Annotated in this window: 101 protein-coding genes and 1 tRNA gene (1 of these 102 cut by a window edge); 45 read left to right on the forward strand and 57 right to left on the reverse strand. The window is 62.1% G+C overall.

Annotated elements, in window-relative coordinates; translation table 11 throughout:
* Positions 1-43 precede the first annotated feature (43 nt).
* Genes FHX03_RS18635 through FHX03_RS18650 form a run of 4 tightly spaced genes read left to right on the forward strand, consistent with a single transcriptional unit; the run spans position 44 to position 4,361 of the window.
* Entirely contained in the window at positions 44-385 is a 342-nt protein-coding gene (locus tag FHX03_RS18635) for a sarcosine oxidase subunit delta (RefSeq protein WP_049734737.1), read from the forward strand.
* Positions 382-3,375: a sarcosine oxidase subunit alpha gene (locus FHX03_RS18640; RefSeq protein WP_097628724.1), complete on the forward strand. Its 2,994-nt coding sequence runs from the start codon at positions 382-384 to the stop codon at positions 3,373-3,375. The genes FHX03_RS18635 and FHX03_RS18640 overlap by 4 nt, the downstream gene beginning before the upstream one ends.
* The gene (locus FHX03_RS18645; protein ID WP_183854918.1) at positions 3,368-3,916 is read left to right on the forward strand and encodes a sarcosine oxidase subunit gamma; all 549 of its coding nucleotides are present in this window, start codon (positions 3,368-3,370) and stop codon (positions 3,914-3,916) included. The genes FHX03_RS18640 and FHX03_RS18645 overlap by 8 nt, the downstream gene beginning before the upstream one ends.
* A gap of 46 nt (positions 3,917-3,962) precedes the next feature.
* Complete coding sequence (locus FHX03_RS18650; RefSeq protein WP_183854920.1) at positions 3,963-4,361, forward strand: VOC family protein; 399 nt, start codon at positions 3,963-3,965, stop codon at positions 4,359-4,361.
* 15 nt (positions 4,362-4,376) lie between these two features.
* Here the strand turns inward: FHX03_RS18650 and FHX03_RS18655 are convergent, their stop codons facing one another.
* The 14 genes from FHX03_RS18655 to FHX03_RS18720 all read right to left on the reverse strand — a co-directional run bounded on the left by FHX03_RS18655 (position 4,377) and on the right by FHX03_RS18720 (position 28,376).
* Positions 4,377-4,862, reverse strand: coding sequence for a MaoC family dehydratase (locus tag FHX03_RS18655; protein ID WP_097628795.1), 486 nt, complete (start codon positions 4,860-4,862; stop codon positions 4,377-4,379).
* Between the two features lie 89 nt (positions 4,863-4,951).
* Positions 4,952-6,931, reverse strand: coding sequence for a glycogen debranching protein GlgX (gene glgX / locus FHX03_RS18660; protein WP_183854921.1), 1,980 nt, complete (start codon positions 6,929-6,931; stop codon positions 4,952-4,954).
* 12 nt (positions 6,932-6,943) lie between these two features.
* A complete protein-coding gene (locus tag FHX03_RS18665) occupies positions 6,944-8,575 on the reverse strand; it encodes an alpha-D-glucose phosphate-specific phosphoglucomutase (RefSeq protein ID WP_183854923.1) in 1,632 nt (543 codons plus the stop codon).
* Positions 8,576-8,581: 6 nt separating this feature from the next.
* The gene (glgA, locus tag FHX03_RS18670; protein ID WP_097628729.1) at positions 8,582-10,024 is read right to left on the reverse strand and encodes a glycogen synthase GlgA; all 1,443 of its coding nucleotides are present in this window, start codon (positions 10,022-10,024) and stop codon (positions 8,582-8,584) included.
* A 3-nt stretch (positions 10,025-10,027) separates the two neighbouring features.
* Positions 10,028-11,290 (reverse strand): glucose-1-phosphate adenylyltransferase, encoded by a 1,263-nt coding sequence (gene glgC / locus FHX03_RS18675; protein WP_097628730.1) that lies wholly within the window; start codon positions 11,288-11,290, stop codon positions 10,028-10,030.
* A 19-nt stretch (positions 11,291-11,309) separates the two neighbouring features.
* On the reverse strand, positions 11,310-13,517 hold the full coding sequence (gene glgB / locus FHX03_RS18680) for a 1,4-alpha-glucan branching protein GlgB (RefSeq protein ID WP_183854925.1): 2,208 nt from the start codon (positions 13,515-13,517) through the stop codon (positions 11,310-11,312).
* Positions 13,514-15,976, reverse strand: a complete 2,463-nt coding sequence (locus FHX03_RS18685; protein WP_183778611.1) for a glycogen/starch/alpha-glucan phosphorylase — start codon at positions 15,974-15,976, stop codon at positions 13,514-13,516. The genes glgB and FHX03_RS18685 overlap by 4 nt, the downstream gene beginning before the upstream one ends.
* Positions 15,977-16,249: 273 nt before the next feature.
* Positions 16,250-17,485 carry a TadE/TadG family type IV pilus assembly protein gene (locus tag FHX03_RS18690; RefSeq protein ID WP_183778960.1) on the reverse strand — a complete coding sequence of 412 codons (1,236 nt, stop codon included), beginning with the start codon at positions 17,483-17,485 and terminating at the stop codon, positions 16,250-16,252.
* A 114-nt stretch (positions 17,486-17,599) separates the two neighbouring features.
* Positions 17,600-18,478: a transglutaminase domain-containing protein gene (locus FHX03_RS18695; RefSeq protein WP_183778613.1), complete on the reverse strand. Its 879-nt coding sequence runs from the start codon at positions 18,476-18,478 to the stop codon at positions 17,600-17,602.
* 5 nt (positions 18,479-18,483) lie between these two features.
* The gene (locus FHX03_RS18700; RefSeq protein WP_097628734.1) at positions 18,484-20,901 is read right to left on the reverse strand and encodes a circularly permuted type 2 ATP-grasp protein; all 2,418 of its coding nucleotides are present in this window, start codon (positions 20,899-20,901) and stop codon (positions 18,484-18,486) included.
* 30 nt (positions 20,902-20,931) lie between these two features.
* Positions 20,932-24,258, reverse strand: a complete 3,327-nt coding sequence (locus FHX03_RS18705) for a DUF2126 domain-containing protein (RefSeq protein WP_183854927.1) — start codon at positions 24,256-24,258, stop codon at positions 20,932-20,934.
* A gap of 98 nt (positions 24,259-24,356) precedes the next feature.
* The gene (locus FHX03_RS18710; protein ID WP_097628736.1) at positions 24,357-25,739 is read right to left on the reverse strand and encodes a sensor histidine kinase; all 1,383 of its coding nucleotides are present in this window, start codon (positions 25,737-25,739) and stop codon (positions 24,357-24,359) included.
* Complete coding sequence (locus FHX03_RS18715; protein ID WP_054184216.1) at positions 25,736-26,413, reverse strand: response regulator transcription factor; 678 nt, start codon at positions 26,411-26,413, stop codon at positions 25,736-25,738. The genes FHX03_RS18710 and FHX03_RS18715 overlap by 4 nt, the downstream gene beginning before the upstream one ends.
* A gap of 94 nt (positions 26,414-26,507) precedes the next feature.
* On the reverse strand, positions 26,508-28,376 hold the full coding sequence (locus tag FHX03_RS18720) for an adenylate/guanylate cyclase domain-containing protein (protein ID WP_183854929.1): 1,869 nt from the start codon (positions 28,374-28,376) through the stop codon (positions 26,508-26,510).
* A 418-nt stretch (positions 28,377-28,794) separates the two neighbouring features.
* Between FHX03_RS18720 and FHX03_RS18725 the strand changes: the two genes are divergently transcribed.
* From FHX03_RS18725 to FHX03_RS18750, 6 genes are all read left to right on the forward strand, one after another.
* Positions 28,795-29,664: an ornithine carbamoyltransferase gene (locus FHX03_RS18725; protein WP_183854930.1), complete on the forward strand. Its 870-nt coding sequence runs from the start codon at positions 28,795-28,797 to the stop codon at positions 29,662-29,664.
* Positions 29,665-29,728: 64 nt separating this feature from the next.
* Positions 29,729-30,775, forward strand: coding sequence for an ABC transporter substrate-binding protein (locus tag FHX03_RS18730; protein WP_097628739.1), 1,047 nt, complete (start codon positions 29,729-29,731; stop codon positions 30,773-30,775).
* 285 nt (positions 30,776-31,060) lie between these two features.
* Positions 31,061-32,005, forward strand: coding sequence for a Bug family tripartite tricarboxylate transporter substrate binding protein (locus FHX03_RS18735; protein WP_183854932.1), 945 nt, complete (start codon positions 31,061-31,063; stop codon positions 32,003-32,005).
* Positions 32,002-32,493, forward strand: a complete 492-nt coding sequence (locus FHX03_RS18740) for a tripartite tricarboxylate transporter TctB family protein (protein WP_012558939.1) — start codon at positions 32,002-32,004, stop codon at positions 32,491-32,493. Before FHX03_RS18735 ends, FHX03_RS18740 begins: the two co-directional genes overlap by 4 nt.
* 88 nt (positions 32,494-32,581) lie before the next feature.
* Entirely contained in the window at positions 32,582-34,099 is a 1,518-nt protein-coding gene (locus FHX03_RS18745) for a tripartite tricarboxylate transporter permease (protein WP_003585833.1), read from the forward strand.
* Between the two features lie 150 nt (positions 34,100-34,249).
* Positions 34,250-34,420: a hypothetical protein gene (locus FHX03_RS18750; protein ID WP_003585831.1), complete on the forward strand. Its 171-nt coding sequence runs from the start codon at positions 34,250-34,252 to the stop codon at positions 34,418-34,420.
* Positions 34,421-34,543: 123 nt separating this feature from the next.
* Here the strand turns inward: FHX03_RS18750 and FHX03_RS18755 are convergent, their stop codons facing one another.
* On the reverse strand, positions 34,544-35,635 hold the full coding sequence (locus FHX03_RS18755; protein ID WP_183854934.1) for a DUF475 domain-containing protein: 1,092 nt from the start codon (positions 35,633-35,635) through the stop codon (positions 34,544-34,546).
* 337 nt (positions 35,636-35,972) lie between these two features.
* On the opposite strand from FHX03_RS18755, the gene FHX03_RS18760 reads away from it, so the two are divergent.
* Positions 35,973-36,203 carry a hypothetical protein gene (locus FHX03_RS18760; RefSeq protein WP_097628743.1) on the forward strand — a complete coding sequence of 77 codons (231 nt, stop codon included), beginning with the start codon at positions 35,973-35,975 and terminating at the stop codon, positions 36,201-36,203.
* Between the two features lie 63 nt (positions 36,204-36,266).
* On the forward strand, positions 36,267-36,443 hold the full coding sequence (locus FHX03_RS18765; RefSeq protein ID WP_183778620.1) for a hypothetical protein: 177 nt from the start codon (positions 36,267-36,269) through the stop codon (positions 36,441-36,443).
* 54 nt (positions 36,444-36,497) lie between these two features.
* Here FHX03_RS18765 and FHX03_RS18770 read toward each other — a convergent pair whose 3' ends face one another.
* Positions 36,498-37,010, reverse strand: a complete 513-nt coding sequence (locus FHX03_RS18770; RefSeq protein WP_097628744.1) for an MgtC/SapB family protein — start codon at positions 37,008-37,010, stop codon at positions 36,498-36,500.
* Positions 37,011-37,228: 218 nt separating this feature from the next.
* On the opposite strand from FHX03_RS18770, the gene FHX03_RS18775 reads away from it, so the two are divergent.
* Positions 37,229-37,954, forward strand: a complete 726-nt coding sequence (locus FHX03_RS18775) for a hypothetical protein (protein WP_183854936.1) — start codon at positions 37,229-37,231, stop codon at positions 37,952-37,954.
* A gap of 63 nt (positions 37,955-38,017) precedes the next feature.
* On the opposite strand, the gene FHX03_RS18780 is transcribed toward FHX03_RS18775, so the two are convergent.
* Together FHX03_RS18780 and FHX03_RS18785 are read right to left on the reverse strand one after the other, a co-directional pair.
* Positions 38,018-38,530 carry a hypothetical protein gene (locus FHX03_RS18780; protein WP_097628745.1) on the reverse strand — a complete coding sequence of 171 codons (513 nt, stop codon included), beginning with the start codon at positions 38,528-38,530 and terminating at the stop codon, positions 38,018-38,020.
* Positions 38,531-38,876: 346 nt separating this feature from the next.
* Positions 38,877-39,920, reverse strand: coding sequence for a porin (locus tag FHX03_RS18785; RefSeq protein WP_097628746.1), 1,044 nt, complete (start codon positions 39,918-39,920; stop codon positions 38,877-38,879).
* A 161-nt stretch (positions 39,921-40,081) separates the two neighbouring features.
* On the opposite strand from FHX03_RS18785, the gene FHX03_RS18790 reads away from it, so the two are divergent.
* Positions 40,082-40,468 carry a hypothetical protein gene (locus tag FHX03_RS18790; RefSeq protein WP_183854938.1) on the forward strand — a complete coding sequence of 129 codons (387 nt, stop codon included), beginning with the start codon at positions 40,082-40,084 and terminating at the stop codon, positions 40,466-40,468.
* On the opposite strand, the gene FHX03_RS18795 is transcribed toward FHX03_RS18790, so the two are convergent.
* Both FHX03_RS18795 and cpdR1 read right to left on the reverse strand, forming a co-directional pair.
* A tRNA-Val gene (locus FHX03_RS18795) sits at positions 40,457-40,531 on the reverse strand. The genes FHX03_RS18790 and FHX03_RS18795 overlap by 12 nt on opposite strands.
* An 84-nt stretch (positions 40,532-40,615) precedes the next feature.
* Positions 40,616-40,978 carry a response regulator CpdR1 gene (gene cpdR1, locus FHX03_RS18800; RefSeq protein WP_003542883.1) on the reverse strand — a complete coding sequence of 121 codons (363 nt, stop codon included), beginning with the start codon at positions 40,976-40,978 and terminating at the stop codon, positions 40,616-40,618.
* Positions 40,979-41,164: 186 nt separating this feature from the next.
* On the opposite strand from cpdR1, the gene FHX03_RS18805 reads away from it, so the two are divergent.
* Positions 41,165-42,046 (forward strand): N-formylglutamate amidohydrolase, encoded by an 882-nt coding sequence (locus FHX03_RS18805; protein ID WP_003585818.1) that lies wholly within the window; start codon positions 41,165-41,167, stop codon positions 42,044-42,046.
* Between the two features lie 268 nt (positions 42,047-42,314).
* Positions 42,315-43,088 carry a histidinol-phosphatase gene (gene hisN, locus FHX03_RS18810; RefSeq protein ID WP_097628747.1) on the forward strand — a complete coding sequence of 258 codons (774 nt, stop codon included), beginning with the start codon at positions 42,315-42,317 and terminating at the stop codon, positions 43,086-43,088.
* Between the two features lie 25 nt (positions 43,089-43,113).
* Here the strand turns inward: hisN and FHX03_RS18815 are convergent, their stop codons facing one another.
* Entirely contained in the window at positions 43,114-44,088 is a 975-nt protein-coding gene (locus FHX03_RS18815; protein WP_097628798.1) for an alpha/beta fold hydrolase, read from the reverse strand.
* Between the two features lie 424 nt (positions 44,089-44,512).
* On the opposite strand from FHX03_RS18815, the gene FHX03_RS18820 reads away from it, so the two are divergent.
* Positions 44,513-44,983 (forward strand): Hsp20 family protein, encoded by a 471-nt coding sequence (locus FHX03_RS18820; RefSeq protein ID WP_037073833.1) that lies wholly within the window; start codon positions 44,513-44,515, stop codon positions 44,981-44,983.
* Between the two features lie 65 nt (positions 44,984-45,048).
* Here FHX03_RS18820 and FHX03_RS18825 read toward each other — a convergent pair whose 3' ends face one another.
* Positions 45,049-46,053: a bile acid:sodium symporter family protein gene (locus tag FHX03_RS18825; RefSeq protein WP_183854940.1), complete on the reverse strand. Its 1,005-nt coding sequence runs from the start codon at positions 46,051-46,053 to the stop codon at positions 45,049-45,051.
* 89 nt (positions 46,054-46,142) lie between these two features.
* Here FHX03_RS18825 and FHX03_RS18830 point away from each other — a divergent pair, with 89 nt between their 5' ends.
* Positions 46,143-46,997 (forward strand): LysR family transcriptional regulator, encoded by an 855-nt coding sequence (locus tag FHX03_RS18830; protein WP_183854942.1) that lies wholly within the window; start codon positions 46,143-46,145, stop codon positions 46,995-46,997.
* A 46-nt stretch (positions 46,998-47,043) separates the two neighbouring features.
* Here FHX03_RS18830 and FHX03_RS18835 read toward each other — a convergent pair whose 3' ends face one another.
* A complete protein-coding gene (locus FHX03_RS18835; RefSeq protein ID WP_003585809.1) occupies positions 47,044-48,096 on the reverse strand; it encodes a threonine aldolase family protein in 1,053 nt (350 codons plus the stop codon).
* A gap of 537 nt (positions 48,097-48,633) precedes the next feature.
* Between FHX03_RS18835 and gltB the strand changes: the two genes are divergently transcribed.
* The gene (gene gltB, locus FHX03_RS18840; protein ID WP_179867170.1) at positions 48,634-53,358 is read left to right on the forward strand and encodes a glutamate synthase large subunit; all 4,725 of its coding nucleotides are present in this window, start codon (positions 48,634-48,636) and stop codon (positions 53,356-53,358) included.
* 226 nt (positions 53,359-53,584) lie between these two features.
* Positions 53,585-55,039, forward strand: coding sequence for a glutamate synthase subunit beta (locus tag FHX03_RS18845; RefSeq protein ID WP_183854944.1), 1,455 nt, complete (start codon positions 53,585-53,587; stop codon positions 55,037-55,039).
* A 188-nt stretch (positions 55,040-55,227) separates the two neighbouring features.
* On the opposite strand, the gene FHX03_RS18850 is transcribed toward FHX03_RS18845, so the two are convergent.
* Positions 55,228-56,463, reverse strand: a complete 1,236-nt coding sequence (locus tag FHX03_RS18850) for a DUF459 domain-containing protein (protein WP_183854946.1) — start codon at positions 56,461-56,463, stop codon at positions 55,228-55,230.
* 62 nt (positions 56,464-56,525) lie between these two features.
* A complete protein-coding gene (locus FHX03_RS18855) occupies positions 56,526-57,749 on the reverse strand; it encodes a lytic murein transglycosylase (protein WP_097628752.1) in 1,224 nt (407 codons plus the stop codon).
* A gap of 204 nt (positions 57,750-57,953) precedes the next feature.
* Here FHX03_RS18855 and galU point away from each other — a divergent pair, with 204 nt between their 5' ends.
* Positions 57,954-58,841, forward strand: a complete 888-nt coding sequence (gene galU / locus FHX03_RS18860) for a UTP--glucose-1-phosphate uridylyltransferase GalU (RefSeq protein ID WP_097628753.1) — start codon at positions 57,954-57,956, stop codon at positions 58,839-58,841.
* Between the two features lie 115 nt (positions 58,842-58,956).
* Here the strand turns inward: galU and FHX03_RS18865 are convergent, their stop codons facing one another.
* Positions 58,957-60,492: an outer membrane beta-barrel protein gene (locus FHX03_RS18865; protein WP_183854948.1), complete on the reverse strand. Its 1,536-nt coding sequence runs from the start codon at positions 60,490-60,492 to the stop codon at positions 58,957-58,959.
* 143 nt (positions 60,493-60,635) lie between these two features.
* On the opposite strand from FHX03_RS18865, the gene FHX03_RS18870 reads away from it, so the two are divergent.
* Positions 60,636-61,631 (forward strand): SIS domain-containing protein, encoded by a 996-nt coding sequence (locus FHX03_RS18870; RefSeq protein WP_183854950.1) that lies wholly within the window; start codon positions 60,636-60,638, stop codon positions 61,629-61,631.
* A gap of 28 nt (positions 61,632-61,659) precedes the next feature.
* On the opposite strand, the gene FHX03_RS18875 is transcribed toward FHX03_RS18870, so the two are convergent.
* The 11 genes from FHX03_RS18875 to FHX03_RS18925 all read right to left on the reverse strand — a co-directional run bounded on the left by FHX03_RS18875 (position 61,660) and on the right by FHX03_RS18925 (position 73,398).
* Positions 61,660-62,115, reverse strand: a complete 456-nt coding sequence (locus FHX03_RS18875) for an NfeD family protein (protein ID WP_097628756.1) — start codon at positions 62,113-62,115, stop codon at positions 61,660-61,662.
* A 3-nt stretch (positions 62,116-62,118) separates the two neighbouring features.
* Positions 62,119-63,156 carry an SPFH domain-containing protein gene (locus FHX03_RS18880; RefSeq protein WP_097628757.1) on the reverse strand — a complete coding sequence of 346 codons (1,038 nt, stop codon included), beginning with the start codon at positions 63,154-63,156 and terminating at the stop codon, positions 62,119-62,121.
* A 147-nt stretch (positions 63,157-63,303) separates the two neighbouring features.
* Positions 63,304-64,338: a ferrochelatase gene (gene hemH, locus FHX03_RS18885; protein WP_097628758.1), complete on the reverse strand. Its 1,035-nt coding sequence runs from the start codon at positions 64,336-64,338 to the stop codon at positions 63,304-63,306.
* Positions 64,339-64,461: 123 nt separating this feature from the next.
* On the reverse strand, positions 64,462-66,438 hold the full coding sequence (locus tag FHX03_RS18890; protein WP_183854951.1) for a bifunctional metallophosphatase/5'-nucleotidase: 1,977 nt from the start codon (positions 66,436-66,438) through the stop codon (positions 64,462-64,464).
* Between the two features lie 173 nt (positions 66,439-66,611).
* Positions 66,612-66,929 (reverse strand): hypothetical protein, encoded by a 318-nt coding sequence (locus FHX03_RS18895; protein ID WP_097628760.1) that lies wholly within the window; start codon positions 66,927-66,929, stop codon positions 66,612-66,614.
* 26 nt (positions 66,930-66,955) lie between these two features.
* The gene (gene omp10, locus FHX03_RS18900) at positions 66,956-67,324 is read right to left on the reverse strand and encodes an outer membrane lipoprotein Omp10 (protein WP_071090891.1); all 369 of its coding nucleotides are present in this window, start codon (positions 67,322-67,324) and stop codon (positions 66,956-66,958) included.
* 171 nt (positions 67,325-67,495) lie between these two features.
* Complete coding sequence (locus FHX03_RS18905; protein WP_097628761.1) at positions 67,496-68,947, reverse strand: homospermidine synthase; 1,452 nt, start codon at positions 68,945-68,947, stop codon at positions 67,496-67,498.
* 186 nt (positions 68,948-69,133) lie between these two features.
* Positions 69,134-69,418 carry a YciI family protein gene (locus FHX03_RS18910; protein WP_183854953.1) on the reverse strand — a complete coding sequence of 95 codons (285 nt, stop codon included), beginning with the start codon at positions 69,416-69,418 and terminating at the stop codon, positions 69,134-69,136.
* Positions 69,419-69,420: 2 nt separating this feature from the next.
* Positions 69,421-70,050 (reverse strand): aminotransferase class IV family protein, encoded by a 630-nt coding sequence (locus FHX03_RS18915; RefSeq protein WP_097628763.1) that lies wholly within the window; start codon positions 70,048-70,050, stop codon positions 69,421-69,423.
* Positions 70,047-71,201 (reverse strand): aminodeoxychorismate synthase component I, encoded by a 1,155-nt coding sequence (locus FHX03_RS18920; RefSeq protein ID WP_183854955.1) that lies wholly within the window; start codon positions 71,199-71,201, stop codon positions 70,047-70,049. The genes FHX03_RS18915 and FHX03_RS18920 overlap by 4 nt, the downstream gene beginning before the upstream one ends.
* A gap of 343 nt (positions 71,202-71,544) precedes the next feature.
* Positions 71,545-73,398 (reverse strand): M3 family oligoendopeptidase, encoded by a 1,854-nt coding sequence (locus FHX03_RS18925; protein ID WP_183854957.1) that lies wholly within the window; start codon positions 73,396-73,398, stop codon positions 71,545-71,547.
* A gap of 207 nt (positions 73,399-73,605) precedes the next feature.
* Between FHX03_RS18925 and FHX03_RS18930 the strand changes: the two genes are divergently transcribed.
* Together FHX03_RS18930 and FHX03_RS18935 are read left to right on the forward strand one after the other, a co-directional pair.
* On the forward strand, positions 73,606-75,150 hold the full coding sequence (locus FHX03_RS18930; RefSeq protein WP_183778641.1) for a sigma-54-dependent transcriptional regulator: 1,545 nt from the start codon (positions 73,606-73,608) through the stop codon (positions 75,148-75,150).
* A 178-nt stretch (positions 75,151-75,328) separates the two neighbouring features.
* Entirely contained in the window at positions 75,329-77,176 is a 1,848-nt protein-coding gene (locus tag FHX03_RS18935) for a DUF882 domain-containing protein (RefSeq protein ID WP_183854959.1), read from the forward strand.
* A 268-nt stretch (positions 77,177-77,444) separates the two neighbouring features.
* Here FHX03_RS18935 and FHX03_RS18940 read toward each other — a convergent pair whose 3' ends face one another.
* The 3 genes from FHX03_RS18940 to FHX03_RS18950 all read right to left on the reverse strand — a co-directional run bounded on the left by FHX03_RS18940 (position 77,445) and on the right by FHX03_RS18950 (position 78,904).
* The gene (locus tag FHX03_RS18940) at positions 77,445-77,708 is read right to left on the reverse strand and encodes a DUF2312 domain-containing protein (protein ID WP_003585771.1); all 264 of its coding nucleotides are present in this window, start codon (positions 77,706-77,708) and stop codon (positions 77,445-77,447) included.
* An 89-nt stretch (positions 77,709-77,797) separates the two neighbouring features.
* Positions 77,798-78,103, reverse strand: coding sequence for a DUF1244 domain-containing protein (locus FHX03_RS18945; protein ID WP_097628768.1), 306 nt, complete (start codon positions 78,101-78,103; stop codon positions 77,798-77,800).
* A 12-nt stretch (positions 78,104-78,115) separates the two neighbouring features.
* On the reverse strand, positions 78,116-78,904 hold the full coding sequence (locus FHX03_RS18950; protein WP_183854961.1) for an N-formylglutamate amidohydrolase: 789 nt from the start codon (positions 78,902-78,904) through the stop codon (positions 78,116-78,118).
* 199 nt (positions 78,905-79,103) lie between these two features.
* Between FHX03_RS18950 and FHX03_RS18955 the strand changes: the two genes are divergently transcribed.
* The 3 genes from FHX03_RS18955 (at position 79,104) to FHX03_RS18965 (ending at position 81,901) form a co-directional block, all read left to right on the forward strand.
* On the forward strand, positions 79,104-79,589 hold the full coding sequence (locus FHX03_RS18955) for a DUF1036 domain-containing protein (protein ID WP_088930282.1): 486 nt from the start codon (positions 79,104-79,106) through the stop codon (positions 79,587-79,589).
* Positions 79,589-81,028, forward strand: coding sequence for a pyruvate kinase (gene pyk / locus FHX03_RS18960; protein WP_003585763.1), 1,440 nt, complete (start codon positions 79,589-79,591; stop codon positions 81,026-81,028). The genes FHX03_RS18955 and pyk overlap by 1 nt, the downstream gene beginning before the upstream one ends.
* A 237-nt stretch (positions 81,029-81,265) precedes the next feature.
* Positions 81,266-81,901 carry a LysE family translocator gene (locus FHX03_RS18965; protein WP_183854963.1) on the forward strand — a complete coding sequence of 212 codons (636 nt, stop codon included), beginning with the start codon at positions 81,266-81,268 and terminating at the stop codon, positions 81,899-81,901.
* Positions 81,902-81,909: 8 nt separating this feature from the next.
* Here FHX03_RS18965 and FHX03_RS18970 read toward each other — a convergent pair whose 3' ends face one another.
* The 3 genes from FHX03_RS18970 to FHX03_RS18980 are packed head-to-tail and all read right to left on the reverse strand — an operon-like array spanning position 81,910 to position 83,275.
* On the reverse strand, positions 81,910-82,458 hold the full coding sequence (locus FHX03_RS18970; protein ID WP_097628801.1) for a DUF4865 family protein: 549 nt from the start codon (positions 82,456-82,458) through the stop codon (positions 81,910-81,912).
* Entirely contained in the window at positions 82,455-82,859 is a 405-nt protein-coding gene (locus FHX03_RS18975) for a cupin domain-containing protein (RefSeq protein WP_183854965.1), read from the reverse strand. Before FHX03_RS18975 ends, FHX03_RS18970 begins: the two co-directional genes overlap by 4 nt.
* Positions 82,856-83,275, reverse strand: a complete 420-nt coding sequence (locus tag FHX03_RS18980; protein ID WP_183854967.1) for a tautomerase family protein — start codon at positions 83,273-83,275, stop codon at positions 82,856-82,858. Before FHX03_RS18980 ends, FHX03_RS18975 begins: the two co-directional genes overlap by 4 nt.
* A gap of 117 nt (positions 83,276-83,392) precedes the next feature.
* On the opposite strand from FHX03_RS18980, the gene FHX03_RS18985 reads away from it, so the two are divergent.
* Both FHX03_RS18985 and FHX03_RS18990 read left to right on the forward strand, forming a co-directional pair.
* A complete protein-coding gene (locus FHX03_RS18985) occupies positions 83,393-84,289 on the forward strand; it encodes a LysR substrate-binding domain-containing protein (protein ID WP_183778653.1) in 897 nt (298 codons plus the stop codon).
* A 230-nt stretch (positions 84,290-84,519) separates the two neighbouring features.
* Positions 84,520-85,326 (forward strand): phytanoyl-CoA dioxygenase family protein, encoded by an 807-nt coding sequence (locus FHX03_RS18990; RefSeq protein WP_183778655.1) that lies wholly within the window; start codon positions 84,520-84,522, stop codon positions 85,324-85,326.
* A 50-nt stretch (positions 85,327-85,376) separates the two neighbouring features.
* Here the strand turns inward: FHX03_RS18990 and FHX03_RS18995 are convergent, their stop codons facing one another.
* The 3 genes from FHX03_RS18995 to FHX03_RS19005 all read right to left on the reverse strand — a co-directional run bounded on the left by FHX03_RS18995 (position 85,377) and on the right by FHX03_RS19005 (position 89,139).
* A complete protein-coding gene (locus FHX03_RS18995; protein ID WP_097628773.1) occupies positions 85,377-86,351 on the reverse strand; it encodes a threonine/serine dehydratase in 975 nt (324 codons plus the stop codon).
* 122 nt (positions 86,352-86,473) lie between these two features.
* A complete protein-coding gene (ggt, locus tag FHX03_RS19000; RefSeq protein ID WP_097628774.1) occupies positions 86,474-88,210 on the reverse strand; it encodes a gamma-glutamyltransferase in 1,737 nt (578 codons plus the stop codon).
* Between the two features lie 74 nt (positions 88,211-88,284).
* A complete protein-coding gene (locus FHX03_RS19005; RefSeq protein ID WP_183778657.1) occupies positions 88,285-89,139 on the reverse strand; it encodes a helix-turn-helix transcriptional regulator in 855 nt (284 codons plus the stop codon).
* A 228-nt stretch (positions 89,140-89,367) separates the two neighbouring features.
* On the opposite strand from FHX03_RS19005, the gene FHX03_RS19010 reads away from it, so the two are divergent.
* Positions 89,368-90,084, forward strand: coding sequence for an SDR family oxidoreductase (locus FHX03_RS19010; protein WP_131711048.1), 717 nt, complete (start codon positions 89,368-89,370; stop codon positions 90,082-90,084).
* A 57-nt stretch (positions 90,085-90,141) separates the two neighbouring features.
* Here the strand turns inward: FHX03_RS19010 and FHX03_RS19015 are convergent, their stop codons facing one another.
* The 6 genes from FHX03_RS19015 to FHX03_RS19040 form a co-directional block, all read right to left on the reverse strand.
* A complete protein-coding gene (locus tag FHX03_RS19015) occupies positions 90,142-91,197 on the reverse strand; it encodes an alpha/beta fold hydrolase (RefSeq protein WP_097628775.1) in 1,056 nt (351 codons plus the stop codon).
* 116 nt (positions 91,198-91,313) lie between these two features.
* Positions 91,314-91,949, reverse strand: coding sequence for a tetratricopeptide repeat protein (locus tag FHX03_RS19020; RefSeq protein WP_183854969.1), 636 nt, complete (start codon positions 91,947-91,949; stop codon positions 91,314-91,316).
* A gap of 112 nt (positions 91,950-92,061) precedes the next feature.
* Entirely contained in the window at positions 92,062-92,187 is a 126-nt protein-coding gene (gene ykgO / locus FHX03_RS19025; protein WP_003566454.1) for a type B 50S ribosomal protein L36, read from the reverse strand.
* Between the two features lie 165 nt (positions 92,188-92,352).
* Positions 92,353-93,429, reverse strand: coding sequence for a 5-(carboxyamino)imidazole ribonucleotide synthase (locus FHX03_RS19030; RefSeq protein ID WP_097628777.1), 1,077 nt, complete (start codon positions 93,427-93,429; stop codon positions 92,353-92,355).
* Positions 93,426-93,920 (reverse strand): 5-(carboxyamino)imidazole ribonucleotide mutase, encoded by a 495-nt coding sequence (gene purE, locus FHX03_RS19035; protein ID WP_097628778.1) that lies wholly within the window; start codon positions 93,918-93,920, stop codon positions 93,426-93,428. Before purE ends, FHX03_RS19030 begins: the two co-directional genes overlap by 4 nt.
* A gap of 18 nt (positions 93,921-93,938) precedes the next feature.
* Positions 93,939-94,142 (reverse strand): YdcH family protein, encoded by a 204-nt coding sequence (locus FHX03_RS19040; RefSeq protein WP_097628804.1) that lies wholly within the window; start codon positions 94,140-94,142, stop codon positions 93,939-93,941.
* A gap of 228 nt (positions 94,143-94,370) precedes the next feature.
* On the opposite strand from FHX03_RS19040, the gene FHX03_RS19045 reads away from it, so the two are divergent.
* A complete protein-coding gene (locus FHX03_RS19045; protein ID WP_003566443.1) occupies positions 94,371-94,544 on the forward strand; it encodes a YdcH family protein in 174 nt (57 codons plus the stop codon).
* A gap of 199 nt (positions 94,545-94,743) precedes the next feature.
* Here the strand turns inward: FHX03_RS19045 and FHX03_RS19050 are convergent, their stop codons facing one another.
* On the reverse strand, positions 94,744-95,004 hold the full coding sequence (locus FHX03_RS19050; RefSeq protein ID WP_097628779.1) for an ArsR/SmtB family transcription factor: 261 nt from the start codon (positions 95,002-95,004) through the stop codon (positions 94,744-94,746).
* A 163-nt stretch (positions 95,005-95,167) separates the two neighbouring features.
* Positions 95,168-95,932 (reverse strand): sulfite exporter TauE/SafE family protein, encoded by a 765-nt coding sequence (locus tag FHX03_RS19055; protein WP_097628780.1) that lies wholly within the window; start codon positions 95,930-95,932, stop codon positions 95,168-95,170.
* A gap of 108 nt (positions 95,933-96,040) precedes the next feature.
* On the opposite strand from FHX03_RS19055, the gene FHX03_RS19060 reads away from it, so the two are divergent.
* Both FHX03_RS19060 and FHX03_RS19065 read left to right on the forward strand, forming a co-directional pair.
* Complete coding sequence (locus FHX03_RS19060; RefSeq protein WP_097628781.1) at positions 96,041-96,694, forward strand: thiamine phosphate synthase; 654 nt, start codon at positions 96,041-96,043, stop codon at positions 96,692-96,694.
* 10 nt (positions 96,695-96,704) lie between these two features.
* Positions 96,705-97,787 (forward strand): tetratricopeptide repeat protein, encoded by a 1,083-nt coding sequence (locus FHX03_RS19065; RefSeq protein WP_097628782.1) that lies wholly within the window; start codon positions 96,705-96,707, stop codon positions 97,785-97,787.
* Positions 97,788-97,825: 38 nt separating this feature from the next.
* On the opposite strand, the gene FHX03_RS19070 is transcribed toward FHX03_RS19065, so the two are convergent.
* Positions 97,826-99,568: a chemotaxis protein gene (locus FHX03_RS19070; protein WP_183855060.1), complete on the reverse strand. Its 1,743-nt coding sequence runs from the start codon at positions 99,566-99,568 to the stop codon at positions 97,826-97,828.
* Positions 99,569-99,910: 342 nt separating this feature from the next.
* On the opposite strand from FHX03_RS19070, the gene FHX03_RS19075 reads away from it, so the two are divergent.
* From FHX03_RS19075 to FHX03_RS19120, 10 genes are all read left to right on the forward strand, one after another.
* Positions 99,911-100,234, forward strand: a complete 324-nt coding sequence (locus tag FHX03_RS19075; RefSeq protein WP_131711047.1) for an STAS domain-containing protein — start codon at positions 99,911-99,913, stop codon at positions 100,232-100,234.
* 4 nt (positions 100,235-100,238) lie between these two features.
* Positions 100,239-100,607 (forward strand): response regulator, encoded by a 369-nt coding sequence (locus FHX03_RS19080; protein WP_003585726.1) that lies wholly within the window; start codon positions 100,239-100,241, stop codon positions 100,605-100,607.
* Positions 100,604-102,631, forward strand: coding sequence for a chemotaxis protein CheA (locus tag FHX03_RS19085; RefSeq protein ID WP_097628785.1), 2,028 nt, complete (start codon positions 100,604-100,606; stop codon positions 102,629-102,631). The genes FHX03_RS19080 and FHX03_RS19085 overlap by 4 nt, the downstream gene beginning before the upstream one ends.
* Positions 102,628-103,140, forward strand: a complete 513-nt coding sequence (locus tag FHX03_RS19090) for a chemotaxis protein CheW (RefSeq protein ID WP_183778659.1) — start codon at positions 102,628-102,630, stop codon at positions 103,138-103,140. The genes FHX03_RS19085 and FHX03_RS19090 overlap by 4 nt, the downstream gene beginning before the upstream one ends.
* Before the next feature lie 31 nt (positions 103,141-103,171).
* Positions 103,172-104,881, forward strand: a complete 1,710-nt coding sequence (locus FHX03_RS19095; RefSeq protein ID WP_183778660.1) for a methyl-accepting chemotaxis protein — start codon at positions 103,172-103,174, stop codon at positions 104,879-104,881.
* A gap of 241 nt (positions 104,882-105,122) precedes the next feature.
* Positions 105,123-107,042 (forward strand): methyl-accepting chemotaxis protein, encoded by a 1,920-nt coding sequence (locus FHX03_RS19100; protein WP_183854971.1) that lies wholly within the window; start codon positions 105,123-105,125, stop codon positions 107,040-107,042.
* Positions 107,043-107,257: 215 nt separating this feature from the next.
* Complete coding sequence (locus tag FHX03_RS19105) at positions 107,258-109,066, forward strand: methyl-accepting chemotaxis protein (RefSeq protein ID WP_183854972.1); 1,809 nt, start codon at positions 107,258-107,260, stop codon at positions 109,064-109,066.
* Between the two features lie 2 nt (positions 109,067-109,068).
* The gene (locus tag FHX03_RS19110; protein WP_003590275.1) at positions 109,069-109,545 is read left to right on the forward strand and encodes a chemotaxis protein CheW; all 477 of its coding nucleotides are present in this window, start codon (positions 109,069-109,071) and stop codon (positions 109,543-109,545) included.
* Positions 109,546-109,574: 29 nt separating this feature from the next.
* Positions 109,575-110,432 carry a CheR family methyltransferase gene (locus tag FHX03_RS19115; protein WP_183854974.1) on the forward strand — a complete coding sequence of 286 codons (858 nt, stop codon included), beginning with the start codon at positions 109,575-109,577 and terminating at the stop codon, positions 110,430-110,432.
* Between the two features lie 7 nt (positions 110,433-110,439).
* Entirely contained in the window at positions 110,440-111,537 is a 1,098-nt protein-coding gene (locus FHX03_RS19120; protein ID WP_183778664.1) for a chemotaxis response regulator protein-glutamate methylesterase, read from the forward strand.
* Between the two features lie 82 nt (positions 111,538-111,619).
* Here FHX03_RS19120 and FHX03_RS19125 read toward each other — a convergent pair whose 3' ends face one another.
* Both FHX03_RS19125 and FHX03_RS19130 read right to left on the reverse strand, forming a co-directional pair.
* A complete protein-coding gene (locus FHX03_RS19125; protein WP_097629204.1) occupies positions 111,620-112,360 on the reverse strand; it encodes a 3-oxoacyl-ACP reductase family protein in 741 nt (246 codons plus the stop codon).
* A gap of 73 nt (positions 112,361-112,433) precedes the next feature.
* The gene (locus tag FHX03_RS19130; protein WP_097629205.1) at positions 112,434-113,012 is read right to left on the reverse strand and encodes a TetR/AcrR family transcriptional regulator; all 579 of its coding nucleotides are present in this window, start codon (positions 113,010-113,012) and stop codon (positions 112,434-112,436) included.
* A 217-nt stretch (positions 113,013-113,229) separates the two neighbouring features.
* Between FHX03_RS19130 and FHX03_RS19135 the strand changes: the two genes are divergently transcribed.
* Positions 113,230-114,030, forward strand: coding sequence for an inositol monophosphatase family protein (locus FHX03_RS19135; RefSeq protein WP_097629206.1), 801 nt, complete (start codon positions 113,230-113,232; stop codon positions 114,028-114,030).
* A gap of 112 nt (positions 114,031-114,142) precedes the next feature.
* Positions 114,143-114,395, forward strand: the start of a protein-coding gene (locus tag FHX03_RS19140) for a MotA/TolQ/ExbB proton channel family protein (protein ID WP_054185080.1). It continues 851 nt past the right edge of the window; only the first 253 of its 1,104 coding nucleotides appear in the window; the start codon lies at positions 114,143-114,145; its stop codon lies beyond the right edge, outside the window.

A 114,395-nucleotide genomic window follows, 5' to 3' on the forward strand; every position in this document is an offset into this window, starting at 1 on the left:
CCTTCTCCCCATTGGGGAGAAGGGGAGGAGAAGGAAATCACACATGCTGCTGATCCATTGCCCCTACTGTCAGGAAGAGCGCTCGGAGCTTGAATTCCGCGGCGCCGGTGACGCGCATATCGTGCGGCCTGCCGATATCGCCTCGGTTTCGGACGAGGAATTCGAGGCCTATTTCTTTCTGCGCGACAATCCGAAAGGCCTGATCTTCGAACGCTGGCGGCACATCCATGGGTGCGGGCGCTTCTTCAACGCGGCGCGCGATACGGTAAGCGACAAGTTCATCGTGACCTACAAGGCGGGTGAGCCGAAGCCTGAGATTGGCGCGGCGGCCGAGAAGCACGCGCCTGTCGAGACATATGAAGCCGTGGAAGGAGAGGCGCAATGAGCGGCGTGAACCGTATCGTCGGCAAGGGGCGCCTGACGCCGGCCAAAACCGCGCGCTTCAGCTTCGACGGCGAGACCTATACCGCGCTGGAAGGCGATACCGTCGCCTCGGCGCTGATCGCCCACGGTGTGCATCTTTTGGGACGTTCGTTCAAATACCACCGGGCTCGCGGTATTCTGTCGGCCGGCGCCGAAGAGCCGAACGCGCTGATCGACGTCGCCCGCGACAAGGCGCGCAAGCAGCCGAACGTGCGCGCCACCGTGCAGGAAGTCTTCGACGGCATGATCGTCAACTCGCAGAATCGCTGGCCGTCGCTTGCCTTCGATGTCGGCGCGGTCAACAATCTGATGTCGCCGTTCTTCGCCGCCGGCTTCTACTACAAGACCTTCATGTGGCCGCGTGCCGCCTGGAAAAGCGTCTACGAACCGCTCATCCGTCGCGCCGCCGGCCTCGGTGTCGCGCCGACGGAAGAAGATCCGGATCATTATGCCAGCCGTTATGCCCATTGCGACGTGCTGGTGGTCGGCGCCGGCGTTGCCGGACTTTCGGCGGCCCTGGCCGCGGCCGGGACCGGTGCCAAGGTGATCCTCTGCGATGAGCAGGCGGAAGTCGGCGGCGCATTGCGCTACGATGCCGGCGTGACGATCGACGGCCAGGAGGGTTATGCTTGGGCGCAGAAGGCCGTGGCGCGGCTGAAGGCGATGGACAACGTCGAAGTGCTGGTCCGCACGACCGCCTTCGGCTACTACAACCACAATTTCGTCGGTCTCGCCGAGCGCGTGACCGATCATATCGCCAAGCCTTCTCAAGATCTGCCGCGCGAGCGGCTCTGGCAGGTGCGGGCCAAGCGAGTAATCCTCGCCAACGGCGCGATCGAGCGGCATATGGTATTTCCGAACAACGACCGGCCGGGCATCATGCTGGCTTCGGCGGCGCGGATGTATCTCAATCACTACGGCGTCGCCGTCGGAACCAAGGTCGGCATCTATACGGCGCATGACTCGGCCTATGAGGCGGCTTTCGATCTGAAACGATCAGGTGTTTCGGTCGCTGCCATCGTCGATTGCAGGCAGGCGCCGGGAGCGGCGGTGCTGGAGGAGGCACGTGCGCTCGGCATCGACGTCCTGACCGGGCAGTCGGTGATCAACACGGCGGGGCGGCTGCGCATCTCGTCGATGACGGTGGCGCGCAACGGCGGCGGTTCGCCGCGCAAGATCGCAGTCGATGCTTTGCTGGTTTCGGCCGGCTGGACGCCATCGGTGCATCTGTTCTCGCAGTCACGCGGCAAAGTGGCCTTCGATGCCGAAAGTCAGCGTTTCCTGCCTGGCTCCTATGCACAGGACTGCCTTTCGGTCGGCGCCTGCAACGGCACCGACGATCTGCAGCGGACGATCGAAGAATCGCTTGCCGCGGGCGAGCTGATGGCGCAGGCCACCGGCAGAAGCAGCGGCGAGAAGATCGCCATTTCGGCCGAGCAGGCCTATGACTGGACGGGCGGCATGATCGGTGCTGCCGAAGGCGCCGGCCCGAAGACCAACGCCAAGGCCTTCATCGATTTCCAGCACGACGTCTGCGCCAAGGATATCCGTCTTGCCGTGCGCGAGGGCATGCATTCGATCGAGCACATCAAGCGCTTCACGACCAACGGCATGGCCTCGGACCAGGGCAAGCTTTCCAACATGCACGGCCTGGCGATCGCCGCCGAAATGCTTGGCAAGGAAATCCCGCAGGTCGGTCTCACCACCTTCCGCGCGCCCTATACACCGGTTACCTACGGCACGCTGATCGGCCATTCGCGCGGAGAGCTGTTCGACCCGACGCGCAAGACGCCGCTGCACAACTGGGAAGAAGCGCATGGCGCCGTCTTCGAGGATGTCGGTAACTGGAAGCGTGCCTGGTTCTATCCGCGGGCGGGTGAGAGCATGCACCAGGCGGTCGCCCGCGAATGCCGCACAGCCCGAGAGTCGGCCGGTATTTTCGACGCTTCGACGCTCGGCAAGATCGAGGTGGTGGGGCCGGATGCGGCGAAGTTCCTCAACCTCATCTATACCAATGCCTGGGACACGCTGAAGCCGGGCAAGGCCCGCTACGGCATCATGACCCGCGAAGACGGCTTCGTTTATGACGACGGCGTCGTCGGGCGCCTGGCCGAGGACCGTTTCCATGTGACGACGACGACCGGCGGCGCGCCGCGCGTTCTTCACCACATGGAAGATTATCTGCAGACGGAATTCCCGGATCTGAAGGTGTGGCTGACCTCGGTGACCGAGCAATGGGCGGTGATTGCCGTGCAGGGCCCGAAGGCGCGCGAGATCGTCGCGCCCCTCGTCGAAGGGCTCGACCTCTCGAACGAGGCCTTCCCGCATATGAGCGTTGCCGAGTGCACGGTCTGCGGCGTGCCGGCGCGGCTGTTCCGCGTCTCCTTCACCGGCGAAATCGGTTTCGAAATCAACGTGCCCGCCGATTATGGCCAGTCGGTGCTCGAAGCCGTCTGGGCCAATGCCGAGCCGCTTGGCGCCTGCGTCTACGGCACAGAGACGATGCACGTTCTGCGCGCCGAGAAGGGCTACATCATCGTCGGCCAGGATACTGACGGCACGGTTACCCCGGATGACGCGGGCGTTGCCTGGGCCGTTTCGAAGAAGAAGAAGGACTTTGTCGGCATTCGCGGCCTGCAGCGGCCGGATCTCGTCAAGGAAGGGCGCAAGCAGCTCGTCGGCCTTGTCACCAAGGATCCGAAGCTGGTGCTCGAGGAAGGCGCGCAGGTCGTCGCCAACCCGAACGAGCCCAAGCCGATGACAATGCTCGGACACGTCACCTCGTCCTACTGGTCGGAAAACTGCGGCCGGTCGATCGCTTTCGCGCTTGTCGCCGGCGGTCGGGCGAGGATGGGCGAAACGCTCTACGTGCCGATGGCGGACCGGACGATCGCCGTCGAGGTGACGGATCTGGTATTCTTTGACAAGGAAGGAGGCCGCATCCATGGCTGATGTCGCAATTCGCAAACCGGCGCTTGCCGGCCGTCTCGGCGGCTCCGCAACAGTACGGCTGACGACGGCGCCGGCAGCGAGCCGTGTGGCGCTACGCGCCCCGGCGGAATCGCTTGCAGCACTTTCCTCCGCGCTCGGTCTGTCCGTGCCGACCGCCCCGAAAACATCGGGCCGGGCCGGCGCCCGGTCGGTGCTCTGGATCGGGCCGGACGAATGGCTTGTCATCGATGAGGACGGCGCCGATCTGATGACGGTGCTTTCGGGCGTGGGCGCCGTGCATTCGGCGACCGACGTTTCTCACCGCAATCTGGCGATCATCGTCTCGGGACCGGGTGCGGAAAAGACGCTTGCCGCCGGGTGCCCGCAGGATCTGTCCTTGTCTTCGTTTCCGGTTGGAGCCGCGTCGCGCACGATCCTCGGCAAGGCGGAAATCGTGCTTCTGCGCACCGATAAAGACACGTTCCGGGTGGAGTGCTGGCGGTCGTTTTCCGATTACGTCTTCGGGCTGCTCGACGAGGCGGCTCATGATGCCGGCCATTGAAGCCGGAGCAATCCGGCTGCGTAAGTCTCATTCGAGGAATAGGTGAATGCTGCACCATGCCTCCCTCGGTGTTTCCGATATCGAACGATCGGCGGCGTTTTACGATGCCGCCCTAACCGCGCTCGGTTATGTCAGGGTCTGGGATGACATCCGGCCGGGGCAGACGGGACAAGCCGTCGGCTACGGTCTTCCCGGTGGCGGCGACAAGCTGGCGATCAAACATAGACCGGAGGGCCAGCGCCCGGCCGGCCCGGGTTTTCATCTGGCGTTCGCCGCTCCGAGCCGCCAGGCGGTCGATCGGTTTCATGCCGCGGCGATCGCCCATGGCGGCGGTGACAATGGTGGTCCAGGCTTACGCCCACACTACGGCGAACATTATTATGCGGCGTTCGTGATGGATCCGGACGGACACGCACTCGAAGCCGTCTGCAAGTCGGCCGCGTAGCAAGCGGCGTTTTGCTCAAACGTCCTCGGGACGGTCCTTCGGGTCGAATTGGATGATGGTGATCCATTTTGCCGTGAGGGCCGGCTTCTTCTCGTTTTCGATCTCGATCGAGACATCATAGGTGGTCATCAGCATGCCGCCGCCGCGGAAGCGGGCGTCCGAGAGCAGGAAGCGGCCGCGGACGCGGGCGCCGCTCTTCACCGGCGTCATGAAGCGGACGCGATCGAAACCGTAATTGATGCCCATGGTCTGCTCGCGCACTTTTGGCAGGCAGTTGTAGTTCATCGTCGACAGCAGAGACAGTGTCAGGAAGCCATGGGCGATGGTGCCGCCGAAGGGGCTTTCGGCCGCGCGCTGGGGATCGACATGAATGAACTGATGGTCGTCGGTCGCCCCTGCAAAGGCGTCGATCATCGTCTGGTCGACGGTGATCCAGTCCGAAAGGCCTGTTTCCATGCCGATCAGTCCCCGCACGTCGGAGAGTGAAATTTCCGTGACCATGAATTCCTCGTGAAATGGGCCGCCGGCCAAAGCCTTATCGTGCATTTATGACGATTGCGACAAGGATTTGCGCAAGCGAGGGGAGGCGGTCACTTTTCTACGAAAAAGGCGACGGAGCGTGGCTCGACGGTGACGCGGGCGCCGGTTTTCTTGGCTCCTTCCGGTGTCAATTGACGCCAGCCCGGTTCGGTTCCGGACGGGAGCGTGAAAAATTGGCGGTCGCCCGAACGGTTAAAGAGCACGGCAAGGCGGGTCTGCCTGCCGCACGCCGAGCGGTCACCGGTGGAAAGCAGCATGCCGAGGGTGGAAAGCGACGGTGTCTCCCATTCGGAAACGGTCATCGGCTCGCCGGAGAGCGAAATCCATTCGACATCGCCGTTGCCTGCCAGGAAGCCGGTTTCGGAAAAGATCGTGAAGCGGCGGCGCAGCTCGGCGACGAAGGCGGTATGGGCGATGAGATCCTCGTTCAGCGCCTTCCAGTCCAGCCAGGTGATCTCATTGTCCTGGCAATAGGCGTTGTTGTTGCCATGCTGGCTACGGCCGCCCTCGTCGCCCGCCGTCAGCATGATGCTGCCGCGGGTGGCAAAGAGTGTCGATATCAACGCCATCACATCCTCACGGCGACGCTTGCGGATCGTCGGATAGACGGTCTCCCCCTCGACGCCGTTGTTCCAGGAGTGGTTCTCATTATGGCCGTCACGATTGTGCTCGCCATTGGCGTCGTTGTGCTTTCCCGCATAGGAGACGAGATCGGTCAGCGTGAAGCCGTCATGGGCGGCGAGGAAATTGACGCTGCGCGTCTCTTTGCCGTCGTTGCGGGAGAAGATGTCGGATGAGCCGGCGAGTGCGGTGGCGAGCGCCCCGGTCTTCCAATCGTCGCCGCGCCAGTAGCAGCGCAGATCGTCACGAAGCCGGTCGTTCCATTCGAGGAAAGGCGGCGGGAAATTGCCGAGCTGATAACCACCCGGGCCGATATCCCAGGGTTCGGCAATCATGATCCGGTCGGCGAGCACATTGTCGGCGAGGATCGCGGCTAGCGTTCCGCCATCGCGCTCGAAGCCTGTCGCGGTGCGGCCGAGCACCGGGGCGAGATCGAAGCGGAAACCGTCGACGCCTGAATTGAGCACGAAATGGCGCAGGCTGTCGATGACGAGACGCCGCACCTCGGGATGATCGCAGGCGAGCGTGTTGCCGGTGCCGGTGTCGTTGACGAGTTCGCCCGGCATATTCCGGGCGTGGCGATAATAATGCAGGTTGTCGAGGCCGCGCAGCGATAGAGTCGTGCCGTAACGGTCGCTCTCGCCGGTATGGTTGAAGACGAGATCGAGGATGACGGCGATGCCCTCGGCATGGAGGGCCGCGACCGTCTGGCGCAGTTCCGTCATGCCGCCCGGCGCCAGCCGCGGATCGAGGGCCATGAAGGCGACCGGATTGTAGCCCCAGCCGTTGGTGAGGCCGAGTGGCGGCAGGTGGCGTTCGTCGATCCAGGCGGTGATCGGCATCAGTTCGACGGCGTCGACACCGATGCGCTTCAGATGCGCGATAACGGAGGGATGGGCAAGGGCGGCGATCGTGCCGCGCTGAACGTCCGGCACGTCGGGATGGAGGATTGTGAAGGGACGGACAGCGACCTCGTAGATGAAGCCGCCCGGTTTGAAGAGCGGCTTGCCGATTTCGGCGCGCGTATCGGTGGTGACAATCGCCTTCGGCATCAGATCCTGGCTGTCCTCGCCATAGATGCCGAGGCGGGGATCGTAGCGGAACGGCCTATCGATCTCCTTGGCGTAGGGATCGATCAGCAGTTTGGAGGGATCGTACCAGAGGCCGCTGTCGGGAGCGTAGATGCCGTCGGCGCGATAACCGTAGCGGGCGCCCGCCTTCAGACCGTCGACAAACAGACGGTGGAAGTGATTGCTGTCGCGCGCCATGGGCAGGCGCGCGAATTCCCTGTTGCCGTCATCCTCGAAAAGGCAGAGTTCGATCTGTGCGGCGTGATGCGACCACACGGCAAATTCGACACCGGTTTCGAAGACGATCGCGCCGCTTTGCGCCGAACTCTCTCCCCGCATGTTCCCCCCGGATCAGGTGATCACGGTTGGCGCATCGCGTCCCGTGCGTTCACGAATGCTGGCAATGCTTTCGGCGGCCGCGATCAGATCGGCGAGCGCTTCCTGCGTTTCGATGTTGTGGCGAGTCGAATCCGGCTCGTAGCGCTCGACATAAACACGCAAGGTTGCGCCAGACGTGCCGGTGCCGGACAGGCGGAAGACGACGCGGGAGCCGCCGGCAAAGAGCACGCGCACACCCTGATGCTCGCTCACCGATTTGTCGATCGGATCGTGATAGGCGAAGTCGTCGGCCTTTTCGACCTTCAGGCTTCCGAAGCTCTTGCCGGGCAGAGTGGATAGCTGGCTGCGGAGGTTGTCCACCAGGCCGTTCGCCGCATCGGTGTCGAGACCTTCGTAGTCATGGCGCGAATAATAGTTACGGCCATAGGTCTGCCAGTGCTGGGTGACGATATCGGCGACGCTCTCGCCACGGACGGCAAGGATGTTCAGCCAGAGCAGCACGGCCCACAGGCCGTCCTTTTCGCGGACGTGACTAGAGCCGGTGCCGGAGCTTTCCTCACCGCAGATCGTCGCCATGCCGGCGTCGAGCAGATTGCCGAAGAATTTCCAGCCGGTCGGCGTTTCGTACATGCCGATGCCGCGCTTTTCGGCGACGCGGTCGGCGGCGCCCGATGTCGGCATCGAGCGGGCGATGCCGGCCAGGCCGCCGGAATAACCGGGAGCGAGATTGGCGTTGGCGGCAAGGATCGCCAGGCTGTCGGAAGGGGTGACGAAAATGCCGCGGCCGATGATCAGGTTGCGGTCGCCGTCGCCGTCGGAAGCAGCGCCGAAATCGGGCGCGTCATCGCCCATCATCTCATCGAAGAGTTCCTTGCAGTGAACCGGGTTCGGGTCCGGGTGATGACCGCCGAAATCCGGCAGCGGCATGAAATTGCGCACCGAACCCAGGGGAGCGCCGAGGCGATTTTCGAAAATTTCCTTGGCATAGGGGCCAGTGACGGCGCTCATCCCGTCGAAGGCAATGCGGAAGCCGAGGCTGATCAGATTGCGGATGGCGCCGAAATCGAACAGCTCTTCCATCAGCGCGGCATAGTCCTCGACCGGGTCGATGACCGAGAGGATCATGCCGCCCGGCAGCTCGTCCTTGCCGATGCGGTCGAGATTGACGTCGGCGAAATCGGCGATCTTGTAGCTGTCGATCGTCTTCGAGCGCGCATACATCGCGTCGGTGATCTTTTCCGGCGCCGGGCCGCCATTGTTGATGTTGTATTTGATGCCGAAGTCTTCGGTCGGGCCGCCGGGATTGTGGCTGGCTGAGAGAATGATGCCGCCGAAAGCCTTGTACTTGCGGATGATGTGGGAAGCGGCTGGCGTCGACAGGATGCCGCCCTTGCCGACCATGACCTTGCCGAAGCCGTTGGCGGCGGCCATCTTGATGGCCTTCTGAATGACTTCGCGATTGTAGTAGCGTCCGTCGCCGCCGATGACGAGGCACTTGCCCTGATAACCTTCCAGCGAATCGAAGATCGACTGGATGAAGTTCTCGGCATAATTCGGCTGCTGGAAGACCGGAACCTTCTTGCGCAGACCCGACGTGCCGGGTTTCTGGTCCAGATAGGGCGTGGTGGGTACGGACTTGTTCATTTTAGTTCACATGCCTTTCGAGACGAGGCTTGAATAGAGGGCAGCGTAGCGTTCGGCGCTCTTCTCCCAGGAGACATCCGATTTCATGCCTTGCTTTTGCAATTGGGTCCAGAGTTTTCGGTCCGCGTAAAAATGCATCGCACGGCGGATTGCCTGTAGCATGCCCGCTTCCGTCACGGGTGAGAATTGTATGCCGGTTGCCACTTTCGCCGCAAGTGCGGCGTGATTGGCGTCGATCACCGTGTCGTTCAGCCCGCCCGTGCGGGCGACGATCGGCACGCAGCCGTAACGTAGGCCGTAAAGCTGGGTGAGGCCGCAGGGTTCGAAACGCGACGGGATGATGATGGCATCGCAGCCGGCCTGCATCAGGTGCGACATCGGCTCGTTATAGCCGATCGAGACGCCGATGCGGCCGGGATGGCGGCTGGCAGAGGCAAGCAGTGCGCCTTCAAGTGCGGCTTCTCCGGAGCCGAGCACGACGAGCTTGCCGCCCATGGCGACGATTTCGTCGGCGACATTGGCGACGATATCCATGCCCTTCTGCCAGGTCAGGCGGCTGATGACGCAGAAAATCGGGGCGTCGTCATTGTCGAGATGGAAGAATTCGGCGATCGAACGGCGGTTCTCCTCGCGGTTCTTCAGCGTCGTCGGGCCATAATGGGTGTGGACGACGGGATCGGTCGCCGGGTTCCAGATATCCGTATCGATGCCGTTGACGATGCCGTGCAGATTGTCGATGTGGCTGGCGATGACGCCCTCGAGGCCCATGCCGAATTCCGGCGTCAGAATCTCGTCGGCATAGGTCGGGCTGACCGTGGTGATCGCGTGGGCGGTCTGCAGGCCGCCCTTGAGGTAGCCGATGGTGCCGTAATATTCGATGCTGTCGGTGGCGAAGGCATGGGCTGGCAGGCGCAGGCCGGGAAAGATCTCGGGACCGAACTGGCCTTGGAAAGCGATGTTGTGGATGGTCAGCACGCTCGGCAGTTCCGGCGTCGGATAGTAGCGCATATAGACCGAGGTCAGCGCCGCCTGCCAGTCGTGGGTGTGGACGAGATCCGGCCGCCAGCCGGGCAGGAGTCCGGCAGCGATCTCGGAGGCGGCGAGCGACAGCGCGGCGAAGCGCCGCCAATTATCGGGATAGTCCTTGCCGAGCGGATCGACATAGGGGCCGCCCGGCCTGTCGTAATAGGCCGGCGCATCGAGGACGAGCAGATCGAGGCCCTCATGCTGGACCTCAAGCACAGCAGCCGGCTCGCCGAGCAGGTCGGGGAATTCGAGCCTGACGATCGGGTCGCGAATGACCTTCATGACGGCGGGATAGCCAGGCAGAAGGGTCTTGGTCTCGACCCCGAAGGCTTTAAGAGCAATCGGCAGGGCGCCTGACACATCGGCCAGGCCCCCTGTCTTGATCAAAGGGAAGACTTCGGACGAAACCGAAAGAACTTTCATAAGTCAGATATCCAGCTTGTCGATCATCGGTTGGGTGATCAGGCAGATGCCGCTTTCCGTCCGCCGGAAGCGTTTGGCGTCGAGTTTGGGATCCTCTCCGACGACCAGGCCTTCCGGAATGACGACGCCATGGTCGATCACCACATTCTTGAGCTGCGCCCGCCGGCCGATCTTGACGTTCGGCAGGATGACCGCGCCTTCCAGTTTGGAGAAGGAGTTGGCCCTGACGCCGGTAAAGAGCAGGCTGTTGTTGAGGCTGGCGCCGGAGATGATGCAATCGCCGGAGACAACGGAGGAGGTGGCCGAGCCGCGGCGATCCTCGTCGTCATGGACGAATTTCGCCGGCGGGGTGATCTCGGCATAGGTCCAGATCGGCCAGGACTTGTCGTAGATGTCGAGTTCGGGAACGATCGCCGTCAGGTCGATATTGGCCTGCCAATAGGCATCGATCGTGCCGACGTCGCGCCAGTAGGGCTCGTGCTCGAAATCGGAGCGGACGCAGGATTTGGCGAAGCGGTGGGCGACCGCCTTACCATTCTTGACGATATAGGGGATGATGTCCTTGCCGAAGTCGCGGCTGGAGTTCGGATCGGCAGCGTCGCGGCGCAGCGCGTCGAGCAGGAACTTGGTGTGGAAGACGTAGATGCCCATCGAGGCGAGAGCGAAATCCGGCTTGTCGGGAATGGGCGGCGGATCGGCCGGCTTCTCGACGAAGGCGATGATCTCGTCCTTGTCGTTGACATGCATGACGCCGAAGCCCACCGCCTCCATGCGCGGCACTTCCAGGCAGCCGATGGTGACGTCGGCGCCGGAATCGACATGCTGCTGCAGCATCCACTCATAGTCCATCTTGTAGACATGGTCGCCGGCGAGAATGACCATGTATTCGACACCGTAATCCTCGATGATGTCGATGTTCTGGTAGACGGCGTCGGCGGTGCCTTCATACCACTGCGTTTCCGAGACGCGCTGGCTGGCAGGCAGGATGTCGAAGCTCTCGTTACGCTCTGGGCGGAAGAAATTCCAGCCGCGCTGCATATGGCGGATCAGCGAATGCGCCTTGTATTGCGTGGCAACGCCGATGCGTCGGATGCCTGAGTTCAGGGCGTTCGACAGGGCGAAATCGATAATGCGGGCCTTGCCGCCGAAATAGACGGCAGGCTTGGCACGCCGGTCGGTCAGTTCCTTGAGACGGCTCCCCCTGCCGCCGGCCAGAACATAAGCCATTGCATCGCGGGCAAGTGGCTGAACACGCTTTTCTACCATTTTCTCCTCCCACCAGTCACTAATTTTCAGGTTCAAGCATGATTGTCGCCAAGGGCGGCAAGGTGATCGAGCAGGTGATGTTGCCGCCGGCATCGACGGCCTGCACGCGCCCGCCATTGCCCTTGCCGCTGCCGCCGTAGATGTCGGCATCGGTGTTCAGGATTTCCCGCCAGCGGCCTGCGGACGGCAGGCGGATCGTATAGTTCTCGCGATAGACGGGGGTGAAATTGGTGATGACGGCGACCGGTTTCTGGCCCGGCGCCTTGCGCAGCCAGGCAAAGACGGAATTCTGGTGGTCGTCGGCGACCAGCCATTCAAATCCCTCGCCCTCGCAGTCACGCTCATGCAGCGCCGGCTTGCTGCGGTAGGTGAAGTTGAGGTCGCGCACCAGGCGCCGCATGCCCTCATGCATGCGGTATTGCAGCAGGTTCCAGTCGAGCGATTTCGCCTCGCTCCACTCGCTCCACTGGGCGAATTCCTGGCCCATGAACAGCAGCTTCTTGCCGGGATAGCCCCACATATAGGCGTAGTAGGCGCGCAGATTGGCGAATTTCTGCCAGTCGTCGCCCGGCATCTTGGCGATCAGCGAGCCCTTGCCATGGACAACCTCATCATGCGAGAGCGGCAGGACGAAATTTTCCGAATAGGCGTAGAGCAGGCCGAAGGTGAGTTCGTTGTGATGGTGTCCGCGGTATATCGGATCGCGGCTCATATAGCTCAGCGTGTCATGCATGAAGCCCATGTTCCACTTGAAGCCGAAGCCGAGACCGCCTTCATGCACGGGCTGGGAGACCTTCGGCCAGGAGGTCGATTCCTCGGCGATGGTCATAACATTGGAATGATTGCCGTAGATGCGGGTGTTGAGGTCCTGCAGGAAGCGGACCGCTTCGAGGTTCTCGTTGCCGCCATATTCGTTCGGGATCCATTCGCCGTGCTTGCGGGAGTAATCGAGGTAGAGCATCGAGGCGACGGCGTCGACGCGCAGACCGTCGAGATGGAATTTCTCGGCCCAGTAAAGCGCGTTGTTGACGAGATAGGAAACGACTTCGGTCCGGCCGAAATTGTAGATCGCCGTGCTCCAGTCCGGGTGGAAGCCCTTGCGCGGATCTTCGTGCTCGTAGAGCGCCGTGCCGTCGAACCAGCCGAGGCCGTGCTCGTCGGTCGGGAAATGCGCCGGCACCCAGTCGAGGATGACGCCGATGCCGACCTTGTGGCAGCCGTTGACGAAACGGGCGAAACCTTCCGGCTCGCCGAACCGGGCGGTCGGCGCGTAGAGGCCTGTCGTCTGATAACCCCAGGAGGGGTCATAGGGGTACTCGGTGATCGGCAGGAATTCGATATGGGTGAAGCCCATGTCGGCGCAATAGGGGATGAGGCTGGAGGCGAGCTCGTCCCAGGACAGCATCGTGCCATCGTCGCGGCGCCGCCATGAGCCGGCATGCACCTCGTAGATCGAGATCGGCTGGCGGCGTTTGTCGGTTTCGCGCCAGTGCTTCAGATGGGCTTCGTCTTCCCACTCCTGTTCCAAATCGGCGGCGGCGATCGAAGCGGTTTTTGGTCGGAGCTCGCTGCGGCGGGCGAAGGGATCGGCCTTCAGCGGCAGCAACACGCCGTCCTGGCCGCGGATCTCGAATTTGTAGGCAACGCCGATCGGCACGTCAGGGGCAAAGATTTCCCAGATGCCGCTGTCGGAGCGGAAGCGCATGACGTGGCGGCGGCCGTCCCAATTGTTGAAATCGCCGACGACGGAAACGCGCTGCGCATTCGGGGCCCAGACGGCGAAGTGGATGCCCTGGGCGCCGTCATGCTTGATGAGGTGGGCGCCCATCTTGTCGAACAGGCGCAGGTGCGAGCCCTGGCGGGCGAAATAATCGTCCATCGGCCCGAGCACCGGACCGAAGCTGTAGGGGTCGGTGACAGCCCATTCGGCATCGCCGCGCCGGGCGCGGTAACGCACCGGCTGGAGCTTGGTGAGGGAAACCGGGCCGGCGAAGAAGCCGTCGGCATGGAGCTGTTTCAATTCGCCGATGACGCTGCCGTCGAGCGTCATGGCGGTGACTTCCTCCGCGCCCGGGATGAAACAGCGAGCGACGAAGGCGTCGCCTGCCTGGTGCACCCCTAGAACGGCAAAGGGATTGGAATGCGAGCCGGCAAGGATCGCCGCGATTTCATCTGCCGAAATTTCCCAGGAAAGCTTTACTTCAGGGACGGTTTTCGGCGTTTTCATCCGGCTCTCCAGATTTCGTCTGCATATTGCCTGATCGTACGGTCGGACGAGAACCAGCCCATCCGCGCCGTGTTGTTGATCGTCTTGGTGTACCAGGCGGACTGGTTGGTCCAGATCTGATCGACCTCGCGCTGGGCCTGGGCGTAGGCGTCGAAATCGGCCGCGACCATGAACCAGTCGTGCGAATAGATGCCGTCGATCAGCGAGGTGTAACGGTTGCGGTCATCGGGCGAGAAAACGCCGGAGCCGATGGCGGCGAGCGCCTGAGCGAGTTCGCGCGAGCCCTCGATGATGGCGCGGGGATTGTGGCCATCGCTGCGGACCTTGGCGACCTCGTCGGCCTTCAGGCCGAAGATGACGATGTTGTCCTCGCCGACATTGTCGCGCATCTCGACATTGGCGCCATCGAGCGTGCCGATGGTGAGCGCACCGTTGAGGCCGAACTTCATGTTGCCGGTACCGGATGCTTCCATGCCGGCGGTCGAGATCTGTTCGGAGAGGTCGGCGGCGGGCACCATGACTTCGGCGAGCGAGACATTGTAATTCGGCACGAAGACGACCTTCAGCAGGCCGCGCACCGACGGATCGTTGTTGATCGTGCGGGCGACGTCGTTGATCAGCTTGATGATCAGTTTGGCGTTGTAATAACTCGGCGCCGCCTTGCCGGCGAAGAGTTTCACGCGCGGCACCCAGTCGAGTTCGGGATGCGAGCGGATCTGGTCGTAGAGCGCGACGGCCTCGATGATGTTCAAAAGCTGGCGCTTGTATTCGTGGATGCGCTTGATCTGGATGTCGAACATCGCCGATGGATCGAGCTTGACGCCCATGCGGCTGGCGACGAGGTTGGACAGCGCCATCTTGTTGGCGCGCTTCACCGCTGCAAACTTCTGCTGGAAGCTCGGATCCGAAGCATGCGCCTCGAGCGGCCTTAGCTTCTCGGCATCGTCTAGGAATTCGTCGCCGATCGCCTCGCGGATCAGGCCGGTGAGACCTGGATTGCACTGCTGCAGCCAGCGACGCGGGGTGATGCCATTGGTCTTGTTGTTGATGCGGTCGGGATACAGCTTGTGCAGGTCGGCAAAGACCGTGACCTTCATCAGGTCGGTGTGAAGGGCGGAGACGCCGTTGATCGAATGCGAGCCGACGAAAGCAAGGTTGCCCATGCGCACGCGGCGGTCGCCACTTTCATCGATCAGCGAGATCGAGCGGATTTCCCCATCGGAGAAGTTCTTGCCCTTGCGCGCGTCGATCAGAATCTTGGCGTTGATTGCATAGATGATTTGCATGTGGCGCGGCAGCAGACGCTCGAACAGCGGTACCGCCCAGCTTTCCAGCGCTTCCGGCAGAAGCGTGTGGTTGGTGTAGGAGAAGGTATGGCGGGTGATTTCCCAGGCCTGGTCGAAATCCATGCCGTGCACGTCGCAGAGCAGACGTACGAGTTCGGCCACCGAGACGGCCGGATGGGTATCGTTCAGCTGGATCGCCACCTTGTCCGGCAGCGAGGTGAAATCGTCATATTGCTGCAGATGGCGGCGCAGGATGTCCTGCAGCGAGGCCGACGAGAAGAAGAACTCCTGGCGCAGGCGCAGTTCCTGGCCGGCCGGGGTCGCGTCGGCGGGATAGAGAACCCGGGTCAGGCTTTCGGCCTTGTTGCTTTCGCGCAGCGCTCCGATGTGGTCGCCGGCGTTGAAGGCATCGAGCAGGATCGGATCGATCGGCTGCGCCGACCAGAGACGCAGCGTGTTGACGCGCTTGCCGCGCCAGCCGACGGCCGGCGTGTCGAAGGCGGCGGCGATGACGCGCTCGGCCGGTTTCCAGACGTAGCGCGGCTGGTCGTCATGGGTAGTGATGAATTCGACGGCGCCGCCGAAACCAATTTCATAGGCGCTTTCGCGGCGCTCGAACTCCCAGGGATTGCCGTGGGCGAGCCAGTTTTCCGGCAGCTCCACCTGCCAGCCGTCGGCCAGTTGCTGCCGGAACAGCCCGTGCACATAGCGGATGCCGTAGCCGTAAGCGGGTACGTCGACCGTTGCCATGCTCTCCATGAAACAGGCAGCCAGGCGGCCGAGGCCGCCATTGCCGAGGGCGGCATCGGGTTCCAGGCCGGCAATGACGTTGACGTCAACGCCGAGCGAGGAAAGCGCATCGCGCACCTCCTCCATCAGGCCGAGGTTCGAGACGGCGTCTCGCATCAGGCGGCCGATCAGGAATTCCAGGGAAAGATAATAGACGCGCTTGGCGCCGGTCGCATACACCTCGCGGGTAGAGGCCATCCATCTGTCGATAATGCGGTCGCGCACCACCAGGATCGTCGCCGTCAGCCAGTCATGCGGCTTTGCCACCTTGGCATCCTTGCCGATGCGGTAGGTCAGGCGCTCGATAATTTCTTCGGCGAGAATTTCCGGCTTCGAGCTGCGCGGGGCGGGGGAGGGGATAATCGGCTTGGAAACGGTGTTCATTGTCAGGTCTCGCCAATTTTAATTTGGTTTCAGGATGTTATCCCTGATTCAATCAATTTGTCGCTTGTGCCGACGACAGTTTATGCATCGTTACTAAGCACTTGCAACAAAGGATTTGGACAAACGAAAAATTTGCGAAACCTTCGTATTCACCCGGCTCAAGGGGATTGATTTCAATCGCTTTTCCCGATCAGATGGGTGGGACAGCGATAACGAAAAGCCGCGCCGGTTTGTTCCGGCGCGGCTTTTCGTTTTACGTTTCCCGGGCCTTAATCAGTTCGTCAGACGTGTCATCTGAGCAGAGGCCTTCGCTCCGATCGCTTTGAACGCGGCGAGCAGGTCTTCCATTTTTTCCGCCTGGAAATAGTGGGAGTCATCGGAGGCGCAATAATGCAGCAGCGTTTGTCCCCCCGCCGGGGCCATGAAGGCGATCGTATAGATCTCGATGCCCTTGGATTTGGCCGTGTCGCATGTTGCCTTGGTCAGCGTATCATATGAACGGCCGCCGCTGCTATCGTCGTTATTGTCGCCGTCCGTCATGAAGACGATGTACTTTTTGGGTGTTTGCCCGGTCTTCAGCTTGTGGGCGGAGTCTTCGGCGTCGTTCCCCGCAGCATTCTTCGCGGTCAGGGACGAATAGGCGGTGCTCATTGCGCCGCTCGAATTCGTGCCGCCATTCGCCTGAAGTGCGTTGACATAGCTGGTAACACCGGTGGTTCCCCAGGCGAGATTGCTCGGAGTGTATTGGTTGATATCATAGGACACGGCGCCGGTGCGCACGTACTCCGCATTGGGATCGGCGCTGTTCAGTTGGCCGAAGAGATTGCCGGCGGCGATCTTAAGCGCCTCGATCTTGGTGTAGTAATTTGTGCGGCTGCCGGTGCATTTGTCGTAAACCCACTTATTATTCTTGCTATTGTAATGGAGGTTGCAATCGTAGGTGTACGATTCCGTTGGGTCGTCCGCATTGACGGTTGCGGTAGCCTCCCCCATCGATCCTGATTTATCGAGCGCGAGAAACATCGAGATCGAGCCTTGGGTCTGTGAGTGCCCGCCGACCGTCGTGCCGGAGGTCGAGAGATGCTGCGTCTTGAAGCCGACCGCCTGCATGAGCGGATTGACCGTAAGGTCGTAACTCGGTGAAACCGTTACCTGGTAGGATGTCGATTTGCCCGATGTGCTTGTCTGCACATTGACGCTCGTCCCGCTCTTGATATCGACGCCGCTCTGCACGTAATTCGCCATCTGGCCGGCGACGAAATTCTGCGCGAAGGCCTCGGCTTGCGACGTTTGGATCGTGCCGTTCGCTAGCGCCGTAGCGGTCGCCAGCGCCGCTGAATCGGCGGCCTCCTGCAACTGCTGCTTCGAGAGCATCATATCCCCGACCTGGATCGCTACGCCGGCAACCCCGAGGAGAACCGGCGCCATAATCGCAGTCATGATACCGAAGTTGCCGCCTCGATCGCTGAACATGCGACGCAGGCAGAGATGCAAAAAGGAGGTGCTCATCATGTTCACCCAACTGGAAACTCTGTGAGGTGATTAACGCACACTGCTTCTTTACGCCTGACTTACCACCTCAATAAAATTCTAATAAATCGGCGGATTTTTCCAGTTTTGGGATTATTTCAGCGGGATTACGTCGACGGCCTGGACGGCGCGCTGGCCGCCATAACTCTTCAACACGCCGATGACGGGAACGACGTCGGAATAGTCGCGGCCGTAGGCAACGACGATGTGGTCGGTGCCGGCGGGGATGTTATTGGTCGGGTCGAGTTCGATCCAGCCGATCGTCTGGCCGCACCAGATCCTGACCCAGGCATGCATGGCATCCGCCCCTTCGAGGCGTTCCTTGCCGGGCGGCGGGATGGTGCGCAGGAAACCCGAGACATAGCCGGCCGGAATGCCGAGGCTTCGCAGCCCCAGGATCATGATGTGGGTGAAATCCTGGCAGACGCCGCGCTTCAACCTAAATGCCTCAAGCGGCGTCGTGTCGACTGTCGTCGCGTCGGCGTCGTAGGTGAAATCCTTGTGGATGCGGGCACAGATCGCGTAGGCGATTTGCATCGCCGTCAGATCGGGCATGGCGCAGCTTCGGGCAAAGTCGCTGATCTCGCGCGCCTGGGTCAGGCGCGGGCTTTCGCCGAGAAAGTGGTGCGGCGAATCCGCCGCCAGCGACCAGACGCCTGACAGTTCCTCCGGCAAGTCGGCCAGCAGCGGCGAAAAATCGGCGGCGATCGGCTGGCTTTCCACCTGCACGCGGGCCTGCATGCGAATGTCGAGCGTCTCGTGCGGCGCCCGCAGCATGAAGGCGGTTGCGGGATGATCGAAGAAATCGACGAAATGCGACTGCTCGTCCGGCGTCGGCGAAATTGTGATCGAGCCGGCGACCAGGCGCTGCCTGTTGGTCAGCGACAGCGGCATCAGGCGCATGATGTGGCGAGCGCCGGAGGCCGGCACGTCGTAGCTGTAACCCATGCGCAGCGAAAGATCGTAAAGCATCGCCGTCACCCGAGATAGGTTTGAGCGAGCAGATCGGAAAGCTGCTCCAATTCGCGTTCGAGCCGCTGATAGACCTCTGGCCCCATGCCCTCCGGCGTCATCACCGCCAGGCCCGAATGAAGCCGCATCGCCTCACGGTAGAAGGGCGACATCTGGCCGTTGATCAAGGCGTTCGGCAGTTGCTCGACCTCGTGGTGGATCTCGTTGACCTGGAAGAGGACCGAGCGGGGGTTGAGGGGATCGAGCGCCAGCAGGTCGGTGACGGTCAGCCGCGCCGTGTTGACGTTGTAGCGGCGGCGGTGGGTCATGACGCTGTCGCCGATTTCGAGCAGCATGTCGAGCGCGCCGTCGGGCGCTTCCGGGCCGGACATGTGGCCGAGCAGCCGGGTCATGTGCAGGCCGCGCTCGATATAGCGGCCGAGCGAGAGGAAGCGCCAGCCCATGAAACGGTACATGTTCTCGTGCACAAGGCCGGCAAAGCCCGCAAGCTTGCGCAGAAGGATCGTCATCGCGTGGCTGGCGTCGTCGCCGGCTGCGACGGTGACATGGAAGCGGCGGGCGGTCTTGGCGAGATCGTTGAGCGCCAGCCAGCCATCCGGCGAAAAACGGTCGCGAATATTGCTGGCCGAATAAACGGCGCTGTCGATGTTGCGCAGCAGCGTTTCCGGCACGGGTTCTGCGGTGTCGATATCGACGGCTGAGAGATAGGCGGAGACGTCGGCGAGCAATGGCTGGCTCGGATCGGCGGCTTCGGCGTAACGCGCATGCCAGGCGCGCAGGATGCGCAGCGCCCCTTCGGCGCGCTCGATGTAGCGGCCGAGCCAGAACAGATTGTCGGCCGCCCGGCTCGGCAGGCTGCCCGGCATGTTGCGGGTAAAGCTGCCCTCGGCCGGGAGCAGCGTGTGGCGCTCGACCGGCTTGTCGCTGACGATCCAGACGTCAGCGGCCGCGCCGCCCGACTGCATGGCGATCGCCGCGACATCGGCGCCGGAGCCGATCCGGGCAAAGCCGCCGGGCATGATCTGCCAGCCGTTCGCCGTGCGGGCGGCGAAGACGCGCAGCGACATCGGCCGCGGCACCAGCTTGCCGTCCACCCAGGCGGGCGTCGTCGAGAGCGTCACCACCTCCTGTCCCACCAGTTTCGGGCCGTCCGAACTCAGCCAGTCGGTGATGGAATCCTTGGCGGTCGCCCGCAGCGACGATCCGAGCACGGATTCGCCGTCATCGTCGAAGAAGGGGGCGCGGGAATAGGCCGGGCCGATCACCATCTTCTCGATATTCTTGGCGACGTGCTCGCGCTCTTCCTCCTGGCCGCACCACCAGGTGGCGATCGAGGGCAGCTGCAGATCCTGCCCCAGCAGACGGCGACAGATGGTCGGCATGAAGGCCAGCAGCGCCCTTGTCTCGAGAACGCCGGTACCGAGCGCATTGACGATGGTGACGCTTTCGGCGCGCAGCGCTTCGACGAGGCCGGGCGTGCCGATATGCGAATTCTGGTTCAGCTCGAGCGGGTCGGCAAAGGCCGAATCGAGACGGCGCCAGAGCACGCCGATCGGCTTCAGGCCGGCGACGGTGCGCACCATGACGCGGCCCTTGACGACGGTGAGATCCTCACCCTCGAGCAGCATGAAGCCGAGATAGCGGGCGATATAGGCGTGTTCGTAATAGGTCTCGTTGGCGGGGCCGGGCGTCAGCACGGCGATGCGGTCGTCGCCAGAATGTTTCATTCCCTGCAGCGCATCGCGGAAGGCGCCGAAGAACGAGGCGAGGCGGTGGACCGGCGTTTCGGCATAGATATCCGAGAAGGCACGGGTGGTCGCGACGCGGCTTTCCAGCGCGAAGCCGGCGCCTGATGGCGCCTGCGTCCTGTCGGCCAGCACCCACCAATTGCCATCCGGCCCGCGGCCGATCTCGAAGGCGCAGAAGTGCAGATAATGACCGGAGGCCGGCCGGATGCCGGCAAGCGGACGTTGGAATTCGGGATTGGCGGCCATCAGCGCCGGCGGCAGGACGCCTTCCTCCACCAGCCGGTTGTCGCCGTAGATGTCGGCGACGATCGCCTCCAGCAGGTCGGCGCGCTGGACGAGGCCGGCCGACAGCGTCTGCCATTCTCGCTCGTCGATCAGTACCGGGATATGGGAGATCGGCCAGGCGCGTTCGCCGGTGCCCTTGCTGCCATAGGCACGGTAGAAGACACCGGCGTCTCTGAGGTAGCGGTCGGCGCGAGCAAATCGCTCGGCAAGATCCTTTTCCGGCATTGCGCTCAGATGCGAGAGGAAATGCTGCCAGACCGGGCGGACCCTGCCTTTGTTGTCAACCATCTCGTCGGCGGTGCCGGGAAGCGGCGCATAGTCGAAGGCCGCACGTTTGCCGGTGCGGTCCTCCGTCTCTTCCCTGCGCTCTATTGCCGGCCTCTTACCCATCAAAACCCAAGCTATCCCCCAACCCCGGCATCAAATTCCAGCGGGCCGCCGCAGATCCAGCGTCAGCGGGAATTCCAGCGAGCTCGTCTCGGCGCGCGGGATATAACCGCCCGCCGTATGTCCCCACGGCTCGAAGCGGGCGAGCCGCCTTGCTTCCGCCTCGTTGCCGTTGACCGGGAAGGTGTCATAGGTCCGGCCGCCCGGATGGGCAACATGATAGATGCAGCCGCCGATCGAACGCTTCGACCATGTATCATAAATGTCAAAAGTCAAAGGCGTGTTGATCGGCAGCACAGGATGCAGACCGGAGGCCGGCTGCCAGGCCTTGTAACGGACGCCGGCGACCGACACGCCCGCCGTGCCGGTCGGCGTCAGCGGCAGCGTGCGGCCATTGCAGGTGACGGTATAACGCGCCGTATTGCTGGTTTCGAGCCGCACCTGAAGCCGTTCGACGGACGAGTCGACATAGCGGACGGTGCCGCCCGGCGCGCCTTCTTCGCCCATGACGTGCCAAGGCTCCAGTGCCTGGCGCAGTTCCAGTTTCGAGCCCTCGTATTCGACTTCGCCGCAGAAGGGGAAGCGGAATTCGAGCTGGGCCTTGAACCATTCCGGGCTGACGTCGAAGCCGTTTTCGCGAAGGTCGGCAAGCACGTCGAGGAAATCGGCCCAGACGAAGTGCGGCAGCATAAAGCGGTCGTGCAGGGTCGTGCCCCAGCGGACGAACTTGCCGTCGACCGGGTTGATCCAGAAGCGGGCGATCAGCGCGCGCACCAGCAATTGCTGGGCAAGCGACATGCGAGCGTTCGGCGGCATCTCGAAGCCGCGGAACTCGATGAGGCCGAGCCTTCCGGTCGGGCCGTCGGGCGAAAACAGCTTGTCGATGCAGATCTCGGCGCGGTGGGTGTTGCCGGTGACATCCGTCAAAAGGTTGCGGAACAGCCGGTCGACCAGCCAGGGAAGCGGCTGCTGGCCGCGACCGGGGGCAGCGATCTGCGCCATGGCGATCTCCAGCTCGTACAAGCTGTCGTGACGGGCCTCGTCGATGCGCGGCGCCTGGCTGGTCGGGCCGATGAACATGCCGGAGAAGAGGTAGGACAGCGAAGGGTGGCGCTGCCAGTGGAGGACGACGCTCTTCAAGAGGTCGGGACGGCGGAGGAACGGGCTGTTGTTCGGATTGGCGCTGCCGACGACGACATGGTTGCCGCCGCCGGTGCCGGTATGACGGCCGTCGATCATGAACTTGTCAGCGCCGAGCCGGGTGGCCCGCGCCTCCTCATAGACCGCAGTGGTGATGTCGACGCATTCCTTCCAATTCGAGGCCGGATGAATGTTGACCTCGATGACGCCGGGATCCGGAGCGACGCGGATGACGTTGATACGCTCGTCCGGCGGCGGCGAGTAGCCTTCGATATGAACGGGAAGCTTAAGTTCGGCCGCAGCGTTTTCGGCCGCGGCGATCAACTCCAGATAATCCTCGATGCGCTCGACCGGTGGCATGAAGACGCAGAGCCTGCCGTCGCGCGGCTCGACCGACATGGCGGTGCGCACGGCGCCGCCGATCTCACCGAGCGTCTGTTCGATCCGGCCGCGATTGCTCTCGCCAGCCTGGAAGGAGGCTTCCGGCATGGCGCGGCCAGCCGGCACGAAGACATCGGGCAGCGGTCCGCGCGGGATCGTCGGATCGGCAGGGTGGATATAGGGATAACGTGCCGGGGGAACATAAGGCAGGGTGCCGAGCGGTAGGCGGTAACCGATCGGGCTGTCGCCCGGGACGAGGAAGATCCGGCCGCGGCGGCTGCGCCATTTCTCGCTGATCCAGACGCGGCTTTCGGCCGCCTTGGCGTTCCATGCCTGAACCGGGAGGACGTAACCTGTGGCGACGGTAAGGCCGCGGGCAAAGACCCGGGCGATGCGGTTACGCTCTTCGGGATCCTTCAGCTTCGAATTCGCCGGATCGACGTTTTCGGGAAGATTGCCTTCCTTGATGATCCAGTCGGCTGGATCCTCGTAGGCCGGCTGCACCATGTCGGGCTTGATCGCCAGTTCTCTTGCGATTGCCGTCAGCAGTTTCTCGGCATCCTCGGCGGTAACGCCGGTATCCTTGCCTTCGGCCGCGACCAGATCGAGGTTCTGCCAGACCGGCTTGCCGTCGCGACGCCAGTAGAGCGAGAATGTCCAGCGCGGCAGGCTTTCGCCCGGATACCATTTGCCCTGGCCGTAATGCAGGAAGCCGCCGGGGGCGAAGCGTTCCTGCAGCCTGCGGATCAGGCTGTCGGCCTTTTCGCGCTTGGTCGGGCCAACGGCGGCGGTGTTCCATTCTTCGGACTGGAAATCATCGATCGAAACAAAGGTCGGCTCGCCGCCCATCGTCAGGTGCACGTCCTCGGCCTCGAGGACACGGTCGACCGTCTCGCCGAGTTCGTTGAGCTCCTCCCAGCTTTCGTCGGAGAAAGGCTTGGTGATGCGCGGATGTTCGGCGACGCGCGACACCTTCATGTCGAAGGCGAATTCGGTTTCGGCCTCGCCGAAATAACCGCCGGAGATCGGAGCGGCATTGCGGTAATGCGGGGTGGCGGCAAGCGGGATGTGGCTTTCGCCGGTCAACAGGCCGGAGGTCGGATCGAGGCCGACCCAGCCGGCGCCGGGCAGATAGACCTCGGCCCAGGCATGCAGGTCGGTGAAATCGACTTCGGTGCCGGAGGGGCCGTCGAGCGCCTTCAGATCTGGCGTCAGCTGGATGAGATAGCCGGAGACGAAGCGGGCGGCCAGGCCGAGATGACGAAGGATCTGGACGAGCAGCCAGCTGGTGTCGCGGCAGGAGCCCTTGGCACTTTCCAGGGTTTCCTCTGGCGTCTGCACGCCGGTTTCCATGCGGATGACATAGCCGATCTGCCGCTGCAGGCGGGCATTCAACCCGACGATCATATCGACCGTCGGCTGGCCGGGCGACCAGTCGAGCGTCGGCAGCAGCGCCTTCAGCCGCGGGCCGGCCGGTTCCGGCGTCATATAGATCGACAGATCTTCTTGGATCGTTTCCGGATAGCCGAAGGGCCATTTGGTCGCCTCTTCCTCGACGAAGAAGTCGAAGGGATTATAGACCGTCATGTCGGCGACGAGATCGACCTCGATCTTGAACTCGGTCACCGGGTCCGGGAAAACGTAGCGGGCGAGGTAATTGCCGTAGGGGTCCTGCTGCAGGTTCACGAAGTGGTTTGAAGGCGTGACCTTCAGCGAGTGGCTGAGCACCCTCGTCTTCGAATGCGAGGCAGGTTTCAGCCGGATGATCTGGGGGCCGAGGCGGACCGGCTTGTCATAAGTGTAATGCGTCAGATGATAGATACTGGCTTTGATCGACATATTTCTCTTTTTATCCGGCTCGCATCGTCGTGCGGCTTGCTGTTCCCGACATCAGTGTGTGCAATGCAGCGAAATAAAGCAAGGAGGGCAGAAGGCTTTTAAGCCGCCTTGGCAAAGGTGACGACCGCCTTCAGACCCTTTCCGTTCAGGCCTGGCTCCAGCGTCAGGTCGGCGTTGAAAAGATTGGCGATTTCCTCGACGATCGGCAGGCCGAGGCCAGTGCCTTGCGCACCAGTTTGATTGCCGCGCGAAAAACGCCCGCGCACTGCCTCCAGTTTATTGCGGGGAATACCGGGGCCGTTGTCCTCGACTTCGAGGCGGATCGTCTCCGTGGCTGCAATGATGCGGACGGTGACCTCCGCCCCTTTGCCGGCATAGGCGATGGCATTTCCGGCAAGGTTGCGCAGCATTTCGCCGATCAGCAACGGTTCGGCGCGGATCATCGCCGGGCTCTCGCCCTCGAAGCCGAGATCGATACCGGCGACGGCAGCGGTCGGGATCTGCTCGCCGGTGATTTCCTGGGCGATGGCGGCAAGATCGATGGCGGAGGCGGTCAGCGCCTCCTTGGCGGTAGCGGCGTCGATCTTTGCCATCAGCAGAAGCTGCGCGAGGATGCGTTCGGCATGCGCCACGGCCTGATCCCCCTTCAGCGCTGCCGCCTGGGCCTCCGTAAGCGAGCCGGCGCGGGCGGAAAGGGCGAGCTGAGTGCGGATGATCGCCAGGGGCGTGCGCAGCTGATGGCTGGCATTGCCGGTGAAATGGCGCAGCGCATCGAGCGCCGATTGCAGGCGGACCATGAAGCTGTTCACCGTATCGACCAGCGGCTCGACCTCGCTCGGCACGGTCTGCTCGATCGGGTGCAGGTCATCGGGGCTGCGTTCGCCGATGGCATCGCCGAGTTTGTAGAGCGGGCGCAGAGCCACGGTGACCGAGATCCAGACGATGACGGCGGCACCGGCGATCATGAAGGCGAGGCGCAGTGCCGAGCGCACGAGGATCGCTTGCGCCAACTGCCGTCGGGCGATCGTGGTTTCGGCGACCGTCACCACGAAGGGCACGGAGCGAATGCCTGTCGAGGCGGAGCGTTCGAGCGTGGCGACGCGGATCGGCTCGCCGCGGAAGGTGTCGTCGGCGAAAGCGGCAGCATTGGCTGGCGTTTTCTTTAGGACCGGCAGCGACTGGTAGCCGGTGATGAATTTGCCCGGCGGACCGTCGACGCGGTAGAAGACGCGGTCCTGCGCGGCCGAGGTCAGCATTTCAAGCGCGACATAGGGGATATCGACCTGCAGCGAGCCGTCCTCGGCAACGACGACACGTTCGGCGATCGCCAGCGCCGAGCCGGCGAGAACACGGTCGGAGACGATGTTCGAGGTCTGCACAGCCTCGCGATAGGTATCGGCAAGCGCCAGCGTGCCGATGACGGCCGTGGAGACGAGCAGCCAGAAGAGAAGCCGGCGCCTGAGGGAATAGGCTGATCTCATGAGGCCTCAGGGAGCTTGTCGAGATAATAGCCGATGCCGCGGGCGGTCTTGACCGTCAGGCCGTGCGGCGAGAGACGTTTCCTCAGGCGGCTGACATATTGCTCGATGGCGTTCGAGGAAATGTCGTCGTCGAAGGCCGTCAACGACTGAATGATCGCTTCCTTGGCGACGACCTTGCCGGCCCGCATGAAAAGAATTTCGAGCAGCCCGAGCTCGCGGGCGGGAATATCGAGCGGTGTGGCGCCGGCCGAAAAAGCGCGGGAATTGAGATCGAAGGAGATGCCGCCAAAACTGACGGTCGCCGAGCGCAGGCCCGCCTGGCGGCGCAGAAGCACGCGCACGCGGGCCTCGAATTCAGCTATGTCGAAAGGTTTGATCAGATAGTCGTCGGCGCCGAGATCGAGGCCCTTCACCCGTTCTTCCGGCGTGCCGCGCGCGGTCAGGATAAGGACGGCCGCCTGGTTCTGCCGGGCGCGCATGGCACGCAACACGTCGAGCCCGTCCATCTCGGGCAGGTTGAGGTCGAGAATGACAAGATCGAAATTTTCCGCGGCGATGACCGCATTGGCGGATGCGCCGTCATGGACGACATCGACGGCATGGCCCGTGCCGCGCAAGATCGCCGACAGGCCGTCGGCCAGCGCGATATTGTCTTCGGTAAGCAGGATGCGCACGGATGTCCCCTGTTTTTCAAGGGAGATTACAGAGGTGAGGGAGCGATGTCACAGCGATTTTGAAGATTGGTGAACGGCCGTGGGAAAGCCGATTTCAGCTCCCGGTCCTTTCGATCCGTTCGCGCTGCATCATTGCGGCGGCCAGTAGTCTCCGGAAGCGGGGATCGTCGCGGATGTTGTCGAGATCGGAATCATTGTTGAACCATTTGATGTGGTAGACGGAGCTGTGCGGCAGCAGCCTCTCAAGGAGATCGATCGCCTGGTCGACATCGCCGAGGACGGAATAGACGCAGGCGAGATTATACTGCGCGACGATGTCGTCGGGATCGATGGCGATGGCGCGGGCGGCCCAGTCGCGCGCTCTCTTGGTATCGCCCATATGCGCAAGCGCCAGCGCGCCGCGATGGGCCGGGCCGGAATTTTCCGGATTGAGGTTTAGCGCGCGTTCGGCGCGCAGCAGACCGAGACGCGCCCAGTTTTCCGTATCCAACACACGGCCGAGCGATCGGTAGGCCGACATCAGATGGATCGGCGAGACGTAGTCGTCAGGGCGGATCGCGGCGGCGCGGGTGAAATATTGAACCGATTCGGCAAAGTTGCCGTGCATGAAGAAGAACCGGGCATAATGGAAATTCGCCTCGAACAGGTTCGGGTCGAGCGCCAGGGCACGTTCGAAGGCCGCCGCCGCTCTGTCATCAAAGCCGCTCTGATGCAGGGCCAGACCGTGAGAGGCATGGGCCTCGGGAAGGTCGGGATCAAGTGCCAGCGCGCGGGCGCTCATCTCGAGGATGCGCCGCAGCGGCACGTCGTCAGGAGCCCAGTCGCGGATCGCCGCGTCACAATCGGCGATGCCGGCATAGGCGCGGGCATAATCCGGGTCGAGCTCGACCGCCTTGCAGAACATCCGCCTTGCGAGCTGGAGATAGGATTTGGTCCAGGTGTGGGAGAGCTGGCGGCCGCGGAGATAATAAGTATAGGCCTCGACATTGGCGGTCGGCTCATTGGCGATCGCCTTCTTCTCCTCCGGCAGCAGACGCACCTTCAGCTGGCCGACGATCGCATGGGTGATCTCATCCTGGATGGCGAAGATGTCGGTCAGGTCGCGGTCGTAACGTTCGGCCCAGAGGTGATCGCCATTGGCGGTGTCGATCAGCTGGCCGGAAATGCGAACGCGATTGCCGAAAATGCGCACACTTCCCTCGAGCACGTAGCGCACGCCAAGTTCCTGGGCGAGCCGTTTCACCTTCACCGATATGCCCTTGTAGGTGAAGATGGTATTGCGCGGCACCACGTGCAGGCTGGAGATCTTGGAGAGATCGGTGATGATGTCTTCGGTGATGCCGTCGGAGAAATAGTCCTGGTCGGCATCGCCGCTCATATTGGTAAAGGGCAGCACGGCGATGAAGCAGGTATTGCGGTTCTGCGCGACCAATTTCGCCGAGGAGGGCGGCGCCAGGGTGACGGTATAGACCTGAACCGGCTGCCGGATGTTCTTGAGCATATGCTCGCCGATGAACTCGAAGCCGAGATTGAGGCGCGCGCCGACCTGATCGCGTACCGAGGCCGAGACGGCGATGCCGCCCGGCGCTGCGATACGCTCAAGCCTGGCGGCAAGATTGACGCCGTCTCCGAAGATATCGCCGTCCTCGACCACGACATCACCGAGATTGATGCCGATACGAAATTCGACGCGTTCGTCCCTGGGCACGTTCTCGTTGCGGGCCGCCATGCTGCGCTGGATTTCGGCAGCACAGGCGACGGCATTCACAACGCTCTGGAATTCGGCAAGGATGCCGTCGCCGGTAAGTTTGACGATCCGGCCCTTGTAGTCCGAAATCCGAATGTCGACCAGTTCGCAGCGGTGGCGGTTCAGCGCCTGCAGCGTGCCGGCCTCATCAATGCCCATCAGTCGGCTATAGCCAACGACATCCGCAGCGAGAATAGCGCTCAGTCGTCGTTCCATGACCCCTCCCATGGATCTTCCCAGAATAGTCCTAGCTTTTTATAGAGTTTTTGTCGCGTAGAGTCGTCCCACGAATAACAAAATTCGGGCGGTTTCGACGGTTTGACACGGCAGCGCGACCATATAACGTCGCCGATCTTCATCAATACTCTGAATGGGTGAAGGATGGCGTTCGACGCTAATCCTTTGTGGTGAAATGGCGATCATAATCGGAGAAAGCGGAGTGATGTGCTTTGGACGATGCTTCGGGGTCGGTATTCGATCGAGTGGCCCTTGATCGGTTTGGAGGCGTGAACCATGTGCACGGCCGGGAGGAAGATGGCCAGGGTATGCAACACCGTCGACAATGTGATTCGCGGTTGCTGCGAGACCGGCGCCGGCTATTGTGGGCGGCGTTTGTGCGCGACGGAGATTTTGAATGACAGGTTCGGCCCGGCATTTTCTGGAGTTTCATGATATTCCGGAGGCCGGGCTTCGATCGATTGTCGCTCGCGCGGGCAAGCTCGCCGAAGCCTGGGATGAGCGTGCAATGCCGCAGAGCCTTACGGGAAAACGCGTCGCGCTGATTGTCGACGACGGCGGCTGGCGCAATACGAGTGCCTTCGATCTCGGCGTCCAGGCGATGGGCGGTATCTGCGTGCATGTGCCGATCGGCTTCAATACCAGGGAGGAAACCGGCGATCTTGCGGGTTATCTCGGCAACTGGTTCGACATGCTGGTGATCCGCACGAAGGAGCTTAACACATTGAAGGCGGTGGCGATAGCCGCGCCGGTGCCTGTCATCAATGCACGCACACGCTCCAACCATCCTTGCGAGACGCTCGGTGATCTTGCCTATATTATGAGCCGGCGCGGCTCGATCGACGGGTTGAAGGTCGTCGGCGTGGCGGCGGACGCAAATATCCTCCGCTCCTGGGTCGAGGCGTCGATCGCATTGCCGATCAAGGTGGTGCAGGTCTATCCCGAACGCTGGCACATAAGTGATGCGGCCCTGCTCAACGAGCGGTTTCGCGCGAGCACCGATATGGGCGAGCTATCGGATGCAGGCGTCGTCATCACCGATTCATGGCCGGGGGATTCCGTCTCGGAGGCGCTCGCCGGCTACCGGATCGGGACCGATATTCTCGACCGCTTGCCAGAGGATGCGATCTTCCTGCCGTGTCCACCGGTGACACGCGGCCAGGAGGTGACGGCGGAGGCGATGGAGCAATCGCTTTGCCAAAGTCGCGCCGCCAAGGCCTTCCTGCTGCACGCACAAAATGCGCTGATGGAATGGGTCGTCGCCTAGCTCCACCGCCCTTGCTCCCCTCGGCATGCTGAGGCATTGTTGCGGCATGAGGAGAGTTTTCATCTTGCTGCTGGCGTTCTGGCCGGGCTTTGCGCTGGCCGATCAGGCTTTCTATGCGGCGAAATCCGGCAATGCGGATGCGCCGGTGTTGACGGTTTATTCCTCGCTCGACGAGCCGTTGGCGCAGCCGATGATCCGGGGTTTCCAGGAAGCCAATCCCGACGTCGCGGTCAAATACGAGGACATGCTGACCGGCGATATCTACGACCGGATCGTCCGTGAGACGGATGCCGGCAAGAAGACGGCGGACTTTGCCTTTTCCTCGGCGATGGACTTGCAGGTGAAGCTGTCCAATGACGGATATGCGCAGGTCAGCAACCTGCCGATGAGTGCTGCATGGCCGAAATGGGCGAACTGGCGCAACACCGCCTATGCGCTGACCTTCGAGCCGGCGGTGTTCGTCTATCACAAGCCGAGTTTTGTGCATGAGCCGGTGCCGAGCTCGCGGGCGGAATTCGTCGGTTACCTGACCCGCAAGGGCAACGAGGTCTATGGGCGGATCGGCACCTACGATATCGAGCGCTCCGGCGTCGGTTTTCTGTTCATGGCGCGTGACCAGGAGCAGTTCGGCGATATCTGGTCGGTGATCGGAGCGATGGGGGCTGCCGGCGTCAAGCTCTATTCGACGAGTTCGGCGATCCTGGAGCGTGTTGCCGACGGGCGCTTCGTGCTCGGCTACAATATCCTCGGCTCCTACGCGGCCGACTGGGCCTCGCGCTATCCGGATGTCGGCATCGTACTGCCGAAGGACTATACCGTGGTAATGTCGCGGATCGGGCTGGTGCCGCAGGCGGCGGCCGAGCCGGAGCTCGGCCGGCGCTATCTCACCTTCTTCATGTCGAGGGAAGGGCAGACGATCATGGCGCGCGAGCTGCAGATCCCAGCCGTCAGCCCCGAGGTGGCTGGCGAAAATACCGCCAATACGCTGCAGGAACTGCTCGGCGCCCAACTGCGGCCGGTGCCGGTCAGCCCCGGGCTGATGGTCTATCTCGACCAGGTGAAACGGGCGCGGCTGATCGCACACTGGAACGAGGTGTTGCGGGCGCAGTGAAGCGTTTCAGGGGTCGGCCGGTCCACACAGAGGACCCCAGTTTAGACCGGCGCCCGGCAATTACGGCAAAAAAGTGGCCCCTTCTCCTGGATATCTCACCGATGTCAGCTAAATGACAGCTTGTTGTGGTGGCTTTGGCTACTTCTTCTCCGTGGAGGCGGAGAGCTGAAGCCTTGGGAGGTATTCTGCTCGTCATTCAGGACGCTTGCGTCCGCTGGCCGGCCGTTCCTCCCGATTCCCAGAGAATAACAGGCGGTTTGCTCAGCCGCCCACGGAGGACACATCGTGAAGCACACGTTCATCGCAACCCTTCTTGCCGCGACCATCGCGCTGCCGGCCTATGCGGCCGACTACACCATCATCGCGCCGGCTGCGCCCGGCGGCGGCTGGGACCAGACGGCCCGTTCGCTGCAGACGGCGCTGCAGCAGGAGAAGATCTCCGGCAACGTGCAGGTCCAGAATGTTCCGGGCGCCGGTGGCACCATCGGTCTGGCACAGTTCAGCAGCCAGGCTGCCGGCAACCCGAATTCGCTGATCGTCGGCGGCTATGTCATGGTCGGCGCGATCCTCACCAACAAGTCGCCGGTGACGCTCAAGGACGTCACGCCGATCGCGCGTCTGACCGGTGAATATGAAGCCGTCGTCGTTCCTGCCTCTTCCGAGATCAAGACGATGGCCGATCTGGTTGCGGCGCTGAAGAAGGATCCGGGCGCGGTTTCCTGGGGCGGCGGTTCGGCCGGCGGCACCGACCACATCACGGTAGGCCTGATCGCCAAGGCTTCCGGCGTCGATCCGACGAAGATCAACTACGTTGCCTTCTCCGGCGGTGGTGAAGCGCTCGCCGCCATTCTCGGCGGCCAGGTCACAGCCGGCGTCTCGAGCTACAGCGAGTTCGAATCGCAGGTGAAATCCGGCACGCTCCGTCTTCTCGCCGTCTCCAGCGACAAGCGCATCGAGGGCGTCGATGCCCCGACGCTGAAGGAAGCCGGCACCGACGTCACCATCCAGAACTGGCGCATGGTTGCCGCAGCCCCGGGCTTGTCGGCAGAGCAGGTGGCAGGCGTCACCGCCGATTTCGAGAAGCTGCATAGCTCGGCCACCTGGCAGGAAACTCTGAAGACCAAGGGCTGGGCCGACACCTATCTGTCAGGCGACGCGTTCAAGGCGCAGCTCGAAAAGGATGTCTCCGCCACCGAAGGCATTCTCAAAGATATCGGACTTGTTCAATGAGCGAGGATAACACCTCCTCGGCAACCACACGCCGCCCTGATTGGGCGGCGTTCATCATTGCCGTTTTCCTCTTCGTCGTCGCCGGCGTAATGGCCTGGGATGCCTCGCATCTGAAGACGATCGCGCAATACGACCGCATCGGCCCGGCGACGGTGCCTCAAGTGGTGGCGTTCGGCCTCTTCTGTCTCGGCGTCTGGACCGTCGCCGAAGCCTGGCGCGGCGAGTTTCCGGAGCGCGACCGGCAGGAAGTGGCGCCCGTCATCTGGATCGTCGCTGGTCTTGCCGGCCAGATGCTGCTGCTGCGTGTCGCCGGTTTCTCGATTGCCACCGGCATCCTCTTCGCACTGACGGCTCGCGGTTTCGGCAAACGCAAGCTCTGGTTCTCGCTGCCGCTTGGCATCGTCCTCAGCTTCGTCGTCTGGGCGATTTTCTCGCAGCTGCTGCAGTTGACGCTGCCGGCCGGCCCGCTCGAACATCTGTTCTTCTGATCGCGCGGACGCGCTGTCAGCTCTTTTGATTTTACGCGGCGCCTGACCTCGAAATCACATGGTCGGGAACGCTGCTTGGGACACCAAGATGAGCACATTCGAATTCCTATGGCAGGGTATCCTGGTTGCGATGCAGCCGATGAACCTGGTTTATGCGCTGGTCGGCGTGACGCTCGGCACCGCCGTCGGCGTGCTGCCCGGCATCGGCCCGGCACTCACCGTGGCGCTGCTGTTGCCCGTCACCTACAAGCTCGATCCCGGCGGCTCGCTGATCATGTTCGCCGGCATCTATTATGGTGGCATGTATGGCGGCTCGACGACCTCGATCCTGCTCAACACGCCGGGTGAAAGCGCCTCGATCGTCACGGCGCTCGAGGGCAACAAGATGGCGCGCGCCGGGCGCGGCGGACCGGCGCTGGCGACAGCGGCGATCGGCTCCTTCGTCGCCGGCCTGATTGCGACGCTGGGGCTCGCCTTCATTGCTCCTTATATTGTCAAGCTGGCGCTGGTCTTCGGGCCGCGCGAATATTTCGCGCTGATGGTGCTTGCCTTCGTCACCGTCTCCTCGGCCTTCGGCGATTCAGCCCTTAGGGGTTTGACGGCGCTGTTCATCGGCTTCGCGCTCGCCATGGTCGGCATCGACCAGCAGACGGGGCAGGCGCGGCTTTCCTTCGGCATTCCCGACCTGCTCGACGGTGTCGAGGTGACGACGCTTGCGGTGGCGATGTTTGCGATCGGCGAGACGCTTTATATTGCCGCGCAGGGCAACCGCATTGCCGAGAAGGTCGAGGCGGTCAAGGGTTCGCTGTGGATGACGGCTGAGGACTGGGCGCGGTCCTGGAAGCCCTGGCTGCGCGGCACCTTGATCGGCTTTCCGATCGGCGCGATGCCGGCGGGCGGCGCTGAAATCGGCACTTTCCTTTCCTATGCCACCGAAAAGCGGCTGGCCAAGAACCCGGAGGAGTTCGGCCATGGCGCGATCGAAGGCGTGGCCGGTCCAGAGGCTGCCAACAACGCGTCGGCCGCCGGCACGCTGGTGCCGCTTCTGACCCTCGGCCTGCCGACGACGGCAACCGCGGCCATCATGCTTGCCGGCTTCCAGCAATACGGCTTGCAGCCGGGGCCGCTGCTGTTTGCCACCAATCCGCAGCTCGTCTGGGGGCTGATTGCCAGCCTGCTCATCGCCAATGCGATGCTGCTGGTCTTGAACCTGCCGATGATCGGGCTCTGGGTAAAGCTGCTGACGATTCCGAAGCCTTGGCTTTATGCGGGCATCCTGCTGTTTGCGACGCTCGGGACGATCGGCGCCAATCCGTCGGTGTTCGAACTCGGCATGCTGCTCGCCTTCGGCTTGCTCGGCTATCTCATGCGGCTCTTCGGCTATCCGATTGCGCCTGCCGTCGTCGGCCTGATCCTCGGGCCGCTGGCCGAGCAGCAGCTGCGCCGTGCGCTGGCAATCAGCCAAGGCGACGTCACGACGCTGGTGATGTCGCCGATCGCCGCCGGACTGCTTATCGTTGCGGCGGCCGCCTTTCTCATCCCGCTGATCCTGCGGATTCGCGGTCGCGGCCAGGTGCTGTCGCAGCTGGCTGCAAACGAAGACTAAAAAGACGACATTACCCCTCCCTCAAGGCTGGCCATGGAAACATGCGCCGGCCTTCTGTTTTTGCATGGCTGCGGTGATTTTCTGAGCATTGTGGGGCGACCTGCGCGATATCATCTATAAGCGGTCAATCAAAACAAGAGGAAATGGACAATGTCCGCCATCCGCAATTCAGTCCGCACAGGTTTCTTCGGTCGCGCATTTGCAGTGCTTGGCGCCGCAAATGCTGTCAGCGCCGCCGTTGAAGCCGGCCGCCGGCCGCGTGCCAGCGACCTGAGGGAACTCGGCATCGACCCGGCCTCCTTCGGTCATGTTTCCCGCTAACAAGCTGGAAGCGATGCATGAATGAATTAGCCCGCAACCGATTGGTCGCGGGCTTTATTTTTGTCCAAAGGGAAGGCCGCAACGCCAAGCGCTGCGGCTCTATTTCTAAATGCATTGCAATCGTCAGGCGTGAAGCTCTTCCTCCCGGTTGGCATGATCCTCCACCCGCTCGCGCCTGTTGTGGCGAATGGAAGACCAGAGCGACAGACCGATCAGCGTCGCGCCGCCGAGCCCGGTGATAACCTCGGGGATGTGCACCAGGGTCTGCGCATACATGATTACCGAGAGGATCAGGATGGCGTAGAAGGCGCCGTGCTCGAGATAGCGGTATTCGGCAAGTGTCCCCTTCTCCACCAGCATGATCGTCATCGAGCGCACATACATGGCGCCGATACCGAGGCCGATCGCAATGACGAAGAGGTTCTGCGTCAATGCAAAGGCGCCGATGACGCCGTCGAAGGAGAAGCTGGCATCCAGCACCTCGAGATAGATGAAGGCGCCGAGGCCGCCCTTGGCGGCAGCACTCATCGTCTGTTGCGAGGCATCGAGCAGTTCACCCACCACCTCGACCGCCAGGAAGGTGAGCAGCCCGTAGATGGCGCAATGGACAAAGACGCTCGCCTGCTCGCCGCCGATCAGCCAGGAGAAAACCAGCATCAGCGCCAGAACGAAAGCGATCTCGATGCCCCTGATGGTGGCTGAGCGCGCCATCACTTTTTCCAGGCCTCGGAACCAATGGATTTTCTTCTCGTGGTCGAAGAAGTAGCTGAGGCCGACCATCATCAGGAAGGTGCCGCCGAAGGCTGCGATCGGCAGATGCGCGTCATTCATGATGCGGGCATATTCTTCCGGCTCACGGGCGGCAAGCACAAGCGCATCCCAGGGGCCGATCCGTGCCGCGATCGCAACGATCGCCAGCGGAAAGACAATGCGCATGCCGAAGACGGCGATGATGATGCCCCAGGTGAGGAATCGCTTCTGCCAGGCCGGTGTCATCTCCTTCAGCTTGTTGGCGTTGACGATGGCATTGTCAAAGGAGAGCGAGATCTCAAGGACCGCAAGCACGGTGCAGATGAAGAAGACGGTCGCCATGCCGCCGATCGTGCCTGTCGTCTGCCAGCCGAGCACGGCGCCGAGAAGTAGGCCGAGGGCAGTGACGATGAAGGCCCAGCGGAAATAGCTGAGCGAGGAGTGGTGGGTCGCGGGCTGGTTCATGGCCGCACCTCGCGGCCGCAAATCATGGTGGAGAGGGAGGAGCGCGGCATGCCACAACGGGCATGCGGATAAGGCATGGTGATCTTGTTCATCGATGAAAAATCCGCCGGCTAAGCTGCAGGCGGTACCGACATCACGAGAGCGCCGTAAAAACTCTCGCCAGAGGGGCCCGGCACCAAAATTACCCGCAGCCGATGTCTGGAAGGCTGGGGACAGGCCATAGGTAATCAACTTCGCGAGGCAGTCAAGGCCGGCGGCCGCACGGAGACGAAGTGTTTTTTTGGAACCATCCCGGTGCCTGCTCGTTAGACACTGGTTGAGCTTAAAAAGGAGGCCGATGATGCACACTTCGACCCATGTTCCCGACAAACGCACGGAGGCGTCCGACCGCATGAAGCGGGCGAAGCCGAACCGCATGCAGAAGGCGCAGGTGCTGCCGCCGCATCATGTCGACCTGACTCTGACCCCGGGCGTCTACCACGACATCCACGTGCCAGCCCACGTTACCGGTGCGGATCTTTCCAAGGGTGGTCCCGACATCAAGGGTAATGCAGAAAGCAAGAAATAACCGGCATTGCGCAAGCCTGCTTGGCGCGGCTTACCGCAGAATTGAAACAGGGTGAGAAACAATATGACGATCAACTTTGTGCCCCGCGAGATTTTTATCCGGCACGAAAACGAATGGCAGGCCGTGCGCGAGGCGGCGGACGAGCGCATTGATATCGGCAAACGCCAGAAGCCGCTTACCGCCTCCGGCGGCCCGGCGCCGGTTGGGACAAGCGATGCTCCGGCCGCACGCTCCGAATGACGAATCAGACAGGCGCAATGATATACGCCCGGCATATGCCGGGCGTTTCGTTTTCTACTGCTCTTTGTCCCGATCGGCGCGCCGGGCGGAATTGTAGCCGAATCGGTGTTCGAGCTTGCCGAAGGCGAAGAGCACGCAAATGGCAGCCAACGTCGTGAAGAAGGCGATCGGCCAATATCCGAAACCCATGGCAAGGCCGATTGCGCCGGAAAGCCACATGCCGGCCCCCGTCGTCAGCCCGTGCACCCGGCCCCTGGCAAAGACGATCATGCCGGCGGCAAGGAAGGCGACGCCGGCGGTCACGGCTTCGATGACGCGCAGCGGGTCGATCCGCACCTGCTCGTCATCGGCAAACCCCGGCATGTGCACCGCCTCGATCGAAATGATGGCGAAGAGGGCAGCAGCAAGACTGATCAGAATATGGGTGCGGAAGCCTGCCGGGCGGTCGCGTGCCTCACGCTCGAAGCCTATCAACCCGCCGAAGACGATGGCACCGAGCAGGCGGGCAAAGATGATGGGATAGTGGATACGCGACGCCGGTATCATGTCGGCGATGATCAGATCCATGGATTTTCCTACAACGGATGAATTTTTCGCTGGCTAACGTCTGAGCGCTAGATTTGTTCGGCTTTTTTCACTCATTCGCGTGGATTCCACGCAGCGCTTCTCCCAAGCCGGCTGGTATTCGCATGAAAGATCGGCGAACCCGGCATCGTCGTGCCGCGGCGCCAACCTTTCAGAAAGGATTGGGCGGCGATAATCCCGGCCTCACGGGATTCGGACAGATGGCCAAGACAGCGACACGCGGCCGCCGCAAGGCGCCGGCGAGAGGAAAGAGCAAAGCGCGCAGCAGCGGTGGCGGATTGCTGCCCTGGGCGGTGATCGGCATTGCCGCGATCGGCGGCATCGTCGCTCATGACCATTGGAGGAGCATCCAGCCGATGTTTGCCCGGCAATCGGCGCCGGTGGCGCGCGAAACGGCGGAGCCTAGACCTGCCGCCAGGAAGGACGTGCCGCCGAAGCAGGTGGCGCTTGCCACACCCACGCCGAAAGCCGTACCGCCGGCGCCGCAATCGCAGCTGCTGCCGCCGGCGACCATCCCGACGCCAGCCGTCCAGCCGGGCAAGGCGGTGCCGTCTCCACTTACCCCCGCCAATCCGGAAGCCGGGACAATCGCTTTTGGTTATTGCGGGCAAGGCGCCCATATCAACTGCGTCGGCGATGGCGGCGTCTTCTGGTACAAGGGGGAGAAGATCGTGATCGCCGATATGGCAAGCCCGGTCGTCGACCAGGCGCGCTGTGACGGCGAACGTAGGGTGGCCTTTGCCGCAAAGTCTCGGCTGCTGGCCCTTCTGAACGCCGGTCCCTTCACCATGAATGCTGCGGGCAAGGCTGAGCCATCCGGAGCGCCGCGTGTCGTCTCGCGCGACGGGCGCTCGTTCGGCGCGCAGCTGATCAATGAAGGGCTGGCGCGCAAGCCAGGCGCTGCCGGCGGTGCGTGGTGCGCTTGACGGCTAGAACATTTTCACACAATCCCGGACGCTAAACCGCTGCGCCCTTTTGCCGGGATTGCTCTACTTTCCCTTTTTCACCAGCTTACCGCCGGTGCGGAAGCTGCCGGTAAACGAGGAATCCTTGCTTTCGGCCGTACATTCGATCGCAATCGGCTTGCCGGCATAGGGATTGCCGAAGGTGCAGAAGCCGGCGACCTTAACCTCCCCGGTCATCTTATTGCCGACGCCTGTGGTGACGAGGCTGAGCGGCAGGCGGGCATTGCCGTTGGAAGCGGGCTTGATGCCGCTGCCATCGCCCTGAAAGCCGAGCGCCTTGCCGTCCGACGTGAAGATGAAGGTCACCAGGCCATTGACCAGCGTGACGCTGGCGAGTTCGTTCTTGCAGCCCTTGGTGGCGTCGAACTTGGCGACGACAAGCTTGGCGCATTTGCCGGAGAGCGTGATGACGCCGGGCGCGCCTGGAAACGTCTCGGCAGGAGACGCTGGCGCTGCAGCGGCCGGCAAGGCGAGGGCGGCGGAAAAAATTGCGGCGGCAACAGGCGCGGATAATTTCATTTCGATCTCAAACCCCATGTGCTGGCGAGGCGAATCACCACCTCATCCTCGGTTCGGCCATGGCACGGCTCTGTGTCCGAAATTTGGTTCTGTTGTTCCCCGAGGCGGAAAGTTTCCATCGGCGGCCGGGCTGGCTCGGGAAGCGGTCACAAGGGTCGGCGATGGGTTGGGATGCGGAGCATCGACAACGAACAGATGCGGCATGGCGGTGGCAAGGCGCTGATAGAGCGCCTGCCGTCTTGGACACATTCTGGTCAAGGGGAATGGGCCTAGGCAGGGAAGTCCAGGCCCATTCTTTCCCGATCGGAGGTCAGTCGGATCAGGAATTTGTAGCTGCCGGCACACAGCGCCAGCAGCCCTTTTATTAGAACGCGCGCTGCAGGCGGAAGTAGCCCGAGGTTACGTCAGCAGCATTGTCCGGATCGAGGTACTGAACCGAGACCTTGGCTGCGAGGTTGTCGACGATCTGGTAGTCGATCGTTACGCCGGCCTTCCAGGCGCTGACGTCGTCGTTGAACTCGCCGGCAGTGACACCGTAGTTGTCGTAGTACTGAACAGCCGGTGTGATCTTCAGCTTGTCAGTCGCCTTGATGGCGTACTCGGCAGCGATTGCCCATTCAGCCTTGTTGTAATAGGCGTTCGGGTTCGTTGCGTAGACAACTGCGAGGCCGAGCGTGCCCGGGCCGACAGCAACCGTACCCATGGCCCGGATGGCGCCTTCTTCGTTGTCGGTGTCGTAACCGGCAGTGATCTGGTAGCTGAAGGCACCGGCCTTGCCACCGAGACCGACGGCAACGCCGACGTTGTTGGCGGTTTCGCCGTTGTAGAACGGGCTGTCTTCCAGCTCGTCGACGCTGATGCCGGCGTAGAAGGCGTCGGTTTCGTACTGATAACGGATGGAGTTATGCAGCGTGACCGGCGAGCCGATGTCGTCGGTTTCGCCGGAGAGGCCGTCGTCCCACCAGCTGTAGAACAGACCAGCGCGGAAGCCGGCGATGTCGAGGTAAGCGGAGTCGAGCTGAGCCTTCTGGGCAGAGGCGTTGTCAGCATTGAACTGCATGACGATGACGCCGGTCAGCGGACCGTATTCGGTGTCGCTCTTGGCGGTGAACTGAACCTGGCCGCGCGTACGGGCGTCCCAATCCGAGTCGTTGGCGACAGAACCGCCGCCGCTGGCGCCGATCGAGCTGGCGTTCGGAGCGACGTCAACCTGGAAACGGATATAGCCGTTGATCTTGAGGCAGGTTTCGGTGCCCGGGATGTAGAAATAGCCGGTGCCGTAAGCGTCGCAGACGCGAACATATTCAACCGGTTCCGGCTCGGCAGCAACGATAGCGTCAGCAGCCTGGGCGCCGGATACTGCTGCGAGAGCAGCAGCGGAGCCGAGAAGAAGGCTCTTGATGTTCATGGAATAACCTCCAGTTCAGATGCAAGAGGATGAAGACCGTTGCCATCGGCAGTCCCTACGGATCTTCACCCCGTGTGAGCGAAGCGGCGCCTTTTGGCTTGGCGCCTGCCTCGCCGCGGAACTTACATAGGGGATGCTGCGCCGCAACAACGATATCAATCATGACAGCAGGCCGGCATGGTTATGTTGCTGAAATAACACGCGTTTTGTCACAAACTCGTCATCTGTCCGTCACAAACAACGAAGGGCTGAGGGCTCGTGAGTGGTATGCAATTGATGCTCGAATGAGCGCGTTCTCATATGCGAGCGCAGATAATCGCAATCTGCGTGAATCGGCTCAACCTGACCAGCGCGCTTTGTGCGGACGTGCGGATGTCGGGCTCAAAGTCTCACTGGCAGCGGATCAGCGATCGACGCTATGTCGCCTGCGCCAGAAGCGACGAAGATCCGGCATCGGCAGTGGTAAAGAAGAGAACCGGGAACAATTCACCAATCAGCGGTTTGGCGAAAACCCCTCGTGGGGCAAGGAGATCGGATGGTGGGCGTGACAGGGATTGAACCTGTGACCCCTACGATGTCAACGTAGTGCTCTCCCGCTGAGCTACACGCCCATCCGATGGCGGCGCATAGATCACAAAACCTTCGGAGCCGTCAATAGGCTTTTTTCAGTTTTGTGACACGCCACCCGGCAAGCCTTATGCGGCAAGCATTTTGTTGACCTCGTCGACGAGATCGCGCAGGTGGAAAGGCTTAGAAAGGACCTTGGCATCCTTCGGCGCCTTCGAATCAGGGTTCAGCGCCACGGCCGCAAAGCCGGTGATGAACATCACCTTCAGGTCGGGGTCGAGTTCGGTGGCGCGGCGCGCCAGCTCGATGCCGTCCATCTCGGGCATGACGATATCGGTCAGCAGCAGGGAAAACGGCTCCTCGCGCAGCCGGTCGTAGGCGCTGGCGCCATTGTCATAGGAAAGGACCTTGTAACCGGCCTTTTCGAGCGCTTTCACCAGGAAGCGGCGCATGTCGTTGTCGTCTTCTGCGAGAAGTATCTTCTGAGTCATCAATCCAGACCGCTGATCAATAAGTTTTGGTGGGCTGCCAAGCGTTTACACTAGTCTTGACCCGGTAAACAACCGGTGAATTGCCTGTGCGCGGCCGCATCCCTCCTACATAGTATGGACTTGGGGCCGGGCAACTGGCAACATGGGCACAGCAGCCAGTTCATGACATGGTAAAGAGGGCCGAAAGTGCCGGAGATACGCGAATACGAGCTTTTTGAGGTTCATGAGCCCGTGTCGCAGACCATTCCCTTCGTCTACAACTCCCCGCATAGCGGCCGTATTTATCCACCGGAATTTATCGCCCAGTCCAGGCTCGAGGGCATCGCCATCCGCCGTTCCGAGGATCATTATGTCGACGAGCTCTTCGGCTCGGCCGTGGCACTCGGCGCACCGCTTCTCGCCGCCAACTTTCCGCGCGCCTATCTCGACGTCAATCGCGAGCCCTACGAGCTCGACCCGCGGATGTTCGACGGGCTACTGCCGCCCTATGCCAATGTCAATTCGCTGCGGGTCGCCGGCGGGCTCGGCACCATTCCGCGTATCGTCGCCGAGAACATGGAGATCTATGCGCGGCGGCTGCCGGTGCAGGAGGGGCTCGACCGGGTCGAAGCGGTCTACAAGCCCTATCATGCGACGCTACGGCGGCTGATCGCGCGGACGCATGTGCAGTTCGGCTTCGGCGTGCTGATCGACTGCCACTCGATGCCCGGCAATGTGCGTGTCGCCGGCTATACCGCACGGCCCGATTTCATCATCGGCGATCGCTACGGCACCAGTGCATCGGCCGAACTTTCGCGCGCCGCCATCGCCATCCTCGAGGAAATGGGTTTCGCGGCAATCCGCAACAAGCCCTATGCCGGCGGCTTCATCACCGAACATTACGGCCGGCCCTCGCGCGGGCTGCATGCGCTGCAGATCGAAGTGAACCGGGCGATCTATGTCGACGAGGTGACGCTGGAAAAACGCGCTGACTTCGCCGCGGTGGCCGAGGCGGTCACGGGTTTCATGCAGCAGATGGCGGATTATGTCGAGAAATTCGCCGGCGATCGGGCGCTGGCCGCCGAATAGCTCAGTCGATTTCACCGACATTATCCGGCCGGTCTTCGCCGCCAAAAAAAACCGCGCTTGTAAGCGCGGCTAAGTCTAGGGAGGAAACACCCAAGGAGGGTATTTACAGTCAGAAGACTGTACGAAGGAGGCTACTATTGCGTTGCACAAATGTCAAGCAATATATTGCGCTGCGATATCTTTGGGCAGTTCGGCCGAACGGCTCCCGTTTGCATTCCCGCTGCTTTTCGCTATGAAAGCACCACGCCCGCCAGCAAACGGATCGACCATGCTTCCTGACCGCTCGTTCTTCAACCGTCTGGCGGAGGCCGCCAAGGCCGAGACGCTGCCGCGTTTCCGCTCGGGCCTCGACGTCACCAACAAGCTTTCCTCCGGATTCGATCCGGTGACGGAGGGTGACCGGGCGGCCGAACTTGCCATCCGGGCCCTGATCGAAGAGAGTTTTCCCGACCATGGCATTCTCGGCGAGGAGCACGGTAATATCGGGCTCGACCGCGACTATGTCTGGGTGATCGATCCGATCGACGGCACGCGCGCCTTCATATCAGGCCTGCCGGTGTGGGGGACGCTGATCGGTCTGCAGAAAGAGGGCCGAGCGATCATGGGCATGATCGAACAGCCCTTTACCGGCGAGCGTTATTTCGCCGATCAGAATGGTTCGATCTATAGCGGGCCGGAGGGCGAACGGCGGCTGACGACGCGCCAGTGCGAGACGCTTTCGAACGCCATCCTGTTCACCACCTCGCCGCATCTCTTCGCCGGCACGGAGATGGAAAAATACCGGGAGATCGAGGGCCAGGTGCGGCTCTTCCGCTATGGATGCGACTGCTATGCCTATGCGCTGCTTGCCGCCGGCCATATCGATCTCGTCATCGAAAACAGTCTGAAGCCCTATGACGTCGGCGGTATCATTCCGGTCATCGAAGGGGCGGGCGGCATCATCACCACCTGGGACGGCGGGCGGCCTGAGAACGGCGGCTCGATCATCGCCGCCGGCAGCCGGGCCGTCTACGAGCAGGCGATCGCCATCCTGCAGCGTTGATCCGGATCCGCAGGGCTAAACCCATTCATGTGCCGAGGGCGGCGACATCCTGGTTTTCCTCGGCGTCACTGCCGGGAATGAAGGCGTGGAAGGCGGCAAGGGCGGCCGCGCGGTAGGTATCCCGTTCCTGGAGAATCTCGTGGCGGGCGCCGTTGATCGGGATCAGCTGGCCGGCGCGGAAATAACGCGAGAGCCGCTCCTGCGCTGTGTAGGGCACGACACCGTCACGCGTCGGAGCGATGACGATGGTCGGGATGGTGATCGAGAAGAGATGGTAGGGCGAGGTGACCCGGTCCATCGTGCGGAAAGCCTCGGTCAGCCAGCGGGCCGTCGGCGGCCCGAGCGTCAGCTCGGGATGCGCCTTCATCATCGCGACATTGCGCTCAAAGCGGGTTTCGTCCGAGGTCAGCGGGTTGTCGCGGAAATCCGGTTCCTTCAGCTTCGAGGTCAGCGGCAAGGAACCAAGACCGATTGCCGTCAACGCGCCGGCCAGGGCGCGGATGACGCGGGGCGAGGCCGACTGGCCGGTCAGGCCGATAAAGGGCGCCGACAGCACCATGCGATCGATACGGGTGTTGAGATAGGGCGCGGCCGAGAGCGCGATCAACCCGCCTGTGGAATGAGCGAGCAGGTAGAAGGGCAGGCGGGTATCCGGCAGCACCACCTTTTCGAGGAAGGTGTCGAGATCACGTTCGTAATCGCCGAAGCGGCGGATGTGGCCGTGGTTGCGCCGCTTCAGGAGCCGTCCAGAACCGCCCTGGCCGCGCATATCGAAGGTGGCGACCCAGAGACCTTTGGCCGTCAGGTCGCGGATCGTCTCGAAATATTTCTCAATATATTCGTTGCGGCCGTGCAGGATGACGACCGTGCCCTTGGCGACCTGGGCGCCGGAGCGAAAAACGGCATAACGCAGCCGGTGGCCGTCATGGGTTTCGAAGAACCCTTCCGTGCGGTTTTCCGGGGCGGGATTGTCGGGCGTCGAATAGAGAACCTGATCCATGACTTTGCCAATGCGCCGCTGCTGAGTGCTTCGTATCAGGGATAACGCATGGCACCCGGCTTGGAAAGCGGCGGCGTCCGCAAGTCTGCAAAGCGCGAAAAGGGCCGGCAGGAGCATGAGGGTGCTCACAGCCGGCCGAGTTTGAGGCTGAAGAAGAAGGGACGATGCACTTCAGCCATCGGGACCAGATTCACCCGACGCTGCGATCTCTAGGCGCCGGCGCCTGAATGCGCTCCGAACCGGCCGTTCATGCGGGGTTCACGGGCCGGCCGGGCAATTTCGGGAGGGTCTTGAACTCGTCAAATCCCATCACCATCTCCTTTTTGCGGGTGCCGAAGAGGGCCCGCGCAACCGTCCCGAGACCGCCAAAGATGGGGTTTCAGGGGCATTTTATCGCAACACGTCGCTTCCACAGGAGGACATCATGCGTCACGTAGACTTCTCTCCGCTCTATCGCTCGACCGTCGGTTTCGACCGGCTCTTCACCATGCTCGACAGCCTCGCCCAGCCGGAGCAGGCCCAGACCTATCCGCCCTATAATATCGAGCGCACCGGTGAAAACACCTATCGGATCACCATGGCGGTTGCCGGTTTCGACGAGACCGAACTTTCGATCGAAGCCCACGCCCATGTGCTGTCCGTGAAGGGTGAAAAGGCCGAGGAACCTGCCGAAAATGGCGAATTCCTCTATCGCGGCATCGCCAAGCGCGCCTTCGAGCGCCGCTTCCAGCTTGCCGACCATGTCGAGGTGACTGCCGCTTCGCTGAAGAACGGCCTGCTGCATATCGACCTTCTGCGCAACATTCCCGAGGCCATGAAGCCCCGCAAGATTGCGATTGCCGCAGAGCCGGTCGAGGCTCCGAAGGCCATCGAAGCGCAAGTCATCAACGGCTAATCACATCCGTTAAGAAAAAAAACGGCGCTCCGATCGGGGCGCCGTTTTTTATTGCGGCAATAGGTTCAGGCCGGACTGGCGGCTTCGTCTATTTCCTTTTCCGTTGCGCGGCGGGCCGCGGCGGCGGCGTATTTCTGGGCGATGAGGGCGCAGACCATCAGCTGGATCTGATGGAAGAGCATCAGCGGCAGCACGATCGCGCCGATCGACTGGCCTGAAAAGATGACGTTTGCCATCGGCACACCGCTTGCAAGGCTCTTCTTCGAGCCGCAGAAGGTGATGGTGATCTCGTCGGCCTTGTTGAAGCCGAGCCGGCGGCTGCCGAACATTGTCAGCACCAGCACGATTCCGAGGAGAACCATATCGGCGATAATGACGACGGCGATGTCGGTGATCGAGAAGGTGTGCCACAGGCCCTCCACCACCGCCGTCGAGAAGGCGAGATAGACCACCATCAGGATCGAGCCGCGGTCGACGGGCATCAAAATCTTCTTCTTGGCGCGAATCCAGTCGCCGATCCAGGGCTGCAGGATTTGACCGACGATGAAGGGGGCAAGCAGCTGCAACAGGATCTGCTGCAATGCGTCGAAGGAAAAGCCGCCATGGCCGCCGACGGAAAAGAGCAGGCCGACCAGCAGCGGCGTCAGGAACATGCCGAAAATGTTGGAGGCCGAGGCGGAGCAGATGGCAGCAGGCACATTGCCGCCGGCCATCGAGGTGAAGGCGATCGACGACTGCACCGTCGACGGCAGCACGCAGAGGAAGAGAATGCCGAGGTAGAGCGGCTGCGGCAGGATCGTGTCGGGGATGAAGCCGAGGCCGAGACCAAGCAAGGGGAAGATGCCGAAGGTGGTCAGCAGGATGACGAGATGCAGGCGCCAGTGCAACAGGCCTGCTATGACGACATCACGCGAAAGGCGGGCGCCGTGCAGAAAGAACAGGGCGGCGATGGCAAGATCGGTGGCGATGCCGAAATAACCTGCGAATGTGCCGCTCGCCGGAAATAGCGAGGCGAGAATGACGGTGCAGACCAGCAGGGTCGTAAACGTATCAGGCAAAAAGCGGCGCATGGCGGTCTCGCGGCGTGACAGATAGTCATTGTTTTGTCGTCCATTATGATCCACGATGCAAGAAATAACAGTTATCAAGAAGCTGGATCATGCTGGACCTTTCGCAACTGCGCAGTTTCGTCGCCGTGGAACAGATGGGCAGCTTCACGCTGGCTGCGGAAAGGCTCGGTCTCGGCCAGTCTACGGTCAGCCAGCACATCCAGCGCCTGGAGGCGGCACTCGGCCGCAAGCTCCTGGCACGTGACACGCACAAGGTCATTTTAACAGGCGATGGCGAGGCACTGCTGTCGCATGCGCGCAGCATGCTTTCGATCGAAGGGCAGGTGCAGTCGCTGTTTCGGGGCAACAGCCTGCGCGGCCGCCTGCGGCTCGGCGTGTCGGAGGATTTCGTCACCAGCCAGCTGCCGGCCGTGCTGGAGGATTTCGTTCGGTCGCATCCCTCCGTCGATCTGGAACTGACGGTGGCGCTATCCGGCGTCCTCTACGAGATGCAGGACAATGGCGAAATCGATCTGGTGCTCGCCAAGCGCCGGCTCGGCGATGCCCGTGGAAAACTGGTCTATCGCGAACCGCTCGTCTGGCTGGCGCGCGATCCTGAACGTGTGCTGGCCTCCGGCCCTTTGCCGCTGATCGCCTTTCCGCCGCCGAGCGTCACACGGGCGATCGCGCTGGAAGCGCTGGCGCGAAACGGCGTGGCGTGGCGGATCGTCTGCACCTGTGGGAGCCTCAGCGGGCTGACGGCGGCGGCGCGGGCCGGGATGGGCGTGCTGGTGCAGCCGCGCAGCATGGCGCCTTCGGGGCTGAAAGAGATCGCTGCGGCAAAGCTTCCGCTGCTGGAGGGCGTGGAATTCGTGCTGGTGCCGCGCAAGGGGGCGGATCAGGCGCTGGTCGCAGCCCTTTCGGACGATATTCTGCAGAAAGTGAGAGGGCTGAGGTCGGCGTGAGCCACTGCGTCGCCGAAAGGCCTGCGGCAGGCAGGCTCGGAGGCGGTCAGGCGGCCAGGCACTTCAGAAAGCCATCCACGTCCGCTTCCGTCGTCGCGAAGCTGGTGACGAGGCGGATCAGGGTTTCGTTCTCGGAAACCAGTTCGGGCGTTGCCGCCGGGACCGGCCACTCGTAGAATTTTGCGCCCTTTTCCTCGGCGGTTTTTGCCGCATGTTTGCTGACGACGGCGAAGACTTCGTTGGAAGCGGTCGGCCAGGCAAGGCGGGCGGCGTTGCTGGCGCCGATACCGGCGCGCAGGCGGCTGGCCATGCCGTTCGAATGACGGGCGAGATCAAGCCAGAGGCCGTTTTCGAAATAGGCATCGAACTGGGCGGCGATGAAACGCGACTTGGAAAAGAGCTGGGCGGCGCGCTTGCGGATGAAGGGCATTTCCCGGGCGCGATCCGGATCGAAGAAGACGATCGCTTCCGCACACCAGCAGCCATTCTTGGTGCCGCCGAAGGACAGCATGTCGACGCCGCGCTTCCAGGTCATTTCGGCCGGCGTCGCGCCAAGGGCGATCAGCGCGTTGGCAAAACGGGCGCCGTCCATGTGGAGCGGCAGGTTACGTTTCCTTGCTATGGCGGCGATCTCGCCGATCTCGGGAAGGGAATAGACGGTGCCGATCTCGGTTGCCTGGGTGATGGTCACGGCGCTGGCGCGTCCTTGACGGAGGGCGTCCTCCGGAAAGTGTGCGATTTTTGCGGAAAGCTTGGCCGGATCGATCTTGCCGGCCTCGCCGTCGACGGCGGCGAGGCGGGCGGAGCCGGAGAAAAATTCCGGCGCGCCGCATTCATCCTCGATCACATGCGCCTCCGAATGGCAGAAGGTGATACCGCCGGGGCGCTGGACGCTTGCCAGCGACAGTGAGTTGGCGGCGGTGCCGGTGGCGACGAAGAATACCGAAACCTCGCGCTCGAAGACTTCGGAGAAACGAGCCTCGACCTTCTTGTCGAGATCGCCGGCGCCATAGGCGGCGGCAAAACCGGCCGATTCCGCCAGCAGACGTTCGGCAATGGATCTATGGGCGCCGGCCCAGTTATCGGAAGCAAAGAACATGAGGGGAACCGATGCAAAGGAAGGGTTTGGCAGGGCCGAGGCGGAGATTACGCCAAAGCTTCACAGGATCAAGGCTGTTGCCCATGACACATCACAGAAATTGAACTACGCAATCAATAAACAAAATGATCATCTTTTTCGTAATTTTATTTCGCGGTGGCGACCGATCCGGTAATCTTCCGTCGCAAAATGACGTTTTTTGAGGACGCGCTCTTGCGGACCCGAATGCTTTCTGGCATAGAGCAGATGAATTAGGACAGTGTTGCTGTCCTATTTTGGCCCGAACGGCCGAAGAGGCGCCGAAAGCCCTGGAACGGACGGCTTTTCACGCTATAGTTCTTCCGAGCGTCAAGCCTCAAGGGCGTTGCGCGGAGGGCGAATGGCAGGCGCGGAACGCGACGGTTTGCTTTCCTTGATAAGCAGATGTCTGCGGCCGATCTTCACCATGCAACAGCGCTGTCATGCGCCGGACCTATTTTGGTTGCGGCACAGGACGAAAAGCCGCCCGCGGCTCCGCGGGCTTCGACAGGAGGAAAGATGATGACGAAGACGCCATCCATGGAATTTGACCGGTTCGCTGCTGCCAATGTGCGCGCCACGGCCAATATGTCCAAATCCGCCTCCGGCCTGCCGAAGAAACAAGGTCTTTACGACCCGCGCAACGAACATGATGCCTGCGGCGTCGGCTTCGTCGCCCATATGAAGGGCCAGAAGTCGCACCAGATCGTCAAGGACGGCTTGTTCATCCTCGAGAACCTGACGCATCGCGGCGCCGTCGGGGCCGATCCGCTGATGGGCGACGGCGCCGGCATCCTGGTGCAGATCCCCGACCGGTTCTTCCGCGAGGAAATGGCCGCGCAGGGCATCACCCTGCCGCCGGCCGGCGAATATGGCGTCGGCCACATCTTCATGCCGCGCGATGAAAAGCAGATCGAGCACTTCAAGAAGGTGATCAAGGATGTCGTCACCGAGGAAGGCCAGGTCCTTATCGGCTTTCGTGACGTGCCGGTCGACAATTCCTCGCTGTCCAAGGCGCCGGCGATTGCCGCCACCGAGCCGCATCACGTGCAGGTCTTCATCGGCGCCGGCGAGGATGCCGAAAACAACGACGAGTTCGAGCGTCGGCTGTTCACCCTGCGCAAGGTGATCTCCAATCGCATCTATGACGAGTTCGACGGCGAAGAGAGCAATTTCTATCCGGTGTCGCTGTCGTCGGGGACGGTGGTCTACAAGGGCATGTTCCTGGCCTATCAGGTCGGCGCCTATTACAAGGATCTGACGGACCCGCGTTTCGAAAGCGCGGTCGCCCTGGTGCACCAGCGTTTCTCGACCAACACCTTCCCGTCGTGGAAGCTCGCGCATCCCTACCGCATGGTCGCCCACAACGGCGAAATCAACACGCTGCGCGGCAACGTCAACTGGATGGCGGCGCGCCAGGCCTCGGTCTCCTCGCCGCTATTCGGCGAGGATATCTCCAAGCTCTGGCCGATCTCCTATGAAGGACAGTCCGACACGGCCTGTTTCGACAATGCGCTCGAATTCCTCGTGCGCGGCGGTTATTCGATGGCGCATGCCGTGATGATGCTGATCCCGGAGGCCTGGGCCGGCAATCAGTCGATGGCTCCAGAACGCAAGGCCTTCTACGAATATCACGCCGCGCTGATGGAGCCCTGGGACGGACCGGCTGCCGTTGCCTTCACCGACGGCAAGCAGATCGGCGCGACGCTCGACCGCAACGGCCTGCGGCCGGCGCGCTACCTCGTCACCGATGACGACCGTGTCATCATGGCGTCGGAAGCCGGGGTCTTGCCGGTTCCGGAGGAGAAGATCATCCAGAAGTGGCGTCTGCAGCCCGGCAAGATGCTGCTGATCGATATGGAAGAAGGCCGCATCATCTCCGACGACGAGGTAAAGTCGAAGCTTGCGACGGCGCATCCCTATCGCAGCTGGCTCGGCCGCACCCAGTTGATCCTCGAAGAACTGAAGCCGGTGGAGCCGCGGGCGCTGCGCCGCGACGTGTCGCTGCTCGACCGTCAGCAGGCCTTCGGCTACACGCTCGAAGATACCCGCATCCTGATGTCGCCAATGGCGACGACGGGCCAGGAGGCGATCGGCTCGATGGGCACGGACACGCCGATCTCGGCGATGTCGGAAAAGCCGAAGCTGCTCTACACCTATTTCAAGCAGAACTTCGCGCAGGTGACGAACCCGCCGATCGACCCGATCCGCGAGGAACTGGTCATGAGCCTCGTCTCCTTCATCGGCCCGCGGCCGAATATTCTCGACCATGAAGGCATGGCGAACGCCAAGCGGCTCGAAGTGCGTCAGCCGATCCTCACCAATGGCGATCTCGAAAAGATCCGCTCGATCGGCCATACCGAGGACCGTTTCGACACCAAGACGCTCGATTTCACCTATGACATCGAGCGCGGCGCGGCGGGCATGCCTGAGATGCTCGACCGGCTCTGCGAGCGCGCGGAAGCGGCCGTCAAGGGCGGCTACAACATCATCGTGCTCTCCGACCGCCAGATCGGGCCAGATCGGATTGCCATTCCGGCGCTGCTGGCAACGGCGGCCGTGCACCATCACCTGATCCGAAAGGGGCTTCGCACCTCGGTTGGTCTCGTCGTCGAGACCGGCGAACCGCGTGAGGTCCATCATTTCTGCCTGCTCGCGGGCTACGGCGCCGAGGCGATCAATCCCTATCTCGCCTTCGACACGCTGCTCGACATGCATGCCAAGGGTGAATTCCCGAAGGAAGTGGATGCTTCCGAGGTCGTCTACCGCTACATCAAGGCGGTCGGCAAAGGCATCCTCAAGGTCATGTCGAAGATGGGCATTTCGACCTATCAGTCCTATTGCGGCGCGCAGATCTTCGATGCGATCGGCCTGTCGTCGGAACTTGTTGACAAGTATTTCTTCGGCACCGCGACGATGATCGAAGGCATCGGCCTTGAGGCGATCGCCGAAGAGACCGTCGCGCGCCATAACGCGGCCTTCGGCACCGATCCGCTGCTGGCGACGACGCTCGATATCGGCGGTGAATACGCCTACCGCATGCGCGGCGAAAGCCATGCCTGGACGCCGGATGCGGTTGCCGCCCTGCAGCACGCCGTGCGCGGCAATGCCGAGGACCGCTACCGCGAATTCTCCGAGATGGTCAACGATTCGGCGCTGCGGATGAACACGATCCGCGGGCTGTTCAACATCAAAAGCGCCGAGGCGCTCGGTCGCAAGCCGGTGTCGATCGATGAGGTCGAGCCGGCGGCCGATATCGTCAAGCGCTTCTCGACCGGGGCGATGTCCTTCGGCTCGATCTCGCGTGAGGCGCATACGACGCTGGCGATTGCCATGAACCGGATCGGCGGCAAGTCGAACACCGGCGAGGGCGGCGAGGAATCCGACCGCTACATGCCGCTCTCCGATGGTTCGAGCAACCCGGAACGATCGGCGATCAAGCAGATCGCGTCGGGCCGCTTCGGCGTCACGACCGAATACCTGGTCAACGCCGACGTGCTGCAGATCAAGGTGGCGCAGGGCGCCAAGCCCGGCGAAGGCGGCCAGCTGCCCGGTCACAAGGTCGATGCGACGGTCGCCAAGACCCGTCACTCGACGCCGGGCGTCGGCCTGATCTCGCCGCCGCCGCACCACGACATCTATTCGATCGAGGATCTGGCGCAGCTGATCTACGATCTGAAGAACGTCAACCCGACCTCCGATGTCTCGGTCAAGCTGGTCTCCGAAGTCGGCGTCGGCACGGTTGCGGCCGGCGTCGCCAAGGCGCGCGCAGACCATATTACGGTCGCCGGCTTCGACGGCGGCACGGGTGCGTCGCCGCTGACCTCGCTCAAGCATGCCGGCAGCCCCTGGGAGATCGGCCTTGCCGAAACCCAGCAGACGCTGGTGCTGAACGGCCTGCGGTCGCGTATTGCACTGCAGGTGGACGGTGGCCTGAAGACCGGCCGCGATGTCATCATCGGGGCGCTGCTCGGCGCCGACGAATTCGGCTTCGCCACCGCGCCGCTGATCGCCGCCGGCTGCATCATGATGCGCAAGTGCCATCTCAACACCTGTCCGGTCGGCGTGGCGACGCAGGATCCGGTGCTGCGCAAGCGCTTCAAGGGCACGCCGGAGCACGTCATCAACTACTTCTTCTTCGTTGCCAACGAAGTGCGCGAAATTCTCGCCTCGCTCGGGGTCACCCGGCTCGACGAGATCATCGGTGCCTCGGAGCTGCTGGAGAAGGACGAGATGCTGGCGCATTGGAAGGCCAAGGGGCTCGACTTCAGCCGCATCTTCCACAAGGTCGATGCCGCCAAGGAAGAGACTTTCTGGACGAGCCGGCAGCAGCACCCGATCGACGATATTCTCGACCGCGCGCTGATTGCGCAGGCTGAGCCGGCGCTGACCGACAAGACGCCCGTCGCCTTCGAGGTCGGCATCAAGAACGTCGACCGTTCGGCAGGTGCGATGCTGTCCGGCGAGGTCGCCAAGCGTTACCGCCATCGCGGGCTGAAGGAAGACACGATCAATGTGACGCTACGCGGCACGGCGGGTCAGAGCTTCGGCGCCTTCCTGGCGCGCGGCATCACCTTCAACCTGATCGGCGATGGCAACGACTATGTCGGCAAGGGGCTTTCGGGCGGCAAGATCATCATCCGGCCGCCGGAAAATTCGCGGATCGTCGCCGAGAACTCGATCATCGTCGGCAACACCGTGCTTTACGGCGCGACCGAGGGCGAATGCTACTTCCGCGGCGTGGCGGGCGAACGGTTCGCCGTCCGCAACTCGGGAGCGATCGCCATTGTCGAAGGTGTCGGCGACCATGGCTGCGAATACATGACCGGCGGCGTCGTCGTTGTGCTCGGCGCGACCGGCCGCAACTTTGCAGCCGGCATGTCCGGCGGTGTCGCCTATGTGCTCGACGAAACCGGCGATTTCGCCAGCCGCTGCAATATGGCGATGGTCGAACTCGAGCCGGTGCCGGAGGAGGACGACATGCTGGAGAAGCTGCATCATCACGGCGGCGATCTCATGCACAAGGGACGCGTCGACGTCTCGGGCGACATGACCCGCCATGACGAGGAGCGCCTTTACCAGCTGATCTCCAACCATCTGCACTATACGGGCTCCACCCGCGCCAAGCAGATCCTCGACAGCTGGGCCGACTACCGCCCGAAGTTCCGTAAGGTCATGCCTGTGGAATACCGTCGTGCGCTTGAGGAAATGGAGCGCAGCCGGATGGGCATCGCTGCCGAGTGAATTGCACCGGGATATTCGCCACGTGCTGATTGCAGGTGGCGAATATCGGAAACGTCTCGATGATCCGTGATGATCACGCCGATGGCCGATGGCCGTCGAGATCGCCCGGAAGTTTCAGGGGATATGTTCCAATGACGGTCAAGAGAAGCAACCCGCCCGGAATTCCGGGACTGACGACAGACAATTGGCCGCGGATGAGGCGGTCATGAGGGTAAGGGACGAAGATATGGGTAAGGTAACAGGGTTTCTGGAAATCGACCGGCAAGTGGCGAAGTACCAGCCGGCCTCGGATCGTATCCGCCATTTCCGTGAGTTCACGATCCCGATGTCGGACCCGGAAGTGCAGAAACAGGCCGCGCGCTGCATGGACTGTGGCATCCCCTATTGTCACGGCCCGACGGGCTGCCCTGTGCACAACCAGATCCCCGACTGGAACGACCTTGTCTACAACAACAACTGGGAAGCGGCGATCCAGAACCTGCATTCGACCAACAACTTCCCGGAGTTCACCGGCCGCGTCTGCCCGGCGCCCTGCGAGGAAGCCTGCACTTTGAACCTCGAAGATGCGCCTGTTGCCATCAAGACGGTCGAACAGGCGATCGCCGACAAGGCCTATGAGCTCGGCTTCATCCGGCCGCAGCCGGCTACGGTTCATACCGGCAAGAAGGTTGCTGTGATCGGCTCCGGCCCCGCCGGCATGGCGGCTGCCCAGCAGCTCGGCCGCGCCGGCCACGAGGTGCATGTCTATGAGCGCGAGACCAAGCCGGGCGGCCTGCTGCGCTATGGCATTCCCGACTTCAAGATGGAGAAGAACTTCATCGACCGCCGCGTCGAGCAGATGAAGGGCGAGGGGGTCACCTTCCATTGCGGCGCCAATGTCGGCGTCGACGTCAAGGTCGAGCAGCTGCTCGCCGATCACGACGCCGTCCTTTATTGCGGCGGCTCCGAGACACCGCGCGAAGCGGGCATTCCGGGCACGGATCTTGCCGGTGTGCATGATGCCATGCCCTATCTGGTGCAGCAGAACCGCCGTGTCGGGCGCGAGAACATCGACAGCGTCGGCTGGCCGTCGGACCCGATCCTTGCAGGCGCCAAACATATCGTCGTCGTCGGCGGTGGCGACACGGCTTCGGACTGCGTCGGCACGGCGTTTCGCCAGGGCGCCGTCAAGGTCACCCAGCTCGACATCCGGCCGCAGCCGCCTGAGAAGGAAGACAAGCTCGCCGTCTGGCCCTTCTGGGCGACGAAGATGCGCACCTCCTCTTCGCAAGCCGAAGGCGCCGTGCGCGAGTTCCAAGTGGCAACACTCGAATTCGTCGGCGAAGACGGCGTGCTGACCGGGGTCAAGTGCTGCGAGGTCGACGAGCGCCGGCGGCCGGTTCCGGGCACGGAATTCATCATCCGCGCCGATCTGGCCTTCATCGCCATCGGTTTCCGCGGCCCGTTCACGACAAGCGTGCTGAAGGAACTCGAGGGCAAGTTGACCCTCAACACCGACAAGCGCGGCTCCACCAATGTCGTCGCCAACGACCGCGACTACAAGACGTCGGTCGACAAGTTCTGGACGGCGGGCGACGTGCGCCGCGGCCAGTCGCTGGTGGTCTGGGCAATCCGCGAAGGCCGCCAGGCGGCGCGCGCCATCGACGAGGCATTGATGGGTTCGAGCGTTCTGCCGAACTGACCGCAGGCCGCATAGAGATCCCGAGACAAAAACTCCGTCCTTCCGGCGGAGTTTTTTGTTGGGATATGTGCTGGATGCGACCGCTTGACGAGCCGGTATCCGCCGCAAGCCTCAAGCAATGCCGGGAAGCTGGCCGCAGGCGGCAGCGGCGTTAACGGAACGATGCGGAAGGCTGCCGCGCCGACTTTTCATTTCACCGAGACTTCAGCCGGCGTCTTTGCCGCAGGCAGGCGGTAATCGTCGACGCGGCCGGGCGGCGCGGGCGTCATTTCGCCCTGCTCGACCAGGAGGTCGCGGGGCGACCTGGTCAAAGTAATTGGCGGGGGCCTCGCGCCGAGAAGCTCGGCGCCGCCGTCGAGATTGGGGTCGGAGAGGCTGATCGGCACGGTGTGTTCGACCGGATTGGTTGGAAGGCCGAGGCCCGGCAGATTGCTTTCGTCCAGGCGGACCAAATCCGGGCTTGCCTGGGTGCCGAGAATGCGGCGGGCAGGCTTTTCGACATAGAAGGCGAGCTTGCGCCGGCCGGCCTGCGTCAGGTTAATGCCATCGGAGGTGCGGAGGCGCACCTGCTGGCCGTTCACATCCGAGCCGGTGACGATGAAGTTGCTGTTTTCATCGACGAAACCATCCCAGATATCGACGAATTCGCCACCGATGCTTTCGACCTGGTTGCGGTAAAGCTGGTTCATCTGGACGGCATCGGCCGTCATCTGATCGGATTCGAAGGCGGGAAGACCGACCCAGAGCAGCGGGATCTTGCGGTCGGTAACTTCTTTCCCGAAGGAAAGGACGCGGCGGCGGTATTCGCTAAACCAGCCGTCGGTGCGGAACTTCTCCTTGGCGGTATCGGTCGCCATCTGTTGGCGGTCGTTGGCGCCGATCATGACGACGACCATGGCTGGCTTCAGCTCGTCGATCATCGCCGGCAGCTGTTCCGGCCAATCGTAATAATCGTCTCGGACAAGACCGGATGAGACGTTGCCGCGGGCTTCGACGACGACCCCCGGCGAAGTCTCGAAGGCCGCAGTCAGGCCGTCGCCGAGGCCGCTGGCCAGGAAATCGCCGACGATCAGGATTTTCTTGGCGTCGCTGAGCTTTTGCACGACCGGCTCCTCCTGCACGGGCGCGCGGATCGGCGGCGCGGTGCGGGTGTTGACGATGGCTTTCTGCGGCGGCGGGCGCTTGCGTTGCTGGCGCCGCGGCTGCGGGACATCAGGCGCCTGCGGCCCGTCGTCGAGGTAGCGCCGGCCGAGGAAGAAATCGAGGATCGAGCGGCGCTGGTAGCGCTGCTCCTGGGCTTCCGCCATATGCACTGGCGCAAGCGGGCCAAGGCATAGCGAAACCGCCGCCAGGGCGAGCGCGATCCAACGGATTGGGGTCCGGTCAGTTTTCTTCGTCATGGGCAGTTCCGCATCTGCCGGCATCTTGCACGCAGGACAGGCCAGCGTCCACACCCGCTCTTATCTAGGTCACGATTCCGCCGCTTCTAGCGACGAAGGGCGTTCAGAAGCGGCAATGAGGGCTCGCCGTCCGGCTGCATGCCGATGCGAGACTGCACCGCCGATATCGCCGCTTTCGAACCCGAGCCGAAATTGCCGTCGACCTCGCCATTGTAATAACCGAGCGTCTTCAGACGGGTCTGCAGCTCGAATTTCTCGGTGATGTCGAGGGCGCCGTCCGGGCGCGGCCAGCGCTGTTGCATGCCGCCGTAGCCGGCGATCTGATCGGCAAGCAGGCCGACGGCAAGTGCATAGCTGTCCGACGCATTGTAGTTCTTGATGGTGAAGAAGTTGGCGGTCATCAGGAAGCCCGGGCCACTGGGCCCAGCCGGCATTTTCAGCACCGCCTTGGTACCGCTCTCACGGAAGGCCTTGCCGTTCGGGCGGGTCAGGCCGAGGGCTGCCCATTGGGCGAGCGTATGGGTCTTGCCGATCTGCTTGGCGGCTGCAGCGGGAACGACAACCTCGTAGCCCCAGGTCTTGCCGGTGTCCCAGCCGTTCTTCATCAGCAGATTGGCCGAGGTGGCCAGCGCATCGGGCACCGAGTTCCAGATGTCGCGATGGCCATTGCCGTCGGCATCGACGGCATACAGCAGGTAGCTTGTCGGAATGAACTGGGTGTGGCCCATGGCGCCGGCCCAGGAGCCGGTCATCTCGCGTGCCGGCACGTCGCCGTTCTGCAGGATTTTCAGCGCAGCGATCAGCTGCTTCTTGGCGAATTTGGCGCGGCTCGGATCGGCGTAACCAAGCGTTGCCAGAGCGCGCGGCACGTAATGCAGCCGGTCGTCCTTATCAAGGATGGCGCCGTAATTCGATTCCATCGACCAGATGGCAAGCAGAATGGTCTTGTCGACGCCGAATCGCTGTTCGATCGCAGCCAGCGTCCTGGCGTGCTTGGCGGCCATCTCGCGGCCGATCTTGACCGTATAGGGATTGACGCGGGAATCGACGTAGTCCCAGATTTTCGAAGTGAATTCCGGCTGGTAGGCCGCCTTTTCGAGCACGGTCGGATCGGGCTCGCTCACCCCGGAAAAGGCCTTTTGATAAGTTGCCTTACTGATGCCACTCTGAGCGGCTGTTTGGTAAAAATCCGCGATCCATTTCTGGAACCGGGAATCGGCTTTCGCGTTGTCGGGGACCAGCCCCACCTGGGCGGCGACAATGAAGGCGAGAGCAAGACCACGAAGGGAGTATTTGTGATTCTGGGTCATCGACAGTCGTATCCGTCATCTTCAGTTTCTGGCGCAACGGGGCATCATGTCCGCCCAGACCCGAGACTACAGGAACGGAGTCAACAAATTCTTTACCATGGCGATCCGCTGCGGTCACCATTTGCAAAACAGTAGCAATTCTATACTAGTTAAAGCTAAAAAGCTCCATTTCCAAAGCGATATGATCGAAGCAGGAGGCCGGGTGTGGCTCAACACAACAAAGTTCGTAAAGCAGTATTTCCGGTTGCCGGGTTGGGAACGCGATTCCTGCCTGCAACAAAGGCTGTTCCGAAGGAAATGTTGACCGTCGTCGACAAGCCAATCATTCAATATGTCGTCGATGAGGCGATCGAGGCCGGGATCGAACATCTGGTTTTCGTCACCGGGCGCAACAAGCACGTCATCGAAGATTATTTCGACATCCATTTCGAGCTGGAGCAGACGCTCAAGGAGCGTGCCAAGAAGGCCGAGATCACTCTTCTTGCCCAGCAATTGCCGAAGGCCGGCACGGTGAGCTTCACCCGCCAGCAGGAGCCGCTCGGCCTCGGCCACGCGGTCTGGTGCGCCCGCGAGATCGTCGGCGACGAGCCGTTCGCGCTGCTGCTGCCCGATATGATCATGAAGGGCGACAAGGGCTGCATGAAGGGCATGATCGACCTTTACGGCCAGAGCGGCGGCAATATCATCGCCGTCGAAGAATGTGCGCCCGACCAGGCCCATAAATATGGCATCGTCGGTGTCGGCGAAGCGATCGGCGAGGGCTTCCGAATCACCGGCATGGTGGAAAAGCCCGCCAAGGGAACGGCGCCTTCCAACTTCTTCATCAACGGCCGCTACATCCTGCAGCCGGAGATTTTTCGGATCCTCGAAACCCAGGAGCGCGGCGCCGGCAATGAGATCCAGCTCACCGACGGCATGCTGAAGCTGCTGAAGGAACAGGATTTCGCCGGTTATCACTTCCGCGGCACGACCTATGACTGCGGCGCCAAGGACGGCTTCATTCTGGCCAACGTCGCCTACGCTCTTGAACGCGCCGATATCCGCCCGACCGTCGAAGGCGGCTTCAAGGAATTGCTTGCCGGCCTGAGGTAAGTTTTCCGCACATTGTATCAATGTTAGAGCGCCGCGCCTCCCATCGGATGCGCGGCGCTTTTTATCAAGTGTTGTAGCCTGATGCCGAAACCGCTCACACTTTTCGGCGTCAGGCTTAGCGTTTCAGCTTGAGACCAACGCCGGCGCGCCATTGCTGCGAATCGGTGCCTTCCTTGCGCGCGGTCAGCTCGTAGCCGAGCGTGCTGGTCAAATCGAGATAGCGGTTGATGTTCCAGGTCAGCCCGGTCGCCGCGGTATAGACGAGTTCGTCGTTGATGGTGCTGTCGGTGGGATAGTCGCGCCACGTCACGCCGCCGATCATGGTGCCAACCAGGTTGTCGCGCAGCTGGTGGGTGACCGTTGTCGTCAGCGCATGCGAGACATAGCCGCTTTCGCCCGCCGTGGTCGAGGGCTGGATGCTCGTCTGCAGGTCGAGATTGACATCGGTACCGCGGATCGGGGACCAGAGCAGGCTCGCATCGAGCGTCGCGGTATCGATCGACGACAGGCGGCTGTCTTCGAAATCAGCCATTTCGTAGCCGACGCCGACTTCACCTTTCAGCTTTTCGCCGAGGTCGACCTCGACGCCTGCCTTGGCGCCGTAGCTGTGGCCCGAACGCTCGTAACCGGCCGAATCGCGCGTCTCGTCATAGAGGGTCCGGCCGATCGTCGCCTCGATGAAGGGGATGAGTGCGGGGGACAGCTCGTAACCGACGCGGCCGCGCAGCGTGCCGGTCGTCTGATTGCGGTCGCTGAGCTCAACGGTCGTGCCGTTGGCAAGCGTGGCGTCGGAATAGATCGAGCGGGTCAGTGCCAGCGCCGTCGTGCCGCGCAGGACGCCGAAATCGCGTTGGACGGAAGCGCCAGCCGAAAATTCCTGCACGTCTGACTGCTGCGTGGCGTCGGCGATCGCATCCGGGTCGTCCGTATCCTCGCGATAAAAATTGTAACCGGCGGTGAGATGCGCGACCGTATCGTCGGGAAGATCCAGCCGGAGGTCACCGTTGACTTTGAAGGACGGCTGCTCCTCACCCTCGCCGCTGATATTCCGCTGCCAGGCGCCTTCCGAAGTGACGGTCAGCTGATGCCGGCCCCAGTCGGAGGTGAGCGTCGCGGCTGCATCGGTTTCGAGGAAGGCGCGCCGTTGCGTGGTGCCGTCCTTGGTGGTCTCGGTGTTGATGCTCTGGGTGACGCTCGGGCGGAGCACGAAGGTGCCGATTGGAATGCCCGGCGTTTCGGCCGTCGAGGCGCTTTCGGCAGCCCGCCGCCGCGGCAGCGTTTCGTCGATCGGTGCTTCGCGGGTGTTCAGCCGGCGGATATCCTCATCGAGGATGGAGCCGGTCACGTCGTCGCCGGCCTGCGCATCCGGTATGGCCGGCCTCTGGCCGGTATCATCCGGGTTTGCGGTCGTGCCGTTTGCCGCCGTCGTGGCGCTATCGTCGGTGCCGTCATCGAAAGCGGCGGCGGCGTTCGTGGTGCTGTCCTGAGAGACCGTAGAGCGGCTATTTGCCGTCGTTGACGGCTGTTGCGAAGCGGACTGCGCCAGGGCTGCTGTCTGGCTGAGAAGCAGGCCACTGAACGCAGCAAAAGAGACGGCACGGCTTATGGCGCGGAGCGGCGTCACACTGCTCGTCTGTTTTGGCTGGCCCATGCAATTCGCGCCTGACATGCTTTCGGTTCTTACCCAAAGGTAAAGCCTCGTGGTTAATCATTCGTTGCCGACGGCGGGCGCCGTTCACATTTCGGAAAGAGTGCGGGGTGGACTTGGAAAGTGAAAAGGTCTAACGCAGCTTCATGAACAGAAGAGCGATAAACCTCGTTGAAAACAGCGTGCTCGAATCAGCAAAACGCACGATAGAGACCGAAAGACGCGGCCTTGAAGCGCTCGAACAGGCCTTCGACAATGGATTGGCCGGTCCTTTCACCCGCGCCGTCGAAACCATCGGAGATATCTCCGGGCGTGTCATCGTTACCGGCGTCGGCAAAAGCGGGCATATCGGCGTTAAGATTGCTGCAACCCTTGCTTCTACGGGCACGCCCGCATTCTTCGTGCATGCGGCCGAGGCCAACCACGGCGATCTCGGCATGATCGGGCAAGGCGATGCAATCATCGCCGTTTCGTGGAGCGGGCAGGCGCAAGAACTCAAGGCGATCCTCTCCTATTCCAGGCGTTTTTCCATTCCACTGATCGCCATTACCTATGACGAGGAATCGAGCCTCGGCCTAGCTGCGGATATTGTGTTGAAGCTGCCGAAAGAAACGGAAGCTTGCCCGCATGGCTTGGCGCCAACAACTTCGGCTATTATGCAGCTTGCAATCGGCGACGCGCTGGCCGTGGCGCTGTTGGAGGCGCGCGGCTTTACCGCCACGGATTTCCACGTTTTCCATCCCGGCGGCAAGCTGGGTGCGAGCCTGATGCATGTCGCGGATATCATGCATACCGGCGAGCGGCTGCCGCTCGTGGCCAAGGGCACGGCGATGCCGGAGGCGATCACGGTGCTGTCGCGCAAGCATTTCGGCTGCGTCGGCGTGCTTGACGGGGATGGGCGGCTCTGTGGCATCGTCACCGAAGGCGACATGGCGCGCAACCTGACCCGCAATCTTTCAGAGCTTGCCGTCGACGACATCATGACGCGGACGCCGAAGACGGTGAAGCCGACGATGCTGGCGACCGCTGCGCTGGCGCTGCTCAACCAGCATCACATCGGCGCGCTGATCGTCATCGACGACGACCACAGGCCGGTCGGACTGGTGCATTTCCACGATCTGCTGCGGATCGGCGTCGCCTGATCAGGGTCATCTGATCAGAGCTGATCCATCAGACGGGCTCGACTGTCAGGTCGCGGCCGTTGCTCGACACCACCTTCACCTGCGTTCCCGCCGGCAGGTCGGGTCCCATCACCTGCCATAGCGTATCGTCGAGGCGGATGCGGCCGCGGCCCTCGCGGATCGGTTCGTGCAGCGTCGCCGTGCGGCCGACGAGGCTCGCGCCGCGCTGATTGAGGAAGGGCTCGTCGGTCGTCGAATTGCGCAGCGTCAGCCGGCGGCCGGCGAAGGTCGTGGCGACGGCAAGCAGCGCAAAAAGGATCGCCTGCAGTTCCCAGACCCAGAAAGCGCTGTCCCAGAAGATGAGCGACAGCGCGCCGACGATCAAGGCGGCAAGGCCGATCCAGACCAGGAAGAAGCCTGGCACGATCATTTCCGCGGCGAGCAGCACCAAGCCTGCGACCCACCAACTCCATGCACCAAGTTCGGCGACGATCTTCGCCAGCATGGCTTAGCGCTCCTGATCGGGATTGAAAGGATTGGGGGTCGACGGGTTGATCGGCGGCGTCGAGCGCACCGGCGCCGGGCGGGGACGCGGCACGGGTGGCGGCGTTGCCGGGCTGTTGCCGGCATCGCCGAACACTTCGCGGGCGATGGCGCCGATGCCGCCGAGCGAGCTCAGGATGGAAGAGGCTTCCATCGGCATCATCACGATCTTGGAATTGGATGCCGAACCGATCGAGGTGAGTGCCTCGGTGTATTTTTGCGCGACGAAATAGTTGATTGCCTGAATGTCGCCGGCGGCAATCGCTTCGGAAACCATCTTCGTCGCCTTGGCTTCGGCCTCGGCCAGGCGCTCCCGGGCCTCAGCATTGCGGAAGGCGGCCTCGCGCTGGCCTTCGGCCTGGAGAATGGCGGATTGCTTGGCGCCTTCGGCCCTGAGGATCTGTGCGTTGCGTGAGCCTTCGGCTTCCAGTACCTGCGCGCGTTTTTCGCGCTCGGCCTTCATCTGCCGGGCCATCGCATCGACGAGGTCGCGCGGCGGCTGGATGTCCTTGATTTCGACGCGGGTGACCTTGATGCCCCAGGGCTGCACGGCCTCGTCGACGACGCGCAGCAACCGGTCGTTGATCGCATCGCGGTTGGAAAGCAGTTCGTCGAGATCCATCGAGCCCATGACCGAGCGAATATTGGTCATGGTCAGATTGAGAATGGCGTTTTCAAGATTGGCGACCTGATAGGCGGATTGGGCAGCGTTCAACACTTGATAGAACGCGACGGCATCGGCCGAAACCGAGGCATTGTCCTTGGTGATCACCTCCTGGGTCGGCACGTTCAGCACCTGCTCCATCACGTTCATCCGGGCGCCGACACGCTCGATGAAGGGGGTGATGAGGTTGAGGCCCGGCTCCAGTGTGCGGGTGTAGCGGCCGAAGCGCTCGATCGTATAGCGATAGCCCTGCGGCACGGTCTTGATCCCGGCAAAGAGTACCAGGATGACGAAGATGACCAGCACGATCACGACGATGTCGAAGCCGCCGAACAGCATGAATTCCTCCTATCGGCGCATGCATGCGCGCCTCACAACTGATGTGGTGAGGTAGCATGTTCTTTGCGAGGAAGAAATGACCCACGAAGGTCCCGTCTCCAAGGAAAAGAAGGATGAGTCAGGGCGGATTTTTCAGGGTGGGATCTCTCAGATCCAGCCCTGCAATTCGCGGCGGACGACCTTTTCCAGCACCTTCATGCCGTCCTCGCCGTCGTTGAGGCAGGGGATATGTGCGAACTTCTCGCCGCCATTCTCGTGGAAGGAATGGGCCGCCTGTTCGGCGATCTCTTCCAGCGTTTCCAGACAGTCGGAGACGAAGCCCGGATTGATGACGGCGATGCGCTTGACGCCGTCCTGGGCGAGCTTCTCTACCGTCTTGTCGGTATAGGGTTGCAGCCATTCCTCCGGCCCGAAGCGGGACTGGAAGGTAACCATGAAATTTTCCTTCGTCAGCCCCAGCCGCTCGCGCAGCAGCCGGCCGGTCTTCTGGCATTGACAGTAATAGGGATCGCCCTGCTTGAAATAGGACATCGGAATGCCGTGGAAGGAAGCAAGCAACATGTCCGGTTTCCAGTCGAGCGTCGCAAGATGCCTTTCGACGGAGTTTGCGAGCGCTTCGATATAGGTCTCGTCGTCATGATAGTCGGGCACGGTGCGCAATGCCGGCTGCCAGCGCATTGAAAGCAGCTTCTGGAACGCCTTGTCGTTGACGGTGGCGGTCGTTGCCGCCGCATATTGCGGATAAAGCGGGAAGAGCACGATACGGTCGCAGCCTTCCTGCTTCAGCGCCTCGATGCGCGAGGCGATCGACGGCGTGCCGTAGCGCATCGCCCAATCCACTTTGACCGTCGCCAGGTCCTTCAGGCGCTCGGCCATCAGCTCGGACTGGTTGCGCGTATAGGTGCGGAGATAACTTTCGTTCTTCTCCTTGTTCCAGATCAGCTCATAGGCCTTGCCGACCTTCTGCGGGCGGGTGTTGAGCACGATGCCGAATAGGATCGGATACCACTTCCAGGGCGACCATTCGATGACGCGGCGATCGGTCAGGAACTCCCGGAGATAGCGGCGCATCGACGTGTAATCGGTGCCATCGGGCGTGCCGAGATTCACCAGCAGGACGCCGACCTTGCCTGACTTGACGGCCGGATGGTCTGCCGGGCGGAGTGAAGTATCTGCTGTCATTCTGGTCCCAACGCTCTTTTGTCTCGTCGGCTCATACGCAGCCCCGAAATCGTGGTTCACCCTATAGAAAGAAAAACCGGCCCGGGAAAGCCCGGGCCGGCCGTGGAAATCGGGACAAATCGTCTACTTGGCGGGAACCTCGATCTCTTTGCCGACCGCCAAGTGACGCGGGTTCGGACTGCCGTTGGCCTCCGAAAGCTTCCGCCACAGCGTGCCGTCGCCATAGAAGGTCACGGCCAGATCCCAGAAGGTGTCGCCCGCGGCGATGACATGGGTCGAAGGCGTCGTTTCGGCAGGCGCGGAGGCTGCCGGTGCGGGTTCCGCAGCGGGCGCGGGTGTTGCTGGCGTTGCTGGGGCCGCCGGGGCAGGCTCGGTGGCTGGTGCCGGTGCTGCAGGTGCAGCGGGGGCGGGAGCAGGTTCGGTGGTCGGTGCGGGGGCTGCCGGCGTCGCCGGTGCTGGAGCGGCCGGTTCGGCAGCCGGTGCCTGCGCAACAGCCGCACCGTTTTCGGTGACGCGGCCGTCGGTATAGGGCTTATACGGCGAGTGGGCTGCCAGATATTCGGCAGTCACGTCGGCAAGATCCGGACCGAAATCATAGGCGTTCTTGCCTTCCTTGAAGATCGAATAGCCGTCGCCGCCGGCCCGCATGAAGTTGTTGGTGGCGACTTTGTAAGTCTTGGCTTGGTCGATCGGAGCGAAGTTGTCGCCCTCCTTCACCTGGACATCGCTAACGCGGCTGCCGACAGGCTTGGACTGGTCGAAGGAGAATTTCAGGCCGGCGACCTGCGGGAAGCGGCCGGCGCCCTGATCGATTTGGCTGACGCCGTTTTCGAGCGCCTTGACGATATCCGCGCCGGTGGCCTCGAAAGTGGCGAGCGTATTCTGGAAGGGCAGGACGGTGATGACTTCACCCTGGGTGACCTCACCGCCGTCGATCGACGCGCGCAGGCCGCCACCGTTCTGGAAAGCGATAGCAACACCCTGGTTCTTCGTGCGGTCGAGCATGGCATCGGCCACCAGATTGCCCATCGAGCATTCCTTGACGCGGCAGACCTTGCGGTCGCCGTCGATCGGGGCTTCGGAGGAGCCGATGACCTTCTTGCGCAGTTCCTCGATCGGTTTGGCGAGTTCCGCGATGCGGGCAACGACGGCGGGATCGGGCGTGAAGCTGGAATCGATCAGGATCGGATCGCCCTTGGCATCCTTGACGACGCCGCTATCGTCGAAATTGACGACGAGATCGCCGAGATACTTGCTGTAGGAAGCTGCCTGGACGACCGGCACCTTGTAGCCGCCCGGATTGTCGACCATCGTCGGATAGGGGCCCTCGGCTTTGGGGTCGGTGTTCGAAAGCAGACTATGGGAGTGGCCGCCGACAACGACGTCGACATCCGGGATCTTGGCGATCAAGGCGAGATCGCGGGGGTAGCCGACATGGGTCAGCGCGATGATCTTGTTGACGCCCTGGCCCTTCAGATCCTGAACGGCCGAGGTGATCGCCTGGACGTCGTCGGCGATGGTGACGTTCGGGCCGGGGGATGACAGTTCGGCCGTGTCATTGGTGACGGCGCCGACGATGCCGATCTTCTGGCTGCCGACATCGAGCACCAGCGAGGGCTTGATGCGGTCGCCGAGCTTGGAGGCGGCGGCCGCCTTGACGTTCGCGGTGACGACAGGGAACTGCACCTTGTCGAGGAAGGTCGCAAGCCCGTCCTCGCTGTCGTCGAATTCATGGTTGCCGACGGTCATGGCGTCGAACTTCATCAGGTTGAGGAATTCGGCTTCGGCCGCGCCTTTATAGGTCGTGTAGAACAGCGAGCCCTGGAAATTGTCGCCGGCATTCAGCAGGAGGACATTCTTGCCGGAGAGCGCCTGGCGGCGCTGGTCGATCGCGGTCTTCAGGCGGGCAGCACCCCCGAAGCATTCCTTCTTGCCTTCTTCCTCGGCTGAGCAGGTGGAGTCGAACTTGTTGATCGATTCGATGCGCGAATGGAAATCGTTGATATGAAGAATATTGAGTTCGTAATCCGCAAAAGCGGCGCCCGTGCTAAGCGCCAGCATGGACGCGGTCAAAAGACCGAAGCTGAAAGACTTCGTCATCCCTGTTCTCCTGATTGAGGCGAGAGATCCCCCTGATCCTCGCCGATCCCTTCCTAATCCGCCGGGGCGGTTCCCGGCCTGCGGATGTTCCATCAGACGATGGACGACCGCAAGAGAAAGCTGGGCCAGGCCGGGCGCTTTCCAAGGGGGCGGGGCAAAAAAGCGGCTGGCTACTACAGGCATTCGCCGTCGGCGGCGTTTCGATAGAGTTCGTGCACGGCCTCCGCGATATTCAGAACGGTGGCGAGGGCGATGACCAGACAAAGAAGAAAAACGAGGCGGTGAAAGCGCCGACCAGCCCGATAGGCAAAGAGCGCGCCGGCGCCATAGATCAATATTGTCGGCACGGCCAACATCAGCACCTGGCCCGGTCCGTCGCAATCGAGAGCGGCGATGCCCTGGGCACGATAGACGTTGGCCGGAAAAAGGATGGCAAGCGTCGCAAGCGGCAGCGCGAGCAGCAGGGCGAGGTAAACGGCGAGGGCGCGCATGGTGTGCTTAGCCTATCGCCTTATCTTCAGCCTCGGCGGGAAAGTGTGAACTGCGCGCCGGAATCGGAGGTGCAATTGAGCTGGCTTGGGTTGACGAGGGCGCAATTGACCTTGGACTGGGTCTTGCGCACTAGCGAGGTCATGTTGATCTCGACCAAGGTCGGCGAGGTATTGATATAGGTGCCCGAGGCAAGAAGCTGGTTACTGTCGGTCGTGCGGGTGGTGAAGCTACCGCCCTGGAAGGTGGAGACGATGCCGTTCGGATCGCTCCAGTTGCCTTCGACGCCGGTGGCGGCCGGTGCTGTTGCAACCGGCAGGCTGCGCGGCTCTGGCGAAACGCAGGCGGCAAGCGCGGCGGCGGCACCGACAAGAACGAGACCAGTTCTGATTTTCATAAGGCTTCTCCCGGCGATTCGGCGTGGCGGTCACCCGCCAAGTTCGGGCAAAACATGGCGCGCGCCCGCCGCGAAGGCAAGCCTTGGCGGGGTGCTGGGCGGCATTTAGACAGCAGGCGTTACAAAAATGCCCGCCTTGCGGCGGGCATCTTCAAACTCGCGCGAGCGATCTCAGCGAACGAGAATGTTCCTGAACTGCCACGGATCCTTGGTGTCGATATCCTCAGGGAAGAGGCCCGGGCGGCCATCGAGCGGGGTCCAGTCGGTGTAATGCCCCTCGACCGGGCCGAGATAAGGCATCTGCACTTCGAGGCAGCGCTTGTAGTCGATCTCGTCGGCTTCGACGATGCCGGCCTTCGGGTTTTCCAGAGCCCAGACCATGCCGGCGAGAACGGCTGATGTGACCTGCAGGCCGGTGGCGTTCTGATAAGGCGCGATGCGGCGCGTTTCCTCAAGCGACAGACGCGAGCCAAACCAGTAGGCGTTCTTCTCGTGGCCGTAGAGCAGGACGCCGAGTTCGTCGATGCCGTCCTCCAGCTCGTCTTCATCGAGAACGTGATGGACCGGCTGCGGCGTGCCGCCATTGCCGAACATTTCATGCAGCGAGAGCACGGCGTCGTTGGCCGGATGGTAGGCATAATGGCAGGTCGGGCGGAAGGTCACTTCGCCGTCCTTGTCGCGAACCGTGAAGTAGTCGGCGATCGAGATCGACTCGTTATGGGTAACGAGGAAGCCATATTGCGGGCCGGGTGTCGGGCACCAGGTGCGCACGCGGGTGTTGGCGCCCGGCTGCTCCAGATAGATCGCCGCCTTGTTGCCCTTCTTGTGCTTCTTGGCGTTCTTCGGCATCCACTCTTCATGCGTGCCCCAGCCAAGTTCGGCCGGCTGCATGCCTTCGGAGATGAAGCCTTCGACCGACCAGGTGTTCCAGAAGACGTTGAGCGGCTTCGGGTGCTTGGTGCGCTGGGTGTCGCGCTCGGCGATGTGGACGCCCTTGACGCCAAGCTTCTTCATCAGCTTGGCCCAGCCTTCGCGATCGTGCTGGTCCGGTTCGTCGAACTTTAGGCCGGTGTCGTTGGCGAGGTTGACGAGCGCCTGCTTGACGAACCAGGAGACCATGCCCGGATTGGCGCCGCAGGTGGAAACGGCGGTGGCGCCGCCCGGGTTCTTTGCCTTTTCCTTGCGCACGGTTTCGCGCAGCGCATAGTTAGTGCGGTCGGCATTGCTCATGCCCTTATCGAAATAGAAGCCGAGCCAGGGTTCGACGACGGTGTCGACGTAGAGCACGTCATGCTTGCGGCAGAGCTTGATAAGGTCGAGCGAGGAGGTGTCGACCGAGAGGTTGACGCAGAAACCCTGGCCTTCGCCTTCGGTCAAGAGCGGCTTCAGCAGCTCCTTGTAATTGTCCTTGGTGACATATTCCTTGATGTGGCGGACGCCGTGCTTCTTGAGGATCTCCATGTCGGAGGGCTCTTCGCGCGGGTCGATGACGACCATCCGGCTCTTGTCGAATTTGAAGTGGCGCTCGATCAGGGGCAGGGTGCCGCGGCCGATGGAGCCAAAGCCGATCATCACGATCGGACCGGTAATTTCGGCATATACCGGATAGTTCTGTTCCGTCATTCTTTTCTCCTGTGGAAGAGGACGAAGGCGTTCAGCCTGAAGAATTCTTTTGAAATTGCCGCAGAAATTGCGAGGTGACCGGCTCTAACCACAAATCGGCGTCACAATAAAGAGTGTTGAGGGGGAAAGCTCAAATATCGGGCGGGCGAGAGGTCGGCGAGGTCATCTGACCGGCCTTTTGCAAAATCAGCGTTTGAGGATTTCCAGTCCTGCGACCGTCGTCGTCACGGCAAGCTCGGTGATGTCGTATTCGGCGACGCCGTGGAGGGTGAAGGGATCGGCGGCGACATAGGTCTCGATTGCGGCGCGGTCGCCGATTGCGAGGATCGCGCCGCCGGTGCGCGGCACCTTGCGGCCAGAGGCGAGGAACCAGCCCTTGGCATAACCCTCCTTCACCCAGGCCATATGCGGCTCCATGTGCTTGTCGGCTTCGTCGTTGGATTTGAGATAGGTGAGGGAGAGAATGAACATGGTCAGTTCCTCAGAAGGTCGGCGCGGATCAGGCCGCGCAGCGAGTTGCCGGTATAAAGCGTGCCTGCATCGAGATCGGCAAGGGTGAGGCGGCCGACACGAGCCTTGCGCGCGCAGATGAGTTCGGTGCGCAGCACGCCGGCGAGCAGGCCGCAAGAAGTCGGCGGGGTGCGCAGCATGCCGTTCCCGTCGTCGAGGAAGATGGAGGTGATGGTACCCTCGCAGACTTCGCCGCGTTCGTTCAAGAGGATGACGTCATCGGCCTCGGCAGAGGTATATTCGGCGCGCGCGGCCTCGTAGACGGCGCGTCGCGTCGTCTTGAAACGCAGCAGCTTGTCGGTGGAGTCGAGACGGGTCTCGGCGATGCGGACGGTCCAGTTGGTGTCGGGCGCCAGCGGGACGAAAGCCGCGCTTGTCACCTCGATGCGGCCTTGGGCGTCGAAGGTCAGGCGGACGCGCAGCGGACCCGCGGCATTTGCAACGGCTGCGTCAAGCCTGGCCACCGCATCGATCGGTTGCTGGAAGCCGAGGCGACGGGCGGAGCGGGAAAGCCGGGCGAGATGCAGCCGCAGGCGGATGAAGCCGTCGCCGGGCTGCCAGCGCAGCGTTTCGATCAGCGAAAAATCGATCATCGCGCAATCCACTGGTCGCCGACGGCGAAGCGGGCCTTGAGCAGGCATTCCTCATATTCGGCCTCGGCTGTGGAATCAAAGACGATGCCGCCGCCGACGTTGAAGACGGCCCTGCCGCCGTCAAAAAGCGTGATGGTGCGGATGGCGACGGAAAAGCGCATGGCACCGCTTGGCGAGATCATGCCGATCGCACCGCAATAGGCGTCGCGGGGAGCATTCTCGAGCGCGTGCAGGATTTCCATCGCCCGCATCTTCGGCGCGCCGGTGATCGAGCCGCAGGGAAAGAGGGCGGCAAAGATGTCGCGGATCGAAAGGCCGGGGCGCAGCCTTGCTTGCACATGGCTGACCATCTGGTGGACGGTCGGATAGGTCTCGATGTCGAAGAGCTTCGGCACATCGAGCGTGCCGACTTCGGTGATACGGGAGATATCGTTGCGCAAGAGATCGACGATCATGCGGTTTTCCGCCTGCGTCTTGATATCGCGGCGCATGGCTTCGACGATTTCGGCATCTTCGGCGGCAGTGGCGCCGCGTTTCGCCGTGCCCTTCATCGGATGGGTCTCGATCCAGCCCTCCTCATCTGTGCGGAAGAAGAGTTCCGGTGAACGCGACAGGATGAGCGGACCGCCGAGATCGACCAGCGCGCCGTATTTGACCGGCTGGCGTTCGATCAGCGACCAGAAGGCGGCACGGGGATCGCCGTTCCAGCGGGCCTCGACCGGCATGGTGAGGTTCGCTTGATAGGCGTCGCCGAGCCGCAGATGCTCATGCAGGCGGTCGAAGCGCTCTTTATATAGAGGGAAATCCCAGGCGGCCTTCGGGGCGGTGATGAATTCCTCGTTTTCGAGACGCTGTTTCACTTGGGCAAGCGGGTATGTGTCCGGCTTCGGAGCATCGAAGACGCCGAAGGAGAGGAGCGGGGTTTCGCGGTTCTCGTTGGCGAAGGAGGCGAGTTTCTCCTCGAACAGATATCCGGCCTCGTAGGCCATGTAGCCGGCAAGCCATTTGCCCTCGGCCTTGGCCTCTTCCATCCTGAGAAGGCCGGCAAAGAATTCGTCGCGCGTTCGCGCGACGATGATCTCTGCCGGTTCGGTGAAAAGCATCACCTGGCCTGATGTGTCGTCGCGGAAGAGAATATAGGGGTCAGACATGATTGCGCCGCATCTTGCTTGGTTATCCGATGCTTGCGACGGTTCTGGGCTTTGACATGGCTGGCGATGCGAAGACTGCAGCAACACCCACTTCCCTCATTCCTGTGCTTGTCACAGGAATCCAGCCACGGCGCGTCTGCGCCGTGAATGACTCACTTCCGACAGACAAAGAGCCTCCCGCGCCCAATGACTTGGGCGCGCTGGATTCCTGTGACATCCCTCGGGTCAAGCCCGAGGACAGGAATGAGGCAGAGGGGGCTGCTGTCATGGTTCCTCGTGGACGTTGCAGAATGCGGCCTGATAACTCACAACGACACTCGTTCGTTTCAAGTCTGGCCGAGCCTTACGCCCTATCCAAAGCCTCCAACTCATCGATTAGCCCCTCGATCATCGACAGGCCCTGGCTCCAGAACGACGGATCGGTGGCGTCCAGGCCGAAGGGCTTCAAAAGTTCCGAATGATGCTTGGTGCCGCCGGCCCTCAGCAGTTCGAAATACTTCTCCTGGAAGCCGGTCTCGGCCTTCTGGTAGACGGCGTAGAGCGAATTCACCAGGCAATCGCCGAAGGCATAGGCATAGACATAGAAGGGCGAGTGGATGAAGTGGGGGATATAGGCCCAATAGGTCTCATAGCCTTCCGAAATGCTGATCGCCGGCCCGAGGCTTTCCGACTGGACGGAGAGCCAGAGTTCGCCGATGTCGTCGGCTGTGAGTTCCCCTGCCTTGCGGGCGGTGTGCAGCTTGCGCTCGAACTCATAGAAGGCGATCTGGCGGACGACCGTATTGATCATGTCCTCGACCTTCTGGGCGAGCATCGCCTTGCGCTCGCGCTTGTCGCTGGTCTTTTCCAGAAGCGCGCGGAAGGTCAGCATCTCGCCGAAGACCGACGCCGTTTCGGCAAGTGTCAGCGGCGTCTGGCACATCAGCGCCCCTTGCGCGCCGGCGAGAACCTGGTGCACGCCGTGCCCGAGTTCATGGGCAAGCGTCATCACGTCGCGCGGCTTGCCCATATAGTTGACGAGCACATAGGGGTGGGCCGAGGGAACCGTCGGATGGGCGAAGGCGCCGGGCGCCTTGCCGGGGCGGACGGGTGCATCGATCCATTGTTCGTCGAAGAAGCGCCTGGCGATATCAGCCATCTCGGGGGCGAAATTGCCATAGGCCGAAAGCACCGTGTCCTTCGCCTCGGGCCAGGGAATAACGGCGCTGGAGGTTTCCGGCAGCGGCGCGTTGCGGTCCCAGAAATTCATCTGCTCCATGCCGAGCCATTTCGCCTTCATCTTGTAATAGCGGTGCGAAAGGCGGGGATAGGCTTCGCGGACGGCCGCGGCCAGCGCATCGACGACCTCGCGCTCGACACGGTTTGCGAGATGCCGGGAGTCGGCGATATCCTCGAAGCCACGCCAGCGGTCGGAAATATCCTTGTCCTTCGCAAGCGTATTGGTGATCAGCGTGAAGATGCGGATATTGGCCTTGAAGGTTGCCGCAAGCGCCATGGCCGCCTTGCGGCGGACGTCCGGATCCTTCTCCTGCAGCATGTTCAGCGCCACTTCGAGCGGCACTTTTTCGCCATCGATCTCATAGCGCAGTTCGGCCATGGTTTCGTCGAAGAGGCGATTGAAGGCGGCGGCCGATGTCATCGACTTTTCGAGGAAGAGCTGTTCCAGCCGGTCGTCGAGCTGGTAAGGCTTGTCTTTCCTGAGGTCGACCAACCAGGGGCGATAGTGGCCGGCGGCGGGGTCGTTGGCCATGCTCGCATCGATCACCGCGTCATCGATGCGGTTGAGTTCGAGTGCGAAAAACAGCAGGTGCCCGGAAAATTCGGTGATCTTGGTCTGCACGTCGCCGTAGAGCTTGCCGTTTGCCGGATCGGTGGTGTCGGAGAAATAGGTAAGGCCGGCGAAGGAACCGAGGCGGCCCATGATATCGTCCAGCGCCTCATATTCCTTCAGCGCCGCGCCGATGCCCTCAGTGCCGGTCTTCGTCGCGGCCTCGGCGAGTTTGCCCTTCCACTTCTCCTCAAAGGCGATAGCAGCCTTGCCGGCCTTTTCCATGTCGGCGACAAAGGCGGTCGAGGTGGCGGAGGGATAAAGATCCTGCAGCTTCCAGACCGGCAGATCGCCGAGCGCCGGATTGGCTGCCCCGGCTGGCGCTGCTGCCGACAAAAGAAGGCGGGCGTGCGGGAGCTCGATTTTCATGGGGCAATTCCTCTCCACTTTCATAACAGGTCTGTTTGAATAAGCGTGAGAAGGCGCCGCATCAAGGGCCTTTCGGCGCATGAAAGGCCTCGCTTCGGTACGAAAACGACCCGTTCCAATCGTTAAAATGCAATTATTTCTCAAAACAGGATGTTCAAGCCTTTCTGTCAGAGTGCGCTTCATGGTTTCGCATGAAGTGAGGCGACAATGACCGGTTACAATGAGCTCAAGGGAGCAGGGCAAATTCTCGTGGTCGAGGACGACCCCGTGCAGCGCCGCCTGCTCAAGAACGCAATCGAGCGTCACGGCCATGTCGTGCACCAGGCGGAAAACGGCCGCATCGGCCTGGAAATGGTCAAACGCGACAGCGGCCTTTTCAACGTCATCGTGCTCGATCTGATGATGCCGGAGATGACCGGCCTCGAATTCCTCGACGCACTTCATGAATTCGGCACGCAGATCCCGGTCATCGTTCAGACCGGCCAGGGCGGCATCGAGACCGTGGTGCAGGCGATGCGCGCCGGCGCCTTCGATTTCGTCGTCAAGCCGGTTTCTCCCGAACGCATCGCCACATCGATCTCGAATGCGATGAAGCTCGATCAGCGCGAGGTGAAGGCGCGGGCCGGACGCCGGTCGCGGTCGGGCTCGGTCGGCTTCGACGACATCGTCTCGGCAAGCCCGGCGATGATCCGCGTCATCGATCTCGCCCAGCGGGCGGCGCAGTCCAACATTCCGGTCGTGCTCGAAGGTGAATCCGGCGTCGGCAAGGAACTGGTGGCGCGTGCCATCCAGTCCGGCGGCGACCGCGCGAACAAACCCTTCGTCACGGTCAATTGCGGAGCGATCCCGCACAATCTCGTCGAGAGCATTCTGTTCGGCCACGAGAAGGGCGCGTTCACAGGCGCGACCGAGCGCCATATCGGCAAATTCATGGAAGCCGACGGCGGCACCATCTTCCTCGACGAGATCGGCGACCTGCCGCTCGAGGTGCAGGTGAAGCTGTTGCGCGCCGTGCAGCAGGGCGAGATCGAGACCGTCGGTGCGCGGACCGCGCATAAGGTCAATGTCCGGCTGATCTCCGCGACGAACAAGGATCTGATCGAGGAGGTCAAGAACGGCCATTTCCGCGAGGATCTCTACTATCGCCTCAACGTCTTCCCGATCACCATCCCGGCGCTGCGCAAGCGCAAGGAAGATATTCCGCATCTGGTGCGCGTCTTTGCCGAACGCTTCTCCAGCGAGCAGAAGAATGGCCGCCGCATGACGGTCAACGCCGGCGCACTGGCGCTGCTGACCGCCTATGACTGGCCGGGCAACATCCGCCAGCTCGAAAATGCGATCTTCCGCGCAGTCGTTCTGGCCGAAGGGCCGGAGCTGACGGAAGGGGACTTCCCGCAGATCGCCGCCCAGCTTCCGGAATACGAAGTCGTGGATCACCTGGCGCTGGTCGCCGACAATACCGGCCTCGATCCCGACGACAGCTATGGGGAGGAGTTCAGGGCGTCGATCTCGGGAGAGGTGCACCACCGTCTGTCCGAAGTCTCCGAAAACGCGATCGCCAGCGTCAATCCGGCCGGCGATGTGCGCAGGCTTGCCGATGTCGAGGAGGAGCTCATCCGATTCGCGCTCAAATTCTATCGCGGGCAGATGAGTCAAGTGGCGCGCAAACTTGGCATCGGCCGGTCCACACTTTATCGCAAGCTCAAAGATTACGGCATAGACCCCGATAATCCCCAGAAAGATGCGGCTTAAGCGCTTTTTATTAAGACTAAGGCAACCACGATTTGTTACTGATCATAAACCACTTGTTAGTGGCTCGTTCACTATGTAAAGAAAAGGTTGATCATGTGTGGCATTTTTGCCATCGTGTGACCGCATTTGACAGTCATCTGAGACAGTACGGGACATTGTCTGTCTGACGGGGATCGAGTTGCCGAATCTGAATGGGAATTCCAAGCCTTCGCGCTTGAGCTGGCGTATGTTGTGCGCCGACATCTGCGGAAAGGCAGCAAGGACGGCAGCGGCCGCCCTTCTTGCGCTCGCGGTTTCCTCACCGGTATTCGTTAGTACACCTTCCGAGGCAGCGGGCGACACCCGCAGCCTCAAGCTTTATTTCATCCATACCGGCGAAAAAGCCGTCATCACGTACAAGCGCAACGGCAAGTTCGATCCCAAGGGTCTGGAGCAGCTGAACCGCTTCCTGCGCGACTGGCGCAAGAACCAGCCGACGAAGATGGACCCGCGCCTGTTCGACCTGATCTGGGAAGTTTATCGCCAGAGCGGTTCGCGGGATTATATTAACGTCGTCTGCGGTTTCCGTTCACCGGGTACCAACGAGATGCTCCGCGGCCGCTCGCGCAACTCGGGCGTTGCCGAAAAGAGCCAGCATATGCTCGGCAAGGCGATGGACTTCTTCATTCCGGACGTCAAGCTTGCGACATTGCGCGGGATCGGCATGAAAATGCAGGTCGGCGGCGTCGGCTTCTATCCGAAATCGGGCTCGCCCTTCGTGCATATGGATGTCGGCGGCGTCCGCGCTTGGCCGCGCATGAGCCGCGACGAATTGGTCCGGCTTTTCCCGAACGGCAACACCATTCATATCCCGGCTGACGGCAAGCCGCTGCCCGGCTATCAGCAGGCAATGGCCGACTATAAGCGCCGCGTCAGCGGTACGCAGATCGAAATCGCCAGCGCTTCCGAATCGGCGCCGAAGCATAAGACGCTGTTTGCTGCGCTGTTTGGCGGCGGAGCGGACGAGCAGGAAGACGATTCGGACGATTCGACGCCTGTGGCCGTCGCCAAGGCAACGCCGCCGAAGGCTGCGCCGGAGCCTGCTCCTGCCGAGCCGCAGCAGACCGAAGTCGCCGATCTGAACGCGCCGGTGCCGCAGGTTCGCCCGGCATTCAGCAATCAGCCGGCCGGCAGCGACGTGGCGAGTGCGCTCGTCGCACCGCCTTCGGGTAATGCCGCGCAACAGGCCCTCGTCGCAGCGCTTCCGGCCGATCAGACCCAGCCGCAGCAATTCGCCGATCTCAGCGCCTATAGCATTCCGGTCCCCTCACTACTCGGCCAGCGCCGCGCACCGGGCGATGCTGAGCTCGCATCGACCGATCCTGCCATGCTGACCGGAATGCCGGTTCCGACGCCGGTCGAACGCCCTGCCGTCGCCGAGAACCTTCTGGCTGCGGCCAATGCCGATCCGGAAGCAGAGGCCGACGAGGCCGATCAGGACGGCGGACTGTCTCCCGCCGTCGCCGATGCGCTCGACCAGCAGAATAAGGGTGGGGAAAACCAGATCGCCGCGCATGCGCCTGAGATGACGGTGGAGCAGGCGATCAACGCCGCGATGACGCAAAAGGCGCCTGCCGCAAAACCGCCGCTTGAGCTCGCAGCCTTGGCGCCGATGACCAAATCGGCAAGCTTCGGCGACGGCTTTGATGAACCGGCCGCCGAAAACGCCGTGGCGCAGGGCCTGCCCACCAAGGGCGGCCGCCCGACGCACAAGGAAGCCGCCGCGGCGGACGCCAGCCGCGCGACGGTTCGCACCGAGCCGAAGCTGACGCAGAAGATGATTTCGCAGTGGGCGCTGACCAATGCCCGTCTGGAAATGGCCTCCAAGCAGGTGAAGGCGCCACGTTTCGTTAGCCAGACGATGCGCGCGCAGCCGACTACCGTTTATACCGAAGGTTTCAACGTCAAGACCGCTTCGGTCGACCCGGCCCGCTTCAGTGGCACGGCTGTTAACTTCATGGAAGTGCGCAAGTTCAACACAAACTGAGCCGGCCATCATGAAATATCGAAAACCGTCGGGGCGATCCGGCGGTTTTCCTTTTTGGCTGCTTCGACCAGCGGCGGACAGCCATTATGGCTGTGCAGCCTAAAGCGCGTCGCAGCAAACTTGATTCATTCGACGCGCTTCAGCTCTTTGTTTTGATGCATATCGTTATCCCGGAACCGCTGCACACTTCCGGGCGACATGCATTGGGCAAAAGAAAAGCCGCCGGGCGGTCCGGCGGCTTGTCGACATATCAGCAATGAAGGGCGGATCAGCCTTCCGGCGGCGACTCGATCATGCCGAGTGCGTGCAGGTAGGTGTCGAGGATCGCTTCCTCTTCCATGCGCTCCTGCTCGTCCTTCTTGCGCAGCGCCACGACCTTCTTCAGAATCTTGGTATCGAAGCCCATTCCCTTGGCTTCGCCATAGACGTCCTTGATGTCGTCGGCGATGGTCTTCTTTTCTTCTTCCAGCCGTTCAATGCGCTCGATGAAAGCGCGAAGCTGGTCGCGGGCGACGCCATGAGCATCAGACATCGTGTTCTCCTGATTGGGGATGATCAATTCGAAGGCACGTGACTGCCGCGAAGCGGCGTCACGGTCAAGCCTGTTCGGGGTCGGCCAGGCTATTTGTTTGGGTTGTTCAGTTCAAAAGCAGCCTTTTGCACAGGTGAGGCCTCGTTCTGGTGGAGTTTTTTCCAGTCCTCGTAGGGCATGCCGTAGACCATCTCGCGCGATTCGTCTTTGGTGACGGGCGCGCCGTCGGCCTCGGCTGCCTCGCGATACCAGTTCGACAGGCAGTTGCGGCAAAAGCCGGCGAGGTTCATCAGGTCGATATTCTGCACGTCGCTGCGCTCGCGAAGATGCGCGACAAGGCGGCGGAATGCGGCGGCCTCGAATTCGGTCTGCTGTTGTTTGCTGAGCGCGGTCATCTCGCTCTCCTTTCAATAGGGGCCTGTGCGCGAGACGTGGACGTCGTATTCGTGCAAGGCGGGATCAGCGTTCATTGCCGCAAAGATCGGCGCGAGGCGCTCGGCCCATGCCGCTATGCCGGCCTCGTCTGCAATCAGGTCCTGACGGACTTCGAGCAGCGCATGCGGAATGCCGGTGATCATGCAGTGGCGGTACATGGTATCGCCCTTCAGTGCGCCATCATAGGGTTCGTTGTCGCCGACGATAAGATCGGGATCGGCGCGCAGCATGTCCAGTAGCGGGCCGACGGCGCGGTGATCGCTGTCCCAAAGCACGGCGGCGTGCCAGGGGCGGGGAATACCTTTCCAGGCGGGCGTGAAGGAGTGCAGCGACAGCACCAGCGGCGCCTTCCCGGTGGCGTTCGCCACCCTGTCGATCGTTGCGGCGACGGCGTGGTGATAGGGGCGATGGAAGGTTTCGATGCGGTTCTCCCACTCCTGCGGCGTGATCGGATGATTGCCGGATATGACGGCGCCGTCGGAGATTTTCATGATCAGGGTCGGATCGTCTTCGCCGCGGTTCGGGTCGATCAGCAGGCGCGAGAAGCCGCCGAGCACCGCGGGTACGCCGAGGCTTTCCGAAAGCTGCCGCGTCAGGCCCTCGATGCCGATGTCATAGGCGATGTGCCGGATGAAGGCCGCGTCCGGTAGGCCGAGCCGGCCATAGTGTGCGGGAAGGCGGTTCATCGCGTGATCTGCAAGGATCACCATGCCTTTGTCATGTTTGCCGGATAGGATTTCGAAGGATTGGAAGTCGTCCATCAGGAATTGCCGTTCGTCATTGCGCAGTCGGGCAGTGATCGCATGCGTCCGCGCCAGGTTCAAGCGCCGCAGGCGGACAGAGGTTGAGCCAGACCCTCGACGGGCGGTTTGTGAAAGGAAATATAATCGATTAGCATTGCGTTGACTTTCGCTTGATGGCGGCGCAAGAAGACAAGCATACGAATAACCGTGGAGCTATTTGGGAGCCGTGTTGATCCAAGCCGCGCCAAGTTTCCTCACGCGGTCCGGACCGCTGGTCCGTCTCGCTCTGTTTGCTCTTGCAGCCTTTATGCCGTTCTTCATCGCAGATGCCGCGCGCGCCGATTTTCGCGTCTGCAACGGAACGCAAAATCTCGTCGGCGTGGCGATCGGCTATCGGGCCAAGGACGGCTGGATGACGGAAGGCTGGTGGCAGGTGCCGGCAACGACCTGCGCCGTGTTGATCGAGGGAGAATTGCAATCGCGTTATTATTACCTCTACGCAGAGGACGCCGCCCGGGGAGGACGATGGACGGGGGACGTGCAGATGTGCGTGGCGGAAAACGAGTTCAAGATCTCGGGTGTGCAGGATTGTTATGCCCGCGGTTACCAGAAGATGGGTTTCAAGGAATATGACACGGGCCGCCAGGGCAGCTGGATGGTTCAACTCTCCGACACCCCAGGGACGCAAGAAAGCCAGAATTGATGAAGCGTAATCGCAAAATTAAAATCCTCGCCACCCTCGGGCCCGCCTCCGCTGAGGAATCGATGATCGAGAAGCTGCATCAGGCCGGCGCCGATGTCTTCCGCATCAATATGAGCCATGCGAGCCACGACGTGATGCGTACGCTCATCCAGCGCATCCGCTCGGTCGAGGCGCGCTCCGGCCGGCCGATCGGCATTCTCGCCGACCTGCAGGGACCGAAACTGCGAGTCGGCAAGTTCGTCGACAGCAAGGTCGACCTGAAACCCGGCCAGACCTTCACGCTCGACAACAACGAAGCGCTCGGCGACCAGAACCGCGTCTATCTGCCGCACCCCGAGATCCTGGAATCGGTGCAGCCTGGCCATCGCCTGCTGATTGACGACGGTAAGCTCGCGTTGCGCGCTGAAAAATGCGACGGCAAGAGCATCGTTACCACCGTTATTTCGGGCACGCGCATTTCTGACCGCAAGGGCGTCAGCCTTCCCGACACGCTACTCGGCGTCGGCGCGCTGACGGACAAGGACCGCGCCGATCTCGACGCCGTGCTTGCCACTGACGATGTCGACTGGGTGGCACTGTCCTTCGTCCAGCGTCCTGACGACCTTGCCGAAGTGCGCAAGATTGCCCGCGGCCGTGTCGGCCTGATGTCGAAAATCGAAAAGCCGCAGGCTCTCGAGCGTATCGAGGAAATCATCGAGCTTTCCGACGCATTGATGGTTGCTCGCGGCGATCTCGGCGTCGAAATGCCGCTCGAATCGGTTCCCGGCATCCAGAAGCAGTTGATCCGCGCCTGCCGCCGTTCGGGCAAGCCGGTGGTCGTCGCCACGCAAATGCTGGAATCGATGATCTCGGCGCCGGTGCCGACGCGCGCGGAAGTTTCCGACGTCGCAACCGCCGTCTTCGAAGGCGCCGATGCCGTCATGCTCTCGGCCGAGTCGGCCTCGGGGGACTATCCGGTCGAAGCCGTTTCGACCATGGCGTCGATTGCCACCGCCATCGAGCGCGAGCCGCATTATCCGGGCATCATCTATGCCCAGCGCGCCCAGCCGGAAGCGACCGGTGCCGATGCGATCTCGCTCGCTGCGCGCCAGATCGCCGAGACGCTGAAGCTGTCAGCGATCGTCTGCTACACCTCGTCGGGCACGACAGGCCTTCGCGCCTCACGTGAGCGTCCGCAGGTGCCAATCCTGGCGCTGTCGCCGATCATCAAGACGGCACGCCGTCTTGCCGTCGTCTGGGGCCTGCATTGCGTCGTCACGCATGACGCGACCGATCTCGACGACATGGTCAACCGCGCCTGCCGCATCGTCGCCGACGAAGGCTTCGGCAAGCCCGGCGACCGCATCATCATCTCGGCCGGCGTGCCGCTCGGCACACCCGGCGCCACGAATATGATCCGCATCGCCTATATCGGTTCCGACGGCCAGAGCGGCATCTGATCCGATCGCATCCCTTCGAAAGCCCGTCGCCTCAAAGAAGCGGCGGGCTTTTTCGTTGATGGCCGGGGCATTGCCAAGGGCGCCGGTGCATGCAAGTTTCCTCCCCTATAGCGCTAAAGCGCGTCGCGATCTTTCAGATCCGCTTGTCACGCTTTAGGTCTTTGTTTTTGCCCATGTCTTTATCGCAAAACCGCTGCACACTTTTGCGAGACATGCTCTAGGTTCGGAGGGATCATCATGGATATCGTTACGCTTATGGCTTTTGCAGCCGTTTCCTTTGTCGGTATCGCCACGCCGGGCCCGACAGTGCTGCTGGCGCTGACCAACGGTTCGCGGCATGGCCTGCGCCGGGCAATGGCCGGCATGATCGGGGCCGTCCTCTCCGATTTCGTGCTGATCGGTGCTGTGGCGGTCGGGCTCGGTGCGCTGCTGGCGGCATCGGAATTCTGGTTCTCGATGCTGAAATGGGCCGGTGCCGCCTATCTCGCCTTTCTCGGCATCATGCTGCTGCGCTCGAAGGGCGGGATCGATGCGGCGTTGAAAGCAGGTGCGCCGGCGGGGACGACGTCGACTTTCTCGATCGGGCTGAAGAGCTTCATGGTCGCGGCGACCAATCCGAAGGGCTATTTGTTCTTCTCGGCCTTCCTGCCGCAGTTCATCGATCCGGCGCTGCCGCAGGCAACGCAATATGCGCTGCTCGCGCTCACCTTTGCCGTGCTCGATTTCTTCATCATGTTCGGCTACGCCTTCTTCGGCTCGCAGGCGGTGCGTTTCCTGAAAACCTCGGGCGCCCTATGGCTGGAGCGCGCCTGCGGCGGCGCGCTGCTGGCGCTTGCCGGCTCGCTCGCCTTCTATCGCCGGGCCACCGTTTAAGGTCAGGCTTAAGGCAGGGATAGGTGGCCGACGCGATAGGCCTGCATGTGCTCAGCGCTCTCGGGGATCTCTCGCCATAGCCTGAAGCGCACCCGTGTCCATGTCGTCGGCTCGAAACCGCGGATGGAGGCGAGGGCGCCTGCCCGAACCTCTGCTTCAGCCTCAGCGCTTTCGGCGTCGCGAATATCGGCAAGCGGTGCGTGAGGGTCCATTTGTAGGACTTCGCGTGTGGCAAACCTGGCTGCGGCAATATCGGGCGAGATTTCCGCCTGCCAGACGATCCAGGTTTTTACCTGCGGCCAACCGAAGGCGCCGGCGAGCGTTTGGAAAGCGGGGCCGCAGAGGAAGTCGCTTGCCCCTTCCGGCTTTTGCCAGAGGTAGAAGGGCGCATAAAGATTGTCGGGGCTGGCGAATTCGCCATGGCGGGCGCTGAGATAGGCCTTGAAGCCGAGATTGGGAAAGCCGTCGAGCAGCGGTCCCTTGTCGCGGATTCGGCGGTCGATGATCGACATGTCGTAATCGGCGGGCAGGGTGAAGCTGTATTGCATGGCGATCATGATCGTGCCTCCACCGGCTGCAGCCATTCGACGATGCTGCCGTTTTCCGTTGCCTGAATGCTGAGATAGCCGAAGGGACTGTCATGGGCCGCGCCATGCCAGTGACGCTCGCCAGCCGCAAACCAGACGGCGTCGCCGGCGCGCAGTTCCGCGACGGGACCACCCTCGCTCTGCGCCAGCCCATAACCCGAAAGCACATAGAGCAACTGGCCTCGAGGGTGCGTATGCCAGCGGGTGATGGTCCCGGGATCGAGTGTGGCGCGCATGGCCGTGTTTTCGCCATCGGCGCTGCCTTCGAGCAGCATCTCGACCCAGAAAGGCGCCGTGGCGACACCCTCCGGCGAGCGCACCGCCCTTCCGGGGCGGCTGACCGTCATGGCCTTCGGGTTCAAAGCGCTCATCGTTGGCCTCCGGCCGCCCGCAGCCGCCAATCGGGGTCGGTCATCTGGGCGATGCCGTTGCCGAAGCACCAGTCTTCCGGGGCACTAGTGCTGATGACGATCATCACATCCTCGGGCCGGAGGCCCGGTGACTGCGCCAGCAGATCGGCGAGCCGCCGATAGAGCGCCGCCTTCATCTCGACCGTGCGGGGCCGGCCGATGGTGATCGAGATATAGACGAAATCGTTTGAGCGCGGCCCGGCAAGATAGCTGCTGTCGAAGATCAGCTCGTTTTCATCATGCTGATGGATGGCCTGAAAGCGGTCGTTTTCCGGCACGTCGAAGGTTTCGACCAGGGCGCGCTGGATGGTGTCGGCGAGTGCCGTAAGATACTCCGGCGACTTGCCTCTGCGGAGAGAAATGCGAACGAAGGGCATCGGGGGCTCCATGGTTTGGGCCGTTCGTCGGCCTTGACAACAGCACCATCGCACGACACGATGGTACCGAAAATCAGAATTTTATGAACTGATAATCCTAAAAAATGGGATTGTATGATGCGACGGACGATCTTCGATCTCGATGTGCTTCGAGCCTTTTCGACCGGCATGGAACTCGGCAATTTCGCCAAGGCGGCCGAAAAGCTCGGACGTTCAACCTCGGCGGTGAGCGCGCAGCTGAAGAAGCTGGAGGAACAGGCGGGCACGCCGATCTTCCGCAAAGTGGGGCGCGGGCTGGCGCTCACCGATGCCGGCGAGACGATGCTCGGTTATGCCAGGCGGCTGCTGGAGTTGAATGACGAGGCGGCTGCGGCCGTGCACAGCATCGAGCTGGAAGGCTGGGTGCGGCTCGGCCTGCAGGAGGATTTTGGCGAGACCCTGCTGCCGGAGGTGCTCGGCCGCTTCGCGCGGGCGCATCCGAAGGTCCGCATCGAGGCGCGGGTGGTGCGCAATGTCGAACTGCTTGAGCGCGTCACCTCAGGCAAGCTTGATCTGGCGCTCGCCTGGAGCGACGGTACGGTGACGGCACATTGCGACCGGATCGGCGAGGTGCCGATGCGCTGGATCGGGCCTGTCGAGAGATCGCCCGGCTGGCATGCGGCAAGTGGCGAGCCGATACCGCTCGCCTCGCTGGAGGCGCCGTGCCTGATGCGCAGTGCGGCGACCCGGGCACTTGACGAGGCCGGCATTTCCTGGCGTCTCGCCTTCGTCAGCTCCAGCCTCGGCGGCCTCTGGGCAGCGGCGGCTGCAGGCCTCGGCATCACTATCCGCACACCGATCGGATTGCCGGCAAAGGTCCGGCCGCTGGCGCCGGAGACGATCGGCTTGCCTGATTTGCCGAAGCTCGGGCTGGTCCTGCATCGGGCCGAAGCCGAACCGCAGCCGGCGGCGTCCCGGCTTGCCGAGCTCGTGCTGCAGTCGGTGAATGGCGCGCTTCGCGGGACGGCGGCCTGACATTGCCGCATTGACCCTTCGATCGCGTGGCTATAGCTTCGGACTGCTATGAAGACGATCACTCTCAATATCGCTACGGCCTTCTTCTTGAGCCTTTAAAGCTCTGCCTTCGGGCATCGGAAGATGCGGCCGCTTGCCAACCTTCGCGGCTGGCGCGTTGCCGTGGACTGCAACCACCCTGCATCTGGCCAAGGAAAGAGCCAGCAGGATTGGCGATAGAGAGATATTTCATGACATCGAATGTTTACCCACCGGCGCTGAGCGCCGCGCAGATCGAGCAATTCATCGAGGATGGCTTTATCCGGATCGACGAGGCTTTTCCCCGCGAATTGGCCCAGGAAGCTCGTGCCATCATGTGGTGCGATATTCCCTTCGATGCGGATGATCCAAGGACATGGACGCAACCGGTCGTGCGGCTTGCCGGTTATGGTGGAGGCCCGTTCGAGAAAGCTGTCAACACACCGGTATTGCATTCGGCGTTCGACCAGCTTGTCGGCAGAGGGCGCTGGGAGCCACGCACCGGGCTTGGCAGTTTCCCGGTGCGCTTTCCCCATCCGGACGATCCCGGCGATGCCGGCTGGCATGTCGATCTGAGCTTTCCCGATGGGGGTTCCGATCCGAACGAGCAGCGGGACTTTTCCGCCTGGCGGGTGAATATCACCTCGCGCGGACGGGCGCTGCTGATGCTTTTCCTGTTCTCGGATGTCGGGGAAGAGGATGCGCCGACCCGCATCCGTATCGGCTCGCACAAGGATGTCGCGCGCCTTCTGGCACCGGCGGGTGAGGCGGGTATGGCCCATCTCCGGCTGGAGCATGTCGGTGAAGCCCGGCCGCTGGCCTTGGCGACGGGGCAGGCCGGCACGGTCTATCTGTGCCATCCATTCCTGATCCATGCAGCACAAAAGCATGGCGGCAATGAACCGCGCTTCATGGGACAGCCCGGCCTTGCACCGTCCGAACCGCTTCGGCTTGAGCGGAAGGACGGCGTCTATTCGCCGGTCGAGATAGCAATCCGCCGGGCGCTTCACTCCATCTGACGGTTGAATGCGGCATTCGGCTCAAGAGAGCCGGATGCCTCACGATGCCCTCAGCCGAAGCGTTCCAACGCCATGGCGAAGATATCTGCATCGACATTGCCGCCGGAGGTGACGGCGACCACCGTGTCGCTTTCCAGCGCCTCGCCATGGAAGAGGGCGGCGGCGAGCGCCACCGCGCCGCCCGGCTCGACCACGATCTTCAGCCTGACGAAGGCGAGCGCCATGGCGCGCAGCGCCTCTTCGTCGGTGACGACGATGCCGGCGCCGGCGAGGCGCTTGAGGATCGGGAAGGTGATATTTCCCGGCTGCGGCGTGACGATCGCATCGCAGATAGAGCCTGATATCGCCACGTTGCGCTCGATCCTGCCGGAGGCGAGCGAGCGGGCGGTGTCGTCGAAATCCTTGGGCTCGCAGGGCCGGACGCGAAAGCCGGGGGCGCTGGCTTCAAGCGCGAGCGCGATGCCGGAGGTCAATCCGCCGCCCCCGCAGGGCACGAGGACTTCGGCTGATGTCACGCCTTCCTCTTCCGCCTGCTCGGAGATTTCGAGGCCGGTCGTGCCCTGGCCGGCGATGACAAGCGGTTCGTCGAAGGGCTTGATCAGCGTCAGGCCGCGCTCGGCCGACAGCCTCGCGCCGATCTCGTCGCGGTCCTCGTTGACGCGGTCGTAGAGCACCACCTCGGCGCCGAAGGCGCGGGTGTTGGCGATCTTCAGCTTCGGCGCGTCGCTCGGCATGATGATGACGGAGGGCACATTGTGCAGCTTGGCGGCAAGGGCGACACCCTGGGCATGGTTGCCGGAGGAAAACGCGATAACGCCCTTCGCGCGCACTGCCGGATCGAGGCCGGAGACGGCCGACCAGCCGCCGCGAAACTTGAACGAGCCGGAATGCTGCAGGCATTCGGCCTTCACGAACAGACGCCGGCCGGCGATCTCGTTCAGGAAGGGAGAGGAGAGAAGCGGCGTGCGCCTCGCGTGGCCGCGCAGACGGGCGCGGGCGGCGACAATCATTTCAATGCTGGCCATTCGGGAATCGTCCTGCTTGCGGGTTCGCTCATGCTTAGGGCGCGGCCAGCCATTTGTGAACGGCGACTTTGTCACCGTGACATGAATGGCCTGTCGCATTTGCCGCCCGCTGCTGGCGACCGTCAGTAGCCGTTCGCCGAGCCTTCCGCCGCGCGGCTGTCCATCGCGCCGTTATAGCGCGCACCACCGCCCTTTTCGATGGCGGCGAGGCTTTTGCCGCCGACGAGGATGCCGGCGGCCTGGCCCCAGAGCGGCGCATCATTGCCGCCGTCGAAGCTGTAGCCCATGGCGGCGAGGGTCTTTTCCGTATCGGGCGAAATTGCATAGGGTTCGAGATAGACCTTGTCGGGCTGCCATTGATGGTGGATACGCGGCGCATTCACCGCCTGGCTGATATCCATGCCGAAATCGACGACGTTCAGGATCGCCTCCAACGTGATGGTGATGATGCGCGAGCCGCCGGGGCTGCCGATCACCATGAAGGGCTTGCCGTCCTTGGTGACGATCGTCGGGCTCATCGAGGAGAGCGGTGTCTTCTTCGGAGCGATGGCGTTCGCCTCGCCCTGGACGAGGCCATAAAGGTTCGGCACGCCGGGCTTGGAGGTGAAATCGTCCATCTCGTTGTTGAGCAGGACGCCGGTGCCGGGCGCGACGACCGCGGCGCCGAAAGACCCGTTCAGCGTATAGGTGACGGCGACCGCATTGCCCTCGTCGTCGATGATCGAATAATGCGTCGTCTCGGTGCTTTCCTTGCCGCCGAGCGGTTTAAGGTTGGCCGACGTGCCGGCCTTGTAGGGATCGATCTTGGCAGCGATCTCCTTGGCATAGGTCTTGTCGATGAGCTTTGCGACGGGGTTCTCGACGAAATCGGGATCGCCGAGCGCAGCGTTGCGGTCGACATAGGCGTAGCGCATGGCCTCGACCATCACATGCGCGGTGTCGGCCGAGCCGTAGCCCAGGTAGGAAAGCGGATAACCTTCCAGAACGTTGAGGATCTCGCAGATTATGACACCGCCGGAGGAAGGCGGCGGCGAGGAGATGATGTCGTAACCGCGATAATTACATTCGACCGGCTTCAACTCGCGCACGGCATATTGCTCGAAATCTTGCCTGGCGAGGATACCGCCCTTGGCCTGGCTTGCCTTGACGATCGCCTCGGCGGGCGCAGCCTTGTAGAAGGCGTCAGGACCTTTTTCGGAAATGGCCGCCAGGACCGCGGCAAGGTCGGGCTGCTGGAGCTTTTCACCCGATGCATAGGCTTTGCCATCGGGTTTCAGGAAAATCTTCGCCGCCGCCTCGTCCTTGGCGAGCCGTTTGGCGCTGCCGGCGAAACTTGCGGCATCGCCCTGTTCCAGCGTGTAGCCTTCCCTGGCGAAACGAAGTGCCGGTGCGATCAGATCCTGGCGCGGCTTTGTGCCGTATTTCTCGCGCGCGGTTTCGAAGCCCATGACGGAACCGGGAACGCCGACGGCAAGATAGCCGTCGAGGCTGGCGCGCGGCACGATATCGCCTTTGGCATCGAGATACATGGTCTTCGTGGCGGCAAGCGGCGCGCGTTCGCGGAAATCGAGGAAGGTCTTGGTGCCGTCCTTCAGGCGGATGGTCATGAAGCCGCCTCCGCCGAGATTGCCGGCCGAGGGATAGACGACCGCCAGCGCATAGCCGACGGCGACGGCTGCATCGACGGCATTGCCGCCGCCCTTCAGCACCTCGACGCCGACATCGGTCGCCAAATGCTGGGCGGTGACGACCATGCCGTGCTCGGCCTCGACAGGCGCGGGCGAGGCGGCGAAGGCCGACGTCAGGCTCAGCGACAGTGCCGAAATGACGGAGATCGTGCCGATATGCAGGCGGTCCATGATTTCCCCTCCTATGGACAATGATGGAAAACATATGGGGCTGCGACGGCCCGAGGCAATGCAAGGGATTAGCTTTAGGCAAGAAGCTCGGCGAGTTTCCGGTTGGTGTCTTCATCGTCCAGCGGCGTGTAGACAACGAGCTTCATCTCCGGCCGGCTCGTCAATGTCAGCCCTGTATGCTCGAAGCACATGCGGCCTTTAACCGGATGATCGATGCGCTTGATACCCGACAGCGGGCTGACGACCTCGTGGCGCTGCCACCAATCACGAAATTCAGAGCTTGCCTGTTTCAGCAGTGCGATTAGGCGCTCGAAATCCGGATCACCGGCATAACGCGCGCTGTCGGCGCGAAACATCGCCAGTGAGACGCGGGCAACCGCCTCCCAATCGACGAGCAGCCGGCGATGCGCCGGGTCGGCGAAGAGGCGATGCATAGTGTTGCGCTCGTCACGGTCGAGTGTGTCATAACCACCGAAGAGTACTTCGGCGGCGCGGTTCCAGGCGAGCACATCCCACCGGCGGCCAAGCACATAGGCCGGTTGGTGGGTGAGGTTGGCGAGCATGCGCTTCAGCGGTTCGTCGACGAATTCGGGCGCGCTGGATACTGTCTGCGCCGTCTGGCGGTCGTTGAGGGTGAAGAGATGTTGGCGCTCGGCCTCGTCGAGGTGCAGCGCATCGGCAAGGGCATTGAGCACCTGTGCCGAGGGTCTGATGTCACGGCCCTGTTCCAGCCATGTGTACCAGGTGGTGCCGACGCCGGCGAGCATGGCGAGTTCCTCACGCCTCAGACCTGGCGTGCGCCGGCGAAAACCCTCCGGCAAGCCGACTTCGGACGGCGCCAGCCGCTCGCGACGAGAACGCAGGAAGGCTGCGAATTCACGGCGGCGGGCTTCGAATGTATCGGCTCTCTGGTCCATGCCGGGGATCATATCAGTATTGATACCAGGATAAAAATGGAACTGTTTGACATTTCCAGGCGGCGCATGATGCAGGCGTCGCGGGTGATTGAAGCGCCTGCGGCTCGACTGGAACAGGATGATTTTAGGCCCGGTCGGCCTAAAGTCTGAATCCTGTTCTAAATTCAAGAGTTAGAGCATGATGTCGTCCAAAAACCGCTCATACTTTTCGGCATCATGCTCTAATCAAGGAGCAGCATCATGTCTTTACAGCATGTCGTCGTCATCGGCGGTTCTTCCGGCATCGGCCTTACTACGGCGAAACTACTTTTGAAACAGGGATATACGGTCACCATTGCGGGCCGTGATGGTGACAAACTTGCCGCGGCAAAAGCATCGCTCGACGGTGATCTGCGCAGCCTCGTGCTCGATGCGGCGAAGCTATCCGCACTCGGGAAGGCTTTTTCCGGGATCGGCGCGTTCGATCATCTGGTGCTGGCGATGGGCAGCGGTCACGGCGCCGGGCCTTTTGCTACACTCGACATGGCTGATCTGCTGGCCGGGTTCCAGACCAAGCTCATTCCGCATGCCGCGGCAGCCCAGGCGGCGCTGCCGCTGTTGCAGCCGGGCGGCAGCATCACCTTCGTTTCGGCGGTCAGTGCGCAGGCCGCGATGCCCGGTACGGCTGGGCTTGCTGCCGTCAATGCCGGCATCGAGGCAATGGTGCCGGTGCTGGCCGCCGAATTGAAGCCGTTGCGTGTCAACGGCGTTTCACCTGGGGTCATCGATACGCCGTGGTGGAGTTTCCTGCCCTCGGAGCAGCGTGACAACGTCTTTGCGGACTTCGCCAGCCGCACGCCGGTCGGTCGCGTCGGCAGGCCGGAGGATATCGCGGAGGCGATCGCCTTCCTGATCGGAAACGGCTTCATGAGTGGCCACGTGATCACCTGCGACGGCGGTGTGCGTCTCAGCGCCTGATGCGGGTTTCGGTGTTGCTGCCGATGGTTTCACCGGCGGAAACTCGAGCCGTAGAGGTTATGCGCCGTGAAGGGCGCCTGGCCGCAACGATGGCACGGCTGCAAGCGTTCGATCGCGTGATGCGGCGGCGAGCCTCTCTTCGGCCCGGCGCGCGATCGCCTGCAGGTCGCGCGGCATGCCGGCGATCTTCTCGATGGCGGCAATGGCGACATCGGTTGCGAGATAATCCGGCTTGTGGCCGACGCCGCGAACGGTGATGAGTTCGGAGCCTGCTATATCACGGGCCAGGCCGCGTGAATGCAGGTGCTCCCAGACGATCTCGTCACTGTCGCCTGTGATGATGACGGTCGGCGCGGTGATCTGAGAATAGCGCGGCGACTGTTCCTTCACATAGGCAAGCAGTCTCTTGAAATCGGCGGCATTGTTGTGGAAAGCGTCGGGCCGCAGCACCAGCGAGGGACCGGTCCTTTCGATGTAATCGGCGGGGCGCGGATTGGGGTGGAAGACGTTCCGCGTTCCGCGTTCCAGCCGGCTGAGACCGAGCGGCACGACGATCGCGTGGTTGAAGAGCCAGCCGAGGACCGGCACGGTTGCGACGTGATAATACCAGTCGATGCCGCCCGGCCAGGGGTGGGTGGCGGGGGCGAGGAAAAGCAGGCCCGAGGTCTTGTCGGGATGGCGCAGACCGAAAGCGGCGGTGATTGCGCCGCCGAAGGAATGGCCGACGATGACAGCTTTTTCGATGCCGCGCTTTTCCATCAGGCTGGCGATCGCATCGGCCTGACCGGAAGGGACAGCGTTGTCAGGGCCGCCGCGTTCGGAATAACCGTGGCCGGGACGATCGACGAAGAGCATCTCGGCCCGGCCTTCGAGTGCTGCGCGAAAGGCGACGACCTGGTCGAGCAGATTGCCGCTGGCGCCGTGAATGAAGACGAGGGCCGGCAGGTCGGCGCCTTCGGGACGCTCGATATGGACGGCATTCATGCGGTAGCCGCCGACATCCGTCAGTTCGCCGATATTCGGATAGGTCTGTTCGAATTGCCGCGCCTTGTAGGAGGAGTAACCGATAGCGGCGGCGAGCGGGGCGAGAAGAGCGGAAACTTCTGCAAGCATGATCTTAACGGGCGATAGTTGCGGCGGTTTTGCCGAGAGCGGACGCGCTGCGTCGTTTCCCGTCTAAAGTTCTAAATTGCGCGGCTTGGCCGGAGGTCAAGATCAACGCCCGAGGATCAGGTGCGGTTGCCGGCAAGTTTTTCAGCAAGCGTGTTGACCTGTTCCTGCGCGGTGCGTTCGGCGGGGTAGATGTCAAGAAAACGCTCCCAGGCCTTCAAGGTCAGCTGGTCGTTGCCGGAATTGCTGAGGATCGCCGCCATGCCGGAGAGCGCGCCGAAATGGCGCGGCTCGAGATCGAGCACCCGTTCGATATCGGACATCGACTTGCGATAATTGCCCATGACGAAGTTCAGCGTCGCGCGGCGGTTCCAGCTTTCGGCATAATCGGGTTTCAGCGCGATCGCCTCGTCAAGGAAATCGAGGGCGGCGGGATTGCGCTTTTCCTCGATCGCCTTGTCGGCCCACTGCATCAGCAGATTGATCGTGGCGCTGCCGGAATCGTTCCATTCGATGCGGATCTCATTGGCGATGCCGCTGGCTTTGTCGGGGTCGCGCTCGCGTTTCAGCTGGCTGAAGAGTTGGTCGAGGTGCTGTTTCGGCGAATTGTTGGCATCCGCCGGCTCGACGATAACCTCCTTTTTCGTGGCGGCGACCGGCTTTTCCGCGGCGGCGGCCGGAAAGGAGGAGGTGAGCAGAATGAGGGCAAGCGGCAGCGCCGCTGATGTCAAAGCAAAAAAGCGCATGGCGGGCATATTAGCCCGCCAGCGCCGAAGATCAAACAAATTTGACGTGATCACCGCAGCGACCCACCGGATATATCTGCCAGCGCAAGCTCACGCGGCAGGGCGATCCGGACGCGCGAAATCAGCCCTGACGAGCCTTGAAGCGCGGGTTCAGCTTGTTGATGATGTAGATGCGGCCCTTGCGGCGAACCAGACGGTTGTCACGGTGACGAGCCTTGAGCGACTTGAGCGAATTCTTGATCTTCATTTTTCTGATCCGCGATCTCTATGGGGGAATTCACATTCGCCCGTATCTTTTAACAATCAAAAGCGCGCCATCGGGCGCGCTGTTTAGGTGGGGGAGCAGATACCCCGTCACCTTTTCCGTGTCAACCACATGAAGGTGTTTTTCCCAAGGCAACGGGGTGTTTTCTCAGGCCAAAACCGGCGATTTCGGCGTCAAGGTGGTGACATGGCCCATCTTGCGGCCGGGGCGCCACTCGGTCTTGCCATAGAGATGAACCAGTGTATCGGGGCGCCGCAGCCAGTCCGGAACGGCAAGAATATCGTCGCCGATCAGGTTCTGCATGACGCAGTCGGAATGGCGCTCGGCATTGCCGAGCGGCAGGCTGGCGACGGCGCGAATATGCTGCTCGAACTGGCTGACGACGCAGGCGGCTTCCGTCCAGTGACCGGAGTTGTGAACACGCGGCGCCATCTCGTTGGCGATCAGACCGCCATCGGCAAGCACGAAGAATTCGATGCCGATGACGCCGACATAATTCAATGCGGCAAGGATTTTCTCGGCCGATTGCCGCGCGGCGTCCGCCGCCGGCGCAGAGATCGCAGCGGGAACCGTCGAGGTGTGGAGGATGCCGTTGCGGTGGACATTCTCGGCGGGATCAAAGCAGACGACCGTTCCGTCGCTGGCGCGGGCGGCGATGATCGAGACCTCGCGCTCGAAGGCGACGAAGCTTTCGAGGATGAGCGGCACGCCGCCAAGGGCTGCATAGGCGCCATCCGGGCTGTCTGCCGCCGAGCGAAAAACCTTCTGGCCCTTGCCGTCATAACCGAGACGGCGGGTTTTCAGCACGCCTTGGCCGCCGAAATCCTTCAGTGCCGTCTCAAGATCGGCCTGGCTGTCGATCGTGTGGAAGCGGGCAGTGGTTATGCCGCAGCCATTGAGAAAGCGCTTCTCGACCAGGCGGTCTTGGGCGGCTTCCAGCGCCTTCGGCGGCGGATAGACGGACACGCTCGCCGAGAGCCTTTCGGCTGCTGCGACGGGCACGTTTTCGAATTCGTAGGTGACGACGTCGCATATGTCGGCGAGTTCGGCCAGCGCAGCCGGATCGTCATAGGCGGCAGTAATCTGCCGGTTGGCGAGCTGGGCGGCCGGGCAGTTGGCCTGCGGCTCGAGGATGACCGTGCGAAAATTCAACCTGGCGGCGGCAATGGCCAGCATGCGGCCGAGCTGGCCGCCGCCGATGATCCCGATCGTTCTTGCCGTCATAGATCGTCCATCGGGTATTCGGCGACGGCAGCACTCTGGCGCTCGCGCCATTCGTCTAGCCGGTCGGCGACTTCTTCGTCGGAAAGGGCAAGCACCGCGGCGGCGAGAAGGGCGGCGTTGACCGCGCCGGCCTTGCCGATGGCGAGCGTACCGACAGGAATGCCGGCCGGCATCTGCACGATGGAAAGCAGGCTGTCCTGGCCGGACATGGTTTTGGACTGGACCGGCACGCCGAAGACCGGCAGCGGCGTCATCGCGGCGGTCATACCCGGCAGGTGGGCGGCGCCGCCGGCGCCTGCGATGATGACCTTGAAGCCCTCCGCGCGCGCGCCCTTGGCGAAATTGACCAGCCGGTCGACTGTGCGGTGCGCCGAAATGATGCGCGCGTCATAGGGAATTTCCAGCGCCTCGAGCGTGTCGGCTGCGTTTTTCATGGTCTCCCAGTCGGACTGGCTTCCCATGATGATGGCGACGGGTGGTCTGTCTGTCATCGTTGCTGCTCTTCCCTCTCAGGCGATGATGTCAGGGATGATCTGATCTTCCAGCTTGGAGAGCTTGTCCTTGATAACGAGTTTTTTCTTTTTCATGCGCTGGATTCGCAGAGCATCGCATCCGGTTAGGATCATGGCGTTGATCGCGGCGTCGAAATCCTCGTGCTCCTGGCGCAGCCGCGCCACGGTGAGCCTGATTTCCGCCTGTTCCTGATCGGCCATATGCATTCCCCGTTATCGTCCCCGGACTTTGTCCGATCTGCCGATGATTTCCGCAAGCTCCTATCACCAAATACGGGTAACGGCTAGTTAGTCTTGATCATGAAATTGCCATCCAGTCTTCATCTTTTGGCCTTCGACAAGCCTTCAAAAATATGTCACAGTCCGCCGCGTTGACACCTTGATCCCCGACGATGTTGGCCGGGGAGGGTAAGAGGAAGGAAGGGTCAAATGACAGTTCAAGCTCATCTTGAATCACTCCAGAAAAAGCATGTCGCTCTCGAAGAGGAGCTGCACGCGCTCAGAACAGCTCCCTCTATCTCCGATACGGAAATTGCCGAATGCAAGCGCCGCAAGCTGCGCATCAAGGACGAGATTATGCGTCTCAAGTCATCCGTCCACTGATCTTCCCAAGGGTCGCCGGTCGATCATCTTGCGAAAGAAAAGGTAAATCCATCCATTCCGCCTGAAATCAGCAAGAACCGGTGAGTTCACACCAGAATTGCGCCAGCCCGATGCCAGCGGCATCGCGGCTGGCGCTTTTGCGAGCGCCGCGCTTCAAGTCACAGCCATACGAGGGGCGGGGCTGTCATGTGAGCCGGCTTCAAGCCCAGAACTGATCCAGCCATAAATTGAGCATGTCGAAACCGCGGTTGTTGACCGTGTAGATGCGTTTCGTGCCTTCCGAGGTCACCGAGACGAGGTTGCTGTCGAGCAGCGCCTTCAGATGTTGCGACACGGCGGGGCGGCTGATCGGCAGGCCCTCAGCCAGTTCGTTGACGGTCCGCGGCGCACGACGCAATTCCTCCAGCAGAAACCGCCGGTTCGGATCGGCAATCGCAGAGAAGGGGTCCGTGTTCGACATAGCGGGAAAGCTACGTCAAACCGGACGTTCCAGCAAGGAAATTGTGCATTGCAGCGTACTACGGCCTCGTAGTCTTTCAGACGCGCCAAGGATGGTTACACTTAGAATTGCTGCATAATTCTTCAGGTCGGTTCCGATTGAAGGAAGATGCAGCAGGGCTGCCCTACCAGCCAAGACCCTCGCGCACGATGAGGAAGGCGGCGATGAGGGCCATCGCATACATGAAGGGGTAGAAGATCGCCGGCTTCATGCGGCGCACACACCAGGCGCCTGCAAGGGTGGCGAGCGGGGCGAAGGGTAGAAGCGTTGCGGAGGTCGCGAGATTCTGGGTGTCGAGCTGACCGAGTGCGAAATAGGGAATGAGCTTGATGGCGTTGAGGATCGCGAAGAAGCGCACGCTGGTGCCCGTATATTCGCGTGGCTGCAGCTTGAGCGGCAGGGCATAGATTTGAAAGGGTGCGCCTCCCGCATGGGCGACGAAGCTGCCGTAGCCGGAAAATGTACCCCAAAGGCCGGCGGCCACCGGCCGCTGTCCGCGCGGCGGGACGATCTTGCCGGCGCCCGGGCCGTAATTGTTCCAGAAATAGCGCAGGCAGAAGAGGATGGTCACAGCGCCGATGACGATGCGCAGCATGTTGCCCGGAACGAGCGCCGAGGTCGCCCAGCCCATCGCGATGCCGAAGACTGCGCCTGGCAGCATGATCTTCAGCGTCGCCCAGTCGCCGTGCTGGCGCCAGATGACGAGCGAGATCATGTCCATGAAGACCAGGATCGGCAGCAGGATGGCCGCCGCCTCGACCGGCGAGACGACGAGGGCGAGGAAGGGCAGGCCGATCAGCGACAAAGCGTCGCCCATGCCGCCCTTCGCGAGACCCACCAGCAGAACCGCGGGCACGGCGGCGTAGTAGAATGATAAATCCTGCGGCATGCTTTCGACGTCCTCCTCTTGCAAGCCTCGTCTAACGGAACTACTCACACAAAACGAGTGCGGATCCCTCATCTCAACGAGGAATTCGCGAGGAAACGGGAAGACCTGATGACCGAACCGGAAAACCGCTGCCGCCTTGTGCTCATCGTACCCGATATTGCCGATGCCGATGAGCAGGCAAGGATCGTTGCCGGCGCGCTGAAGGGCGGCGATGTCGCTTCGGTGATCGTGCCGCAGTACGGGCTCGACGACGGTACCTTCCAGAAACATGCGGAGAAACTGGTGCCGCTGATCCAGGATGCCGGGGCGGCCGCCCTGATTGCAGGCGACAGCCGCGTTGCGGGACGGGCCAAGGCCGACGGCCTGCACCTTTCCGGCAATGCCGAGGCACTTTCGGAAGCGATCGAAAAACATGCGCCGAAGCTGATCGTCGGCGGCGGTAACGCAGCCGACCGGCACAATGCGCTGGAGATCGGCGAAGCCAGGCCGGACTATATTTTCTTCGGCAAGCTCGACGGCGATATCAAGCCGGAGGCACATCCGAAGAACCTTGCGCTCGGCGAATGGTGGGCCTCGATGATCGAGATTCCCTGCATCGTCATGGGCGGCACCGATCCGGCCTCGGCGCTTGCCGTCGCCGAGACCGGAGCGGAATTCGTGGCGCTGCGGCTGGCTGTCTTCGGCGAGCCCAACCGGGCGCCGTCTATCGTCGCCGAAGTCAACGCGCTTCTCGACGAAAAAGCGCCACGGTTTGAGGATTGAAATCGCGCTCATGCCGATCCCCACCGCCCGCCTGTTGAATCTTATCCTTGCCAGCATGGCCGCCTTGGTTGCGGCCGGGCCGGGTGTCGTCTTGGCGCAGGCCACCGACAGCGTCATCAGCCAGCCGGGCTCGGCGCCAGCATCGACCTTCCGCACCGACCGCCCCTCTGTCCCGGGTGTGCGGCCCTCCGATGGTGTCGGCGTGTTCGACCGCATGGGTGCGAAGCTGCCGGACCTGCCGCCGGAGAAGGATTACAAGGGACCTGTCGACGAGGCTTACGGCGCCTTCCAGCGCGGTTATTACCTGACGGCAATGGACAAGGCGCTGCCACGCGCCCAGCTCGGCGATGCAGCGGCGCAGACGCTGATCGGCGAAATCCTCTCGCAGGGGCTTGGTGTCAAGAAGGACATCAAGAACGCCGCCTTCTGGTACGGCAAGGCGGCCGAAGGCGGCGATGCGGCGGCAATGTTCAAATATGCGCTGATCCTGATGGAAGGCCAGGGCGTGCCGCGCGACAAGGTCAAGGCCGACGACTACATGCGTAAGGCCGCCGAGGCCGGCAATCCTTCGGCGGAGTTCAACTGGGCGCAGCTTGTCATCGCCGATCATCCCGGCGAGACGGGACTGAAGCTCGCGCTGCCATTCTACGAGAAATCGGCCGAGCAGGGCATTGCCGATTCGCAATATGCCGTGGCGCAGATCTATGCGACGCTGAAGGACTTGCCTGTGGAAAAGAAGCAGCTCGCCCGCGAGTGGATGGCACGTGCGGCGCGCGCCGGTTTCGACACCGCTCAACTTGATCTCGGCATCTGGCTCGTCAACGGCGTCGGCGGGCCGAAGGATTACGTCAAGGGCTTCGAATGGCTGAAGCTTGCCGCCAATGGCGGCAATGTCGTTGCTCAGAACAAGCTCGCCCATCTTTATATCAACGCTATCGGCACGGCGCCGGATCCTGTCGAGGCGGCAAAGTGGTACGTCCTGTCGCGCCGGGCAGGGCTCGCCGATCCCTCGCTCGAGGATTTCTATCTCGGCATTGAGGATGATCAGCAGAAGGCGGCGATCGAGGCCGCCAACAAGTTCCGGCGGCGATAGATTACAGCATCTTTTGCGCGTCCCAAGCGGGAACGTTTTTAAAACAGCGCGTCGGCGAAAAGATCCTCGTCGCTTTCGGCTTTGACGGTCTCGGCGGGCGCCGGGGCGCTGTCTTCGCTCGCCGGGATGATGTCGCGGTGAATGCTGCGCTCCTGGACCATCGTATAGTGTTTGAAGATCTTGCGGTCGAGCGGAGCGATCGCATCGGTAAGATCGGAGATATCGGCGACCTCGGTGCCGGCAGCGCTTTCGAGCAGATCGGCACAGCTGGCAAAGACTTCGCCGAGATCGCGCTGAAAATCGAGCTTGCCGATCAGCAGGCTGATCTTGGTGGCGACCTCGCGGCCGTTCTCGGCGAGCACCTTCAGCTCATTTTCCATCATATTGGCTGCGGAGCGGATATTGCCGACAGCTGATGTCAGGCTTTCTCCGAGACCGCCGGTCCCGACATCGGCGGCGGGGGCGACGCGCCCGGCCGCGGCCTCGAGTGCCGGCAGGCCGGTGACGATAGCGTCGGCAGATTCGTCGAGCTTGCCGGCGAAGATGCGCAGCTCGGCGGTGACGACGTTGATGGACCTGCCTTCCTCGCCGAGGCGGCTGCAACGCAGGTTGGTATTCAAAGCCATATAGTGAATGTCGGTCTTGACGGCGCGGATGTTGGCGATCGCTTCGGAGAGCTTGGCTGCCGTGCCGATCGTCGACTGGCTCACCTGGTCGGCCTGGCGGCTTGTCGTGTCGACCTGCTTGACGATTTCGTGGGCGGCCGAAACGCTGGATTCCAGCGCGCGCATGAAATTGCCGCCGGCTTCGCCGCTCTCACCGCTCATCTGATCGCGCAGCTTGAGGATCTCCCGCATGTCGTGGTCGAAACTGGCGATCGTCTTGACGACATTCTCCGAATCCCGCTGGAAATTGGCGCACATGTCGCTCATCTGCGCTGCTGTGAGATGGTGGATGACGTTCTGCAGGCGCTTGCGCGCGCCGGCATCGAGCTTTGCGCCCTCCTCGCCGGCAAAGAATTCCTCAAGCAGCGAAAGGGTGGCCTGCACATGCTCGATGCGTTGACGGGTGATGTCGCCGATCTGCAGGGCAGAGAGCGTCGAGGCGACCTTGCTCTGGACGCCGCGGGCAATCGCGCCGACCTCGCGGGCGACGACGCCGAGATGCTTGCGGTGTTCGGCGATCTTGGCGGCATCGTCGCGCAGGGCGGCGGCGACGGCTGGAACGGTATCGGCATAACCCTTGGAGACACTGGCGCCGAAGGAGGCGGCGAGTTTGACCTCCTTGTCGAGGCTGTCGAGTTGGGTGGCGAAACGGTTGACTTCATCGGTGCCGGAATAGATTCGCTCCAGGATCTCCTGTGCGAAGCCGGAGAATTCCGCAAGACCGGCGCCGGTGATCTTCACGGTGACGGCGAAGGTTCTGAGATAACGCATCGTCTCCTGCATGTCGGAGACATGTTTGCGCAGTTCCCTGCCGGTCTGCGCCAGCGAGACGAGTGCCTGCTGGCGGTTTTCCTCGGTGACCGGCAGCGCCGTCAGGTTCTCCACCGTGACACGGAGATCGGCGCCGGTATCGCTCGACTCCCCATTGTCGAGCGCGGCGGTGACACTCTCAAGAGAATTCAACAGATGGTTGAGAACATCCATCACCGAGAGCAGTACCCTGCCGCCTTCGAGAAAACGTTCCTCGACCCGGCTGCGGGCGGATTCCAGGGTCCGGCCGATGTCCCGTCCGGATGTGCAGGCTGCAGCGGTCGGCGATACCAGAGCGTGTGCCAACATTTATCCCTTTTCTTAAACACAGGCATATTCGACTCTCGTTTTACGGGCAGGATGAAAACGTCCGGTAAACGCGCCGGACTCGTCACCGTTGTGATTAACGAAAGATGTGGATGGGCGTCGGTCCAAATCGAACATCTAGTTAATATTGCTTAACTTGTTGCTTTTATTTCATTTATCTCTAATTTTTGAGAAAAAAATACAACTTATTCCGGATGAGAAATTGGGAGTCCGAGGACTCGTTATACGACAGTTTCATACAACCGCTGTTTACCCTGCATTAACGCTACCGTGAGAGTCCTTTAAAGGTCGTCAAGTATTTCTCCGGCCAAGGGGGCTGCATTGGATACTCCTAAGCAATATTGCGAATCTATAAATTTGCCTGATGGGCTAAGTATTCGTACGACGTCCGAACTATATTCAAAGTTTACTGACGCAATTCGCGCCAACGATGCAATCACAGTTAGCATTCCCGAAAGTGCGGAAGCGGATCTGAGTTTCGTTCAACTCATCGAGTCCTCGCGCCGTCAAGCAAAAGCTGAGGGGAAGACATTCAAACTATCTACGCCTGCAAGCGGCTCGGTGCTGAAGGTACTTGAACGCGCAGGTTTCATCGAATCCTTCGATCAAGAAGATTCCAAGTTCTGGTTGCATAAAGAGGTGTAAGGTTATGAGTGCAAATATCCTGACTGTTGACGATTCCGCTAGCATCCGCCTGACCACCAAGGTCACGCTGAGCAATGCCGGTTACAGCGTCACCGAAGCCGCCGACGGGGCCGAGGGCCTGGCGACGGCCAAGGGTGGCCGCTTTGATCTGATCGTGACTGATCTCAACATGCCGGTCATGGACGGCCTGACGATGATCGAGGAACTGCGGAAACTGCCCGGGCAGGCCGGCGTCCCGATCATCTTCCTGACGACGGAATCGGATGCGGATCTCAAGGCCCGCGCCAAGGCCGCGGGTGCTACGGGTTGGCTGACCAAGCCGTTCGACCCCGAACATCTCGTGAAGATCGTGAAGAAGGTTCTCGGACGATGAGCACGCTCGATCCCGTTGCCGTGTTCCGCATGGAGGCTGCCGAATGCCTTGAAGCGATTGAGGCGGGTCTTCTCGACCTGACCCACCAGCTCGACAACAAGGATCTCGTCGACGCCGTGTTCCGCGGGCTTCACACGCTCAAGGGCTCCGGCGCGATGTTCGGTTTCGAGGCGCTCGCCGCCTTCACCCATCATTGCGAAACCGCCTTCGACCGCGTCCGCAAGGGCGAGGTCGCGGCGACCAGCGAACTCGTCGCCGCCGTTCTTGCCGCCGAGGACCATATGCGCGCCCTCGTCGACCAGCCAGACGCCGATCACGGCGATACTGGCAGCAAGCTTCTGGCGCAGCTGCAGGCGGCCGTCGGCGGCAGGCCGGCGGCGCCGGCCGCTGTTGCCACACCCGCAATCGTGCGTGAGGTGTCGACGAAGAAGAAAAGCAGCTGGCGCATCCGCTTCAGCCTGCCGGCCAACTCGATGGCCAACGGCACCAACCCGCTTGGCCTGCTGGACGAGCTGCGCGACCTCGGCGAATGCACCGTGCGCGCCAACACCTCGGCCATTCCGCCTCTTGGCGAGCTCACGCCGATGGAACTCCATATCTCCTGGGACGTGATGCTGACCAGCGAACAGGACCGCTCGGCGATCGACGACGTCTTCATCTTCGTGCTCGACGATATGGAACTCAGTGTCGAGGAGATCGACGGGCCGGCCACGGTAGATGTTGCTCCGATCGAGCAAAAGGCAGCACGTCTCCCCGTCGCCGCAGTCTCTGCGGCTGTTCCCGAGTTTCGTCCCGTCGAGGCGGTGCCGGCGAGGCGCGAGCCGCCCGCCGCCGTCAGCCAGGCGAAGGCGGCTGAGAATGTCCGGGTTCCCGCCGAGCGTCTCGACGAGCTGATGGACCGCGTCGGCGAGCTCGTCATCGCCCAATCGCGTCTCAGCCAGCTTGCCAGCGCCAGCGCCGATATCGCGCTACGCTCCGTCTCGGAAGAAATCGAACGCCTTTCCGGCGAGTTGCGCGACACGATGATGGTGCTGCGCATGGTGCCGGTCGCCACCCTGTTCTCCCGTTTCCGCCGCCTCGTCCACGATCTCGCCCGCGAAACCGGCAAGGTGATCGAGTTGGTGACGGAGGGCGAGAGCACCGAAGTCGACAAGACCGTCATCGAGCGGCTGGCCGATCCGCTGGTGCATCTGGTGCGCAACTCGATCGATCACGGTCTCGAAACGCCTGCCGACCGCCTTGCCGCCGGCAAGACCGAAGCCGGCACGGTGATCCTTTCGGCTCGCCAGGCCGGCGGCGAGGTGATCATCTCGATCAAGGACGACGGCCGCGGCATCAACCGCGAACGGGTTCGCGCCAAGGCGGAATCCTCGGGCCTTATTCATCCCGGCCAGCCACTCTCCGATTCCGAGCTGCTGCAGCTGATTTTCGCTCCCGGCTTCTCGACGGCGGCGGCGATCACCAATCTATCTGGTCGCGGCGTCGGCATGGACGTGGTCAAGAAGACGGTCGAAGCGCTTCGCGGCGCGATCGACATCGTCAGCGTGCCGGGACAGGGTTCGGAAGTGTCGCTGCGCATCCCGCTGACGCTTGCCATCATCGACGGCCTGCTGGTGCGTGTCGGTTCCGGCCGTTACGTCATCCCGCTCTCGGCGGTCGAGGAATGCCTAGAGCTGTCGCTCGAGGAAGATCTCCGCTCGCGGGGCCGCAGCTTCATCTCGCTGCGCGACAGCCTGGTGCCGTTCCTGCGCCTGCGCGACCTCTTCCGCACCGGCACCAAACCCGACGTGCACCAGAAGGTCGTCGTCATCTCGACCGGCACGGAACGTGTCGGCCTCGTCGTCGATCAGATCATCGGCGACCACCAGACGGTCATCAAGTCGATGTCGAAACTGCATAACGACGTCGCGACCTTCTCGGGCGCGACGATTCTCGGCGACGGCAGCGTCGCTCTCATTCTCGACGTCGGGCACCTGGTTGCCGCGGGTCAGCAACAGGAGGCGCAATTGCGGGTAGCAGGATGAGTGCAACGGCAACGATAGCCGAACGATTCGACAATCATTGGAGCTATGCCGAGGAAGTCGAAGTGCTGACCTTCGATCTCAACGGCGAGACCTTCGCGCTGGAAGCGGTCATCGTCCAGGAAATCCTGGACCTGCTTCCGGAGACCGCGGTGCCGGGAAGCCAGCCCTTCGTCGCCAGCGTCATCAACTTCCGCGGCAAGGTCATTCCACTGGCCGATCTGCGTCTTGCCTTCGGGATGGAGGCAGCGGAGACGACGATCGACAGCCGCATCATCGTCATCGAGATCGATCTGCAGAGCGAGCAGACGCTCGTCGGCCTCAGAACCGACAAGGTGAACGAGGTGACGACACTTGCAAAATCCGCGAGCGAGGCGCCGCCGAGCATCGGCATGCGCTGGCGCGCCGACTACATCAACTGCCTGGTGAAGAGGGGCGGAGAGTTTATCATTCTCCCGAACCTGCAGGCCATTTTTTCATCGAGGCACAAGGCGGCGGGAGCCGCCAGTTGACCCGGATGAATTCAAACTTGGGGGTTTGACGATGCGAATGACAATTAAGACGAAACTGGTGACGGCGTTCACGTTCATCATTCTGATGCTGGTGGGTACCGCCGCCTACGGTGTCCTCAGCCTTGGATCGCTGAACGACACGATCGATAGACTTCTCTCCGGTCCGGCAGCTCGTCTCGATCTCGCGCAGCAGATCAACATTGCCCAGCTTGAGGCCATCCGCCAGCAGAAGAACCTGCTCACCGCCCGGACCGCTAATGAGACGGCCGGTTCGATTGCCAAGGGCGATCAGGCCCGCAAGGACTTCGCCGACGCTTTCGGCCAGGTGCTGGCGCTGGCAACGGAAGAGGGCAAGGCGCGCTGGGCGCGCATCGCCGAGCTTTCCAAGACCTTCAATGCAGCCGACGATCAGATCCGTGACTATGTGAAAGCCGGCAATGCCGAAAGCGCGAATACGATTTCCGTCACCACGGCGCGGGCCGCTGCCAACGACATCGACGCAACGCTCAGCGAAATCCTGACCCTTGAAAAGCAGCGCATGAAGGCTGCCGACGACGGTGCCGAAGCGCAATATATGACGACGCGCACGACGATGGTTGCGGTGGCCGCCGCAGCTCTGCTGATTGCCGCCGTCACCGCCTTCTGGATCGCCAACTCGATCAGCAAAGGCCTCAACCGCGCCAACATCGTGGTGCGCGAAGTGTCGGAAGGTGATCTGACGAAGATGGCCGATATCACCAGCCACGATGAAATCGGCGAGCTTCTGGGCAACGTCAACACGATGATCGAACGCCTGCGCGGTGTCGTCGCCGACGCCTTGTCGGCTGCCGACAACGTCTCTTCCGGCAGCCAGCAGCTTTCGGCAAGTTCGGAACAGGTGTCGCAGGGCGCCACCGAACAGGCCGCTTCGGCTGAAGAGGCTTCCGCTTCGATGGAGCAAATGGCCGCCAACATCAAGCAGAATGCCGACAATGCCGCCCAGACGGAAAAGATCGCCCGCCAGTCGGCCAAGGATGCCGAGATGAGCGGTGAGGCGGTGACGCGCGCTGTCGATGCCATGCGCACGATCGCCCAGAAAATCAGCATCGTCCAGGAAATCGCCCGCCAGACCGATCTGCTGGCGCTCAATGCTGCCGTCGAAGCGGCGCGTGCCGGCGAACACGGTAAGGGCTTTGCGGTCGTCGCTTCGGAAGTGCGCAAGCTTGCCGAACGCAGCCAGTCGGCCGCGGCCGAAATCAGCTCGATGTCGAGCGATACGGTCAAGGCCGCTGCCGATGCCGGCGACATGCTCGGCCGTCTGGTACCCGATATCCGTAAGACGGCCGAACTGGTCTCCGAGATCAGTGCGGCCTGCCGCGAACAGGACATCGGCGCCTCGCAGATCAACGAAGCGATCCAGCAGCTCGACAAGGTGACGCAGCAGAATGCCGGCGCTTCCGAGCAGATGTCGGCAACTTCAGAGGAACTCGCCTCCCAAGCCGAAGAACTGCAGACCTCGATTGCCTTCTTCAAGGTCGATACGGCGGGCAGCCCGCGGCCCGGCATCAACAAGGCGCAGCCAAAAGCGTCGCCCAAGGGTCTCCATTCCTCTGCCTCTGTCCGCAAGTCCGCTCCGCAGGCCTACGGCCAGGGCCGCGGCCAGACGGTTTCGGCTCAGCAGCAGCGTCTCAAGGGCTTTGCTCTCGACATGTCGATGGGCGGTCCAGACGCTGGCGATGACGACTTCAGGGAGAGCGCATAGGCGCTCCCCCGAGGAAAGCGCATAAGTGCTTTCGCCAACGTGATCCTCGGGTTGCCCCAGCGACCCGAGGCGGGAATACCCCCCAACGCGTGTAGGCGTTGGTGCTGCGATCGATAGATGTCGGCCACCGGGAAGCGAATGAGTCGCTTGTCCCCTTTCAGACACATCCTTCCAAGCTCGACGTCCCGCCAGGGGGACATGTTTCTCTCCATTCGTTTTGACCGCAAATCGGGGGTATCACATGCGTTTCACCATCAAACTCAAACTAGGCCTTGCCTTCGGCATCATGACGTTGCTGCTGATCGGCATCGCCGTCTACGGAAGCATGAGTCTCGGAACTTTGAATGATGCAAGCGCCCAGATGATCAACGGCTCAGTCCGTCGTCTGGAGCTGGCACTGACCGCCAATGTTGCCGAAGTCAACGCCATTCGTTCCCAGAAGAACGCACTTCTCTCCACGGATCCCGAAACTGCTGCCGCTTTCTATAAGGACGCCGACCAATACCTGCAGGAGATGTTCGGAGCTGTCGATAGCGGCCTTGCCATCGCCTTGCCGGAGGGGAAGCCATATTGGGAGAAGTTGCAGACGATTGGCGCGAAGTTCCGCGAAAGATCCGCCGAACTGCAGCAACTTGACGCAAGAGGTGACCAAGCCGGCGCGCTGGCGCTTTCACTGGGTGAGCTGAGAACAATGACCGACGAGATGGGCACCGCAATCGCGGCTCTCGTCGAAATCCAGCGCAAAGGAATGAAGGCGACCGCCGCGTCAAACACCGAGCTCTATGGCTCGACCAAGCTGATCCTCGGCAGTGCTTCCGGATTTGCAGTGCTCATCGCGCTCGGCGCCGCCTTGTGGATCACCCTTGGAATCAACCATGGTCTGCGAAAGATCACGATGGTCGCAAACGCTGTCGCAATCGGTGACCTCAACCAGAAAGTCGATGTCAAGACCAACGACGAGATCAAGGATCTTATCGATACGGTTAACGCCATGACCGCCAATCTGCGCGCCACGGCGACCCTTGCCGACCAGATCGCCATGGGTGACCTCAGCACCGATGCAAAGCCGCTGTCGGACAAAGATGCGCTCGGCATCGCCATGCAGAGCATGATCTCCAACCTTAGAACCACCGCCGGCATCGCCGATCAGATCGCAAACGGCGACCTGACGGTGTCCCCGAAGCCGCTCTCCGACAAGGATGCGCTGGGCCTCGCCCTGGAGCAGATGGTCGAGCGCCTGCGCGGCGTCGTTGCCGATGCGATCTCAGCGGCGGAAAATGTCTCTTCCGGCAGCCAGGAGCTTTCAGCAAGCTCCGAGCAGGTATCGCAGGGCGCTACCGAACAGGCGGCTTCCGCCGAAGAAGCTTCTGCCTCGATGGAAGAGATGGCGTCGAACATCAAGCAGAATGCAGATAATGCGGCTCAGACCGAAAAGATCGCCCGCCAGTCGGCCAAGGATGCGGAAGCCAGCGGCGAGGCCGTTTCCCGCGCCGTCGATGCCATGCGCACGATCGCCCAGAAGATCGGTATCGTTCAGGAGATCGCCCGCCAGACCGATCTGCTGGCTCTCAATGCCGCCGTGGAAGCAGCGCGTGCCGGCGAACACGGCAAGGGTTTTGCCGTCGTCGCCTCCGAAGTGCGCAAGCTTGCCGAACGCAGCCAGTCGGCGGCCGCCGAAATCAGCTCGATGTCGAGCGATACGGTAACGGCCGCCCAGGAAGCGGGCGAAATGCTTGGCCGCCTGGTGCCGGACATCCGCAAGACGGCCGAGCTGGTTTCCGAGATCAGTGCGGCCTGCCGCGAACAGGATATCGGCGCGGCGCAGATCAACGAGGCGATCCAGCAGCTCGACAAGGTAACCCAGCAGAATGCCGGCGCCTCCGAGCAAATGTCTGCGACCTCGGAAGAGCTTGCGAGCCAGGCGGAAGAGCTGCAGACGTCGATCGCTTTCTTCAAGGTCGATATGGCGGGTGGACGCCGTGAGCGCGCGCCGGTGGCAAAGGCTGTCCGCAGCCGGCCTCAGGCCGCCCCGCGCAAGCCGGCCACCAAGACGCCGGCCAATACGGTCGCCGGCCAGCAGGCCCGCGTGAAGGGCTTTGCCCTCGACATGTCGATGGGCGGTCCGGACATGGCCGATGACGAGTTTCGGGAGAGCGCGTAGGCACTCTCTGGGGAAAGCGCATGAGCGCTATCCCCTTCGCAACTGTGATGGGCCAGCCAGAATGGCCCGTGACGCAGGCTTTCGGCGCTTGGGGAAGCGACACGGAAGTTTATTCATGTCCTCCGTCGGTTTCGCCGGATGGGAATTTCTTTGCTGCATGATGCCGCGCCACTTGGACCATATTTATTGCTTCGCTCTCTGAGAGGAATATTGAGATGCGTATTACGATCAAACTCAAACTCGCGGCTGCATTCGGCTTTGTCATATTATTGCTGGTGGGCAGCGCGGTTTATGGGATCTTCAGCCTCAGCTCGCTGAACGATGCCGTCAGCGATCTCATTGCCGGTCCTGCAAAGAGGCTGGAACTGGCTCTGGAAGCGCAAACTGCCGAGCTCGACGCTGTTCGTTGGCAGAAGAACGCTCTTCTGGAAATGGACCCCGAAATCGCCAGGAAAGACTATCAGAATTCGGCGAAAAGCGTGGATGAAATGCTCACGCTGGTGACAAGCGGCCTACAGCTGGCAACCGCTGAGGGCAAGCCTAGCTGGGACAGGCTGGTCGAGCTTGCCAAACGTTTCGATGAAGGCTCCAACAAAGTCGCCTCCATACAGGAAAGTGGCGACAGAGCAGGCGCCGTGGCGCTTTCCTCAGGGGAGGTTCGCGCCCTCGTCGCGGAAATGGAAGAGGTTTTCGGAAGACTCGTCGGGCTACAGCAGAAGGCGATGGCGCAGGCCGATAACGACACCGATGTTCTTTATAGTTCCACGAAGAACATGTTGATCGGTCTCGCAATAGGCGCCTCCGTCATCGCTTTTGCCGCTGCGCTGTGGATCGCGTTCGGCATCAACAGCGGGCTGCGCAAGATCATCGACGTTGCCGGCGCCGTCGCAATCGGCGACCTGAATCAGAAGGTCGAGATTAAGAGCAACGACGAGATCAAAGATCTGGTCAAAATGATCAACACGATGACGGACAACCTTCGCGTCACCGCTGACATCGCCGCGCAGATCGCCGGCGGCGACCTGACGGTGTCCCCGAAGCCGCTGTCTGACAAGGATACGCTGGGCATTGCACTCGAACAGATGGTCGAGCGCCTGCGCGGTGTCGTCGCCGATGCGATCGTGGCTGCAGAAAATGTTTCGGCCGGGAGCCAGGAACTTTCGGCAAGCTCGGAGCAGGTATCGCAGGGCGCCAGCGAACAGGCGGCTTCGGCCGAAGAGGCCTCCGCTTCGATGGAGGAAATGGCCGCCAACATCAAGCAGAATGCCGACAATGCCGCGCAGACCGAGAAGATCGCCCGCCAGTCGGCCAAGGATGCTGAGATGAGCGGCGAAGCGGTGTCGCGCGCCGTGCAGGCGATGCGGACCATCGCCGAAAAGATCGGCATCGTCCAGGAAATCGCCCGCCAGACGGACTTGCTGGCGCTCAACGCCGCCGTGGAAGCCGCGCGTGCCGGCGAACACGGCAAGGGCTTTGCCGTCGTCGCTTCGGAAGTGCGCAAGCTTGCCGAACGCAGCCAATCGGCCGCCGCCGAAATCAGCTCGATGTCGAGCGATACGGTCAAGGCTGCCCAGGATGCGGGCGACATGCTTGGCCAGCTGGTGCCTGATATCCGCAAGACGGCCGAGCTGGTTTCGGAAATCAGCGCCGCATGCCGCGAACAGGATATCGGTGCCGGCCAGATCAACGAAGCGATCCAGCAGCTCGATCGGGTGACGCAGCAGAATGCCGGCGCCTCCGAGCAAATGTCTGCGACCTCGGAAGAGCTTGCGAGCCAGGCGGAAGAGCTGCAGACGTCGATCGCTTTCTTCAAGGTCGATACGGCAGGCGATCGCCAATCCCGCCTGCCGGCCGCCAGGGTAACCGTCCGCAACCCGGCGCCGGTCGCCGGGCGCAGCCTCGGCGGCAGGAAGCTCGCCGCCAACAGCATCGCCGGTCAGCAGGCGCGGGCAAAGGGCTTCGCACTCGATCTCTCCATGGGCGGTCCCGATGATGGGGACGTCGAATTCAAGGAAAGCGCCTGATCATGGCTCCAACATCTCTGGAAGCGCAATTCGTGACCTTCAGCCTCGGCGAGGAGATTTTCGCCGTGCCGGTTGAGGTCGTCCGGGAAATCCTCGACTATGCGGAAGCTTTCAAGATTCCGAATGGTCCCGACTATCTGCTCGGCCTGCGCGATGTGCGCGGGCAGGGCGTGCCGACGATTGATCTTCGATTGAAGCTCGGCATGACGAAGACCGAGCCGACCCCGCATACGCGGGTGCTGGTCCTCGACGTGCCGATGGAAAGCCGTCTTCTCACCCTCGGCCTTGTTGCCGACCGCGTCTTCGAGGTCACGCCGTTTCGGCGTGACCAGATCGAGGCGGCGCCCGATATCGGCGTGCGCTGGCGTTCGGACTATATCGCCGGCGTCGTTCGCCGTGAAAACGGCTTTGTCGTCATCATCGATCTGGCGCGGTTGCTGTCGCGCGAGGACGCCTCTGCACTGCAATCGGCGGCCTGACCGCTACGTCACTCGGAGTACTACGTTTTATGAGTATGGCAACAGCGGTGGAAACCCAATTGCCGGGCGACCGGATCAGCAAGCGCAATTTCGACAGGCTTGCCCGGTTCATCTACGACTATAGCGGCATCAAGATGCCGCCGACCAAGCTGACGATGCTCGAGGGGCGGCTGAGGCGCCGCCTTCGGGCAACCAATCACGCGACCTTCGACGATTATTGCGACTTCCTGTTCAATCAGGACGGTCTTGCCCAGGAAACCGTCTACCTGATCGACGTGGTGACGACGAACAAGACCGACTTCTTCCGCGAAGCCAAACATTTCGACTATATGCAGAGCGTGGCGCTACCGGCGATTGCCGGCAGCGGCGTCCGCACCATTCGCACCTGGAGTTCGGCCTGCTCGACGGGAGCCGAACCCTATACGATGGCGATGGTGCTGGCGGAATTCACCGAAGGCCGCAACGACGTATCCTACAGCATACTGGCGACCGATCTTTCCACCGACGTTTTGCAGACGGCGCGCCGGGGCATCTACCCGGAAGATCTCATCGCGCCGGTGCCGTGCGACCTGCAGCGCAAATATGTGCTGACGGCCAAGCAACCGGATCGGCGGGAGGTGCGCATCACGCCGAAACTGCGCAGCAGGATCGGTTTTGCCCGCATGAACCTGATGGACGAGAAATATCCGATCGGCGAGCCGATGCACGTGATCTTCTGCCGCAATGTGCTGATCTACTTCGACAAGCAGACTCAGGCCGGCGTGCTCAACCGCCTCTGCGATTGCCTGGCGAAGGGAGGGTACATGTTCATCGGCCATTCCGAATCGATCACCGGCTTCGATTTGCCGTTGAAGCAGGTCTCGAACACGGTGTTTCAGCGCATTTAGAGGCTTCATGGCTAAGAAAATCCGCGTTCTCATCATCGACGATTCCGCCAGCATCCGTCAGACGCTGACGCATGTGCTGGAGCAGGATCCCGATATCGAGATCATGGCGGTGGCGTCCGACCCCTTCGTGGCCGCGCGCAAGCTGCTGGAGGAAATCCCCGACGTCATCACGCTCGATGTCGAGATGCCGCGCATGGACGGCATCACCTTCCTGCGCAAACTGATGGCGCAGCGGCCGATCCCTGTCGTGATGTGCTCGTCGCTGACGGAAGCCGGTTCGGAAACGCTGATCCAGGCGCTGGAGGCCGGCGCCGTCGACGTCATTTTGAAATCGAAGATCGGGGCCGCCGACAGTCTTTCCGATGATGCGATACGCATTCGCGAAATCGTCAAGAGCGCCTCGCATGCGCGGCTTACCACCGTCCGCCGCGCTGCCGGAACCATCCGCTCGGCTTCGGCCGACGGACCGACCAAAAAGCTGACGGCGGATGCGATGCTGCCGCCGCCGACGGGACGGGCGATGGCGAAGACGACCGAGATGGTGGTCTGCGTCGGCGCCTCCACCGGCGGCACCGAAGCGCTGCGCGAGTTACTGGAGGAACTGCCGGCCAATGCGCCCGGCATGGTGATCGTCCAGCATATGCCGGAGAAATTCACTGCCGCCTTCGCCAAGCGGCTAAACGGGCTCTGCGAGGTGGAGGTCAAGGAAGCCGTCGACGGCGATCCCGTGTTGCGCGGCCACGTGCTGATCGCGCCAGGCGACAAGCATATGCTGCTCGAACGCCAGGGTGCGCGCTATTATGTGAGCGTAAAGACCGGGCCGCTGGTGTCGCGGCACCGGCCTTCGGTCGACGTGCTCTTTCGCTCGGCGGCGCGCTCGGCCGGCTCGAACGCCATGGGGATCATCATGACCGGCATGGGTGACGATGGTGCGCGCGGCATGCTGGAAATGCATGAGGCAGGCGCCTACACGGTGGCGCAGGACGAGGCGAGTTCGGTCGTTTTCGGCATGCCGAAGGAGGCGATCGCCAAAGGCGGCGTCGACCGTATCCTGCCGCTCGATCAGATCGCTCGCGAAGTGCTGATAACGCAGCAGAAGTTTTAAGTCGGTTTCAACGGAAGCGGCTGAAGCCGGCGGTATCGCAAGATGCCGCCGGCTTTTGATTATCACCCTGCAGATTCTCTTTTCAGGCGAGATAACCGCCGTCGATCGTCAGGCTGGCGCCGGTGACGAAGGCGGCCTCGGCACTGGCGAGATAGGCGGCGAGGCCGGCAATCTCGCGGTCCTCACCCAGGCGGCCAAGCGCCATCAGTGGCTTGAGGCGTTCATGATCGTCTTCATTGGGGTTCATGTCGGTCGCCGTCGGGCCGGGCTGGATGTTGTTGACGGTGATGCCGCGTGGACCGAGATCGCGGGCGAGGCCGCGGGTCATCGAGGCGATCGCGCCCTTCGTCATGCTGTAGACTGCGGAGGTCGGAAAGCCGCTGCGATCGGCGGTGACGCTGCCGATGGTGATGATGCGGCCGCCTTCCTTCATATGTCTTGCCGCTGCCTGGATGCCGACGAAGGCGGCGCGGACATTAACGGCAAACATCCGGTCGAAATCTTCGAGCGAATAGTCGTCGAGCGGGTTGAGGATGAGAATCCCGGCATTGCTGACGAGAATGTCGAGACCGCCAAAGGTCTCGGCTGTCAGCGCAACGGCATCCTTTACGGCTTTCGCATCGGCACTGTCGGCTCGGATCGCCAGCGCCTTGCCGCCAGCAGTCTCCAGCTCGGCGACGATTGCCTTCGCCCTGTGCTCGGAACTGGAATAGGTGAAGGCGACGGCGGCGCCGTCAGCGGCGAGCCTTCGGACGATGGCGGCACCGATGCCGCGCGAACCGCCGGTGACGAGGGCGATCTTGGTGGAAAGGGATTGAGACATGCAGGTTTCCTTTGTTTTGGATTGATCAGTCTAGAATTGGCCGTGGAAAGGCCGGTTCGGAATTGCCCCGTCGTCAGCGAAGGCTTCTGATTGCCATGCGTGCGATAGCGCGGAGCGTCTCGGGTGGGGCGCCGTTTCGGGCGCTGACTTTCATGCCCGCCAAGGCAGCGCCGAGAAACGGAATGGCGTTGGCGATATCGATATCTGTTGCGAGGTCTCCGGTCCTGCGAGCCTCACCGAGAAGGCTCTCGATCGCCGCGTGAAGCGCGTGGCCGGCGCTGTCGGTAAGAGCTGCGACCTCGGCATCGGTGCGGCCGAATTCGCAGATGGCGCTGACACCGAGGCAGCCGCGCCGCGCCTCGGCAGCGGGACGCGAGGCGAAGGCGACGAGAGCACCTTCCAGCGCCTCGATCGGCCGGCCTTCGCGGCGAAGATCGGCGATGATCTTGTCGATGCTCTCCACATTGTAGCGCTTCAGCGCTTCCAGATAGAGGCCGCGCTTGTCGCCGAAGGTGTCGTACATGCTTTGCCGACTGATCTTCATCGCCGTCAGCAATTCCTCGGTCGAGGTGCCTTCATAGCCGTGCTCGGAAAATACGCCGATGGCGGCATGAAGGGCGGTGTTGCGATCGAATTCCTTGTGTCGTGCCATGACGAGGCTTCTACTCTTATTGGACTAATCTGTCCAGAATAAATTTATGGTTTCCGGCGCCGCAGGGCAGCCATGCGCGCCTCCCCTTGAAATTTCCCTGATTTTGTGGTCTTGAGGCCGCCAATCTTCGCAGCGCTGCCTGTCATGCATGTTCAGGGACACTTCCCGCCCCTGGCAGCGCGCGCGCCCCGTATCAGTCCCAAGGAAAAATGCGCCGATGGCCCGTTCAGCTCTTCTCAATGTCATGGTTCAGGCTGCCCTCAAGGCAGGAAAGTCGCTGGGACGTGATTTCGGCGAAGTGCAGAACCTGCAGGTTTCCGTGAAGGGGCCGGGCGATTTCGTTTCCACCGCCGACCGCAAGGCCGAAAAGATCGTCAGGGAAGAGCTGCTCAAGGCGCGTCCGACCTATGGCTTCCTCGGCGAAGAGAGCGAGGAAATCAAGGGCACCGACGGCGCGCATCGCTGGATCGTCGACCCGCTCGACGGCACGACGAACTTTTTGCACGGCATCCCGGCCTTCGCGGTCTCGATCGCGCTCGAACGCAATGGCGAGATCGTTGCCGCCGTCGTCTTCAATCCGGCGACCGACGAGCTCTATACCGCCGAGCGCGGCGGCGGCGCCTTCCTTAACGACCGGCGCCTGCGCGTCGCCGCGCGCCGGGCGCTGTCGGATTGCGTCATCGGCTGCGGTGTGCCGGCGCTCGGCAAGCGCAATCACGGCAAGTTCCTGGTCGAGCTTCGCCACGTGATGGGCGAAGTTGCGGGCATCCGCCGCCTGGGCTCGCCGACGCTCGATCTTGCCTATGTCGCTGCCGGGCGGTTCGACGGTTTCTGGGAAGCGGAGCTTGCGCCGTGGGACATGGCGGCCGGCATCCTGCTCATCCGCGAAGCCGGCGGTTTCGCCACCGACTGGGACGGTGGTGCAACGATGCTGGAGAGCGGCACGATCGTCGCCGGCAACGAGATCATCCATAAGGCGTTGATCGAAGTCGTCAAGCGGCCAATTCCCGCCAAGTGAGCGGACGAAAATCCGGCTGTTGTAAAGTCACGGTTTTCGCCTCGGCATACTTCAATTCGGCACAATGTTGCTCTAGTCTCCGCCAGCAATGACTCCGGAGGCAGCGGACCCTATGGAAAATGTGAATGTGGCGGAGATCGGCTCCACCGAAAAGACGGCCAGCGGTTATGCCTACAGGCTTTCGAGCCCCATGCCCTTCCTCTGGACTATGCTGCTTTTCCTCGTCATCGTCGGCTTTATCGCCGCCATCCTCTTCCGGCAGACGCAGACCGCTTTCATGCACAATCCGGGCCTCAACGGCCTGATCGTCGGTGTTCTCGCAGTCGGAATCATTCTTGTTTTCAACCATGTGCTGGCGCTTCGCC

Origin of the sequence: Rhizobium sp. BK456 (genome assembly GCF_014194045.1) — a bacterium.
Taxonomy (GTDB): Bacteria; Pseudomonadota; Alphaproteobacteria; order Rhizobiales; family Rhizobiaceae; genus Rhizobium; species Rhizobium redzepovicii.

Excerpts from the sequence above, each read along its gene's own strand:
- FHX03_RS18635 (WP_049734737.1), top strand. The coding sequence starts at position 44 with ATGCTGCTGATCCATTGCCCCTACTGTCAGGAAGAGCGCTCGGAGCTT.
- FHX03_RS18640 (WP_097628724.1), top strand. The coding sequence starts at position 382 with ATGAGCGGCGTGAACCGTATCGTCGGCAAGGGGCGCCTGACGCCGGCC.
- FHX03_RS18645 (WP_183854918.1), top strand. The coding sequence starts at position 3,368 with ATGGCTGATGTCGCAATTCGCAAACCGGCGCTTGCCGGCCGTCTCGGC.
- FHX03_RS18650 (WP_183854920.1), top strand. The coding sequence starts at position 3,963 with ATGCTGCACCATGCCTCCCTCGGTGTTTCCGATATCGAACGATCGGCG.
- FHX03_RS18655 (WP_097628795.1), bottom strand. The coding sequence starts at position 4,862 with ATGGTCACGGAAATTTCACTCTCCGACGTGCGGGGACTGATCGGCATG.
- glgX (WP_183854921.1), bottom strand. The coding sequence starts at position 6,931 with ATGCGGGGAGAGAGTTCGGCGCAAAGCGGCGCGATCGTCTTCGAAACC.
- FHX03_RS18665 (WP_183854923.1), bottom strand. The coding sequence starts at position 8,575 with ATGAACAAGTCCGTACCCACCACGCCCTATCTGGACCAGAAACCCGGC.
- glgA (WP_097628729.1), bottom strand. The coding sequence starts at position 10,024 with ATGAAAGTTCTTTCGGTTTCGTCCGAAGTCTTCCCTTTGATCAAGACA.
- glgC (WP_097628730.1), bottom strand. The coding sequence starts at position 11,290 with ATGGTAGAAAAGCGTGTTCAGCCACTTGCCCGCGATGCAATGGCTTAT.
- glgB (WP_183854925.1), bottom strand. The coding sequence starts at position 13,517 with ATGAAAACGCCGAAAACCGTCCCTGAAGTAAAGCTTTCCTGGGAAATT.
- FHX03_RS18685 (WP_183778611.1), bottom strand. The coding sequence starts at position 15,976 with ATGAACACCGTTTCCAAGCCGATTATCCCCTCCCCCGCCCCGCGCAGC.
- FHX03_RS18690 (WP_183778960.1), bottom strand. The coding sequence starts at position 17,485 with ATGAGCACCTCCTTTTTGCATCTCTGCCTGCGTCGCATGTTCAGCGAT.
- FHX03_RS18695 (WP_183778613.1), bottom strand. The coding sequence starts at position 18,478 with ATGCTTTACGATCTTTCGCTGCGCATGGGTTACAGCTACGACGTGCCG.
- FHX03_RS18700 (WP_097628734.1), bottom strand. The coding sequence starts at position 20,901 with ATGGGTAAGAGGCCGGCAATAGAGCGCAGGGAAGAGACGGAGGACCGC.
- FHX03_RS18705 (WP_183854927.1), bottom strand. The coding sequence starts at position 24,258 with ATGTCGATCAAAGCCAGTATCTATCATCTGACGCATTACACTTATGAC.
- FHX03_RS18710 (WP_097628736.1), bottom strand. The coding sequence starts at position 25,739 with ATGAGATCAGCCTATTCCCTCAGGCGCCGGCTTCTCTTCTGGCTGCTC.
- FHX03_RS18720 (WP_183854929.1), bottom strand. The coding sequence starts at position 28,376 with ATGGAACGACGACTGAGCGCTATTCTCGCTGCGGATGTCGTTGGCTAT.
- FHX03_RS18725 (WP_183854930.1), top strand. The coding sequence starts at position 28,795 with ATGACAGGTTCGGCCCGGCATTTTCTGGAGTTTCATGATATTCCGGAG.
- FHX03_RS18740 (WP_012558939.1), top strand. The coding sequence starts at position 32,002 with ATGAGCGAGGATAACACCTCCTCGGCAACCACACGCCGCCCTGATTGG.
- FHX03_RS18745 (WP_003585833.1), top strand. The coding sequence starts at position 32,582 with ATGAGCACATTCGAATTCCTATGGCAGGGTATCCTGGTTGCGATGCAG.
- FHX03_RS18750 (WP_003585831.1), top strand. The coding sequence starts at position 34,250 with ATGTCCGCCATCCGCAATTCAGTCCGCACAGGTTTCTTCGGTCGCGCA.
- FHX03_RS18755 (WP_183854934.1), bottom strand. The coding sequence starts at position 35,635 with ATGAACCAGCCCGCGACCCACCACTCCTCGCTCAGCTATTTCCGCTGG.
- FHX03_RS18760 (WP_097628743.1), top strand. The coding sequence starts at position 35,973 with ATGATGCACACTTCGACCCATGTTCCCGACAAACGCACGGAGGCGTCC.
- FHX03_RS18765 (WP_183778620.1), top strand. The coding sequence starts at position 36,267 with ATGACGATCAACTTTGTGCCCCGCGAGATTTTTATCCGGCACGAAAAC.
- FHX03_RS18770 (WP_097628744.1), bottom strand. The coding sequence starts at position 37,010 with ATGGATCTGATCATCGCCGACATGATACCGGCGTCGCGTATCCACTAT.
- FHX03_RS18775 (WP_183854936.1), top strand. The coding sequence starts at position 37,229 with ATGGCCAAGACAGCGACACGCGGCCGCCGCAAGGCGCCGGCGAGAGGA.
- FHX03_RS18780 (WP_097628745.1), bottom strand. The coding sequence starts at position 38,530 with ATGGGGTTTGAGATCGAAATGAAATTATCCGCGCCTGTTGCCGCCGCA.
- FHX03_RS18785 (WP_097628746.1), bottom strand. The coding sequence starts at position 39,920 with ATGAACATCAAGAGCCTTCTTCTCGGCTCCGCTGCTGCTCTCGCAGCA.
- FHX03_RS18790 (WP_183854938.1), top strand. The coding sequence starts at position 40,082 with ATGACAGCAGGCCGGCATGGTTATGTTGCTGAAATAACACGCGTTTTG.
- cpdR1 (WP_003542883.1), bottom strand. The coding sequence starts at position 40,978 with ATGACTCAGAAGATACTTCTCGCAGAAGACGACAACGACATGCGCCGC.
- hisN (WP_097628747.1), top strand. The coding sequence starts at position 42,315 with ATGCTTCCTGACCGCTCGTTCTTCAACCGTCTGGCGGAGGCCGCCAAG.
- FHX03_RS18815 (WP_097628798.1), bottom strand. The coding sequence starts at position 44,088 with ATGGATCAGGTTCTCTATTCGACGCCCGACAATCCCGCCCCGGAAAAC.
- FHX03_RS18820 (WP_037073833.1), top strand. The coding sequence starts at position 44,513 with ATGCGTCACGTAGACTTCTCTCCGCTCTATCGCTCGACCGTCGGTTTC.
- FHX03_RS18825 (WP_183854940.1), bottom strand. The coding sequence starts at position 46,053 with ATGCGCCGCTTTTTGCCTGATACGTTTACGACCCTGCTGGTCTGCACC.
- FHX03_RS18830 (WP_183854942.1), top strand. The coding sequence starts at position 46,143 with ATGCTGGACCTTTCGCAACTGCGCAGTTTCGTCGCCGTGGAACAGATG.
- FHX03_RS18835 (WP_003585809.1), bottom strand. The coding sequence starts at position 48,096 with ATGTTCTTTGCTTCCGATAACTGGGCCGGCGCCCATAGATCCATTGCC.
- gltB (WP_179867170.1), top strand. The coding sequence starts at position 48,634 with ATGATGACGAAGACGCCATCCATGGAATTTGACCGGTTCGCTGCTGCC.
- FHX03_RS18845 (WP_183854944.1), top strand. The coding sequence starts at position 53,585 with ATGGGTAAGGTAACAGGGTTTCTGGAAATCGACCGGCAAGTGGCGAAG.
- FHX03_RS18850 (WP_183854946.1), bottom strand. The coding sequence starts at position 56,463 with ATGCCGGCAGATGCGGAACTGCCCATGACGAAGAAAACTGACCGGACC.
- FHX03_RS18855 (WP_097628752.1), bottom strand. The coding sequence starts at position 57,749 with ATGACCCAGAATCACAAATACTCCCTTCGTGGTCTTGCTCTCGCCTTC.
- FHX03_RS18865 (WP_183854948.1), bottom strand. The coding sequence starts at position 60,492 with ATGGGCCAGCCAAAACAGACGAGCAGTGTGACGCCGCTCCGCGCCATA.
- FHX03_RS18870 (WP_183854950.1), top strand. The coding sequence starts at position 60,636 with ATGAACAGAAGAGCGATAAACCTCGTTGAAAACAGCGTGCTCGAATCA.
- FHX03_RS18875 (WP_097628756.1), bottom strand. The coding sequence starts at position 62,115 with ATGCTGGCGAAGATCGTCGCCGAACTTGGTGCATGGAGTTGGTGGGTC.
- FHX03_RS18880 (WP_097628757.1), bottom strand. The coding sequence starts at position 63,156 with ATGCTGTTCGGCGGCTTCGACATCGTCGTGATCGTGCTGGTCATCTTC.
- hemH (WP_097628758.1), bottom strand. The coding sequence starts at position 64,338 with ATGACAGCAGATACTTCACTCCGCCCGGCAGACCATCCGGCCGTCAAG.
- FHX03_RS18890 (WP_183854951.1), bottom strand. The coding sequence starts at position 66,438 with ATGACGAAGTCTTTCAGCTTCGGTCTTTTGACCGCGTCCATGCTGGCG.
- FHX03_RS18895 (WP_097628760.1), bottom strand. The coding sequence starts at position 66,929 with ATGCGCGCCCTCGCCGTTTACCTCGCCCTGCTGCTCGCGCTGCCGCTT.
- omp10 (WP_071090891.1), bottom strand. The coding sequence starts at position 67,324 with ATGAAAATCAGAACTGGTCTCGTTCTTGTCGGTGCCGCCGCCGCGCTT.
- FHX03_RS18905 (WP_097628761.1), bottom strand. The coding sequence starts at position 68,947 with ATGACGGAACAGAACTATCCGGTATATGCCGAAATTACCGGTCCGATC.
- FHX03_RS18910 (WP_183854953.1), bottom strand. The coding sequence starts at position 69,418 with ATGTTCATTCTCTCCCTCACCTATCTCAAATCCAACGACGAAGCCGAC.
- FHX03_RS18915 (WP_097628763.1), bottom strand. The coding sequence starts at position 70,050 with ATGATCGATTTTTCGCTGATCGAAACGCTGCGCTGGCAGCCCGGCGAC.
- FHX03_RS18920 (WP_183854955.1), bottom strand. The coding sequence starts at position 71,201 with ATGTCTGACCCCTATATTCTCTTCCGCGACGACACATCAGGCCAGGTG.
- FHX03_RS18925 (WP_183854957.1), bottom strand. The coding sequence starts at position 73,398 with ATGAAAATCGAGCTCCCGCACGCCCGCCTTCTTTTGTCGGCAGCAGCG.
- FHX03_RS18930 (WP_183778641.1), top strand. The coding sequence starts at position 73,606 with ATGACCGGTTACAATGAGCTCAAGGGAGCAGGGCAAATTCTCGTGGTC.
- FHX03_RS18940 (WP_003585771.1), bottom strand. The coding sequence starts at position 77,708 with ATGTCTGATGCTCATGGCGTCGCCCGCGACCAGCTTCGCGCTTTCATC.
- FHX03_RS18945 (WP_097628768.1), bottom strand. The coding sequence starts at position 78,103 with ATGACCGCGCTCAGCAAACAACAGCAGACCGAATTCGAGGCCGCCGCA.
- FHX03_RS18950 (WP_183854961.1), bottom strand. The coding sequence starts at position 78,904 with ATGGACGACTTCCAATCCTTCGAAATCCTATCCGGCAAACATGACAAA.
- pyk (WP_003585763.1), top strand. The coding sequence starts at position 79,589 with ATGAAGCGTAATCGCAAAATTAAAATCCTCGCCACCCTCGGGCCCGCC.
- FHX03_RS18965 (WP_183854963.1), top strand. The coding sequence starts at position 81,266 with ATGGATATCGTTACGCTTATGGCTTTTGCAGCCGTTTCCTTTGTCGGT.
- FHX03_RS18970 (WP_097628801.1), bottom strand. The coding sequence starts at position 82,458 with ATGATCGCCATGCAATACAGCTTCACCCTGCCCGCCGATTACGACATG.
- FHX03_RS18975 (WP_183854965.1), bottom strand. The coding sequence starts at position 82,859 with ATGAGCGCTTTGAACCCGAAGGCCATGACGGTCAGCCGCCCCGGAAGG.
- FHX03_RS18980 (WP_183854967.1), bottom strand. The coding sequence starts at position 83,275 with ATGCCCTTCGTTCGCATTTCTCTCCGCAGAGGCAAGTCGCCGGAGTAT.
- FHX03_RS18985 (WP_183778653.1), top strand. The coding sequence starts at position 83,393 with ATGCGACGGACGATCTTCGATCTCGATGTGCTTCGAGCCTTTTCGACC.
- FHX03_RS18990 (WP_183778655.1), top strand. The coding sequence starts at position 84,520 with ATGACATCGAATGTTTACCCACCGGCGCTGAGCGCCGCGCAGATCGAG.
- FHX03_RS18995 (WP_097628773.1), bottom strand. The coding sequence starts at position 86,351 with ATGGCCAGCATTGAAATGATTGTCGCCGCCCGCGCCCGTCTGCGCGGC.
- ggt (WP_097628774.1), bottom strand. The coding sequence starts at position 88,210 with ATGGACCGCCTGCATATCGGCACGATCTCCGTCATTTCGGCACTGTCG.
- FHX03_RS19005 (WP_183778657.1), bottom strand. The coding sequence starts at position 89,139 with ATGATCCCCGGCATGGACCAGAGAGCCGATACATTCGAAGCCCGCCGC.
- FHX03_RS19010 (WP_131711048.1), top strand. The coding sequence starts at position 89,368 with ATGTCTTTACAGCATGTCGTCGTCATCGGCGGTTCTTCCGGCATCGGC.
- FHX03_RS19015 (WP_097628775.1), bottom strand. The coding sequence starts at position 91,197 with ATGCTTGCAGAAGTTTCCGCTCTTCTCGCCCCGCTCGCCGCCGCTATC.
- FHX03_RS19020 (WP_183854969.1), bottom strand. The coding sequence starts at position 91,949 with ATGCCCGCCATGCGCTTTTTTGCTTTGACATCAGCGGCGCTGCCGCTT.
- ykgO (WP_003566454.1), bottom strand. The coding sequence starts at position 92,187 with ATGAAGATCAAGAATTCGCTCAAGTCGCTCAAGGCTCGTCACCGTGAC.
- FHX03_RS19030 (WP_097628777.1), bottom strand. The coding sequence starts at position 93,429 with ATGACGGCAAGAACGATCGGGATCATCGGCGGCGGCCAGCTCGGCCGC.
- purE (WP_097628778.1), bottom strand. The coding sequence starts at position 93,920 with ATGACAGACAGACCACCCGTCGCCATCATCATGGGAAGCCAGTCCGAC.
- FHX03_RS19040 (WP_097628804.1), bottom strand. The coding sequence starts at position 94,142 with ATGGCCGATCAGGAACAGGCGGAAATCAGGCTCACCGTGGCGCGGCTG.
- FHX03_RS19045 (WP_003566443.1), top strand. The coding sequence starts at position 94,371 with ATGACAGTTCAAGCTCATCTTGAATCACTCCAGAAAAAGCATGTCGCT.
- FHX03_RS19050 (WP_097628779.1), bottom strand. The coding sequence starts at position 95,004 with ATGTCGAACACGGACCCCTTCTCTGCGATTGCCGATCCGAACCGGCGG.
- FHX03_RS19055 (WP_097628780.1), bottom strand. The coding sequence starts at position 95,932 with ATGCCGCAGGATTTATCATTCTACTACGCCGCCGTGCCCGCGGTTCTG.
- FHX03_RS19060 (WP_097628781.1), top strand. The coding sequence starts at position 96,041 with ATGACCGAACCGGAAAACCGCTGCCGCCTTGTGCTCATCGTACCCGAT.
- FHX03_RS19065 (WP_097628782.1), top strand. The coding sequence starts at position 96,705 with ATGCCGATCCCCACCGCCCGCCTGTTGAATCTTATCCTTGCCAGCATG.
- FHX03_RS19080 (WP_003585726.1), top strand. The coding sequence starts at position 100,239 with ATGAGTGCAAATATCCTGACTGTTGACGATTCCGCTAGCATCCGCCTG.
- FHX03_RS19085 (WP_097628785.1), top strand. The coding sequence starts at position 100,604 with ATGAGCACGCTCGATCCCGTTGCCGTGTTCCGCATGGAGGCTGCCGAA.
- FHX03_RS19090 (WP_183778659.1), top strand. The coding sequence starts at position 102,628 with ATGAGTGCAACGGCAACGATAGCCGAACGATTCGACAATCATTGGAGC.
- FHX03_RS19095 (WP_183778660.1), top strand. The coding sequence starts at position 103,172 with ATGCGAATGACAATTAAGACGAAACTGGTGACGGCGTTCACGTTCATC.
- FHX03_RS19100 (WP_183854971.1), top strand. The coding sequence starts at position 105,123 with ATGCGTTTCACCATCAAACTCAAACTAGGCCTTGCCTTCGGCATCATG.
- FHX03_RS19105 (WP_183854972.1), top strand. The coding sequence starts at position 107,258 with ATGCGTATTACGATCAAACTCAAACTCGCGGCTGCATTCGGCTTTGTC.
- FHX03_RS19110 (WP_003590275.1), top strand. The coding sequence starts at position 109,069 with ATGGCTCCAACATCTCTGGAAGCGCAATTCGTGACCTTCAGCCTCGGC.
- FHX03_RS19115 (WP_183854974.1), top strand. The coding sequence starts at position 109,575 with ATGAGTATGGCAACAGCGGTGGAAACCCAATTGCCGGGCGACCGGATC.
- FHX03_RS19120 (WP_183778664.1), top strand. The coding sequence starts at position 110,440 with ATGGCTAAGAAAATCCGCGTTCTCATCATCGACGATTCCGCCAGCATC.
- FHX03_RS19125 (WP_097629204.1), bottom strand. The coding sequence starts at position 112,360 with ATGTCTCAATCCCTTTCCACCAAGATCGCCCTCGTCACCGGCGGTTCG.
- FHX03_RS19130 (WP_097629205.1), bottom strand. The coding sequence starts at position 113,012 with ATGGCACGACACAAGGAATTCGATCGCAACACCGCCCTTCATGCCGCC.
- FHX03_RS19135 (WP_097629206.1), top strand. The coding sequence starts at position 113,230 with ATGGCCCGTTCAGCTCTTCTCAATGTCATGGTTCAGGCTGCCCTCAAG.